The 114,842-nt window shown below is 69.3% G+C and carries 106 protein-coding genes, 2 tRNA genes, 2 pseudogenes and 2 riboswitches (2 of these 112 cut by a window edge); of the genes and pseudogenes, 27 read left to right on the forward strand and 83 right to left on the reverse strand.

All coding sequences use genetic code 11. The features are described 5' to 3' along the window. The 17 genes from dapF to rpsO all read right to left on the reverse strand — a co-directional run. A protein-coding gene (gene dapF / locus IE157_RS08000; protein ID WP_242670443.1) for a diaminopimelate epimerase crosses the window boundary here: on the reverse strand, positions 1-403 show its 5' end (the start). 542 nt of this gene lie to the left of the window's left edge; the window shows 403 of its 945 coding nt (coding positions 1-403); its start codon is at positions 401-403; the stop codon falls past the left edge of the window. Next, on the reverse strand, positions 396-1,337 hold the full coding sequence (gene miaA, locus IE157_RS08005; protein ID WP_193519674.1) for a tRNA (adenosine(37)-N6)-dimethylallyltransferase MiaA: 942 nt from the start codon (positions 1,335-1,337) through the stop codon (positions 396-398). Before miaA ends, dapF begins: the two co-directional genes overlap by 8 nt. Positions 1,338-1,345: 8 nt before the next feature. After that, positions 1,346-2,851, reverse strand: a complete 1,506-nt coding sequence (miaB, locus tag IE157_RS08010; RefSeq protein WP_193519819.1) for a tRNA (N6-isopentenyl adenosine(37)-C2)-methylthiotransferase MiaB — start codon at positions 2,849-2,851, stop codon at positions 1,346-1,348. Between the two features lie 74 nt (positions 2,852-2,925). Then, on the reverse strand, positions 2,926-3,675 hold the full coding sequence (locus IE157_RS08015) for a regulatory protein RecX (RefSeq protein ID WP_193519675.1): 750 nt from the start codon (positions 3,673-3,675) through the stop codon (positions 2,926-2,928). Between the two features lie 17 nt (positions 3,676-3,692). Next, a complete protein-coding gene (gene recA / locus IE157_RS08020) occupies positions 3,693-4,838 on the reverse strand; it encodes a recombinase RecA (protein WP_193519676.1) in 1,146 nt (381 codons plus the stop codon). 167 nt (positions 4,839-5,005) lie between these two features. Continuing rightward, positions 5,006-5,227: a DUF3046 domain-containing protein gene (locus IE157_RS08025; RefSeq protein ID WP_145005456.1), complete on the reverse strand. Its 222-nt coding sequence runs from the start codon at positions 5,225-5,227 to the stop codon at positions 5,006-5,008. 161 nt (positions 5,228-5,388) lie between these two features. Next, positions 5,389-5,814 carry a helix-turn-helix domain-containing protein gene (locus tag IE157_RS08030; RefSeq protein WP_064845953.1) on the reverse strand — a complete coding sequence of 142 codons (426 nt, stop codon included), beginning with the start codon at positions 5,812-5,814 and terminating at the stop codon, positions 5,389-5,391. A 149-nt stretch (positions 5,815-5,963) separates the two neighbouring features. Further along, on the reverse strand, positions 5,964-6,461 hold the full coding sequence (locus IE157_RS08035; protein WP_318281392.1) for a CinA family protein: 498 nt from the start codon (positions 6,459-6,461) through the stop codon (positions 5,964-5,966). Beyond that, complete coding sequence (gene pgsA / locus IE157_RS08040; protein WP_193519678.1) at positions 6,458-7,090, reverse strand: CDP-diacylglycerol--glycerol-3-phosphate 3-phosphatidyltransferase; 633 nt, start codon at positions 7,088-7,090, stop codon at positions 6,458-6,460. Before pgsA ends, IE157_RS08035 begins: the two co-directional genes overlap by 4 nt. Next, a complete protein-coding gene (locus tag IE157_RS08045; protein ID WP_193519679.1) occupies positions 7,087-10,026 on the reverse strand; it encodes an FtsK/SpoIIIE family DNA translocase in 2,940 nt (979 codons plus the stop codon). The genes pgsA and IE157_RS08045 overlap by 4 nt, the downstream gene beginning before the upstream one ends. 82 nt (positions 10,027-10,108) lie before the next feature. Next, complete coding sequence (locus tag IE157_RS08050) at positions 10,109-11,803, reverse strand: ribonuclease J (RefSeq protein WP_193519680.1); 1,695 nt, start codon at positions 11,801-11,803, stop codon at positions 10,109-10,111. 15 nt (positions 11,804-11,818) lie between these two features. Then, entirely contained in the window at positions 11,819-12,754 is a 936-nt protein-coding gene (dapA, locus tag IE157_RS08055) for a 4-hydroxy-tetrahydrodipicolinate synthase (protein WP_167318654.1), read from the reverse strand. A 9-nt stretch (positions 12,755-12,763) separates the two neighbouring features. Then, positions 12,764-13,399: a hypothetical protein gene (locus IE157_RS08060; RefSeq protein WP_064845959.1), complete on the reverse strand. Its 636-nt coding sequence runs from the start codon at positions 13,397-13,399 to the stop codon at positions 12,764-12,766. Beyond that, on the reverse strand, positions 13,396-14,154 hold the full coding sequence (gene dapB, locus IE157_RS08065; protein ID WP_064845960.1) for a 4-hydroxy-tetrahydrodipicolinate reductase: 759 nt from the start codon (positions 14,152-14,154) through the stop codon (positions 13,396-13,398). The genes IE157_RS08060 and dapB overlap by 4 nt, the downstream gene beginning before the upstream one ends. An 11-nt stretch (positions 14,155-14,165) precedes the next feature. After that, positions 14,166-15,569, reverse strand: coding sequence for a M16 family metallopeptidase (locus IE157_RS08070; RefSeq protein WP_193519681.1), 1,404 nt, complete (start codon positions 15,567-15,569; stop codon positions 14,166-14,168). A 21-nt stretch (positions 15,570-15,590) separates the two neighbouring features. After that, complete coding sequence (locus IE157_RS08075; protein ID WP_193519682.1) at positions 15,591-17,849, reverse strand: polyribonucleotide nucleotidyltransferase; 2,259 nt, start codon at positions 17,847-17,849, stop codon at positions 15,591-15,593. Between the two features lie 245 nt (positions 17,850-18,094). Beyond that, positions 18,095-18,364, reverse strand: coding sequence for a 30S ribosomal protein S15 (rpsO, locus tag IE157_RS08080; RefSeq protein ID WP_035963435.1), 270 nt, complete (start codon positions 18,362-18,364; stop codon positions 18,095-18,097). A 326-nt stretch (positions 18,365-18,690) separates the two neighbouring features. Between rpsO and IE157_RS08085 the strand changes: the two genes are divergently transcribed. The 3 genes from IE157_RS08085 to IE157_RS08095 are packed head-to-tail and all read left to right on the forward strand — an operon-like array spanning position 18,691 to position 20,787. Beyond that, positions 18,691-19,149: an S-ribosylhomocysteine lyase gene (locus tag IE157_RS08085; RefSeq protein ID WP_035963447.1), complete on the forward strand. Its 459-nt coding sequence runs from the start codon at positions 18,691-18,693 to the stop codon at positions 19,147-19,149. Continuing rightward, the gene (locus IE157_RS08090; RefSeq protein WP_318281393.1) at positions 19,146-19,922 is read left to right on the forward strand and encodes a 5'-methylthioadenosine/adenosylhomocysteine nucleosidase; all 777 of its coding nucleotides are present in this window, start codon (positions 19,146-19,148) and stop codon (positions 19,920-19,922) included. The genes IE157_RS08085 and IE157_RS08090 overlap by 4 nt, the downstream gene beginning before the upstream one ends. Then, entirely contained in the window at positions 19,915-20,787 is an 873-nt protein-coding gene (locus IE157_RS08095) for an aldo/keto reductase (protein ID WP_064845962.1), read from the forward strand. The genes IE157_RS08090 and IE157_RS08095 overlap by 8 nt, the downstream gene beginning before the upstream one ends. A 19-nt stretch (positions 20,788-20,806) precedes the next feature. On the opposite strand, the gene IE157_RS08100 is transcribed toward IE157_RS08095, so the two are convergent. From IE157_RS08100 to IE157_RS08140, 9 genes are all read right to left on the reverse strand, one after another. After that, a complete protein-coding gene (locus IE157_RS08100) occupies positions 20,807-21,820 on the reverse strand; it encodes a bifunctional riboflavin kinase/FAD synthetase (protein WP_131333207.1) in 1,014 nt (337 codons plus the stop codon). 48 nt (positions 21,821-21,868) lie between these two features. Continuing rightward, positions 21,869-22,339, reverse strand: a complete 471-nt coding sequence (locus tag IE157_RS08105) for a hypothetical protein (RefSeq protein WP_193519683.1) — start codon at positions 22,337-22,339, stop codon at positions 21,869-21,871. Between the two features lie 41 nt (positions 22,340-22,380). Further along, the gene (locus tag IE157_RS08110) at positions 22,381-22,752 is read right to left on the reverse strand and encodes a hypothetical protein (protein ID WP_035963481.1); all 372 of its coding nucleotides are present in this window, start codon (positions 22,750-22,752) and stop codon (positions 22,381-22,383) included. After that, positions 22,752-23,954 carry a tRNA pseudouridine(55) synthase TruB gene (gene truB, locus IE157_RS08115; protein WP_318281394.1) on the reverse strand — a complete coding sequence of 401 codons (1,203 nt, stop codon included), beginning with the start codon at positions 23,952-23,954 and terminating at the stop codon, positions 22,752-22,754. Before truB ends, IE157_RS08110 begins: the two co-directional genes overlap by 1 nt. A gap of 4 nt (positions 23,955-23,958) precedes the next feature. Further along, positions 23,959-24,414: a 30S ribosome-binding factor RbfA gene (gene rbfA / locus IE157_RS08120; protein WP_167318661.1), complete on the reverse strand. Its 456-nt coding sequence runs from the start codon at positions 24,412-24,414 to the stop codon at positions 23,959-23,961. 218 nt (positions 24,415-24,632) lie between these two features. Beyond that, complete coding sequence (gene infB / locus IE157_RS08125; RefSeq protein WP_193519685.1) at positions 24,633-27,551, reverse strand: translation initiation factor IF-2; 2,919 nt, start codon at positions 27,549-27,551, stop codon at positions 24,633-24,635. A 116-nt stretch (positions 27,552-27,667) separates the two neighbouring features. Further along, complete coding sequence (locus IE157_RS08130; RefSeq protein WP_193519686.1) at positions 27,668-28,000, reverse strand: YlxR family protein; 333 nt, start codon at positions 27,998-28,000, stop codon at positions 27,668-27,670. A gap of 125 nt (positions 28,001-28,125) precedes the next feature. After that, entirely contained in the window at positions 28,126-29,103 is a 978-nt protein-coding gene (nusA, locus tag IE157_RS08135; protein ID WP_035963501.1) for a transcription termination factor NusA, read from the reverse strand. Positions 29,104-29,249: 146 nt separating this feature from the next. Continuing rightward, positions 29,250-29,741: a ribosome maturation factor RimP gene (locus IE157_RS08140; RefSeq protein ID WP_193519687.1), complete on the reverse strand. Its 492-nt coding sequence runs from the start codon at positions 29,739-29,741 to the stop codon at positions 29,250-29,252. Between the two features lie 96 nt (positions 29,742-29,837). Between IE157_RS08140 and IE157_RS08145 the strand changes: the two genes are divergently transcribed. Further along, positions 29,838-30,848 carry a hypothetical protein gene (locus tag IE157_RS08145; protein WP_193519688.1) on the forward strand — a complete coding sequence of 337 codons (1,011 nt, stop codon included), beginning with the start codon at positions 29,838-29,840 and terminating at the stop codon, positions 30,846-30,848. 21 nt (positions 30,849-30,869) lie between these two features. Here the strand turns inward: IE157_RS08145 and IE157_RS08150 are convergent, their stop codons facing one another. From IE157_RS08150 to rpsB, 17 genes are all read right to left on the reverse strand, one after another. After that, positions 30,870-31,676 carry a TSUP family transporter gene (locus tag IE157_RS08150; protein ID WP_193519689.1) on the reverse strand — a complete coding sequence of 269 codons (807 nt, stop codon included), beginning with the start codon at positions 31,674-31,676 and terminating at the stop codon, positions 30,870-30,872. A 21-nt stretch (positions 31,677-31,697) separates the two neighbouring features. Continuing rightward, the gene (locus tag IE157_RS08155; RefSeq protein ID WP_193519690.1) at positions 31,698-33,524 is read right to left on the reverse strand and encodes a proline--tRNA ligase; all 1,827 of its coding nucleotides are present in this window, start codon (positions 33,522-33,524) and stop codon (positions 31,698-31,700) included. A 98-nt stretch (positions 33,525-33,622) separates the two neighbouring features. Beyond that, positions 33,623-34,441, reverse strand: coding sequence for a GNAT family N-acetyltransferase (locus tag IE157_RS08160; protein WP_318281395.1), 819 nt, complete (start codon positions 34,439-34,441; stop codon positions 33,623-33,625). A 38-nt stretch (positions 34,442-34,479) separates the two neighbouring features. Then, the gene (ispG, locus tag IE157_RS08165; protein WP_064845973.1) at positions 34,480-35,646 is read right to left on the reverse strand and encodes a flavodoxin-dependent (E)-4-hydroxy-3-methylbut-2-enyl-diphosphate synthase; all 1,167 of its coding nucleotides are present in this window, start codon (positions 35,644-35,646) and stop codon (positions 34,480-34,482) included. Between the two features lie 175 nt (positions 35,647-35,821). Next, on the reverse strand, positions 35,822-36,478 hold the full coding sequence (locus IE157_RS08170; RefSeq protein ID WP_035963525.1) for a methionine ABC transporter permease: 657 nt from the start codon (positions 36,476-36,478) through the stop codon (positions 35,822-35,824). Then, the gene (locus tag IE157_RS08175; protein ID WP_064845974.1) at positions 36,478-37,530 is read right to left on the reverse strand and encodes a methionine ABC transporter ATP-binding protein; all 1,053 of its coding nucleotides are present in this window, start codon (positions 37,528-37,530) and stop codon (positions 36,478-36,480) included. The genes IE157_RS08170 and IE157_RS08175 overlap by 1 nt, the downstream gene beginning before the upstream one ends. After that, positions 37,527-38,411: a MetQ/NlpA family ABC transporter substrate-binding protein gene (locus IE157_RS08180; RefSeq protein WP_064845993.1), complete on the reverse strand. Its 885-nt coding sequence runs from the start codon at positions 38,409-38,411 to the stop codon at positions 37,527-37,529. Before IE157_RS08180 ends, IE157_RS08175 begins: the two co-directional genes overlap by 4 nt. Positions 38,412-38,507: 96 nt before the next feature. After that, positions 38,508-38,622: riboswitch (SAM riboswitch) on the reverse strand. Positions 38,623-38,675: 53 nt separating this feature from the next. Next, positions 38,676-39,935 carry a 1-deoxy-D-xylulose-5-phosphate reductoisomerase gene (gene dxr, locus IE157_RS08185; protein WP_064845975.1) on the reverse strand — a complete coding sequence of 420 codons (1,260 nt, stop codon included), beginning with the start codon at positions 39,933-39,935 and terminating at the stop codon, positions 38,676-38,678. 162 nt (positions 39,936-40,097) lie between these two features. Continuing rightward, entirely contained in the window at positions 40,098-40,361 is a 264-nt protein-coding gene (locus IE157_RS08190) for a GlsB/YeaQ/YmgE family stress response membrane protein (protein WP_035963529.1), read from the reverse strand. Between the two features lie 161 nt (positions 40,362-40,522). Next, entirely contained in the window at positions 40,523-42,163 is a 1,641-nt protein-coding gene (locus tag IE157_RS08195) for a solute symporter family protein (protein ID WP_064845976.1), read from the reverse strand. After that, positions 42,160-42,549, reverse strand: a complete 390-nt coding sequence (locus IE157_RS08200) for a DUF485 domain-containing protein (RefSeq protein WP_193519692.1) — start codon at positions 42,547-42,549, stop codon at positions 42,160-42,162. Before IE157_RS08200 ends, IE157_RS08195 begins: the two co-directional genes overlap by 4 nt. Before the next feature lie 161 nt (positions 42,550-42,710). Continuing rightward, a complete protein-coding gene (locus IE157_RS08205) occupies positions 42,711-43,457 on the reverse strand; it encodes a DivIVA domain-containing protein (protein ID WP_193519693.1) in 747 nt (248 codons plus the stop codon). Positions 43,458-43,542: 85 nt separating this feature from the next. Beyond that, positions 43,543-44,517: a phosphatidate cytidylyltransferase gene (locus IE157_RS08210; RefSeq protein ID WP_167318671.1), complete on the reverse strand. Its 975-nt coding sequence runs from the start codon at positions 44,515-44,517 to the stop codon at positions 43,543-43,545. Beyond that, positions 44,517-45,074 carry a ribosome recycling factor gene (gene frr, locus IE157_RS08215; protein ID WP_035963538.1) on the reverse strand — a complete coding sequence of 186 codons (558 nt, stop codon included), beginning with the start codon at positions 45,072-45,074 and terminating at the stop codon, positions 44,517-44,519. The genes IE157_RS08210 and frr overlap by 1 nt, the downstream gene beginning before the upstream one ends. Before the next feature lie 119 nt (positions 45,075-45,193). Beyond that, the gene (gene pyrH, locus IE157_RS08220; protein WP_318281396.1) at positions 45,194-45,970 is read right to left on the reverse strand and encodes a UMP kinase; all 777 of its coding nucleotides are present in this window, start codon (positions 45,968-45,970) and stop codon (positions 45,194-45,196) included. A gap of 201 nt (positions 45,971-46,171) precedes the next feature. Further along, complete coding sequence (gene tsf, locus IE157_RS08225; RefSeq protein WP_085106658.1) at positions 46,172-47,002, reverse strand: translation elongation factor Ts; 831 nt, start codon at positions 47,000-47,002, stop codon at positions 46,172-46,174. Positions 47,003-47,116: 114 nt separating this feature from the next. Beyond that, positions 47,117-47,974: a 30S ribosomal protein S2 gene (gene rpsB, locus IE157_RS08230; RefSeq protein ID WP_193519694.1), complete on the reverse strand. Its 858-nt coding sequence runs from the start codon at positions 47,972-47,974 to the stop codon at positions 47,117-47,119. Between the two features lie 511 nt (positions 47,975-48,485). Between rpsB and IE157_RS08235 the strand changes: the two genes are divergently transcribed. After that, positions 48,486-48,959: a M23 family metallopeptidase gene (locus IE157_RS08235; protein ID WP_193519695.1), complete on the forward strand. Its 474-nt coding sequence runs from the start codon at positions 48,486-48,488 to the stop codon at positions 48,957-48,959. 30 nt (positions 48,960-48,989) lie between these two features. Here IE157_RS08235 and IE157_RS08240 read toward each other — a convergent pair. The 4 genes from IE157_RS08240 to IE157_RS08255 all read right to left on the reverse strand — a co-directional run bounded on the left by IE157_RS08240 (position 48,990) and on the right by IE157_RS08255 (position 52,412). Further along, positions 48,990-49,063: transfer RNA gene (locus IE157_RS08240), tRNA-Ile, on the reverse strand. A 69-nt stretch (positions 49,064-49,132) separates the two neighbouring features. After that, positions 49,133-50,287, reverse strand: coding sequence for a glycosyltransferase (locus IE157_RS08245; protein ID WP_085106655.1), 1,155 nt, complete (start codon positions 50,285-50,287; stop codon positions 49,133-49,135). Positions 50,288-50,309: 22 nt separating this feature from the next. Next, entirely contained in the window at positions 50,310-51,260 is a 951-nt protein-coding gene (locus IE157_RS08250) for a DMT family transporter (protein WP_082943365.1), read from the reverse strand. A 240-nt stretch (positions 51,261-51,500) separates the two neighbouring features. Continuing rightward, on the reverse strand, positions 51,501-52,412 hold the full coding sequence (locus tag IE157_RS08255; RefSeq protein WP_082943366.1) for a phage holin family protein: 912 nt from the start codon (positions 52,410-52,412) through the stop codon (positions 51,501-51,503). Positions 52,413-52,653: 241 nt separating this feature from the next. Here IE157_RS08255 and IE157_RS08260 point away from each other — a divergent pair, with 241 nt between their 5' ends. The 4 genes and pseudogenes from IE157_RS08260 (at position 52,654) to IE157_RS08270 (ending at position 54,118) form a co-directional block, all read left to right on the forward strand. Beyond that, positions 52,654-52,947 carry a hypothetical protein gene (locus IE157_RS08260; RefSeq protein WP_193519696.1) on the forward strand — a complete coding sequence of 98 codons (294 nt, stop codon included), beginning with the start codon at positions 52,654-52,656 and terminating at the stop codon, positions 52,945-52,947. 8 nt (positions 52,948-52,955) lie between these two features. Continuing rightward, a pseudogene (locus IE157_RS13105) lies at positions 52,956-53,024 on the forward strand (hypothetical protein); the annotation flags it as partial. 77 nt (positions 53,025-53,101) lie between these two features. Next, complete coding sequence (locus tag IE157_RS08265) at positions 53,102-53,602, forward strand: peptidase dimerization domain-containing protein (protein ID WP_240918912.1); 501 nt, start codon at positions 53,102-53,104, stop codon at positions 53,600-53,602. Positions 53,603-53,692: 90 nt separating this feature from the next. Continuing rightward, positions 53,693-54,118 (forward strand): hypothetical protein, encoded by a 426-nt coding sequence (locus IE157_RS08270; RefSeq protein WP_193519697.1) that lies wholly within the window; start codon positions 53,693-53,695, stop codon positions 54,116-54,118. A gap of 397 nt (positions 54,119-54,515) precedes the next feature. Here IE157_RS08270 and IE157_RS08275 read toward each other — a convergent pair whose 3' ends face one another. After that, positions 54,516-55,316 (reverse strand): ABC transporter ATP-binding protein, encoded by an 801-nt coding sequence (locus IE157_RS08275; protein WP_193519698.1) that lies wholly within the window; start codon positions 55,314-55,316, stop codon positions 54,516-54,518. 44 nt (positions 55,317-55,360) lie between these two features. Next, complete coding sequence (locus IE157_RS08280; protein WP_193519699.1) at positions 55,361-56,476, reverse strand: ABC transporter permease; 1,116 nt, start codon at positions 56,474-56,476, stop codon at positions 55,361-55,363. 358 nt (positions 56,477-56,834) lie between these two features. On the opposite strand from IE157_RS08280, the gene IE157_RS08285 reads away from it, so the two are divergent. Together IE157_RS08285 and IE157_RS08290 are read left to right on the forward strand one after the other, a co-directional pair. Then, positions 56,835-58,118 carry a sensor histidine kinase gene (locus IE157_RS08285; RefSeq protein ID WP_193519700.1) on the forward strand — a complete coding sequence of 428 codons (1,284 nt, stop codon included), beginning with the start codon at positions 56,835-56,837 and terminating at the stop codon, positions 58,116-58,118. Then, positions 58,115-58,738, forward strand: a complete 624-nt coding sequence (locus IE157_RS08290) for a response regulator (RefSeq protein WP_193519701.1) — start codon at positions 58,115-58,117, stop codon at positions 58,736-58,738. The genes IE157_RS08285 and IE157_RS08290 overlap by 4 nt, the downstream gene beginning before the upstream one ends. On the opposite strand, the gene IE157_RS08295 is transcribed toward IE157_RS08290, so the two are convergent. The 14 genes from IE157_RS08295 to IE157_RS08360 form a co-directional block, all read right to left on the reverse strand. Then, positions 58,707-59,069, reverse strand: coding sequence for a hypothetical protein (locus IE157_RS08295; RefSeq protein ID WP_193519702.1), 363 nt, complete (start codon positions 59,067-59,069; stop codon positions 58,707-58,709). The two genes, IE157_RS08290 and IE157_RS08295, sit on opposite strands and share 32 nt — an antisense overlap. A gap of 680 nt (positions 59,070-59,749) precedes the next feature. Next, positions 59,750-59,825, reverse strand: a tRNA-Asn gene (locus tag IE157_RS08300). 107 nt (positions 59,826-59,932) lie between these two features. Next, positions 59,933-61,903 (reverse strand): DNA primase, encoded by a 1,971-nt coding sequence (gene dnaG, locus IE157_RS08305; protein ID WP_193519703.1) that lies wholly within the window; start codon positions 61,901-61,903, stop codon positions 59,933-59,935. Between the two features lie 164 nt (positions 61,904-62,067). After that, positions 62,068-63,438: an MFS transporter gene (locus IE157_RS08310; RefSeq protein ID WP_318281397.1), complete on the reverse strand. Its 1,371-nt coding sequence runs from the start codon at positions 63,436-63,438 to the stop codon at positions 62,068-62,070. Beyond that, positions 63,435-64,754 (reverse strand): deoxyguanosinetriphosphate triphosphohydrolase, encoded by a 1,320-nt coding sequence (locus IE157_RS08315; RefSeq protein ID WP_193519821.1) that lies wholly within the window; start codon positions 64,752-64,754, stop codon positions 63,435-63,437. The genes IE157_RS08310 and IE157_RS08315 overlap by 4 nt, the downstream gene beginning before the upstream one ends. Positions 64,755-64,759: 5 nt before the next feature. Beyond that, positions 64,760-65,944, reverse strand: a complete 1,185-nt coding sequence (dusB, locus tag IE157_RS08320; RefSeq protein ID WP_193519704.1) for a tRNA dihydrouridine synthase DusB — start codon at positions 65,942-65,944, stop codon at positions 64,760-64,762. Next, on the reverse strand, positions 65,925-66,776 hold the full coding sequence (locus tag IE157_RS08325; protein WP_241247075.1) for a tetratricopeptide repeat protein: 852 nt from the start codon (positions 66,774-66,776) through the stop codon (positions 65,925-65,927). Before IE157_RS08325 ends, dusB begins: the two co-directional genes overlap by 20 nt. A gap of 83 nt (positions 66,777-66,859) precedes the next feature. Next, positions 66,860-68,221, reverse strand: a complete 1,362-nt coding sequence (locus IE157_RS08330) for a galactokinase (RefSeq protein WP_193519705.1) — start codon at positions 68,219-68,221, stop codon at positions 66,860-66,862. A gap of 60 nt (positions 68,222-68,281) precedes the next feature. After that, a complete protein-coding gene (locus tag IE157_RS08335) occupies positions 68,282-69,694 on the reverse strand; it encodes a sugar porter family MFS transporter (protein WP_098053318.1) in 1,413 nt (470 codons plus the stop codon). Positions 69,695-69,933: 239 nt separating this feature from the next. After that, a complete protein-coding gene (locus IE157_RS12885; protein ID WP_318281398.1) occupies positions 69,934-70,209 on the reverse strand; it encodes a glycosyltransferase in 276 nt (91 codons plus the stop codon). 274 nt (positions 70,210-70,483) lie between these two features. Continuing rightward, the gene (locus IE157_RS08345; RefSeq protein WP_193519707.1) at positions 70,484-70,627 is read right to left on the reverse strand and encodes a hypothetical protein; all 144 of its coding nucleotides are present in this window, start codon (positions 70,625-70,627) and stop codon (positions 70,484-70,486) included. 205 nt (positions 70,628-70,832) lie between these two features. Further along, positions 70,833-71,810: a GNAT family N-acetyltransferase gene (locus tag IE157_RS08350; protein WP_193519708.1), complete on the reverse strand. Its 978-nt coding sequence runs from the start codon at positions 71,808-71,810 to the stop codon at positions 70,833-70,835. A 7-nt stretch (positions 71,811-71,817) separates the two neighbouring features. Then, positions 71,818-73,200, reverse strand: a complete 1,383-nt coding sequence (locus tag IE157_RS08355; RefSeq protein ID WP_035963567.1) for a glycine--tRNA ligase — start codon at positions 73,198-73,200, stop codon at positions 71,818-71,820. 309 nt (positions 73,201-73,509) lie between these two features. Then, entirely contained in the window at positions 73,510-74,706 is a 1,197-nt protein-coding gene (locus tag IE157_RS08360; RefSeq protein ID WP_193519709.1) for an acyl-CoA dehydrogenase family protein, read from the reverse strand. Between the two features lie 104 nt (positions 74,707-74,810). On the opposite strand from IE157_RS08360, the pseudogene IE157_RS13175 reads away from it, so the two are divergent. The 3 genes and pseudogenes from IE157_RS13175 to IE157_RS08370 form a co-directional block, all read left to right on the forward strand. Then, positions 74,811-75,149: pseudogene (locus IE157_RS13175) on the forward strand (AMP-binding protein); the annotation flags it as partial. Between the two features lie 68 nt (positions 75,150-75,217). Further along, positions 75,218-75,997, forward strand: a complete 780-nt coding sequence (locus IE157_RS08365) for an AMP-binding enzyme (protein ID WP_449768866.1) — start codon at positions 75,218-75,220, stop codon at positions 75,995-75,997. 197 nt (positions 75,998-76,194) lie between these two features. After that, a complete protein-coding gene (locus IE157_RS08370) occupies positions 76,195-76,656 on the forward strand; it encodes a MarR family winged helix-turn-helix transcriptional regulator (protein ID WP_193519822.1) in 462 nt (153 codons plus the stop codon). An 82-nt stretch (positions 76,657-76,738) separates the two neighbouring features. On the opposite strand, the gene mmsB is transcribed toward IE157_RS08370, so the two are convergent. The 3 genes from mmsB to IE157_RS08385 form a co-directional block, all read right to left on the reverse strand. Next, positions 76,739-77,671, reverse strand: coding sequence for a 3-hydroxyisobutyrate dehydrogenase (mmsB, locus tag IE157_RS08375; RefSeq protein WP_193519710.1), 933 nt, complete (start codon positions 77,669-77,671; stop codon positions 76,739-76,741). A 156-nt stretch (positions 77,672-77,827) separates the two neighbouring features. Continuing rightward, complete coding sequence (locus IE157_RS08380; RefSeq protein WP_193519711.1) at positions 77,828-79,324, reverse strand: CoA-acylating methylmalonate-semialdehyde dehydrogenase; 1,497 nt, start codon at positions 79,322-79,324, stop codon at positions 77,828-77,830. Between the two features lie 122 nt (positions 79,325-79,446). Next, positions 79,447-80,382: a DMT family transporter gene (locus IE157_RS08385; RefSeq protein ID WP_193519712.1), complete on the reverse strand. Its 936-nt coding sequence runs from the start codon at positions 80,380-80,382 to the stop codon at positions 79,447-79,449. A 121-nt stretch (positions 80,383-80,503) separates the two neighbouring features. Between IE157_RS08385 and IE157_RS08390 the strand changes: the two genes are divergently transcribed. After that, a complete protein-coding gene (locus tag IE157_RS08390; protein ID WP_064846925.1) occupies positions 80,504-80,740 on the forward strand; it encodes an RNA-binding S4 domain-containing protein in 237 nt (78 codons plus the stop codon). Between the two features lie 4 nt (positions 80,741-80,744). On the opposite strand, the gene IE157_RS08395 is transcribed toward IE157_RS08390, so the two are convergent. Continuing rightward, on the reverse strand, positions 80,745-81,398 hold the full coding sequence (locus tag IE157_RS08395) for an alpha/beta hydrolase (RefSeq protein ID WP_193519713.1): 654 nt from the start codon (positions 81,396-81,398) through the stop codon (positions 80,745-80,747). Positions 81,399-81,473: 75 nt separating this feature from the next. Between IE157_RS08395 and IE157_RS08400 the strand changes: the two genes are divergently transcribed. Next, positions 81,474-82,322 carry an SGNH/GDSL hydrolase family protein gene (locus IE157_RS08400; RefSeq protein ID WP_064846923.1) on the forward strand — a complete coding sequence of 283 codons (849 nt, stop codon included), beginning with the start codon at positions 81,474-81,476 and terminating at the stop codon, positions 82,320-82,322. A gap of 56 nt (positions 82,323-82,378) precedes the next feature. On the opposite strand, the gene metX is transcribed toward IE157_RS08400, so the two are convergent. From metX to IE157_RS12895, 4 genes are all read right to left on the reverse strand, one after another. Beyond that, complete coding sequence (metX, locus tag IE157_RS08405) at positions 82,379-83,536, reverse strand: homoserine O-acetyltransferase MetX (protein ID WP_064846922.1); 1,158 nt, start codon at positions 83,534-83,536, stop codon at positions 82,379-82,381. A 2-nt stretch (positions 83,537-83,538) separates the two neighbouring features. Further along, positions 83,539-84,927, reverse strand: coding sequence for a bifunctional o-acetylhomoserine/o-acetylserine sulfhydrylase (locus IE157_RS08410; RefSeq protein ID WP_098053327.1), 1,389 nt, complete (start codon positions 84,925-84,927; stop codon positions 83,539-83,541). Between the two features lie 76 nt (positions 84,928-85,003). Then, positions 85,004-85,124: riboswitch (SAM riboswitch) on the reverse strand. Further along, positions 85,089-85,430 (reverse strand): hypothetical protein, encoded by a 342-nt coding sequence (locus IE157_RS12890; protein WP_318281399.1) that lies wholly within the window; start codon positions 85,428-85,430, stop codon positions 85,089-85,091. Its footprint overlaps the riboswitch before it by 36 nt. 75 nt (positions 85,431-85,505) lie before the next feature. Further along, positions 85,506-85,811 carry a hypothetical protein gene (locus IE157_RS12895; protein WP_206479746.1) on the reverse strand — a complete coding sequence of 102 codons (306 nt, stop codon included), beginning with the start codon at positions 85,809-85,811 and terminating at the stop codon, positions 85,506-85,508. Between the two features lie 280 nt (positions 85,812-86,091). On the opposite strand from IE157_RS12895, the gene IE157_RS08420 reads away from it, so the two are divergent. Then, positions 86,092-86,730 carry a VOC family protein gene (locus IE157_RS08420; RefSeq protein ID WP_064846920.1) on the forward strand — a complete coding sequence of 213 codons (639 nt, stop codon included), beginning with the start codon at positions 86,092-86,094 and terminating at the stop codon, positions 86,728-86,730. A gap of 51 nt (positions 86,731-86,781) precedes the next feature. Here the strand turns inward: IE157_RS08420 and IE157_RS08425 are convergent, their stop codons facing one another. After that, complete coding sequence (locus IE157_RS08425; RefSeq protein WP_318281400.1) at positions 86,782-87,546, reverse strand: CPBP family intramembrane glutamic endopeptidase; 765 nt, start codon at positions 87,544-87,546, stop codon at positions 86,782-86,784. 68 nt (positions 87,547-87,614) lie between these two features. Here IE157_RS08425 and IE157_RS08430 point away from each other — a divergent pair, with 68 nt between their 5' ends. Next, on the forward strand, positions 87,615-89,957 hold the full coding sequence (locus tag IE157_RS08430) for a S9 family peptidase (protein ID WP_193519714.1): 2,343 nt from the start codon (positions 87,615-87,617) through the stop codon (positions 89,955-89,957). Here IE157_RS08430 and IE157_RS08435 read toward each other — a convergent pair. The 7 genes from IE157_RS08435 to IE157_RS08465 form a co-directional block, all read right to left on the reverse strand. Next, the gene (locus tag IE157_RS08435; protein WP_193519715.1) at positions 89,936-91,066 is read right to left on the reverse strand and encodes an NAD(P)/FAD-dependent oxidoreductase; all 1,131 of its coding nucleotides are present in this window, start codon (positions 91,064-91,066) and stop codon (positions 89,936-89,938) included. The genes IE157_RS08430 and IE157_RS08435 overlap by 22 nt on opposite strands. Before the next feature lie 241 nt (positions 91,067-91,307). After that, positions 91,308-92,048 (reverse strand): transglycosylase family protein, encoded by a 741-nt coding sequence (locus IE157_RS08440; RefSeq protein WP_064846916.1) that lies wholly within the window; start codon positions 92,046-92,048, stop codon positions 91,308-91,310. Positions 92,049-92,482: 434 nt separating this feature from the next. Then, positions 92,483-93,340, reverse strand: coding sequence for an inositol monophosphatase family protein (locus IE157_RS08445; protein ID WP_193519716.1), 858 nt, complete (start codon positions 93,338-93,340; stop codon positions 92,483-92,485). Between the two features lie 8 nt (positions 93,341-93,348). Continuing rightward, positions 93,349-95,643: an NAD-dependent DNA ligase LigA gene (ligA, locus tag IE157_RS08450; protein ID WP_193519717.1), complete on the reverse strand. Its 2,295-nt coding sequence runs from the start codon at positions 95,641-95,643 to the stop codon at positions 93,349-93,351. 80 nt (positions 95,644-95,723) lie between these two features. Further along, entirely contained in the window at positions 95,724-96,800 is a 1,077-nt protein-coding gene (locus IE157_RS08455) for a MaoC/PaaZ C-terminal domain-containing protein (RefSeq protein WP_193519718.1), read from the reverse strand. Positions 96,801-96,804: 4 nt separating this feature from the next. Continuing rightward, positions 96,805-98,187 (reverse strand): 3-oxoacyl-ACP reductase, encoded by a 1,383-nt coding sequence (locus IE157_RS08460; protein ID WP_144931330.1) that lies wholly within the window; start codon positions 98,185-98,187, stop codon positions 96,805-96,807. A 50-nt stretch (positions 98,188-98,237) separates the two neighbouring features. After that, complete coding sequence (locus IE157_RS08465; RefSeq protein ID WP_193519719.1) at positions 98,238-99,647, reverse strand: acetyl-CoA C-acetyltransferase; 1,410 nt, start codon at positions 99,645-99,647, stop codon at positions 98,238-98,240. Positions 99,648-99,719: 72 nt separating this feature from the next. Here IE157_RS08465 and IE157_RS08470 point away from each other — a divergent pair, with 72 nt between their 5' ends. Both IE157_RS08470 and IE157_RS08475 read left to right on the forward strand, forming a co-directional pair. Next, positions 99,720-100,421 (forward strand): TetR/AcrR family transcriptional regulator, encoded by a 702-nt coding sequence (locus tag IE157_RS08470; RefSeq protein WP_318281402.1) that lies wholly within the window; start codon positions 99,720-99,722, stop codon positions 100,419-100,421. Continuing rightward, on the forward strand, positions 100,421-102,535 hold the full coding sequence (locus IE157_RS08475; protein ID WP_064846910.1) for an acyl-CoA dehydrogenase family protein: 2,115 nt from the start codon (positions 100,421-100,423) through the stop codon (positions 102,533-102,535). The genes IE157_RS08470 and IE157_RS08475 overlap by 1 nt, the downstream gene beginning before the upstream one ends. A 135-nt stretch (positions 102,536-102,670) precedes the next feature. On the opposite strand, the gene IE157_RS08480 is transcribed toward IE157_RS08475, so the two are convergent. From IE157_RS08480 to IE157_RS08495, 4 genes are read right to left on the reverse strand one after another with little or no spacing between them, the layout of a single operon-like run. Further along, positions 102,671-103,588 carry a PP2C family protein-serine/threonine phosphatase gene (locus tag IE157_RS08480; protein WP_064846909.1) on the reverse strand — a complete coding sequence of 306 codons (918 nt, stop codon included), beginning with the start codon at positions 103,586-103,588 and terminating at the stop codon, positions 102,671-102,673. Next, a complete protein-coding gene (locus IE157_RS08485) occupies positions 103,585-104,745 on the reverse strand; it encodes an adenylate/guanylate cyclase domain-containing protein (protein WP_064846908.1) in 1,161 nt (386 codons plus the stop codon). Before IE157_RS08485 ends, IE157_RS08480 begins: the two co-directional genes overlap by 4 nt. Further along, positions 104,738-105,349 (reverse strand): hypothetical protein, encoded by a 612-nt coding sequence (locus tag IE157_RS08490; protein ID WP_193519720.1) that lies wholly within the window; start codon positions 105,347-105,349, stop codon positions 104,738-104,740. Before IE157_RS08490 ends, IE157_RS08485 begins: the two co-directional genes overlap by 8 nt. Beyond that, positions 105,346-106,272, reverse strand: coding sequence for a biotin--[acetyl-CoA-carboxylase] ligase (locus tag IE157_RS08495; RefSeq protein WP_193519721.1), 927 nt, complete (start codon positions 106,270-106,272; stop codon positions 105,346-105,348). Before IE157_RS08495 ends, IE157_RS08490 begins: the two co-directional genes overlap by 4 nt. A gap of 126 nt (positions 106,273-106,398) precedes the next feature. Between IE157_RS08495 and IE157_RS08500 the strand changes: the two genes are divergently transcribed. The 7 genes from IE157_RS08500 to exaC form a co-directional block, all read left to right on the forward strand. Beyond that, on the forward strand, positions 106,399-106,689 hold the full coding sequence (locus IE157_RS08500) for a YciI family protein (RefSeq protein ID WP_064846905.1): 291 nt from the start codon (positions 106,399-106,401) through the stop codon (positions 106,687-106,689). A 152-nt stretch (positions 106,690-106,841) separates the two neighbouring features. Next, positions 106,842-108,422 (forward strand): acyl-CoA carboxylase subunit beta, encoded by a 1,581-nt coding sequence (locus IE157_RS08505; protein WP_064846904.1) that lies wholly within the window; start codon positions 106,842-106,844, stop codon positions 108,420-108,422. Continuing rightward, the gene (locus tag IE157_RS12900) at positions 108,419-108,742 is read left to right on the forward strand and encodes an acyl-CoA carboxylase subunit epsilon (protein ID WP_222119012.1); all 324 of its coding nucleotides are present in this window, start codon (positions 108,419-108,421) and stop codon (positions 108,740-108,742) included. Before IE157_RS08505 ends, IE157_RS12900 begins: the two co-directional genes overlap by 4 nt. 72 nt (positions 108,743-108,814) lie before the next feature. Continuing rightward, positions 108,815-109,960 carry a MauE/DoxX family redox-associated membrane protein gene (locus IE157_RS08515; RefSeq protein ID WP_193519722.1) on the forward strand — a complete coding sequence of 382 codons (1,146 nt, stop codon included), beginning with the start codon at positions 108,815-108,817 and terminating at the stop codon, positions 109,958-109,960. Between the two features lie 197 nt (positions 109,961-110,157). Beyond that, positions 110,158-111,885, forward strand: a complete 1,728-nt coding sequence (locus IE157_RS08520; RefSeq protein WP_404820629.1) for a DUF885 domain-containing protein — start codon at positions 110,158-110,160, stop codon at positions 111,883-111,885. Positions 111,886-111,997: 112 nt separating this feature from the next. Further along, positions 111,998-113,428: a dicarboxylate/amino acid:cation symporter gene (locus tag IE157_RS08525; protein ID WP_064846903.1), complete on the forward strand. Its 1,431-nt coding sequence runs from the start codon at positions 111,998-112,000 to the stop codon at positions 113,426-113,428. Between the two features lie 172 nt (positions 113,429-113,600). Further along, positions 113,601-114,842, forward strand: the 5' portion of a protein-coding gene (exaC, locus tag IE157_RS08530; RefSeq protein WP_193519724.1) for an acetaldehyde dehydrogenase ExaC. The gene runs 282 nt beyond the window's last position; 1,242 of the gene's 1,524 nt are visible here — the first part of the coding sequence; its start codon is at positions 113,601-113,603; the stop codon falls past the right edge of the window.

Raw genomic sequence — 114,842 nt, forward strand, 5'->3', positions numbered from 1 at the left:
CCGCGCGCGTGCCGATGCGCAGTTGGGAACCGCGCGGGAGGCTCACGAGCCCCTCGCGCACGAGGTGGTCCACGAACACCCGCACCCCGTTACCGCACATCTGCGCCACGGAACCGTCCCCGTTGCGGTAGTCCATGAACCACTCGACGTCCGGGTGCGCTTCGGCGAGCTCGCCGGCATCGGCCACGTGCTCGGTGCGCACGGCGCGGATCAGGCCGTCACCGCCCAGCCCGAGGTGTCGGTCGCACACCGCCGCGACCGTGTCCGGTGAGACGTCCAGGGTGCCGTCCCGGTCCGTGAAGACCACGAAGTCGTTTCCCGTGCCGTGCGCCTTGGTCACGCGCACGCCCGCCAGTTCCTGCCAGTTCACGCTGCCTACCGTCCCCTCGGTCGTGTCAGTCATCGCCGCCATCATACTGAGCCCGGACGACGTCCATTGCCCGTTCCGGCAGCGCGGACGGTCCCGCGGGATCGTCCGCGCGCAACCAGTGCACGCGAGGATCCGCCCGGAACCACGTGCGCTGGCGCTTCACGAACCTGCGGGTGGCGGTCACGGTCTCGTCCCGGGCGCGCTCGAGCGTACTCGTGGCGTCGAGCACCGCGAGCAACTGGGGGTACCCCAGGGCCTTCCCGGCGGTGGGGCTCTCGCGCAGCCCCCGGGCCGCGAGCGCTCGTACCTCGTCCAGCCACCCCCGCTCGAGCATGGTGTCCACGCGGCGGGCCACCCGCTCGTTGAGCACGTCCCGCTCCATGGCGAGACCGATCTGCACCGTGGGCCGCACGTACCGGCGCTCGGGCATGAACGACGTGAAGGGCCGTCCGGTCAGCCGATGCACCTCGATCGCCCGCACCAGTCTGCGGTCGTCCTTGACCGTGGCCGCCGATTCGGGATCCACGTCCGCGAGCCGCTGCAGCATGCGGGCATGCCCGTGCTCGTGCAGCTCGGCTTCGACCCGCGCTCGCAGCTGCGGATCGGTTCCGGGGAATTCGATGTGGTCGAGCACCGCGCGCACGTACAGTCCCGAGCCGCCCACGAGGACGGGCACGTTGCCGCGTTCCTCGATCTCGGCGATGACGGTGCGAGCGCGAGTCTGGAACGCGGCGACCGACGCTTCCTCGTGCAGGTCCAAGATGTCGAGCAGGTGGTGCGGCACTCCCCCGCGTTCCTCCGGGGGCAGCTTGGCGGTCCCGATGTCCATGCCCCGGTAGAACTGCAGGGCGTCCGCGTTGACGATCTCCCCGCCCACGCGCTGGGCGATCGCGATCCCGAGGTCCGACTTCCCGGTCCCCGTGGGCCCCACGACCGCCACGACCGGGCGTTGCGTCCCCCGGGTCATACCCGCGCTCAGGGCTTCCGCAGCGACGGCATGCCCAGCCCCACGGCGGCGGGTTTGCCCGACGACGACGGCGCACCACACGATTCCGCCTGAGCGGCCTCCCACGCGTCCCCGCCGCGGGAGCGCCGTACGCTGTACTCGTTCGCGTCCCGCGGGTCCGCGAGCAGGTGGTACGTGGCGGCCCCGGTCACCGGAACCGTGACGAAATCACCCGGGCGCGGTTGTGCGGCTCCGTCCGGGACACTGAAGTGCACGAGCCGCTGATCCGGGCCCCGCCCGCTCAGTCGGTGCGTGGCTTCGGACTTCCGCCCCGATTGGGCGCTCACGAGCACCTCCGTGCGCGTGCCCACGAGCTCGCGGTTCAACTTTGCGCTGATCCGGTCCTGCAGGGCGGTCAACCGTTCGAAGCGTTCCTGCACCACGGGGGCGGGGACCTGGTTCGCCATCTCCCCGGCGGGAGTGCCCGGGCGCACCGAATACTGGAAGGTGAACGCGGAGGAGAACCGGGAGGCCTCCACGACGTCCAGGGTGTCCTGGAAGTCCTGCTCGGTCTCCCCTGGGAAGCCCACGATGATGTCGGTGGTGATCGCGGCGTGCGGGATCCGCTCACGCACCCGGTCCAGGATGCCCAGGAACTTCTTGGAACGGTACGAGCGCCGCATGTCCTTGAGGATCCGGTCCGAACCGGACTGCAGCGGCATGTGCAACTGAGGCATCACGTTGGGGGTCTCCGCCATGGCATCGATCACGTCGTCCGTGAAGGCCGCGGGGTGCGGACTCGTGAAGCGCACCCGCTCCAACCCCTGGATGTCCCCGCAGGCGCGCAGCAGTTTGGCGAACGCACCGCGGTCACCGAACTCCACGCCGTACGAGTTCACGTTCTGCCCCAGCAGGGTCACTTCCACCGCACCGGAGTCCACGAGCGCCTGGACCTCGGCGAGGATGTCCCCGGGACGGCGGTCCTTCTCCTTGCCGCGCAGCTGGGGGACGATGCAGAACGTGCACGTGTTGTTGCACCCCACCGAGATGGACACCCACCCCGCGTAGGCCTGTTCCCGCTTGGTCGGCAGTGCCGACGGGAACGTCTCGAGGGCTTCCAGGATTTCCACCTGGGCCTGCTCGTTGTGCCGGGCGCGTTCCAGCAGGACCGGCAGGGACCCGATGTTGTGGGTCCCGAAGACCACGTCCACCCACGGGGCCTTATCGACGATGGTGGCGCGGTCCTTCTGGGCGAGGCAGCCGCCCACCGCGATCTGCAACCGTTCGTTGCGTCGCTTGACGGGGGCCAGCTGACCCAGCTGGCCGTACAGCTTGTTGTCCGCGTTCTCTCGGACGGCACACGTGTTGAACACGACCAGGTCCGGATCACGGTTCACCGCGGGAACGTATCCGGCGCTCTCGAGCAGTCCCGTGATGCGCTCGGAGTCGTGGGCGTTCATCTGGCATCCGAGAGTGCGCACTTCGTAGGCGGGTGCATCGGTGGCGATCACGGGTTCCTGCACGGCATGGGGCATCTGAGTCACCTCACCATTTTAGGGACGCGGTCAAATTGCTGGAACTCGGCCGCCCACGGCCAAAGGGGCACCGATCAGGGCGTGTCCCACACGTGGGCGCCGTCCGGATCCGGCCGATCGCGCCCGCCCACTGTGGACCCGCCCGCGGCGTACTCATCTCCCGAGGACCCGTCTCCCGGGAACCCGTCTGCGGAGAACTCGTCACCCGCGGACTCCTCCGATTCGAACTCCTCCGCCGGGGACTCCAGCGCGCCCAGCTCCTCCTTGACCACGGCGAACGCGAGTCCCGGCGGATACCCCTTGCGTCCGAGCATGCTCACGAGCCTGCGGGTCAGCCGGTCGCGTTCCTTGCGGTCCGACGGGTCCACGGAGGCGGGCAACTTCTTGCGCACGAGGACGTGGGCGTCCCGCAGTTCGTCGTCGTCGGAGCGCTGTTCCAGGGCCTCGTCCGCGATCTCACCCGTGATCCCGCGCTGCGCGAGTTCCCGGCGCAGAGCCGAGCGGGACAACCGGCGGGTCTCGGCGCGGGACCTGACGAACATCCCCGCGTAGGCCCGGTCGTCCACGAGGTTCACTTCCTCGAACCGGTCGAGCACCTCCCGGGCGACGTCCTCGGGGACGTTGCGGTCCGCGAGTTTGTCCTCGAGCTGGCGCCGCGACTTGGCCGATGCGCTCAACTGGCGCAGGACGATCGCGCGGGCGACCTCGCGGGGATCGGCCTCCGCCTCACCCGATGACTCCGCGGACGCGGGCGGCGCCGCCGGGCCCCAATGGGAATCGGAGGCCCGGCGGCGCCGGGAACCATAGCGTTCGGACTCAGTCATGAAGGGACGGCGTCAGCTCAGAATGCCGGGAGTTCGGTCTCGTCCTTGGCCGGTGCGAACGGGGCATCCGGATCCAGGTCCTGGGGATCGTCGCTGAACCCGTCCGTGTCCTGGGAGGCCTGGTCCGGGTCCTCGCTGATCCCGAGCTTGACCAGGATCTTGCGTTCGATCTCCTGGGCGAGTTCCGGGTTGTCCTTGAGGAAGCGGCGCGAGTTCTCCTTGCCCTGGCCGAGCTGGTCCCCCTCGTAGGTGAACCACGCACCGGACTTCTTCACGATGCCGTGTTCCACGCCCATGTCGATCAGGCCGCCCTCGATGGAGATGCCCTGACCGTAGAGGATGTCAAACTCGGCCTGCTTGAAGGGCGGGGCCATCTTGTTCTTGACGATCTTGGCGCGGGTGCGGTTACCCACGGGGTTCGCACCGTCCTTGAGGGTCTCGATCCGGCGGACGTCCACGCGCACGGAGGCGTAGAACTTCAGCGCCTTACCACCCGTGGTGGTCTCCGGGGAGCCGAAGAACACGCCGATCTTCTCACGCAGCTGGTTGATGAAGATCGCGGTGGTGTTGGTGTGGGACAACCGACCCGTGATCTTACGCAGAGCCTGGGACATCAACCGGGCTTGCAGACCCACGTGGCTGTCGCCCATTTCGCCCTCGATCTCCGCCTTGGGCACGAGGGCCGCCACGGAGTCGATGACGATGATGTCGATGGAGCCCGAACCCACAAGCATGTCCATGATCTCGAGCGCCTGCTCACCGGTGTCCGGCTGGGACACCAGCAGGTTGTCCGTGTCCACACCGAGCTTCTCGGCGTAGACCGGGTCCAGCGCGTGCTCGGCGTCGATGAAGGCGGCGATCCCGCCGGCCTTCTGGACGCTGGCCACGGCGTGCAGGGCCACGGTGGTCTTACCCGAGGATTCCGGGCCGTAGATCTCCACGACACGGCCGCGGGGGAACCCGCCGATACCCAGTGCGACGTCCAGCGCGATGGAACCGGTGGGGATGGTCTCGATCTTGTTGGCGGGGCGATCCCCCAGCCGCATGACCGATCCCTTGCCGTAGTTCTTGTCGATCTGGGACAGGACGGTGTCCAGCGCCTTCTGACGATCGGATCCGGCCACCTGAGAGGGTGCCGGTGCGCCCTTGGACTTGGCTGCCATGTTTCACCTCGGTTCTCGGGGGCCGGGGCGGCCCTGTCGATATCTTCGCGTTCCACGGTACAAAGGGGGTCCGACAGCCATAAGCGACCGGACGGGTTGTGGAGCGCGCGTGAGCTGATTCGAATATACCTTCGAAGACGGCGTGGCGCACGCCGCCCACGGCGAACTCAGCGCCGGGGCGGTTGATCCGGGCCCCACCACCGGGACTCGGGGATCTCCTGGGCGCGGCACACCGCGAACCACACCGTCTTGGGGTCCGCCCCGGACTCGAGGGCCTCCGCGGCCGTGCGCTCACCCAACTCGGTTAAAACGAGATCCCGAGCGAGAACCCGGCTGTACGCCGCCCCGAATTCGTGGGACATCAGGTCCCAGAACGCACTGACTCGCATGAACAACTTCTCCTCGGTATCGACGCTGCATAGCTCCGCTAACTCTCCACGCTGTGCGGACCCCACGGTGCTGCAACGAGCAACGGACCCGCCCACCGGGCGGGTCCGTTCGTTGGTCTGGTGGACCGCGGCCGACTCGGCCGCAGCGAGCGGGGTCTGACTCAGTGCGCGCCGGCGGCGGTGCCACCGCGCAACTGACGCATCTCCCGCGTGAACTCCTCCGTGAGCTCGGACGGCACGGTGTCAGGGATGAACGTGCCCTCGGCGTAGGCGAGACGATCCGCGACCTCGCGCAGCATCTGGGACATGGGGATGTCCAGTGCCGCACAGATGGACGCGAGCAATTCGGAGGAGGCTTCCTTCTGTCCTCGCTCCACCTCGCTCAGGTACCCCAGCGAGACGCGGGCACTGTGCGAGACCTCGCGCAGGGTCCGGCCCTGACGCTGGCGGACGTTGCGCAGCACCTCGCCTATCTCCTGACGCAGGACACCGACCTTGACATCATTGGTTTTCCCGTGAGCTTCATCGGACACACCCACGTCCTTCCAACGGACAACACCATTGACAGACACGGGTTGCTTCGTCATGTGAATTGCTTCTCCTCGTACGAATTGACGGGGCCTTCTGCATCGCTGACGACGCAGTGGTCGAGGCCTCTTGAGCCCATCGGGCTCAACCTCTGATATCCATAACGGGCTTACGTGTTCGATTGTTCCCGCTCGGCGGCCTAAAAACACTAGGCGTTGGCTGGGAATGAGATTTGAGTCGTCAATGCGTCAAGCGCGCGGCCCACGGTGGCTTGCCGGATCTCGGCCCGGTCACCGCTGAGATCCAAACGCTCCACCCGCTCCACACCCGGACCCGCGATCCCCACGAAGACGGTTCCCACGGGGTGTCCGTCGTGCGGTTCCGGCCCGGCGACCCCGGTGGTGGACACGGCCCAGTCCACGCCCAGGCGCTCGCGCGCACTGCGGGCCATGGCCACCGCGACCTGCGGGTCCACCGCGCCGCGTTCCTCGAGCAGCTCGTGGGACACACCCAGCACGCGTTCCTTGACGGCGTGCGAGTAGCTCACGACCGCTCCCTCGAAACACGCCGAGGCACCCGCCACGGTCACGATCGCGGATGCGAGCGCGCCCCCGGTGAGAGATTCGGCCGTGCCCACCGTGACCCCGCGAGCGACGGCGCGGCGCACGAGCTCCGCAGCGTCGTACCCCGGCCGGTTCTCTGTCACGCCGCATCCCCGCGCACGGCCCGGTTGCGCAACTGCACGGCCTTGATCACGTAGTCGATGCCCGTGATCACGGTGGCGAGCAACGCGAGCGCGGTGAGCACCCATGCGAACCACAGCCACCACTGCCCCACGAAGGGGGTGAGCGGCAGCAGCAGGGCGATCAGCGCCACGGTCTGCAGGACGGTCTTGGTCTTGCCGCCCTTGGACGCGGCCATCACGCCGTAGCGGATCACCACGAATCGCATGAGCGTGATGCCCCACTCGCGCACCAGGATCACGATCGTGACCCACCACCACAGCTCCCCGAGCATGGACAGCACCACGAACGCGGCACCCGTGAGCAGTTTGTCCGCGATGGGATCGGCGATCTTGCCGAAACTCGTGATGAGGTTGCGCGCCCGGGCGATGTCCCCGTCGAGCTTGTCCGTGAGCATCGCGAGCCCGAACGTGACCACGGCGGCCCAGCGCATGCCCATGGAGTCCTGGCCGTGGGTCCCCCCGGCCACCAGGAACCACACGAAGAACGGGACCATCACGATCCGCAGTGCCGTCAGGGCATTCGGCAGGTTCCAGTTGGAGGCGTTGGGGGCGGGCGCCCCGGGCGCCGCCGCGCCGTCGTTAACCGTCATCGTCCCGTCAACTCCCATGCATCCTCGGATTGGTCGGACCCGTCGTGGTAGTCGTGGGCCACGTTCGACAGCGACGCCGCCACGAGGTCCTCGCCGGACGCCGACGCCGCGAGCGCACCGTCTGCGGCGGCCGGTGTACTCTGCGCGGGTGGTTCCTCGCCGCGGATCAGGGCGAGGGTCGCGGCGAGGTCGTCCGGCTTGACGAGGACGTCACGTGCCTTGGACCCCTCGGACGCCCCGACCACGCCGCGTGACTCGAGCAGGTCCATGAGCCGCCCGGCCTTCGCGAAACCCACGCGCAGCTTGCGCTGGAGCATGGACGTGGACCCGAACTGCGTGGTGACGATCAGCTCGGCGGCCTGAAGCAGGACGTCGAGGTCGTCCCCGATGTCCTCGTCGATCGTCTTCTTGGGCGCTTCCTGCACGACGTCGTCGCGGTAGTGCGTGCTCATCTGCGACTTCACGTGCTCCACGACCTTGTGGATCTCCGACTCGGAGACCCACGCGCCCTGCACACGCATGGGCTTGGACGCACCCATGGGCAGGAACAGGGCGTCACCCTGGCCGATCAGCTTCTCCGCACCGGGCTGGTCCAGCACCACGCGGGAGTCGGTGACCGAGGACGTCGCGAACGCCATCCGGGACGGGACGTTGGCCTTGATCAGACCGGTCACGACGTCCACCGAGGGCCGCTGCGTGGCGAGCACGAGGTGGATGCCTGCGGCACGCGCGAGCTGGGTGATCCGCACGATCGCGTCCTCGACGTCCCGCGGGGCCACCATCATGAGATCCGCGAGCTCGTCCACGATCACCAGCAGGTACGGGTAGGGGCGGATGGTGCGCTTGGACCCGGGTTCGGGTTGCACCTTCCCGTTGCGCACGGCCTTGTTGAAGTCGTCGATGTGCTTGTACCCGAAGTGGGAGAGGTCGTCGTAGCGCGCGTCCATCTCCCGCACGACCCACTGCAGGGCCTCGGCGGCCTTCTTGGGGTTGGTGATGATCGGGGTGATCAGGTGCGGCACGCCCTCGTATGCGGTGAGTTCCACACGCTTGGGGTCCACCATGACCAGGCGCACCTCGTCCGGGGTGGAGCGCATGAGGATCGAGACGATCATGGAGTTCACGAACGAGGACTTACCCGCACCGGTAGCACCGGCCACGAGCATGTGCGGCATCTTGGCGAGGTTCGCGAGCACGAAGCCGCCCTCCACGTCCTTGCCCACGCCCATGATCATGGGGTGTTCGGACGCCCGGGCCTTCTGCGAGCGCAGCACGTCCCCCAGCGCCACGGTCTCACGATCCGTGTTGGGGATCTCGATGCCGATCGCGGACTTGCCCGGGATGGGCGAGAGGATCCGCACGTCCGCGGACGCCACCGCGTACGCGATGTTCTTGGACAGCGCCGTGACGCGCTCCACCTTGGTCCCGGAGCCCAGTTCGATCTCGTAGCGCGTGACCGTGGGCCCGCGCGAGAAGCCGGTGACCTCGGCGTCCACCTTGAACTGTTCGAGCACGCTCGTGAGCGCCCGGACCACCTGGTCGTTCGCCTCGGAGCGTTCCTTGGCGGGCGGGCCCTGCACGAGGTCCGCCACGGGCGGGAGGCTGTAGGCGACGTCGCCCTGCAGCTTGAGCTGCTCGGAGCGGGCCGGGATGGGTGTCGCGGGCGTGTGGGTGCGCGGCTGGGCGTCATCGTCCACCTTGAGGGCGGGCGCGTCCGACGCCGCCGCGGTGTCCGCCGCGGGCGCGATCCCCTGCTCCTCGCGTAATTTCTGGGCGGCGCGCTGGGACTTGGTGGGGCGCTTCTCGCCGGGGCGCAAGGCGACCTCCGGGTTCGGGATCGCGTCGGTGTCCTGGACCTCGGACGCCGCGGTAGAGCCCTCCGCCTGCGCGGCGTCGCGCACGGAGGAGGACCCACCGGCAGAACCCCGGCGCGCGGAGCGTTCCGCGTGCGAGCCGACGTCGAACACGCTCGTCGATCCCGCGTCCCGTGCCTCGCGGCGGTTGGCCTCGCCCACGACAGCGCGCTCGAACGCCTCGTCACCGTCGTAGCGTTCCAGCTCGTGGCGCTGCTTGCGTCGCTCGGAGCGCCGGGAGCGCTTCTCGCGTGTGGGCCGGGTGGGATCGAGGTAGGAGCGGTCGTGCGCGGGATCGGTGACGTCGGTCGCGCGGGGCTCGTACTGGCCCGTGAGACGGCGGTAGAGCTCGCGCAAGCGCGGCCCGATCTCCCCCACGGGCGTGGCGGTCATGACGAGCACGGCCAACGCCGCGAGCAGCACGAACACCGCGAGCGCGCCCCATCGGGTGATCAGGGACGCCAACGGGTCCGCGGCCAGGAAGCCCACGAAACCACCCGCGCGCCACACGGCGTCGAACCCGTCACCCAGACCGGGCGCGCCACCCAGCAGGTGCGCGGTGCCCGCGCCGGCGACGGACAGCGCGAGCAGACCGATTGCGATGCGGTTGTTGGCCTGCGTGGCCTCGGGGTGACGGAAGACGCGGATCGCGAAGAAGAAGCAGAAGATGGGCAGCACGAGGGCCATGAACCCGAAGGTCCCGCCCACGATCGCGTGCACCCAGGACGCGGGGATCGCCACGAGCGCGAGGTCCACGCCGCGCAGGTTCCACCACTCGACCGCGGCGATCACGACGGCGAGCACGAGCCACACGAGCGCACCACCGTCGCGGCGCTGTTCGGGAGCCATGTCCGTGCGCACGGTCCCCACGCGGCGCACCGCGGCCCCCACCACGTGTCCGGCGCCGGACCACGCGTTGACCACCCCGTGCAGGGCGGTGGAACCGGCCGAGGGCCCCGTGGATCCGGAGCGTGCGGACGTGGACCGTGCGGGGGCCTTCTTGCCGTTCTTAGGGGAACGCGCGGAACTCGAGGACCTGCCGGAGGCCTTCGAGGAGCGCGCGGGGGAAGTTCGAGACGCCATGCCCCCAGGGTACCCGGACGCGCAGCGACCCGCCCGGAGTCGGATCCGGGCGGGCCGCTGCGCAGTGCGGTGGTCCGGGGCGTCAGGCCTCGACGACCACGGGCACGATCATGGGCTTGCGCCGCAGCTTGCGGGAGACCCACGAGCCCACGGTGCGCCGCACGATCTGCTGCAACTGGTGGGTCGTGTGGTTCTTGCCGCTCTCGCCGAGCGCGTCCTCGAGGGCCGCGGAGATCCGGGGGCGGATCTCGTTGAACACGGTGTCCTCCTCGGCCACGCCGCGCGCGTGGATGTCCGGGCCGGAGACGATCTTGCCGGTGTCCCGGTTGACCACGGTGATCACGGAGATGAAGCCCTCCTCGCCGAGGGTCATGCGGTCCTTGAGGTCCGCGTCCGTGATCTCACCCACGGAGGAGCCGTCCACGTAGATGAACCCGCACTCCACCTGCCCGGTGATCTTGGCCGCGCCGGAATGCATGTCCACCACGGTGCCGTTCTCCGCGAGCAGCACGTGGTCCGCGGGGACGCCGGTTTCCTGGGCCAGGTTGCCGTTGGCGATCAGGTGCCGGATCTCGCCGTGGACCGGCATGACGTACTCGGGTTCCACGATGTTGTAGCAGTACAGCAACTCGCCCGCCCCGGCGTGACCCGAGACGTGGACCTTGGCGTTGCCCTTGTGCACCACGTCCGCGCCCAGGCGCATGAGCCCGTTGATCACGCGGAACACGGAGTTCTCGTTGCCCGGGATCAGGGAGGACGCCAGGATCACGGTGTCCCCCGCGTTGACCTGGACCTTGTGGTCCCCGTTGGCCATGCGGGACAGCGCGGCCATGGGCTCACCCTGGGAACCGGTGCACATGATGACGATCTGGTCGTCCCGGTAGTCGCCCACCTTCTTCTGGTCCACGAGCACGTTGGGCGGCACGTCCAGGTAGCCGAGCTTCTCGGCGATCGCCATGTTGCGGATCATGGATCGGCCCATCAGGGCGACCTTGCGACCACTGGCCACGGCGGCGTCGAGCACCTGCTGCACGCGGTGGACGTGGGAGGAGAACGACGCCACGATCACGCGCTGCTTGGCGCGGGCGACCACGTCTGCGAGCACGGGACCGATGGCCTTCTCGGACGCGATGAACCCGGGAACCTCGGCGTTGGTGGAGTCCGTGAGGAACAGGTCCACACCCTCCTCGCCCAGGCGGGCGAAGTGACGCAGGTCCGTGATCCGCCCGTCCAGGGGCAGCTGGTCCATCTTGAAGTCACCGGTGTGCAGCACGGTCCCGGCCTTGGTGCGCAGGAACACTGCCAGGGCGTCCGGGATGGAGTGGTTCACGGCCACGAATTCGCACTCGAACTCACCGAGGCGCTCCACCTGGCCCTCGCGCACGGCCATGGTGAAGGGCTTGATCCGGTGCTCCTGCAGCTTGGCCTCGATCAATGCGAGCGTGAGCTGCGAGCCCAGGATGGGGATGTCCGGGCGGCGCTTGAGCAGGTACGGGACCGCGCCGATGTGGTCCTCGTGCCCGTGGGTGAGCACGATCGCGACGATGTCGTCGAGGCGCTCACGGATGTGGTTGATGTCCGGCAGGATCAGGTCCACGCCGGGCTGGGTTTCCTCGGGGAACAGGACACCGCAGTCGACCACGAGCAGCTGCCCGTTGATCTCGAACACGGTCATGTTCCGACCGACCTCGCCCAGACCGCCCAGGGGGATGACTCGCAGGGTGTCCTTCGCGAGTGCCGACGGTTCGGAGAGGTCGGTGGTGTTCCAATGGGTCATGAGACCCCTTTCATCTCAGGTGGTCAGCGTGTCGGCGATGACCGACGTGCTCAGGTCCGAGCGGATCTGCTCCAGCTCGGCCTGTGTGGGTGTCACGTGCGGCAAGCGCACCGTGTTGTTCGGCAGGCGGCCCTGCCAATGAAGAATGGTCTTCGCGGCCACGGCCCCGGGGATCCGGGTCATGGTGGCACGCACGAGCGGCAACAACTCCTCATTGAGCCGCTGCGCGGTCTCGAGGTCCCCCGCCAGGGAGGCGTCCACGAGTTGGCGGTAGCGCGGGGTGTCGATGTGGGTGGTCACACCCACGAGCCCGGACGCGCCGAGCGCGATCCACGGGAGGGTGAGACCGTCGTCGCCGGAGTAGAAGAGCAGGTCCGTCTCGGCCATGACCCGGGCGGCGGCCATGAAGTCCGCCTTGGCGTCCTTGACGGCCACGATGTTCGGGTGGGAGGCCAGAGAGATCATGGTCTCGGGCTCGATCGGGATCCCCGAGCGCCCGGGGATGTCGTACACCATGACGGGCGTGTCCACGGAGTCCGCAAGCGAACGGAAGTGCGCCTCGACCCCCGCCTGGCTGGGCTTGTTGTAGTACGGGGTGACGATCAGCAGGCCGTCCATCCCGATCTTCTGCGCCTCGAGGCACAGGAAGCGAGAGTGCTCGGTGTCGTTCGAACCGGTCCCCGCGAGCAGCGGCACGCGCCCGCCCACGGCATCCTTGACGGCACGGAAGACCGAAAGGTTCTCCTGGTCGGTCATAGTGGAGTACTCACCGGTGGTGCCGCACACCACCAGACCGTCACAACCGTCGTCCACGAGTTGCTCGGCGAGGCGACCCGTGGCCTCGAGATCCACCGAGCCGTCGTCGTGGAAGACCGTGACCATGGCAGTGAGCAGGGACCCGAACATGGGCGCGGACCGCTGCGTCCGCGCAGGTGCGCTGTCGTGTGTCATATCCACAGGTTACCGCCCAGAGCGGGCGAGCACCGTTTCCGGATCCGTCCCCCGATGTAGGGCTATGGCGGTGCGCATGGACCTGCGGGCCCGCCGGCCGTCGCCGCTCGCGGAGTACGCGAGGCTCAGTCGGTACCACCCGCCCCAGTCTGCGGGGAACGCCTCGACCTCGCGGCGCACGACGTCGAAGTGCTCGTCCGCGGCGGCCCGCACGTACCGTCCGGACGGGGTCCTCGGCAGATCGTCCGCGGGAAGCTCACCGCGCGCGGCGAGTTCCCGGCCGAGGCGTTCTGTGCGGGCGCCGAAGACGATCTCGCGCACCATGGCCCACGTGCCCACCGCGGGGATCACGAGCATGGCCACGCCCAGCAGGGTGGGCAGCCAGCCCCCCGTGCCGAGCAACAGGACCGCCCGGTGGAGGGCCAAGGCGAGGTACAGGGCCAGCAGCCCGATCATGAGCGCGGCCAGGATACGACCCTTCGCACCCACCTCGAGCACGGTGAACACCGCGGCGAACGCGAGCATGGCGACGAGCCAGATCTTGGAGCCCACGGAGATCGGCAGGATAAGCACCGTGATCACGAGCAGCACGATCACGGCCGTGGCCCACCAGCGCAGACCGGAGAAGGAACGGGCGCGGCTCACAGCCCCAGGTCCATGTAGCCGTCCAAGCCGTGGGTCAGCCCCGGGTGCTTCGCGACCGAGCGCACGCCCAACAGCACACCCGTCATGAAGGACACGCGGTCGAAGGAATCGTGGCGCACGGTCAGCTGCTCCCCCGTGTTGCCCAGCAGGGTCTCCTGGTGGGCCACGAGCCCGCGTAACCGCACCGAGTGCACGTGCACACCGTCCAGGTCCGCACCGCGTGCGCCGTGCGGATCGGATTCCGTGGCATCCGGCGACGGCGCCACACCGGCCCGTTCGCGCGCGGCGGCCACGAGCGCGGCGGTTCGCGCCGCGGTACCGGACGGGGCGTCGAGCTTCTGGGGGTGGTGCAGCTCCACGATCTCCACGGACTCGAAGAACGCCGCGGCCATCTCGGAGAACTTCATGGCGAGCACCGCACCCACCGCGAAATTGGGGGCGATCAGCACACCCGTGTCCGGGGAATCGGCGAGCCACGACTCGAGCTCGGCCAGAGTGGCGTCGTCCCAGCCCGTGGTCCCCACGACCGCGTGGATACCGTGTTCCACGGCGAAGCGCACGTTCTCCCGCGTGGCGCTCGGGACCGTTAGGTCCACGACCACCTGGGCGCCGGAGCTCACGATCTCCTGCAGGTCGTCACCGCGACCGAGGGCCGCGACGAGTTCCATGTCCGAGGCGTCCGTGATGGCCTTCACTGCCTCGGAGCCCATGCGTCCGTTGCGGCCCAGTACGGCCACCTTGATCTGCTCGTTCATGTGATCCCGCCTCATTCCTGGTTCTGCTCGACGTGCGGCCCCACCACGGTGCGCACCGTGGCGTCCGCGGAAAATTGCGCTGCCAGTGCCTGCACGTCCTCGGACGTCACGGCGCGGATGCGCCGCAGGGACTCGTCCACGTCCATGAAGATGCCCGTCTTCAGTTCCGCGGACCCCAGCCGGGACATCCGTGACCCTGTGTCCTCGAGGGCGAGGACCGTGGCACCGCTGAGTTGGCCCTCGACCTTCGCGAGTTCTGCCGCATCCATCCCGTCCTGGGCGAGCCGGTCCAGCTCGGCGCGCATGAGCTCGCTGACCTGGTCCACGCGCTCGCCCGTGCACCCCGCGTACATCCCGAAGAATCCGGCGTCCGAGTAGGAGCCCGAGAAGGAGAACGTGGAGTACGCGAGCCCCTTCTGCTCCCGGATGGTGTGGAACAACCGCGAGGACATCCCGCCACCCAGGGCGGCGTTGAGCACGGTCATCGCGAAGCGACGCTCGTCCCCCGACTGCAGTCCGGCGCCGCCCAGCACCACGTGGGCCTGCTCGACCGGGCGCTCGAACGTGTGGGTCCCCACCAGGGGCGTCAGCTGCGCCGGCGAGGAGTCCCGCCGGGCACCGGCGTGGCCGGTCGCGTCCGGGTCCCAGCCCGCGCGGGCCAAGGACTCGCGCACGAGTTCCACGACGCGGTCGTGGTCGAGACCCCCGGCCACCGTGACCACGAGGTTCTCGGGGAGGTAGGAGCCGCGGTAGTGCTGCCACACCGCGTCACGGGTCACGGAGCGGATCTCCTCGGGGGTGCCCGCGATGGGCCGCGCGAGCGCGGACCCGTGGAGCACCTCGGCGTTGAACTGTTCGAACGCGAAGTCCGTGGGATCGTCCCGGTCCATGGCGATCTCCTCGAGGATCACACCGCGTTCGCGGTCGAACTCCTCGGGGTCCAGGACGGCACCGGTGAACATGTCCGCGAGCACGTCCACGGCCATGGGCAACTGCTCGGAGAGCACCCGTGCGTGGTAGCACGTGTGTTCGTGGGCCGTGAACGCGTTGGACTCCCCGCCCACGCGGTCGAAGGCCTCCGCGATCTCGAGCGAACTGCGCCGGGAGGTGCCCTTGAACAGCAGGTGCTCCAGGAAGTGCGTGGAACCGAGCATGCCCGGGGCCTCGTCACGCGAGCCCAGGCTCACCCAGAACCCCACGGACACCGAACGCTGCCCGGGCATCTTCTCGGTGAGCACCCTGGTCCCGCACGGCAGGACGGTGCGCATGATCACGGCGCCCTCGGCGTCGTCGTGCACCACGTGGGTGAAGCCCGGCGCCTGCGCCGTGGCCGAATAGGCCCGAAGGCGGGCGGCCCCGCCGGAGACGTGCTCCGCGGGATCGCCCGCCCTCAGGGGAAGGTGAACAACTGTCATCTAGTAACGAACACCCTCTGCTCAGTTCTCGTCGTCGGAGGACTCGGCCGGGGCCTCGGACTCGGCCACGACGGGCGCGAGGGACAGCTTGCCGCGGTCGTCCACCTTGGTGATCTCCACCTGGACCTTCTGGCCCACGGACACGACGTCGTCGACCTCGTTGACGCGCTTGCTGTCGTTGAGCTTGCGCATCTCGGAGATGTGGAGCAGACCATCCTTGCCCGGGGTCAGGGACACGAACGCACCGAACGTGGTGGTCTTGACCACGGTGCCCAGGTAGCGCTCGCCCACCTCGGGGACCTGCGGGTTGGCGATCGCGTTGATCGCCGAGCGCGCGGCCTCCGCGGAGGGGCCATCCGTGGCGCCGATGTACACGGTGCCGTCGTCCTCGATGGAGATGTCGGTGCCGGTGTCCTCCTGGATCTGGTTGATCATCTTGCCCTTGGGGCCGATCACCTCACCGATCTTGGACACGGGCACGTTCACCGAGATCACGCGCGGCGCGAACTCGCTCATCTCGTCCGGGGCGTCGATCGCGGAGGTCAGCACGTCCAGGATGTAGAGCCGGGCCTCGCGCGCCTGGGTCAGGGCCGAGGCCAGGACCGAGGCGGGGATACCGTCCAGCTTGGTGTCCAGCTGGATCGCGGTCACGAACTCGGACGTACCGGCGACCTTGAAGTCCATATCACCCAGCGCGTCCTCCGCACCGAGGATGTCGGTCAGGGCCGCGTACTGGACCTCGCCGTTGACGGTGTCGGAGACCAGGCCCATGGCGATACCGGCCACGGGAGCGCGCAGCGGCACACCGGCGTTGTACAGCGACAGCGTGGACGCGCACACGGAACCCATGGACGTGGAGCCGTTGGATCCCAGCGCTTCGGAGACCTGACGGATCGCGTACGGGAACTCCTCCCGAGAGGGCAGCACGGGCGTGATCGCACGCTCGGCGAGCGCGCCGTGACCGATCTCGCGGCGCTTGGGCGAACCCACGCGGCCGGTCTCACCCGTGGAGTACGGGGGGAAGTTGTAGTGGTGGATGTAACGCTTGTGCTTGACCGGGGCCAGCGAGTCGATCTGCTGCTCCAGCTTGAGCATGTTCAGCGTGGTGACACCCATGATCTGGGTCTCTCCGCGCTCGAACAGCGCGGAACCGTGCACGCGCGGGAGCACGTCCACCTCGGCGCTGAGCTGACGGATGTCCGTGAGACCGCGGCCGTCGATGCGCACCTTGTCCTTGAGGATGCGCTGGCGCACGGTCTGCTTGGTTAGGGCCTGGTAGGCACCGTTGACCTCGTCCGCGCGGCCCTCGAAGGCCTTGCCCTCGCCCGTGAGCTCGGACAGCGTGGACTGGTGCAGTTCGTCGGTCGCGGCCTCGCGCTCCTGCTTGCCGGCGATCGAGTAGACCTCCGCCATGCGCTCGCCCACGAAGTCCTTGACGGCCTCGGCGGCGTCGTCCCCGTACCCGCCGAAGCGAGGCAGGTCCAGCTCGGGCTTGGCGGTGCGGGAGGCGAGATCCGCCTGGGCGTCGCACAGGGCCTTGATGAACGGCTTGGCGGCCTCGAGGCCCTCGGCCACGAGCTCCTCGGTCGGTGCGACCGCGCCCTGGCCCTTGATGAGCTCCCAGGCGTTGTCGGTGGCCTCGGCCTCGACCATCATGATCGCGACGTCCGAGCCGCCGTCCTTGGTGCTCACCACGCGGCCGGCCACGGCCATGTCGAACACGGCGTTCTCCAGCTGCGAGTGCTTGGGGAACGCAATCCACTGATGGGAACCGTTCTCCTGGGCCATGAGCGCCATGCGCACGCCGCCCACGGGGCCCTGGAAGGGCAGCCCGGACAGGGTCGTGGACATGGACGCGGCGTTGATCGCCACGGTGTTGTAGATCTCGTCCGGGGCGATGGACGTGACGGTCACGACCACCTGCACCTCGTTGCGCAGGCCCTTGCCGAACGCGGGGCGCAGCGGGCGGTCGATCAGACGGCACGTGAGGATCGCGTCCGTGGACGGGCGACCCTCACGGCGGAAGAACGAACCGGGGATGCGACCTGCGGCGTACATCCGCTCCTCGACGTCCACCGTGAGCGGGAAGAAGTCGAAGCCCTCCCGCGGGTGCTTGCCCACGGCCGTGGCCGAGAGCATGGAGGTCTCTTCGTCGATGTAGACCATGGCCGAACCCGCGGCCTGGCGGGCGAGTCGGCCGGTTTCGAAGCGCACGACGCGCTTGCCGTACGAGCCGTTGTCGATGACGGCTTCTGCACTCTGGATTTCGGGACCCTCCAAGGGTCACCTCCGTTTCTTCGTGGTGCGCGATCCGCGCGACACACCGGTCTTCGATCGAGGCGCTCGCAGCGCGTGAGCGTTGCGAAGGCCACTGTCGAGGACCGCGACATGCAGCGCGGTCACGCCATGACGTGATTTCTCGTTGGACTGTCCGGACACGCGGTCCGGGTGGCGGTGTTCGTCACGAACAGCGCCGGTTGCGGCGGTTCCCCGCGCTCCGACAGGGGCACGGGGAACCGGTCACATCACTTGCGCAGGCCGAGGCGCTCGATGAGCGCACGGTAGCGGGCGATGTCGGTGCGACGCAGGTAGTCCAGCATGCGACGACGCCGTCCCACCAGGGCCATGAGGCCACGGCGGGTGTGGTGGTCGTGCTTGTGCATCTTCAGGTGCTCGGTCAGATCGGAGATCCGACGGGACAGCACCGCGATCTGCACCTCGGGCGAACCGGTGTCACCCTCGTGCGTCGCGTACTCGGTGATGATCTGGTTCTTGATCGTGGCATCCAGGGCCATGTGTAACTCCTCGAGTCAGTACCGTGACCGCCCGGTGCGCGAGATTCTCGCCCGGGGTCCGGGAGCGAGCTCCCGGGGTCGGACCGCCACGGACCGCAGTCAGACCAGCGTCCATCCTAACCGATCCTCCGCCGGGGCACCGTAAGGACCGTCACCACTCGGCGGACGACGGCGCGGCGCACCGCTGCAGGGCCCCGCACCCACACGGTGCGGCAGCGCTGTCGCCGCCCCGCGGGAGGGCCAGCGCCGTCCAACGGGAGCGACGTCGCCGCCCCGCGGGAGCGCCCCGGACGTGCGAAGCGGGACCGACCTGGAACAATGGGGGCATGCAGAAGATGAACGTCGAATCATTCAACCTGGACCACCGCAGCGTGGCCGCCCCCTACGTGCGGATCGCGGATCGGAAGGAACTGCCGGGTGGTGACACCCTCGTGAAGTACGACGTCCGCTTCACCCAGCCCAACCAGGCGCACCTGGAGATGCCGGCGGTACACTCGATCGAGCACCTCACCGCGGAGCACATGCGCAATCACACGGACGCCCTGATCGACTTCTCCCCCATGGGCTGCCAGACCGGTTTCTACGCGCTCATGCTGGGAGTGGAGACCGAGGAGTTCGAGCGCCTGCTCGAGCGCACCTTCCGGGACATCCTCGAGGCGGACGAAGTCCCGGCCGCGAACGAGGTGCAGTGCGGCTGGGGCGCCAACCACAGCCTCGAGGCCGCCCAGGATGCGGTGCGCGGATTCCTGGCCGAGCGCGAGCACTGGGACGAGGTCACGCGGTGACGGACGACGCCGCACGGTTCGCCGCGTGCGTGGGCGCACCGGCCGTCGTGGTCGCCATGGCGGAGGAGGCCGAACCGTTCCTCGCGGACGCCGACTCCCGCTGCGAGAACCCCCACGTGATCGGCGGTGCCGAGCTGTACGCCGTCGAGGCCGCGGGGCGCCCCGTGCTCGTGGTGCGTACCGGGATCGGATTGGTCAATGCCGCGTCGACCCTGAGCGTGATGCTGGAGCGGTTCGAACCGAGCGCCGTGATCTCCGCCGGTTCCGCCGGGGGCCTGCGCGCGGACGTCAACGTGGGTGACCTGGTGATCGGCACCGAGTTCCGCTACGCGGACGCGGACGCGACCGCCTTCGGGTACGAACCGGGACAGGTGCCCGGGATGCCCCCGGCCTTCGCGGCGTCGTCGGAGCTCGTGACGGCCGCGAGCAGCCTCGCGGCCGCAGAGGGTTACGCCGCGTGGCGCGGGACGATGCTCTCGGGCGGCGCGTTCGTGACGGCGCGCAACGTGGGGGCGACCCGCGAGGTGTTCCCCGAGGCCCTGAGCACGGACATGGAGACCACGGCGCTCGCGCACGTGTGCCACGACCGTGGCGTGCCCTTCCTGGCCGTGCGCGCGATCTCGGACCTGTGCGGTCCCGCCGCGGACCAGCAGTTCCACATGGAACTGGACATCGTGGCCCGGATCAGTGCCCAGGCCGTGACCGAACTGCTCGGCGGGCTCCCGCCCGTCCAGCCACCCACACGTCGAGAAGAACGAGGAACGCATGAGTGACGACAAGACCAAGGACCTGAAGGACGCCGCCCCGGACGTCGCCAAGCACGTGCTGCGCGACGGTCACGAGATCCCCCAGCTGGGGTTCGGCACGTACCCCATGGACGACGCCGAGGCCGAGGCCCTGATCCCCGAGGCCGTGTGGCGCGGCTACCGGCTCATCGACACCGCGGTGAACTACGGCAACGAACGCGGCGTGGGCCTCGGTGTGCGCTATTGCGACATCCCCCGCTCGGACCTGTTCCTCACGTCCAAGCTCCCGGGCCGGGATCACGGTACGGACAGCGTGCGGCGGTCACTCGAGGGCACGCTCGAACGGCTCGGCACGGACTACCTGGACCTCTACCTGATCCATTGGCCCAACCCCAGCGTGGACCGGTACGTGGACACGTGGCGCGCCATGATGGCCGCGCGCGACGAGGGCCTCATCCGCTCGATCGGTGTCTCCAACTTCCTGCCCGAACACCTCCTGCGCCTGGAGCGGGAGACCGGGGAGATGCCCGTGGTCAACCAAGTGGAGCTGCACCCGCAGTACCAGCAAGAGACCCTGCGGGCGTTCCACGAGGAGCACAAGATCCTCACCGAGGCGTGGTCCCCGCTGGGGCGCAAGACGGACCTCCTGCAGGACCCGTGGCTCGTGGAGATCGCACGCAAGGTGGGACGCACCCCGGCCCAGGTGGCGCTGCGCTGGCACGTGCAGTCGAGCATCGTGGCGATCCCCAAGTCCTCGAACACCGAGCGCATGGCGGAGAACATCGACGTGTTCGAGTGGGAACTCACGGACGAGCAGATGGAACGGGTGCGCATGCTGCACACCGGCATCAGCGGTTCGGGGTTCGACCCCTCCGTGCACGAGGAGATGTGATCAGCCCCACCGGGTGAGCTCAGTCGGTCCCGCGCGCCTGTTCCCGCAGGATGTCGCGGGACCGATTCACGTCGTCGCGCATCTGGGACACGAGCGCGTCGATCCCCCGGTAGGCCACCATCCCGCGCAGGCGTTCCACGAATTCGACCACCACGGTCTGCCCGTAGAGGTCGAAGTCCTCCACGGCCTCGTCCGGGCGGTCGATCACGTGGGCCTCGACCTGGCGGTTCACACCGTCGAACGTGGGATTCGACCCCACGGAGATCGCCGTGGGCCAGCGGGTGCCGTCCTGGTCCACGAGCCAGCCCGCGTAGACCCCGTCCGCCGGGATGAACCCCGTGGCCTCGGGTGCCAGGTTGGCCGTGGGGAAGCCCAGTTCACGCCCGCGTGCGGCCCCGTGCACCACTTCCCCGCGCATGCGGTGGTGCCGGCCGAGCAGTTTGGCAGCACCGCGGATGTCCCCCGCCTCGAGGCACGAGCGCACCCACGTGGACGAGCAGCGACGGTCGTCGCTCCAGCCCACCAGACCGTTGAGTGCATCCGTGTCCTCGGGGACCAGACCCGCGACGTCGTCCACGACCTCGACCTCGAAGCCGTGTTCACGGCCGAGCTCCCTGATCACCGGCAGGTCCCCCGTGTTGTCACGCCCGAGCCGGACGTCCGACCCGATCACGAGACACACCGCGCCCAGTGGTTTCACGAGGTAGTCGACCACGAACTCCTCGGGGCTCAGCTCGGAGAACTCGAGGCTGTACGGCAGCACGAGGACGGCGTCCACGCCTGTGGCCTCAAGGGCGTCGAGCTTGTCCTCGAGACCCATGATGAGTCCGGGGTGAGATTCGGGCCGGTGCACGAGAGCCGGGTGCGGATCGAAGGTCACGACCACGGAGCGGGCCTCGAGACGCCGGGAGGTCTCGAGCAGCCGCGCGAACACGTGTTGATGACCGCGGTGGACACCGTCGAAGTTGCCGATGCTCACCACGGAGGGACCGAATCCCGGGGTGACCTCGTCCAGGCTTCTCCAGCGAATCACTGTTCTCCTCGATGTCTTCTGCGTGGTCAGGGTGTGTGCGGGCGACGTCTAGAGCCTACCGCTCCGCCGGGAGGGCCGTGTCAGCCACAACCACACGAGCCCCACGATCGGGAGCACGAGCGGCACGTAGCCGTAGCCGGCACCGAAGTGGGACCACACGCTCGCCTTGGGGAACAACTGCGGTTCCAGGACACTGAGCAGGCCCACGCCCAGCACACCCACGAGCTCCACGACCACGGCCACCGTGGCGACCCTGTGCCAGCCCGGACCGGACTTGGCCAAGGCGATCGTCGCCAGGACGTAGATCGCGGCGGAGATCGTGGACAGGATGATCGCGAGCGGGGCCACGGAGAACTCGGTGGCGAGCTGGTAGAGCGAGCGCACCCCCGCGGAGAGCGAGAAGACGGCGTACACCACGATCAGCAGCCGCCCGAACCCCGAGTTCTTCCGGTCGGATCCCGCGCGGGGCCCCGACCGCCCGAAACGGTTCTGCAGCGTGGTGCGTGAGGGCTCAGCCATGCTCGTCCTTCCCCCGGCGGCCCGTCCCGGCCGCTGCGGCGTCACTGGTAGTAGTAGATGAAGTTCATGCGGTAGACCATCACGGCCACCACGGGACCGGCGGCGGCCAGGATGAGGGTGGACCACCGCGAGCGTTCCACGAGGGACCACACGAACGTCCCCGCGGGGATCAGCAGCGCCGTGAGCAAGTAGCCCCAGTACTCGAGCAGGCTCCCGGAGGGATCCGGACCCAGCACGGGCAGGAACACCGAGCCCACCGCGTAGACCAGCAGGAACGCCTCGAGCACGAGCACGGAACCCTGGGAGAAGTCGTCCGGCGCACGGCCGCGCGCGGCCTGCACGAGGCAGATCACGCACGAGAGCGCACCCAGGACCACCGATGCCCAGAACCACCCGTCATAACCCCACAGCATCAGTCGTGCGTCCGTTCCGTTCGCTTGGTTCCGTCCTGTTCCGCTCCGGGGTCACCCGCCCCGGGTTTTTCCACGCCTGTATCATCTGGCGCCGCGGCAGCCGTGAACGTCACCCCCGCCGCGATCCCGAGCACCGACGTCGTGTACCGGCGGTCGGCGGGGCCACGGTCCTCGGCGAGGGCCACGAGTGTCCCGTCCGGTGCGAAGCATGCGACGGGCAGCTCCGCCCGGGATCCCTCGCGCCCCTCGGAGCCCGACGCCGCGGCGTCGCCGGCGGATGCGGTGTCGCCGGCGCCTGCCCCGGAACGAGACGCGGCGCCGTCGACCTGCGACGCGCCGCCAGGATGAACCTGCGTCGCGGCGATCCTGCGCCCGTGCGACAGGTCCGTGGCCTCCCGGACGGTGAGCTCGCGCACGGGAAACAGTCCGCGGGCGGCGTCGTCGATCGGCAGCGTCGAGACCGTGCCGCCGGCGCGCACCTGCTCCGTGAGCTCGTCGAGCGTGTGCGACTGCTCGAGCGTGAACGACCCCACGCGCGTGCGCCGCAGCGCCGTGAGGTGCCCGCCCACGCCCAGGGCCTCCCCGAGGTCGCGCGCGAGGGCGCGGATGTACGTCCCGGAGGAGCACGTCACGGTCGCATCGACATCCACCGCGGTGGGCTCAGCGTCGGTCGGCTCGCGGGAGATCCCGTGCACCGTGAACTCGTGGACGGTGACCGGTCGCGCGGGCAGCTCCACGTCCTCGCCCTTGCGCACACGGGCGTACGAGCGCTGCCCGCCCACCTTGATCGCGCTGACCGCGGACGGGACCTGCTGGATCTCACCGGTCAGCTCGGCGACCGCGGCCAGGACGGCGTCATCGGTGAGCGCGGCGAGCCGCTCGGGCGCAGCCGTGCTCGTGACGTCCCCCTCGGCGTCGTCGGTCACGGTCGCGGCACCCAGGCGGATGCTCGCCCGGTACGTCTTGTCCGTGCCCGTGACGTAGGTCAGCAGCTTGGTGGCCTTCTCGACCCCCACGACCAGCACGCCCGACGCCGCGGGGTCCAGCGTGCCCGCGTGACCCACCTTGCGGGTCCCCGCGAGGCGGCGCATGCGCGAGACGACGTCGTGCGAGGTCCAGCCGAGCGGTTTGTCCACGACGACGAGCCCGGCCACCCTCGGGAGCGAGGGTGCCGGGCTCGGGATTTCCTGGCGATCGGTCACCGGGTCAGTCCCGCGACCGGCTCTCGGGGGCTTCGTCATCCGCGTCGGACGTGCGGTAGGCGTCCTCCCCCGCGGCGTACTGAGCACCCTGGGCCTGTTCAGCCACCTGGGCGTCCTTCTCACGCGCGGTGCGCAGCAGCGACTCGAGACGTGCGGCGTCCGCGGGGATCTCGTCCGCGACGAAGGTGAGCGTGGGGGTCAGGCGAGCGGTGATGTTCTTCCCGACCTCGGAGCGCAGGATGCCCTTGGCGGACTCCAGGGCCCGCGCGGTGTCCTGCCGCTGGGTCTCATCCCCGTAGACGGTGTAGTACACGGTGGCGTGCTGCAGGTCGTTGGTGACCCGCGCGTCCGTGACGGTCACGAAACCCACCCGGGGGTCCTTGATCCTGCGTTCGAGCGCCTGGGCCACGATCACCTTGATGCGATCGGCCAGTCGAGCGGCGCGGGCGGCGTCGGCCATGGTGGTACTCCTCGTGTCCGGGCAACGCCGGGGCGTTGCACTGTGCGGGGGTGGTGCGCCGTGACGCGCCACCCGGTGCGATCCGCCCATCACGGAACGGATCGCGGTGCGGGCGGGGTGCCCGCGTGATCCCCGTGGGAATCACACGGGCACCCGGACCCGCTGTCACATGGTCGCGGCCGGTGCGCTCGCGTGAGTGCACCGGCCGCGGGAACCCGTCAGTCGCGCGGCTTCTCGCGCATCTCCCAGGTCTCGATGAGGTCGCCCTCGCGGATGTCGTTGAAGGAACCGAGTCCGATACCGCACTCGTAACCCTCGCGCACCTCGGTGGCGTCGTCCTTGAACCGGCGTAGCGAATCGATGGTGAGGTTGTCCTGCACCACGTTGCCGTCGCGCACCAGGCGGGCCTTGCCGTTGCGGCGCACCACACCCTTGGTGATGTACGCACCGGCGATGTTGCCCCACTTGGACGAGCGGAAGACCTCGCGGATCTCGGCGGTACCGAGCTCCACCTCCTCGTACTCCGGCTTGAGCATGCCCTTGAGCGCGCTCTCGACGTCGTCGATCGCGTTGTAGATCACGGAGTAGAACTTCATCTCCACGCCCTCGCGCTCGGCCAGGTCCGTCACGCGCTCGGCGGGACGGACGTTGAAGCCGATGATCACGGCGTTGTCCACCGTGGCCAGGTTGACGTCGTTCTGGGTGATCGCGCCCACGCCGCGGTGGATGACCCGCAGCTGGACCTCTTCGCCCACGTCGATCTTGAGCAGCGAGTCCTCGAGCGCCTCCACGGCACCGGACACGTCACCCTTGATGATGAGGTTGAGGGTGTCGATCTTGCCCTCGGCCACGGCCTCGTCGAAGGACTCGAGCGTGATCCGCTTGCGGCGCTTGGCGAGTTGGGCATTGCGGTCCGCGGCCTCACGCTTCTCGGCGATCTGACGCGCGGTGCGCTCCTCCTGGGTGGCCAGGAACGTGTCACCCGCGCGCGGCACGGAGGACAGACCCAGCACCTGCACCGGGCGGGACGGCAGCGCCGCCTCCACGGTGCGGCCCATCTCGTCGAACATGGCACGCACGCGACCGTACGCGGCACCGGCCACGATCGAATCGCCCACGGTGAGCGTGCCGGACTGGACCAGCACGGTGCACACCGCGCCGCGGCCCTTGTCCAGGTTGGCTTCGATGGCGACGCCGCGGGCGTTCTTGTCCGGGTTCGCCTGCAGTTCCAGAGCGCCGTCCGCCGTGAGCACGATGGCGTCCAGCAGGTCGTCGATGTGCAGGTTCTCACGGGCGGAGACGTCCACGAACATGGTGTCGCCGCCGTACTCCTCGGGCACCAGGCCGTACTCGGTGAGCTGACCGCGGATCTTCTCCGGGTTGGCGTCCGGCTTGTCGACCTTGTTCACGGCGACCACGATCGGCACGTTCGCCGCCTGGGCGTGGTTGAGCGCCTCGACGGTCTGCGGCATCACGCCGTCGTCCGCGGCGACCACGAGCACGGCGATGTCCGTGACCTGTGCACCACGGGCACGCATCGCGGTGAACGCCTCGTGACCCGGGGTGTCGATGAACGTGATGAGCCGTTCCTGACCGTCCACCTCGGTGGAGATCTGGTACGCACCGATGTGCTGGGTGATGCCGCCGGCCTCACCCTCGATCACCTTGGTGTTACGGATCGCGTCCAGCAGGCGGGTCTTACCGTGGTCCACGTGACCCATGACGGTGACCACCGGCGGGCGCGGTGCCAGGACGTCCTCGCCCTCAGCCTCCAGTTCCGCCTCGAGGTCGATGTCGAAGGACTCGAGCAGCTCGCGCTCCTCGTCCTCCGGGGAGACCACCTGGATTTGGTAGCCGAGCTCGGCACCTAGCAGCTGGAAGGTGTCCTCGTCCAGGGACTGGGTCTGCGTGGCCATCTCACCCAGGTGGATGAGCACGGTCACGAGCGACGCCGGGTTCGCGTTGATCTTCTCCGCGAAGTCCATGAGCGAGGCACCGCGGCGCAGCCGCACCACAGTGCTGCCGTCGCCGTGGGGAACCGACACGCCGCCGACGGCGGGTGCGCTCATCTGCTCGAGCTCTTGGCGCTTCGCCCGCTTCGACTTGCGGTGCTTGCCGCGGGCACCACCGCGACCGAAGGCACCCTGCGTGCCACCGCGGCCACCGCGGCCGCGGAAACCACCGCCGCCACCGGTACCACCGCCGCCGGCGCCACCACCGCGGCGGGGTCCCCCACCGGGTGCCGGGCGGCTACCGATCGGAGCCACACCCGTGGTGTGACCGGGCATCATGTTCGGCGAGGGGCGGGGTCCACCGGGACGGGGGCCGCCCTGACCCGTTCGCGGTGCACCCGTACGGGGCGCACCGGGACGCGGGCCACCCTGGCCCGCCTGAGCGGGACGGGGGCCACCCGGACGGGGACCGCCGGGACGGGGTCCGCCCTGACCGGCATTGCTCGAACGCATCCCCTGCTGGGACGCGAACGGGTTGTTACCGGGACGCGGTGCTCCGGGCTTGGCCGAGCGCTGCTGGCCGGGGCGCGGCGCACGCTGACCACCGTCGGAACCGCGGCCCATGCCCTGCTGGGACGCGAACGGGTTGTTCCCCGGACGCGGTGCGGACTGACCCGGCTTGGCACTACCGGGCTTGGGGGCGTTGGCACGGGGGCCCGGGGTCGCCGCACTGCGCGGCGTGGCCGAGTCGGAGGCAGCTGGCTTGGAGGCAGCGGGCTTCGCGACCGGGGTCTCGGAGGCCTGGGGCTCGGACGCCGACTTCGCGGGGGCCTTGGGGGCACCCGGGGTCGGCGCGGCGGATCCGGCAGCGGGCTTGGCCGCGGCGTCGGAACCGGCGGGCTTGGACTGGACCCTGCCCCCGGGCTTGGGCGCGGAGGACTTCTCCGCGGGCTTCCTGGCGCCCTGCTGCGCGGGCTTGCCGGAGTTGCCCCCGGCGGAGTTCTTGGACTGCGCGGCGGAATCGCCACCGGCGGGGTACGCCGAACGCAGCTTCTTGGCCACGGGCGGTTCCACCGTGGAGGACGCTCCGCGAACGAATTCGCCGAGTTCCTGAAGTTTGGAAATAGCTTCCTTGGACGTGATTCCGAGCTCTTTCGCGAGCTCGTGGACACGGGGCTTGGCCACTGTTCTCCTGTCTCGGTCCGCACCGAAACAGGTACGAACCGCTTATTTTCCGTTGACGTGGCCACCGGACGCACACGTGCGTCCCGCGTGGCCGCGGGTTGAGTACTCGAAGGCACTCATCGGCCGGCACTCATCGGTTTTCCATGGGCTTCTGACTCGCTTTCCTGGTGTTCGTCCTCCTGCACCGACAGGAGGACGCGCAGCTGTTGCTCGAGGTCGTCCGTGGTCACGGCGGTACGGAACGAGCGATGGAACGCCCGTTTGCGCACCGCGGTGGCAACGCACTGCCGGGTGGCGTGCACCCAGGCTCCTCGGCCTCCCGCTCGGCGGTGAAGATCCGCCACGACCCGGGGGCCCTGCGGTGTGTCCTCCATCGTCACGCGGACGAGTTGATCAGGGGGGCTCACCTCTCGGCACCCCACACAGGTACGAAGACTGTTGACGCTCATCCCCGCTCCTCATGACCCGTCGTCCGGTTTTCAGGCGGCACGGAACCGCGCGGAAGGACGATGGTCGACCTGATCAGAGCAAAGTCTAGCGCGCCGCGCGGGATTCCCCCGAATCCTGGGGGTGTTCAGCGATCCGTCGCGCGGGATTCGGGGACGATGTCGATGCGCCACCCCGTGAGCCGCGCGGCCAGGCGGGCGTTCTGCCCCTCCTTGCCGATCGCGAGGGACAGCTGGGCGTCCGGGACGACGGCGCGCGCGGAGCGGGCACCCTCGTCCAGCACGTTCACCCGGGACACCCGCGCCGGGGACAGGGCGTTGCCAATGAACCGGGCGGGATCGTCCGAGTAGTCGATGATGTCGATCTTCTCGTCTCCGAGCTCGTTCATCACCGCGCGCACGCGCGAACCCATGTCACCGATGCACGCACCCTTGGCGTTGGCCCCGGGGCGCTTGGCGGCCACGGCCATCTTGGTGCGGTGCCCGGCCTCGCGCGCCAGGGTCACGATCTCCACGGAACCGTCCGCGATCTCGGGGACCTCCATCTCGAACAGTCGGCGCACCAGATCCGGGTGGGAGCGGGACAGCGTGATGGACGGGCCCTTGAACCCGCGCTTGGCCTCCACGACGAACGCGCGGATCCGCTGACCGTGCTCGTAGCGCTCCCCGGGGACCTGCTCGTGCGGCGGCAGCAGTCCCTCCACGGTGCCCAGGTTCACCTGGACCATCTTGGGGTTGTTGCCCTGCTGGATCTGACCGGAGACGAGTTCCCCCTCGCGGCCCTTGAAGTGACCCAGGACGTTGTCGTCCTCGACGTCGCGCAGTTTCTGCAGGATGACCTGGCGCGCGGTCGCGGCGGCGATACGACCGAAACCGGACGGGGTGTCGTCGAACTCGCCCACCCGCTCGTCGTTCTCGTCCAGCTCGGGAGCCCAGATGGTCACGTGTCCACTGCGACGCTCGACCTCGGCGCGGGCGCCGTTGATGGCCCCCGGCGAGCGCATGTACGCGAGCAGCAGGGCCTGTTCGATCGTGGGGATCAGCACGTCCACGGGGATGTCGCGCTCGCGTTCCAGCAAGCGCAGGGTGCTCATGTCGATGTCCATGTGTCCGGCCTTCCTTCACACCACGCGGGGGTTCCGCACCGTATTCGGAGCCGGGAACCAAACAGCGCGCCGCACACGGGGTGCGGAGCGCTGCTGCATGGGTCTGTCTCGTGTTCTTCCGGCTATCGTACATCCCCGCGGGGACGTCAGATCTCCACCTCCACCTTGGCACCGCGCACGTCCGCGTAGGCCACGCGCTCGGGGTCCAGGTACTTCACCGGCATTCCCTTCTTGGGTTGGTGCCAGCGCTGGACCACGGCGTGGTCCTCGTGCGCCTCGAGCAGCCGCGCCGAGTAGCGCTCCCCCTCCGCGGGCCGGATCCGCACGAAGTGACCCACGCTGCGCCGCCAATGCCGCGGCGTCTCCAGGTCGCGTGTGGCCCCCGGCGAGGAGACCTCGAGTTCATACGGCGGGCCGGGCACGGGGTCGTCGCGGTCCAGGGCGTCGGAGACCTGCCGCGCCACCTCCGCCACGCGGTCCAGGCTCAGAGAGTCCGTACCGTCCGGCAGGTCCACGAGCACGCGCAGCATCCGGTTCCCGCCCTGGCCCGTGAACTCGCACTGCTCCAGGAAGAGCCCGGCGGCCTCGACCACCGGTTCCACGCTCGCGCGGATGCGCGTCTCGTCCACTGTCGTCATGTCCGTCCTCCTTGTGCGGCTCGCGGCGTCACCGCGCCGCGTTCGTCCTGCGTGCTGCTCCCTATCATGGAACAGACCCGTCCCCCGGAGGAATTCGTGAGTTCTCGCCCGACCGCACCCCCCGCCAGCGCCTGGCGCGTCCTGGCCGTGGCGCTCACCCTGGTCCTGGTGCTCGTGCTCGCCGCGGGTTTGTGGGCTCGTTGGCGTTCGTTGTCCGACGACGACGCCGCACGCCTCGGCGCGCGCGCGACCGTCGCCTCCGTGCGCACGGGCCTGCGCCCCGATCCCTCGGTCCTTCCCGACGCCGTCCTGGCGGATCAGGAGGCCGCATTCGGCCCGGCGGCAACTCCCTCCCAGGCCCGCCACCTCGAGGCACGCGGTACCGGGGCCCCGCCGGGTTCACTGGCCGACGCCGCAGCATGGCTCGAGGACGTCGCCAGGACCTCGCCGAACGGGGAGCTGGCGGCCACCGCCGCGAGCGTCGCGGCGTCGTGGTGGGCGGCGGAGCCACCACCGGCTGGCGCGGACCCCACCGCACGCCGAACAGAAGAGAGCGAGGCGGGTTCGGGGGCCGGTTCCCCCGCAACGTCGGACGGATCCGCAGGGGAACGGGACGGTGACGGCCCTGTCAGCGGAGCGGCACCGAAAGTACCCACCGAGGAAGGGGACGGCGAGGACACCGACGACGACGCGGCGTCGTCGTGCGAACCTGCGCAGCTCGCCGCGGTCACGGCCCTGGACCGTGCGCGGTTCACCGCCGAGGCGGCCGCTGCGCGGATCCCGGCCGACGCCGCACAGAGGGGCACCATGGACGCGGTCACGGACACGCTCGATGCCACGCTGCGTGAGCCGGCGGTGACTCCGATGTTGTCGTGCGATCCCGCACCCGTCGCGGGCGGTCACGTCCTGCCCGCCGGCTTCGCGGAGGACCCCACCCGAGCGGTGGGCGGGACACTGCGCGAGGCGAGCGCCGCGCTCGTGTCCGCCGTGGGGGCGTCGTCGCCCGAGGACCGGGACTGGCTGCTCACGGGGCTGCTGGAGACGGCCGTCGCAGCGCAGCACCTGGACCCCGCACACCCGGTGCCCGCCCTGCTGGGGAGGGAATGACGCACGCAGCGCACGCGCCGGTCAGCGACCCGTGAGGATGTCCAACCCCAGCTTGGCGATCAACACCGTGACCACCGTGAAGAAGACCACGCGGATGAACGCGCTGCCCCGGGCCACCGCGGTGCGTGCGCCGAGGTAACCCCCGGCCATGTTGCTGAGCCCGAGCACGAGACCCAGCCCCCACAGGACGGAACCGTGCGCCGCGAAGACCGCGATGGCGCCGACGTTCGTGGCCAGGTTGACGATCTTGGCCTTCGCGCTCGCCGCGAGGAAGCTGTAGCCCAGTAACGATACGAGCCCGATGATCAGGAACGACCCCGTTCCCGGGCCCATGACGCCGTCGTAGAAACCGATCAGGGCGCCCAGCGCGACAGCCAGTCCGTAGTGCCGCGCGCCGGTGTGTCGCAGCGCGGTGAGCTGACCCATGGACGGCTTGGCCACCGTGAACACGAGCACGGCGATCAGCGCGAGCACGATGATCGGCTTGAACACCGCGGCCGGGAGTGTGGCGGCCACGGCCGCACCCGCCCCCGACGCGACGAGGGCCACGACGGCCATGGGCAGCGCGGTGCGCAGGTCCGCGTGGATACGACGGTAGAACGTCACCGCGGACGTGGTCGTGCCGAAGACCGAGCCCATCTTGTTCGTCGCGAGCGCCTGGACCGGTGTGATGCCCGGGATCAGCAGCATCACGGGCAGTTGGAGCAACCCTCCACCGCCCACCACGGCGTCGATGAACCCCGCGGCGAAACCCGTGAGCACCAGCAGCACGACGAAGCCGGAGGCGGCGGAGTCCAGACCGGAGCCCGCGAGGGAGGACAGGTCCATGACGGAACACCCGGGCCGGGACTACAGGGTGTCGTCCGCGGGGGTGTCCGATCCGCGCAGTTCGGCGGTGAGTTCGGCAACCACGTCATCGCGCGCGATGTCCCGGGACTGCCCGCTGCGCCGGTCCTTGAGCTCGAGCATCCCGTCCTTGAGCCCGCGGCCCACCACGAGCACGGTGGGTACGCCCAGCAGCTCGGCGTCGCCGAACTTCACACCCGGGGAGACCTTGGGACGATCGTCGAACAGGACGCTGATCCCGGCGTCCTCGAGGTGCGCGACGATCTCCTCCGCGGCCTCGAGCACCTCCGTGCCCTTGCCCGTGGCCACCACGTGGACGTCCGCGGGGCTGAGGTCGCGCGGCCACAACAGGCCCTTGTCGTCGTGGTAGAACTCCGCCACAGCCGCGAGCGCGCGGGTCACGCCCACACCGTAGGAGCCCATGGTCACGGTCACGAGTTTGCCGTTGCTGTCCAGCACCCTGAGCCCGAGGGCATCGGCGTACTTGCGCCCGAGCTGGAAGACGTGGCCCATCTCCATGCCACGCGCGATCTCGAGGGGCCCGGAACCGTCCGGTGCGGGGTCCCCGTCACGCACGGTGCAGGCCTCGAGGGTGCCGTCCCACGTGAAGTCGCGCTCGGCGACCAGGTGGTAGACGTGGGTCTCGGCCACGTTCGCGCCGGTGATCCACGAGGTGCCCGGCACCACGCGGGGGTCCACGAAGTACGGGATGCCCGTGCGGGACTCGGAACCGAGCAGGGCGTCGTCGCGGCTCAGACCCGGACCGATGTAGCCCTTGACGAGTTCGGGCACGGCACGCAGCTCGTCCTCGGTCGCGGCGGCGACCTCGAGTTCACCGCCCTGTCCGAGGGCCTCACCGATCCCGGCTTCCACGCGCTTGAGGTCCACGTCGCGGTCCCCGGGAACGCCCACGGCCACGAGCTGACGCTTACCACCGGGCAACGAGACGGACAGCACGACGTTCTTGAGCGTGTCCGCGGCGGTCCACGGCTCGCCTTCGCGGGGGTGCAACTCGTTGGAGCGCTCCACAAGCGTCTCGATCGTGGGGCTCGCGGGGGTGCGGTGCACTTGGGCCGCAGGAGCGTCCGCGTAGTCGATCGGTTCCGGGACCACCGTCGTCACGGCTTCCACGTTCGCGGCGTAGCCTCCAGCCGAGCGCACGAAGGTGTCCTCACCCACGGACGAGGGGTGCATGAACTCCTCGGACCGGGATCCGCCCATGGCCCCCGAGGTCGCGGACACGGCCACGACCGGCAGGCCGAGGCGTTCGAAGATCCGCACGTACGCCGCGCGGTGCTTGGCGTAGGACTCGTCCAACCCCGCGTCGTCGATGTCGAACGAGTAGGAGTCCTTCATGATGAACTCCCGCCCGCGCAGCAGACCCGCGCGGGGGCGGGCTTCGTCCCGGTACTTGGTCTGGATCTGGTACAGCGAGACCGGGAGGTCCTTGTAGGACGAGTAAAGATCCTTCACGAGCAGCGTGAACATCTCCTCGTGCGTGGGCGCGAGCAGGTAGTCCGCGCCCTTGCGGTCCTGCAGCCGGAAAAGGTTCTCACCGTACTCGGTCCAGCGGTTGGTGGCCTCGTAGGGTTCGCGCGGCAACAGCGCCGGGAAGTGCACCTCCTGGGCGCCGATCGCGTTCATCTCCTCGCGCACGATCAGCTCGACCTTCCCCAGGACGTTCAGCCCCAGGGGCAACCACGTGTAGATCCCGGGCGCCGCGCGGCGGATGTACCCGGCGCGCACCAGGAGCTTGTGGCTGTCCACGTCTGCGTCCACGGGGTCTTCGCGCAGCGTGCGCAGGAACAAGGAACTCAGGCGAAGGGGCATGAAGGGATCCTATCCACCCGTGAAGGGAACGATCGAAGCGGCGGGTATCCCCGCGAGTCTATCGCTGCGCGGCACCGGCGCACGCCGGGCCCGGGGTCTCACAGGAGGACCGTGGCGAAATCCCCGTGCCGCCGGAAACCCACTCGGCGGTATGTGGCCAGGGCGGGTGCGTTGAACGAGTTCACGTAGAGGCTCACGGTCGGGACGTACTGCCGGGCGAGCGCCACGGTCGCGGCCATACACGGCACGGCCAGTCCCCTCCCCCGGTGCTCGGGGTCCACCCACACGCCCTGGATCTGGCACACGGACCCGTGCAGCGACCCGATGTCCGCCTTGAAGATCACGGTGCCGTGCTCGTCGGTGAGCACCGCGGTCCTGCGATCGCGCACGAGGGAGCGTACTCGCTGGCGGTAACCCTCCGCCCCGGTGGTGAAGGGGGAGTACCCCACTTCCTCGGTGAACATGGCCGCGGCCGCGGGCAGCACGCGAGGGAAGTCCTCGTCCTGCGCCCATCGCACATCGCGGGCGGGCCCCGTGAACAACTCGGGTGCGGGATCACGGTCCATCACGAGTAGCGGTTGCACGGGACGGACGTCGAAGGGTTCGGGCCACGTGTCCCGCAATCGTTCCCACAGTCCGAGCACGGGATCAGCGGGACCGAAGAACGAGGCGAAGCGGGGGCCGCCGCGGGCCAGGACGTCCGCGACGAGGTCCGTCCCGGTCCGGTCGAGCACCACGGGGACCACGTTGGTTCCCGCCCAGCACGCGCCCACGAGCTCGCCGGAGGAGTCCACCACACCGATCACGGGCGGCTGCCGCCGACCGCGGGCGGCCCGGATCCGGGCCACGTGCGCCGCGACGAACACCCCGGACACCGCGTGCCGCGCCAGCAGGCGGTCCAGTGCCGACTGGTTCACGGCGGCGGGTGAGAGCACCCGCGGGGCGCGGCGCAGGATCACCCGGCGGTCACAACCGGCGCGCCCTCGACCGGCTGGCCGTTCTCGTCCAATTCCATGCTCTCGGCCATCTCATTGGCCTGGGCGAGCAGGGTCTCCACGATCTGGTCCTCGGGAACGGTCTTGATGACCTCACCGCGCACGAAGATCTGGCCCTTACCGTTGCCCGAGGCCACGCCCAGGTCCGCTTCGCGGGCTTCTCCCGGGCCGTTGACGACGCAGCCCATCACGGCCACGCGCAGCGGCACGGTCAGGTGTGCCAGGCCCTCGTTGACCTCCTCGGCGAGCTTGTAGACGTCCACCTGCGCGCGCCCGCACGAGGGGCACGAGACGATCTCGAGCTTGCGCGGGCGCAGCCCAAGCGACTGCAGGATCTGATTGCCCACCTTGACCTCTTCGACCGGAGGCGCGGACAGGGACACGCGGATGGTGTCCCCGATGCCCTGACCGAGCAGGATGCCGAAGGCGGTCGCGGACTTGACGGTGCCCTGCAGGGCCGGGCCGGCCTCCGTGACACCCAGGTGCAGCGGCCAGTCCCCGCGCTCGGCAAGCAACTGGTAGGCGCGCACCATGGTCACGGGGTCGTTGTGCTTGACGGAGATCTTGAAGTCGTGGAAGTCGTGCTCCTCGAACAGCGAGGCCTCCCACACGGCGGACTCCACGAGCGCCTCCGGGGTGGCCTTGCCGTACTTCTGCAGCAGGCGCTTGTCCAGGGAGCCCGCGTTCACGCCGATCCGGATGGACACGCCCGCGGCCTCCGCCGCACGGGAGATGCCCTCGATCTGGTCGTCGAACTTGCGGATGTTGCCCGGGTTCACGCGCACACCGGCGCACCCGGCGTCGATCGCGGCGTAGACGTACTTGGGCTGGAAGTGGATGTCCGCGATCACCGGGATCGGGGACTTCATGGCGATGATGGGCAGGGCGTCGGCGTCGTCCTGGGACGGGCACGCCACGCGCACGATGTCGCAACCGGCGGCGTTGAGCTCGGCGATCTGCTGCAGCGTGGCGTTGATGTCCGTGGTGGGGGTCGTGGTCATCGACTGGACGCTGATCGGGTGCTCCGACCCCACACCCACCGCACCCACCTGGATCTGGCGGGTCTTGCGCCGGGGCGAGAGCACCGGTTGGGGCGCGGCGGGCATACCGAGATTGACCGAGGTCACGAATTGCCTCCCAAGGAAGTGGCGTCCGGGGCCCGTGACGCGCGCCCCGCGATGTTGCACTGTCCATTGTGCCCCACTCCTCCCACGTGCTACAGCCGCACGTGATGCGCCGAACACGACGCCGCCCCCGGAATGTTCCAGGGGCGGCGTCGCCATGGTACGGGGCGCGTGAGCGTCAGCGGCGCATGATCCTGCGCGCGAGCCAGTTGCCGAAGAACTGCACGAGCTGGACCAGGATGATGATCACGATCACCGCGGCCCACGTGACCTGGTCGTTGAAGCGCTGATAGCCCAGGCGCAACGCGAAGTCACCCAGACCACCGGCACCGATCGCACCGGCCATCGCGGACATGTCCGTGATGCCGATGACCAGGAACGTGTACCCCAACACGAGCGGGCCGAGCGCCTCCGGCAGGATCACCGTGGTGATGATCTTCCAGCGCGAGACCCCCATGGACCGCGCGGCCTCGATCACCCCGGGATCCACCGTCATGAGGTTCTGCTCCACGATGCGGGCCACCGCGAACGTAGCGCCGATGGTCATGGTGAAGATCGCGGCGTTGGGGCCCAGGCGCGTGCCCACGACCGATTCCGTGACCTGACCCAGGGCGGCCAGCAGGATGATGAACGGGATGGGACGCACGAAGTTCACCAGGAGGTTCAGCGCGGTGAACAGTGGACCGTTCTCCAGGATGCTGCCCCGCCGGGTCACGTAGAGCCCCATGCCCACGGCCAGGCCGATGAGCCCGGCCAGCACGAGGGTCACGGAGACCATATACAGCGTCTGCCCGGTTGCGTCCAACAACTGCGGGCCCAGAGCAGACCACTCCATCACTCACTCACCTCCCGCACCGTGGTGACGGCGCGCAGACTCTCGACGGCGCGGTCCACGGACTCGTCCGAACCGGTCAGGGACAGCGTGAGCGTTCCGAAGGACTGTGACTGCAGGATGGAGATCCCCCCGAAGGCAATGTTGAAGCTGACACCGTCACGGGCGGCGTCCGAGAGCACGTCCCCGATCCGGTTCTGGTCGGTGACGTCCACCAGCACGAGCCGCCCGGGGTGTTCCCGGCGCAGCTTCTCGATCTCGTCCGCGCGCGGCACGGTGCGCGTGACCGAGGAGACGAACTTGCGCGTGGTCTGCGCCCGCGGGTGGGCGAAGACCTCCGCGGTGGTCCCGGTCTCCACCACCCGACCGCTGTCCATCACGGCCACGCGGTCCGCGGTGGCCCGCACCACGTCCATCTCGTGGGTGATCAACACGATGGTGATCCCCAGCTCACGGTTGACGCGCTTGAGCAGACCCAGGACCTCCTGGGTGGTCTCCGGGTCCAACGCCGAGGTGGACTCGTCCGCGAGCAGCAGTTCGGGATTGCTCGCGAGCGCGCGGGCGATCCCCACGCGCTGCTTCTGACCACCCGAGAGCTGCTCGGGGTAGTTCCCGGCGCGCTCGGTCAAGCCCACGAACTCCAACAGTTCCGCGACCCGCGCCTTGCGTTCCTCGGGCTTCCACCCGGCACGCTTGAGCGGGTACTCGATGTTGCCCGCCACGGTGCGTGACGTGAACAGGTTGAACTGCTGGAAGATCATCCCGATCTTGCGGCGGATGGGCGCCAGCTGGGACTCGCTGCGCCCGTCCACACGGTTACCGGCGACCTCGAGCGTCCCGGACGAGATCGGTTCCAGGCCGTTGATCAGCCGCACGAGGGTGGACTTGCCCGCCCCCGAGTAGCCGATCACCGCGAAGATCTCACCGCGGCGGATGTCCAGGTCCACGGAGTCCACCGCGGTCACGGTGCGCGGGCGGCGTTTGGACCCCGTGACGAAGACCTTGCTCACGTCCCGGAAACTGACCAGGGTGTCCGCCGTGGCGGACGGGCTCACTTGGTCTGCTCCTTGAGGTCCTGCGAGTAGCGGGCCAGCAAGTCCTTGAGCTCCTGCTGGTCCACCTTGGTGGGCACCGCGGTGCCCTTGGTCTCGGTCTTCTCCGCGTCCTGGACCTTGTCGTCGTAGTAGAAGCTCGCGACCTTCTTCAGGGTCTCGTTGTCCGCGTTCGCCTCGGTCGCGGCGAAGAGGTTGTCGTACACCTTGGCACTGTCCGCGGTGGGATCGTCCTGAGCCAGCGCGGACTTGGGATCGATGTTCGCGCGGTCCAGGAAGTCGTTGTTGACCACGGAGGCGGCCACGGAGTCCATGGACAGCACGGTCTGCTCGGCGGAGACCGGGCGGACCGTGACCTTGGACTTGGCGGTGTCGATGTCCTGCTCGGTGGGGGCGATCGTGTCCTTGGTGAACTCCACGAGACCCTGCTGGTGCAAGAGGTTCAGGGCGCGGGACAGGTTGATCGAGTCGTTCGGCACGGCGATCTCGTCACCCTGCTTGAAGTCACCCACGGATTTCACGCTCTTGGAGTACAGCCCCAGCGGGAAGATGGACGTGGAGCCCACGGGAGTGATGGTGTCCCCGGAGTTGTTGTTGTAATCGGCGAGGTACGCGATGTGCTGGAACCAGTTCATGTCGATGTCACCGCTCTTCAGAGCGGGGTTCGGCTGGCTGTAGTCACTGAAGTCCACGTACTCGACCGTGATGTCGTTGTCCGCGGCGACCTGCTTTAACGCGTCCTGCACGGGGGTCGAGCCCACGATCCCGACGGTGATCTTGCCGTCCGCGGCCGGGTCCGAGTTGTCGGAGCCGCCGCCGCACGCGGTGAGGGTGAGGCCCAGGGTGGTGGCCAACACGACGGGAATCAAACGCTTGGTTCGCATGATCATGCCTTTCCAGGGGTCTGTGACGGGGACTCGCGGGGCGAACAGTCCCCCCTGGATGAGGGCACACGGGACGGGCACGTGCTGATTTCCGGGGAACCGCACTTGCCGTGATCTGTTGCAACCGCGACCGGATGGTCATCTGGGGCACCCCGCTACGGGAGAGGGTTGCCGTCCGGCCAGCCAGAGCTACGCGCCGGATCTCGTCATCCACTCGGAATTTTAGCACGGCCCTGCCATGGGCCGGCAACCGCCGGAAGGGCCCTATGCCATCCCGGCGATACGTTCGTCCGCGCGGGCCCGGGCCCACTCCTCCGCCCCCAGGACGTCCTCGAGGGTGGGCCGCGTGACGCCGTCGTGATCCTCCAGCACACGCTCGACCATGTCCACGATCTGCATGAAGCCGAGCGCCCCGCGGTGGAACGCGTGCACGGCCTGCTCGTTGGCGGCGTTGAACACCGCGGGCCACGTCCCGCCGCGCGAACCCGCGTGCTTCATGAGCTCCACGGCGGGGAACGCCTGCGAATCGAGCGGTTCGAACGTCCACTGTGCGGCCCGGGTCCAGTCGCACCCCGCGGCGGCGCCGGTCACGCGGTGGGGCCAGCCGATTCCGAGCGCGATGGGCAGGCGCATGTCCGGCGGGGACGCCTGCGCCAGGGTGGATCCGTCCACGAACTCCACCATGGAGTGCACGACCGATTGCGGATGCACCGTGACGTCGATCCGGTCCAGGGGGACGTCGAACAGTAGGCTCGCCTCGAGCACCTCCAGTGCCTTGTTGACCATGGTCGCGGAGTTCGTGGTGACCATGACCCCCATGTCCCACGTGGGGTGCTGCAGGGCCTGTTCGGGTGTCACGCGCGTGAGCTGCTCGCGCGTCATGCCGCGGAACGGTCCGCCGGACGCCGTGAGCACGAGCCGGCGCACCTCGGAGGCCGTCCCGGAGCGCAGGGCCTGGGCGATCGCCGAGTGTTCGGAGTCCACGGGGATCAGCGCGTCCTGGAGGCCCGTGTCCGCCGCGGCGCGCAACACGAGCGGACCGCCCGCGATCAGGGACTCCTTGTTCGCGAGCGCCACCCGCCGACCCGCTCCCAGCGCCGCCAGGGTGGGTGCGAGCCCGATGCTCCCGGTGATCCCGTTCAGCACGAGGTCCGAACCCTCCCACTGCGCGATCCGGGTTGCAGCGTCCGGCCCATACAGGACCTCGGGTGCCGCCGACGACGCCGCGCGTGACCGGTCCGCAATCAGCTCACGCAACCGGGTGGCGTCGTCCGCCGTACCGCTCGTGCCCACCGCACGGACACCGAACGTCACGGCCTGCTGCGCGAGCAGCTCGAGGTGACCCGCGCCCGCGGCGAGCGCCACGACCTCGAAGGGCTCGTGGGTGGCATCCGAGACGGGCCGGCGCAGCCCCGCGGCCTCGGACACGACGTCGAGCGCCTGCGTCCCGATGGATCCCGTGGACCCCAGGATCACGAGGCGCCGGGGGGCCTGCCGGGTGGCGGAGTCGAGATCGGGGGTCATGCCGGTGGAGGAAGTCATGACCCCAGTATCGCGTGAGCGCCGCACCCCGCACGCACGGCACCGAGCACACGACTCCGGACGCACGACACGGGAGATACGACAAGGGCGCCACCCGGAGGTGACGCCCTTGTGCGGATGGCCCGTTCAGGACCCGCGGATGATTCAGCGACGGCGGCCGACGACGGCGCCGTAGATGAGCAGCACGATGATCGCGCCGATCACGGACGTGATGATCGTGCCGATGCTGAAGCTGTTGATCCCGTCGCTCAGGCCGGGGATGAAGCTACCCAGCCAGCCGCCCAGGAAGGCCCCCACGATGCCGAGGATGATGGTGACGATGATCCCGCCACCCTGCTTGCCCGGAAGGATCAGCTTGGCGAGCGCGCCGGCGATCAGACCGAGGATGATCCAGCTAATGATGCCCATTTCTCCACCTCTGGTTCTCGTTGTGCGCGTTTGCGGTGTTCCGCAACCGCATGTGGTCAGCGAACTGGTTCACAGTGTAGTACCAGACATCAACGCTACACGGGCCGCCGCGTCCGGATGAAACCGGACACGGCGGCCGTGTCAAGGGGCGGTGAACCAGGTCAGTGCGAGACGGCCTTCTCCGCTCCCACTCCCGTGAGGGAACGCACTTCCATCTCGGACTGCTTGCGCGGGTCCTCCGGCCGGCGCTCGCTGAGCGAGCCCAGGAAACCGAGCAGGAAGGACGCCGGGATCGAGATGATGCCGGGGTTGGACAGCGGGTAGAACGCGAAGTCCGCGCCGGGGATCATGGAGGTCTCCGATCCGGACATCACCGGGGAGAAGATAATGAGCACCACGGAGATGATCAGCCCGCCGTACATGGACAATACCGCGCCGCGCGTGGTGAAGCGCTTCCAGTAGAGCGAGTAGAGGATGGTGGGCAGATTGGCGGAGGCCGCCACCGCGAAGGCGAGGGCCACGAGGAACGCCACGTTTTGACCCTGCGCGCCAATGCCGCCGGCGACCGAGATCAGGCCGATGACCACCACGGTGGTCTTGGCCACCCGCAGTTCCTGACGCGGGTCCGAGGTGCCCTTCTTGATCACGGACGTGTAGATGTCGTGTGCGAAGGACGCGGAGGCCGTGATAGCCAGACCGGCGACCACGGCGAGGATCGTGGCGAACGCGACCGCCGCAATCAGACCCATGAGGATGGACCCGCCGAGTTCGTACGCGAGCAACGGAGCCGCCGAGTTCACACCACCAGGCGCGCCCTTGATCCGGTCCGCACCGATCAGCGCGGCCGCACCGAACCCGAGCACCAGGGTGAAGAGGTAGAACAGGCCGATCAGAGTGATCGCCCAAACCACGGACTTGCGGGCCTCCTTGGCGGTGGGCACCGTATAGAAGCGCATGAGCACGTGCGGCAGGCCGGCGGCGCCCAGGACGAGGGCCAGACCCAGCGAGATGAAGTCCAGCTTGGAGATCTCGCTCACGCCGTACTTCAGTCCGGGATCGAGCATCGCGGGGTTGTTGTTCGTCTCCACGGCCGCGCCGAGCATGGTCGAGAAATTGAACCCGAACAAGACCAGGATCCACACGGTCATCACGGCGACGCCGGATACGAGCAGGCACGCCTTGATGATTTGCACCCATGTGGTGCCCTTCATGCCGCCCACGAGCACGTAGACGATCATGATGACGCCCACGATCACGATCACCAGGGACTGCCCGGCCCGGGAGCCGATCCCCAGCAGCAGGGACACCAGGGCCCCCGCCCCGGCCATTTGCGCCAGGAGGTAGAAGAACGTCACGGCCAGGGTTGAGATGGACGCCGCGACCCGCACGGGCCTCTGCCGCAATCGGAACGACAGCACGTCCGCCATGGTGAACTTGCCGGTGTTGCGCAGCGGCTCGGCGATCAGTAGCAGGGCCACGAGCCACGCGACGAAGAAGCCGATCGAGTACAGGAACCCGTCGTAGCCCTGCAGGGCGATCGCGCCCACGATGCCCAGGAACGACGCCGCGGAGAGGTAGTCACCCGCGATGGCCAGACCGTTCTGGGTCCCGGAGAACGAGCGCCCACCCGCGTAGTAGTCCGCGGCCGTGGCGGTGGACTTGGACGCCCGGATCACGACCACGAGCGTCACGAGCACGAACGCCAGGAAGATCGAGATATTGATCGCGGGGTTGCCCACGGTGGACGTGGCGGTCTCCGCCAGGTGCACCGCGGGTGTCGAGAGGGCGGGGACGGCGATCATGGCCGGGCCTCCTGGTGGTCGCCGGCCCGGTGGCCGGAAGTGGATTCGAGGTCCTCACGCAACGCGGTGGCCTGCGGATCGAGCTTGCGGTTGGCGAAGCTCACGTACGCGGCGGTGATCCCGAATGTGGTGACGAACTGCAGCAGACCCAGGATCAGACCCAGGTTGACGTTGCCCACGACCCGCGTGGACATGAAGCCCGGCGCGTAGATGGCGAGGACCACGTAGAGCAGGTACCAGACCAGGAACGCGATGGCCAGGGGGAAGACGAAGGATCGGTGGGTCGAGCGCAGCCGTTGGAACTCGTGCGAACGCTGGACCGCGGGGAAGTCGATGCCCTGGGTTGCCGTGGAACCGTTGGGGTCGACAGGGGGCGTGGACGCCATGTGTGCCTCCTTGCGTGATGGTCATCACAGTACGCACTGTGTATCCAATGACACAAGACATGCCCGTCACAACGTCGAAAAACCCCTGAAATTCGCGGTTTGGTTAGCCCACCTTACAATTTTAATCGATCTGTGTATACATTCAGCGTCATGGCGCGCCGCTACGGCCGCATGGCCAGGACGAACTCCACGGCCCGGTCCAGGAACGCGTCCACCTGTTGTTCCTCGTAGCTGCGCTGACCCTGGGCGGATCGAAAGACCGCCGTCCTCACGAGCCGCGGGTCCACCTCGGGTTCACCGCGCAACGCGTCCATGAGCCGGTCGCACAGCACGTCCACGTCCGCCGCCGCGTAACCCAGCGTGCGGTGCGAACTCGGCCGGCGGAAGCGTTCACCGTGCGGGCGGTTGAGCCGCCCCAGCAACAGCCCGGCCAACAGCTCCAGGTGCTCCTCCCAGCGCCGGGCGCCGTGCTCGGCCACGAACGCGGCCTTCTCCCGCGCGAACAGCTCGTCCTCCACGGCGTCCAGGTGGGCGTCCACCGCTCCGGGGTCGTAACCGCCCTTGACGCGGTCGAACACGCGCTCGCGCACCTGCCGGCTGCCCAGCCGACGACGCCGCTGCGCCGCCTCCGCGCTCTCGGGTTCACGGTCCGCGTCGGTCGCCCCGGCGGTGTCCGCGGACGCAGCAGAGTCCTCGGCGGTGACGGGGTCCGTGACATCGGCCGAGTCAACGACCGGCTCAGCGACCGTCCCGGGGCCCGCGACCGGGTCCACGTGGCCACCGGGGGCGGGCGGCGTCGTCGTCGTATGCATGACCGCGGCGAGGCGGTCCAGGAAGTCGTCCACCTGGGCGGGGTCGTAACCCCAGGCCCGCTCGCCGAGGCGATCGAAACGTTGCTGAGTACTCATACCCGCCCTTCCGCGGCCGGGACGCGACCCGCGAGGGGCGGCGTCCGTGCGTCCCGGGCACGCGGGCGGTCGGCCCGCGACCGCGTCACCCCAGGACGGTGAACAGTTCGAAGATCACGTAGCCGGTGATCACGGCGAAGACGATGGAGTCGATGCGATCCATCACTCCGCCGTGACCAGGCAGGAGGGTCCCCATGTCCTTGATCCCGATCTCCCGCTTGATCATGGACTCGGAGAAGTCGCCCACGGTGGCCACGACGACGATCGCGACCGCCAGGACCGCGCCCTGCCACCACGGCATCTCCACGAGGAAAAGCGCGCACAGCACGCCCACGACCACGGCACCGCCCACGGATCCGCCGAAACCCTCCCACGACTTCTTGGGAGAGATCTTGGGTGCCATGGGGTGTTTGCCCCATACGACCCCCACCGCGTAGCCGAAGGTATCGGAGCTGACGGCCAGCAGGATGATCGTGAGGACCTTGTGGGGTCCGTCCGGGGAATGGTAGAGCAGCACCGCCGTACTCAGCAGGAACGAGGCCCACACGAGCGCGAACACCGAGCCCATGATGGACAGCATCATCCCCTGCTTGGGCCCGAAGGCCCGCCACACCACCACGAGTGTCACGGCGAGCACGAGCGCCATGGACAGCGCCTCCGCCCCGCCGAAGAACGCCGCGAGCGGCATGAGCACCGCCGCGATCACCGCGGGGACCTGCGGGATCTGCACGCCCTTGTAGGTCAGTGACCGCGCGATCTCCCACACCCCGATACCCGCCGCGGTCCCGGCCAGCAGGGCCAGTACGAGCGGGACGAAGAACAGTCCCGTGACGAGCGCGCCGATGAGCACGACGGCCACGGCCACGGCGGCCGGGAGGTTACGGCCCGCCCGCGAGGGGGCCTTGTGCTCGGTGCTGCGCTGTAAGGGGCGGGTGAGGACCTGCCGCAGCGAGCCCGTGGTGACCAGGGGGTCGTGCGCCCGCCCCTGCTCCCCCGCCGGGGCGGGAGACGGCTGGCGGGTGTCGCGGTGCGGGGAGCCGGGGGAATCAGCCGATGCCATCAGGCGCCGAGCAGTTCGGCTTCCTTGTTCTTAAGCAGATCGTCGATCTGGTCGATGTGTTTCTTGGTCGCAGCGTCCAGGTCCTTCTCGCCGCGCTTGCCGTCGTCCTCGCCGACCTCACCGTCCTTGACGAGCTTCTCGATGGCCTCCTTAGCGTGGCGGCGCACGTTGCGCACGGACACCCGGCCCTCTTCCGCCTTGTTCGAGACGATCTTCACGTACTCCTTGCGGCGCTCCTCGGTGAGCTCGGGCATGACCACGCGAATCACGTTGCCGTCGTTGGCGGGGTTCGCGCCGATATCCGAGTCCCGCAGGGCCTTCTCGATGTCGTTGAGAGCGCTGCGGTCGTAGGGGGTGATCAGCAGGGTGCGGGCCTCGGGGGTCTGGAACGACGCGAGCTGCTGCAGCGGGGTGGGCGTGCCGTAGTACTCCACGAGCAGGCTCGAGAACAGCGCCGGGTTGGCCCGGCCGGTACGAACCGTCGAGAAGTCCGTCTTGGCGGCGTCCACCGCCTTACCCATCTTGGTCGTGGCATCCGAGAGGACATCTGAAATCACGGGTGTTTCTCCTTATGAGCTGGCCGGCCGGCGGTACTGACGCCGGTGGCGACGGTTCGTTCTCCCCACTCTAACGGGCAGGGGGTGGCTGGTCGCGCGATGCGACGGCCCGCGAGACCTTACGGGGTGACCAGGGTCCCGATCTCCTCGCCCAGCACCGCGCGGGTCACGTTGCCCGCGCCCTCCATGCCGAACACGCGCATGGTCACGTTGTTGTCGCGGCACAGCGCGAACGCGGTCTGGTCCATCACGCGGATGTCCCGCGCGATTGCCTGGTCGTATGTGAGGCTCGCGAGACGCTGCGCGTCCGGGTCCTTACGCGGGTCCGCGGTGTAGACGCCGTCCACACCGTTCTTGGCCATGAGGACCTCGCTCGCGTGCACCTCCAGGGCGCGCTGCGCGGCCACGGTGTCCGTGGAGAAGTAGGGCAGGCCCGCACCCGCACCGAAGATCACCACGCGGTCCTTCTCCATGTGGCGGATCGCACGGCGGGGGATGTAGGTCTCCGCGACCTGCTCCATCTTGATGGCGGACTGCACGCGCGTGTCCACGCCGCACTGCTCCAGGAAGTCCTGCAGCGCCAGGCAGTTCATCACGGTGCCCAGCATGCCCATGTAGTCGGCGCGCGAACGGTCCATCCCGGCCTGGGAGAGCTCCGCGCCGCGGAAGAAGTTGCCGCCACCGACCACCACGGAGGTCTCCACGCGGCCCACGGTCGCGGCGATCTGTTCGGCGATCTCACGCACCACCGAGGTGTCCACGCCCACGCTGCCGCCACCGAAGACCTCGCCCGAGAGCTTGAGCAGGACCCTGCGACGCGCCGGTTCGGTGCGCCGCAGCTGCCGGTCCCCGCCGAGGGCCCCGTCCTGGGGTTCCGATTCGATGATGCTGGGCATGGATCCTCCCGGGGGGCCGATTCGTGGTCTTGAGGCGGCCCGCCCTTGGCAGACCGCCCTCCAGCATACAGAAGCGGCGGGGCACCCCCGGTCCCCCAGTGGTGCCCCGCCGCGTCAGTGCGGGACGCGCGACGGTCTCCCGTCGAGACGTCGCTGTGGGCCTCACGTGCTCGGCGCACGCGGGACCCCGCGAACGGGTGCTCAGGCCCCCACGCGGAACCGCGCGAACGCGGTGGCGGTGGCGCCGGCCTCGGACAGCACCTGGCCCACGGACTTCTTGGCGTCCTTGGCGAAGTCCTGGTCCACGAGCACGACGTCCTTGTAGTAGCCCTTCAGGCGACCCTGGACGATGTTCGGGATGATCTTCTCGGGCTTGCCCTCGTTGCGAGCGGTTTCCTCCGCGACGCGCTTCTCGTTCTCCACGGTCTCCGCGGGGACGTCCTCCTCGGAGAGGAAGGACGGGGACATCGCGGCGATGTGCACGGCAACGTCGTGCGCGGCGGTCTCGGCGTCAGCACCGGACACGGCCAGCAGGACACCCACCTGGGCGGGCAGGTCCTTGGAGGTCTTGTGCAGGTACACGGCCACGTGGTCACCGGCCACACGGGCCACACGACGCACGACGACCTTCTCGCCCAGCAGCGCACCGGTCTCGGTCACGAGATCGGAGATGGTCTTGCCGTCCACCTGGGCGGCCAGCAGGGACTCGAGGTCCGCGGCGTCGGAGGCCACGGCGGCGTCGAGCACCTTGTTGCCGAACTCCACGAACGGGGCGGACTTGGCCACGAAGTCGGTCTCGGAGTTGACCTCGACCATGTAGCCCACGTTGTTCTCGGTGCGGGCCACAATGATGCCCTCGGCGGTCGAGCGACCCTCGCGCTTGGTCACACCCTTGAGGCCCTTGACGCGGATGATCTCCTGGGCCTTCTGGGCGTCACCGTCGGCCTCATCCAGGGCCTTCTTGACGTCCAGCATCCCGGCACCCGTGCGCTCGCGCAGGGCCTTGATGTCGGCAGCGGTGTAGTTCGCCATGTGAACTCCTCTGTTGTCGGTTCGTCCGTGCCGGACGCCTCAGGACGCCCGGCACGGTTCCGGTCACCACGATGGGTCACCGGGAAGAATGGAAGGTGAACTCGCTCACCGGCCTTACTCGGCGGCGGGGGCGTCCTTCTGCTCGGTCTCGGCGGGCTGCTCGGCGGCGGGCGCGGCCTGCTCGGCCGGGGCCGCCTGCTCGGCGGTCTGCTCCTTGTGCTGTTCCAGCAGCTCGCGCTCCCACTCGGCCATGGGCTCCTCGACGGCGTTGGACTTGCCGTTGTTGCGCTCCATGAGGCCCTCGGCCACGGCGTCGGCGATCACGCGGGTGAGCAGTGAGACGGAGCGGATGGAGTCGTCGTTACCCGGGATCGGGAACGCGACCTCGTCCGGATCGCAGTTGGTGTCGAGGATCGCGACGATCGGCACGCCGAGCTTCTGCGCCTCGTCCACCGCGAGGTGTTCCTTCTTGGTGTCCACGATCCAGACCAGGGACGGGGTCTTGGTGAGGTTGCGGATGCCGCCGAGCGTGCGCTCCAGCTTCTCCTTCTCGCGGCGCAGCAGCAGCAATTCCTTCTTGGTGTACTGCGAGCCGGCGACGTCGTCGAAGTCGACCTCTTCCAGTTCCTTCATGCGGTCGATCCGCTTGGAGACCGTCTGGAAGTTGGTGAGCATGCCACCGAGCCAACGGTGGTTCACGTAGGGCATGCCCACGCGGGTCGCCTGCTCGGCGATCGCTTCCTGCGCCTGCTTCTTGGTGCCGACGAAGAGAATGGTGCCGCCGTGGGCCACGGTCGACTTGACGGCCTCGTAGGCCTTGTCGATGAAGCCCAGCGACTGCTGAAGGTCGATGATGTAGATGCCGTTGCGCTCGGTGAAGATGAAGCGCTTCATCTTCGGGTTCCAGCGACGGGTCTGGTGGCCGAAGTGGACGCCGTTGTCGAGCATCTGGCGCATGGTAACGACAGGCATGTCGTCTCCTCATGAATAATGGACGGCCCGCGGGCCGTCTCGGTGTTTACGGTTGTCGACCGGCCGTGCCGGTCCCTGGCGCAATTCGTGAGTCCTACTCGTGGAGCAGGCTCCCGTGGTTCCATACCGCGACCACCCGGTAACCGGGGCCTCGGACCGAGGACCACGCACCCGGGCGGACCATGTCCGCCGTGGGTTCCCTCGCGCGCGAAGTCAGCCATCCCGCATTGGCGCGCACCCTCGAGCGGGCACGGTGAACCAATGGCAGAGTGACTGCACCCTGTAGGATACAGCATCGCGCGGCGTCCTCGCTCCACATCGGAGCGCCTCCCCGCCCCTTCGGACCGGGCTGCCGCACGCTGTCGTCATGTGTTCCTCCGGTCACGACGACGCCGCCCCGCCCATTCCTCGTCACCCACCCGTTCCAACGGTCCCACCCATTCCCGTGCACCCGCCGTTTCCCGCACGCCCGCCCGGACGGTCCCCGCACCACGCCGTGTACTGCGCTGTGATGGCCGCGGTCCTCGCGCTTGGCTCGCTGCTGACCCACCCCGCGGCGTGGGCCTCTCCCGACTGGGCCTGGCCCGTGTCCCCGCGCCCGTCGGTGAGCCGGCATTTCGAGGCTCCCGCACAGAAGTGGCTGCCCGGCCACCGGGGTGTGGATCTACACGCTCCCCCGGGCACGCCGATACGTGCACCGCAGGACGGGGTCGTGAGTTTCGTGGGTGTCGTCGTGGACCGGGAGGTCCTCACGGTGGACCATGGCGAGGGGCACAAGTCCTCATTCGAGCCGGTGTCCTCGTCCGTGCGAGTGGGTGACCGGGTGAGCCGGGGGCAGGTGATCGCCAACGTGGCCACTCCCGGCCACGGCCCGGGCGGGGATGCGGTGCACTGGGGTGTGCGGGAGAACGGGGAGTACGTGAACCCGTTGCTATTCGTGGCGGACCTGCGGCCGTCGGTGTTGTTGCCGGTCCCCGGTGAGTGAGACCACAGTGAGCCGGCGTGGCATGTCCTGTAGGGCGGGTGGGGCTTGAACCCACGACCAAAGGATTATGAGTCCTCTGCTCTGACCAGCTGAGCTACCGCCCCCTGTGCGACCGCGAACGGATGTCGAGGTCGCCGCCCTACGCTACCGCATGCGCGGCGTCGCAGGGCCCGTCACGACTCCGCGCCGGTGTAGAGCCGCTCGAACGTATCCAATGTCTTGGCGAAGGAGTGGCGGGACACCATGTCCCGGCTGCGCTCGCCCATGGCCCGCCGCTGTTCGGGCGGGGCATCGAGGACCAGTTGCAGCTTGGTCGCGAGGTCCCCGGAATTGCCCGGGGAGAAGAGGTACCCGTTGCGCCCCTCGTCCGCGAGGTGGGGCAGCGCGCGGGCGTTGGCGAGCACCACGGGGGTCGAGGCGCTCATGGCCTCGAGCGTCACGAGGGACTGCAGTTCCGCTGTCCCGGGCTGGCAGAACACGTCCGCGCGGAGGTAGGCCGTGCGTAGCTGCTCGTCCGTGAGGAACCCCAGGAAGTGGACCCGGTCCGCGACACCGTGTTCGTGTGCGAGTTTCACGAGCCGGTCCAGCTGTTCCCCCTCCCCCACGATCTCGGCGTGAACGTTCTTCTCCCGCGGGATCAGGGCCACGGCCTCGATGAGTTCGTCCACATTCTTCTCCACGGCCAGGCGTCCGCAGAACAGTACGATCGGGTGGTCCGGGTGCTCGATCTGCTCCCCCGCGGCGGCTTCGTAGTCACCGGCCTGGATCCCGTTGGACACCGCGATCGCCCGATCGGGGACACCGTTGTCGACCATGGTGCGCACCGCGAGCGGCGTGGGTGCGGTGATGACGTCGCAGCGGCCGTACACGCGGGCGATGTCCCACCACGAGACCTTGCGGTAGCCGCGCACGAACCACTGCGGGAACGGCAGGAACGGCTCGATGTTCTCGGGGACGAAGTGATTGGTCCCCACGACCCGGACACCACGGCGCACGGCCTCACGGACCACGAGCCGGCCCAGGATGTAGTGGCACTGGACGTGGACCACGTCCGGGCGGACGTCGTCGAACAACCGCGCGACCTCCCGCACGATCTCCCACGGGAAGCACAACCGGAAGTAGGGGTGGGTGAACGCGTGGTGGGAGCGGAACCGGTGCTCGGTCACCCCGGCGTCGTCCATGATCCGGGACGGGCCGCTCGTGGGCATGGGTGCTGCGACGTGGACCTCATGACCCCGTTCCAGCATGCCGCGCGCGAGGCGGCGGGCGAACTGCGCGGAACCGTTGATGTCGGGCGGATAGGTCTCAGCGGTGATCAGTATTCTCAAGGCCTTGTGTTCCGTAGGGGGATCAGCGATCGGTGGCGCGTTCGGTTCGTCGGGGTGTCGCCGTGTCCGCAACCGCCCCGCTGGTCACCGCGTCCTGCTGGGCGCGTGCGGCCGCCCGGCGTTGCAGGACCTCGGGGTGGTGTCGCGAGAGCACGACCACGCCGACTATAGCAACGAGACCCGCGAGCCCCATGGCCGTGCCGAGTGCCCCGGTGAAGGAGTCACCGGCCTCTCCCAGGACCACGAGACCCAGGGCCACACCCACCATGGGGTCCACCACGGTAAGCCCGGCGATCACGAGATCCGGCGGTCCGCACGAATACGCGCACTGCACCATCCACCCGCCCAGCGCAGCGGCGACCACGATCATGAGCACGCTGGTCCACCGGATGTCCCCGAACCCGCTGGACGTGATGGTGGTGGCGGTCAACCGGACGAGCACGGCCACGAAGCCGTAGAGGAGCCCCGCTCCCAAGACGTAGAACATGCTGATCCGGTGCCGGCGCACGAATAGCTCGCACACACCGATGAGCACCACGAGGCCCACAAGCAGGGCGACCACCGTGTTCTCGGCACGCGTTCCGGGTACGTGGGTGGGATCCGTCCCGATCACGGCGCACACCACGAACGTGGCTCCACCCACGCTGCACAGGGCTACGGCGAGCCACGTGCCACGGTTGATGATCAGGTGGCGGTGCCGGGCGTGCAACAGCGTGGTGATGACGAGTGCGATCACCCCGATGGGCTGCACCACGGTCACGGTCGCAAGCGAGAGCGCCGCGACGTTCAGCACCGTTCCGAGGCCCAGCAGCGCGAGTCCGCTGAGCCAGCGTAGATTGCGCACGAGGGGCCACAGCCCCCGCGGCGTCAACGGTCCCTCGGTGTGCCCGGTGACCGCCACGGATTGCGTCTGCGTACCGAGCGCGAGGCACACCGCCGAGCTCAGTGCCAGAGCCACCGCGATCCACTGCATCACCGATTCATCACGTCCTCCGTCACGGTCTCATCGTAGAGCTCGGGGGCGCGGCGGGCCTGGGAGTTCACCGCATGTTCGAACCGAGGCACGAGGGATCCCATACCGCCGGATGAGACGCACCGGAGCCGGAGGAGTCGCGCCCTCGAGGACGCCCCCCGGGCACGGCGGAGGCCGGGTTGCGACGACGGCGACCCGGCCTCCGGCACGGCTGGCGACTCACGCGAGCCGCGCACCCGGTTACTTCTTGAGCAGCTTGCGCAGGAACACCAGGAACGCGGACCCGGCGGCCACGGCGACCGCGAGGGGCTGCCAGCGCTCGCTCAGGACGTCCTGGGCGGACGTGGAACCGGCGGGACGGACCCCCTGGGAGCCACCCTTGGACGCGAAGGTCCGCTTGACCGTCTCCTGGGTCTCGGTGAACGTGCGCTGGGTGCGGCCCACGAAGCCCTGCGTGGCGGCCTGGACGGAATCGGCGCGGTTCTGGGCGTCGTCGCGCAGGCTCTTGAGGTGTTCGCGGCGCAGCTTGAGGCGGTGGCGCAACTGCTCCTCGGTGGGCTTGACGGGCTTGACCTGGTTGGGGTCGTTGGCCGCCTCTTCCTTCTCCCGCTGCTTCTTCTGCTCGGTCTCGTTCATCTCACGCTGGACACGGCCCTCATTGTACGCGGAGCCCTCCTTGACCACACCGAGGTCGTAGCGCAGCCCGAAGATGGCCTTCTTGGGCATTAGTGGCAACGCACTCTTGATCTTGGCGATCCCGATCAGCGCGAGCACGGCCAGGATGATGAGGAACAGCAGGGCGAGCAGCAGCGCGGCCAGCCACGCCGGCATCACGTGGGACAGGCCCGCGATGGCGGCACCGATCAAGGCGATGACGGCGAGGCCCAGGAACACGAGACCGACCACCGCGAGCGCGGCGCCCACGCCCACCTTGATGCCCTTCTCCTTGAGCTCCAGGAACGCGAGCTGGGCCTCATCTTTGAGCTGCTTGGGGAGCAATCGGGTGAAGACCTTGACGACGTCCGTGATGGACGCGGCACCCGGCTTCGTGGTGGTGCGAGTTCTTGCCCCGGACGTGTGTCCTGTGTGGCCGGATGAATGCCCGGTGCTGCCGGACGAGTGACCGCTGTTGGGGTCCACTGCATGGCTCATGCCGCCTCCGATGAGTACGTGGTGGTGCTGAACGGTTGATCTGATTTCAAAATACCATTCGGCCGCGCGCCCAGCGGGCAGGGACGGGCGCGACACCTCGGGCGTGACGAGGCTCGGACCTTGTCAACCACCGGGGGCTGTGGAAAACTGAAGGCGTTCATTGAAAGCAGATTCCTCCACATAAGTCAACATTGCATTATATTCAGAATCACGCATGATTCACAAAAGATCTTATTGTTGGGTGATTTCTTCGAGAGGGTTCACGGCCCCGCAGATCGAGGCTCCCGCGTCCGACGTCATCGACTGGCGCCGCCGCATCCACGCCCACCCGGAGCTGTCCTACAAGGAGCACGCGACATCCGACTTCGTGGTGGAGACACTCCCGAGCTTTGGCCTCTCCCCCGAGCGCCCCACCGAGACCTCGGTGACGGTACTGATCCAGGGCCGGGGGCCGGGTAGCACAGTGGCGTTGCGCGCGGACCTGGACGCCCTGCCTTTGCGGAGGAGACCGGGGACTCGTTCGCCTCCACGGTGAACGGTGTCATGCACGCGTGCGGTCATGACACCCACACGGCCACGCTGCTGGGCACGGCCCGGGTGCTGAGCGGCCTCACGGACAGTTTCGACGGCGCCGTCACGCTGATTTTCCAGCACGCAGAGGAGACTCCCCGGGCGGCGCCAAGGAGCTCGTGGGTCAGGGCGTGCTCGAGGGCGTGGACGCGATCTTCGGGGTGCACATGGCGAACCAGGCCACCGGCACGATCTCCGCGCGCAAGGGTGTCACCTCCACCGTGGCGGGCGGCTTCTTCGCGACTATCAAGGGCCAGGGTTCCCACGCTCCCATGCCGCAGAACTGTGCGGACCCGGTGCTGGTCGCCGCGCAGATCACGGTCGCGCTGAACACGATCGTCTCCCGCAGCGTGGCCCCCGACCACATGAACGTGGTCAACGTGGGCATGATCTGGGCGGGCGGAGCCCCCGACGTCATCCCGGACACCGCCCGGATCGGCGTATCCATGCGTACGGTCGCGGACGAGGACTGGGAGGTCCTCGGGTCCCGCGCGACCGACATCGTGGAGGAAACGTGCGCCGCCTACGGTGCCACGGCCACGTTCGAATGGGCGGACGGCTACCCCGTGATCGTCAACGACGACGACGTCGCGCAGATCGGCTACGACGCCGCGGTGTAGGCCCTGGGCGAGGACAAAGTCTCCTGGGGCCCGGGCACGTCCGCCTCCGACGACTTCGCGTACTTCGCGCGGGAGGTCCCCGCGTGCTTCGTGTTCCTGGGGGGTGGCACGGCCGAGGACCGGCTGCCCTACATGAACCACCACCCCAAGTTCGGCATCAGGGAAGAGGCCCTCGAGGCCGGCGTGCGCACGGAGGTGCAGATGGCCCTGAATGATCCACGTTCCACTCCCGCGTACGACGGACACCCGACCATGAATCTCACGAGCACCCAGAAAGGCATCTTCGTCACGCTCGTGCCGGCGGCGCCGGAGCTGCCGGGCGACGGCGCGGCGTCGTCCTCTGCCGCTGCAAGCACCGAGGAGGGTGCCAACTCGAGTGCGAAGAAGGACGTCTCGATCCTCGACGCCTGGAAGAATCGCAACTCCCTGGTGCTGGGGCTGTGCCTGCTGCTCAACAACCTGGTGGGCGTGGGGCTGCTGACCTGGCTCGCCACGATGTACTCGCAACAGTTCTAGATCACCCCTACCGGGTGGCAGTACATGGTCGTGATGCTCGGTTACGGGCTCTCGTTGTGGATCGCCACCTCCACCGGGCCCGGCGTCGTCAAGAAGTGGTTCGAGAACAACGAGAAGGTGTTCATGCTGATCATGTTCGTGATCGGCGCCGTCGTAGACGCCGGGGGGGTACACGACCGCGTTCGTGGTACTGGGTGCACTGCTCGTGCTCGGTGGTCTCGCTCCGTTCCTGCTCCGGGAACCCCGCGCCCCGCTCGATCCGCAGGGTCCGCGCGCGGCGGGGCCCGATGCAGACGCCACGACACCCCCGGGCGAACCCCACGCGGGCGTGGACGCGGCCGCGGGCACCACGGGCCGACCCGACTCCCGGCGGTGAGCCCCGCCGGGAGAGGGACCGTCAGGCCACGGTGGCAGCGGCGCGACCGCTCGCCGTCGTGACCTGTTCCGTGTCCAGGTGACCGTCCTGCATGCTCACGCATGCGTCCGCGAGGGGGACGAACTCGGTGTCGTGCGTGACCACGAGGGACGCCAGGCCGAAGGTGTGGGTCAGATCCGCGAGCAGTTCCATGACGCTGCGGGACCGCGCGTGGTCCAGCGCCGCGGTGGGCTCGTCCACGAGCAGCAGGTGCGGCCAGTTCATGAGCGCCCGGGCGATGTTGACGCGCTGGCGCTGCCCACCCGAGAGCTGATGGGGGCGGCGGTCCGCGCAGTTCTCGAGCCCCACCTGTGCGAGCAGTTCGCCCGCCCGAGCGCGGGCCCGCGCAAGCTCCTTGCCCCTGGCCCCGGCCACGTGCGCGGCGAGTACGAGTTGTTCGCGGGCGGTCAGCGAGGCCAGGAGATTGGGCTGCTGGAACACCATGCCCGTGTGCTCCCGGCGGACCCCGGCGAGTTCGCGTTCGGGGAGCTCCTCGAGCCGACGGCCCGCCACGGACACCGAGCCGGAACTTGGGCGGACCAACCCGGCGGCCACGGCGAGCAGCGAGGACTTGCCGGACCCGGACGGGCCCACGAGCGCCGTCATGGTGCCCGCGGCCAGCTCGAGGGACACACGGTCCAGGGCTCGCACCGTGCGGGGTTCGCCCTGCTCGTCCGTGCCGTCCGGGTACTCCAGGCAGAGGTCGGTCACCCGTAGGGCGGGATCGTCGGTCGAGTACTCATGCGGCCCGTCCGGGCGTGCCGCTGCGGTGTGGTTGTCCATGGGGTCTCCTGCGCGGTGACGGGGGTGACGATCGGAATGCATGCTCAGTTGCCTCCCAGGGCGATCATCGGATCCACGGTGGACACGCGGCGCACGGCGAGCACGGACCCGATCAGTCCCAGCGCCAGGACACCGGCCACGGGCAGCGCCATGGTCGTAGCGCTCAGCACGAACGGGACCGCGGACCCGGCGAGCGCACCGCCGGCGATCCCCAGGCCGCCGCCCACGAGCACGCCGATCGTGAGCACCACGACGGCCTGGACCAGGGAATCCCGCACCACGTAACCACGGCTCGCGCCGAGAGCGCGCAGCACCGCAATGTCCCGGGTGCGCTGGATGGTCCACACGGTCAGGAAGGAGATCACCACCAGGGCGCTGATGCCGTAGAGGAAGCCCTGCATCATGCGCAGCGAGCCCTGCTCCGACTCGTAGGCGGGCAGCGCCGCGAAGGCGTCCCCGGTGTCCATGGCCACGGTTGCGGTGCGCTCCGTGACCCCCTCGGGCACGGTGTCCGTGGTGAGGGCCAGGGCGGTGGCCTGCTCGGGGTCGTCGGTGTGGGCCACGGCGGGAAAGTCCTCCATGCTGAGCCACACGACCGGCACGTGGCTGTAGTACTCGTCCGCCACGACCCCGGTGACCTTCAGGGACGTGCCGGCCAGGGTCACCGCGTCCCCCACGCCCACGTTCATCTCGCGAGCCAGCGTCTCACTGAGCACGGCGGTGCCGTCCTGTGGGTGGGTGACCCCGTTGACGGCGCTCAGCCCGGGCGCGAGCCGCGAGCCCGGTTCGAGCGCGACACCGGCCACGGAGGTGGCCGACGCAGCGTCTGCGGAGGAGTTCGCCCCGTCCCCGGCCCGCGCGGTGGTCTGCACGAGGCCGAGCCGCTCCACGTGGTGCGCGCCCACGGTGTCACGCCACGCGCGCGTTTCGTCCGCGGTGATCCAGGACGTCGTGAAGGACGGGTCGGACGCGTCCCCCGCCGGGGCACTGAGCACGAACCGCTGCGCCTGCAACCGTTCCAGGGCCGAGGTGTTCTGGTGGCCTAGCCCGTTGGTCAACCCGGTGAGCAGTACGAGCAACAGCGTGATCAGGGCCACGACGGTCGCGAGCAACGCGAACCGCCCCTTGGCGAACGTGATGTCCCGTAGGGACAGGTACATGGTGATCTCCGATGGGTCGAGAAACTGTTCCCCTCAAGCCTCGCGGGACGCGGCCGCCGGTGGATCGCCCCGCGGGTGGAGACCGTCCAGCCCCTCGGGGGATGCCGCGCTCAACCAATCGGTTGATCCGCCACTCGCGTCACATGCGTAGCATGGCGGGAGACCCGGCCGTGCCGTGCGCGCTGCTCGCCGATGGCGGCATCCGCCCGATCGCCGCGCGGCGATCGGGACGCCGCGTCTTGGTCGGGGCACCGCACTCGTGCGACCGCGCCCGGGACCCGGGCAGGACGACGACGCCGTCCCCGGCACACCGCTCCGACCAACCAGTCCACCGCACGACCTGGAAAGGAGCCCCCGAGTGCGCGAGGACCTCTCCACCCCCGCAGTGCTGAGCGCCCTGCGGGTCACGTTGCACGTGAGCTTCGCGGCGCTGTTGGTGCTCGCCGCCGTGCGCGCAGTGCTGCACCTGAGCCGGGCCCCTGGCGGCGGGGCGATGATCGCCGTCGTCCTGGGACTGAGCGTGCTGCTCGCGGCGGTCTACCTCGCGGGGACCCTGGTGGAGAACCGTGTGGCGCGGGGTCGTGCGAGCCGGGAATCCCTGCGGTGGGGTCCCGGGTGGCTCGGTCTCATCGCGGCGCTGTGGGCCGCGCTGGCCCTGCTGAGCCCGGACTTCTCGTGGGTCGCGTTCCCCCTGTTCTTCCTGTGCCCCGTGGTACTGCCCACCGCGGCGGCGCTGGTCGCGATCGTGGTGCTCACCGGCGTCGTGGTGCTCTCCCAGTACCTACATGCCGCCCCGGGAGCGTTCACGGCGGGAATGGTGCTCGGACCCGCGATCGGTGCGATTGTCGCGCTGCTCGTGAGCTTCGGGTACCGCGCACTGTACGAGGACACCCGCCGCCACGTGCGCGCGATCCGCGATCTCGAATCCACGCGAGCTGAGCTGGCGCGCCAGGAACGGGACGCGGGGACCATGGCCGAGCGCGACCGGTTGTCCCGCGAAATCCACGACACCCTGGCCCAGGGCCTGACCTCGATCGTGCTAGTCTCACGGGCCGCACAGCGCTCGCTGGAGCGCGCGGAGCTCGACGCGGCCCGCGCGCAACTGGCCACGATCGAGGACACGGCCGCGGCCGACCTCGCGGAGGCGCGTCGGTTCGTACGGGACCTCGCCGCACCGGCACCGGGTGACTCCCTGCCCGCCGTCCTCGCGGAGGTGTGTCACCGCACCCGGGAGGCGGCCCGCGCCGTGGGCGCGCCGCTCACGTGCGAGTTCACGGTGGAAGGTGCCGTCCCCGAACTGCCCGCCCCGCAGCGCACCCTGTTCGTAAGGGCAGCGCAGTCCACCCTCGCGAACGTGACCTCGCACGCGCGGGCGTCACGCGCCGTCGTGACCCTCGCGGGCTGGGACGACGCCGTGACGCTGGACGTCGTGGACGACGGCGCGGGCTTCAGACCGCGTTCCGCCGCCGACGACGCACGCAACGACAGCTTCGGACTGGCCCACCTGCGACGCCGCGCGCACGAGCTCGGGGCCGTCCTGACCGTGGAGTCCGAACCCGGCGCCGGAACGGCTGTGAACCTGCGGTTGCCCCTGCCCGCGCCCGAAGCCACCCGCCCCCTGCCGAATGGAGATTCGTCATGACCACCCGCGTATTGCTCGTGGACGATCATCCCGTGGTGCGCGCCGGGCTGCGCGCGGTGCTCGAATCGGTGGGTGACATCGTGGTCGGCGCCGAGGCGCCGGACGGACGCGTGGCGCTCGAGATGCTGTCCCACGCGGGCGGCTCCGTGGACGTGGTGGTCATGGACCTGCAGATGGGTTCCGAGATGGGCGGGCTGGACGCGACCCGGCGCATTGTCGCGGCGGGCGGGCCCCCGGTGCTGATCCTCACGACCTACGACACCCAGGCGGACATTGTCGCCGCGCTCGAGGCCGGCGCGACCGGTTACCTCCTCAAGGACTCGCAGCCCGAGACCATCGGTGCCGCCGTGCACGACGCCGCCGCGGGCCGCCCCGTGTTGTCCCCCTCCGTCACGGCGCGGCTCATGCAGCGGGTGCGTTCCCCCGGCACGTCGCTGAGCGCGCGGGAGATCGAGATCCTGCGCGGGCTCGCCACGGGCGCGTCCAACAGGGCCCTGGCCAAGGAATTGTTCATCTCGGAAGCTACCGTGAAGACGCACCTTGTACACATCTACGACAAGCTCGGGGTGGACAACCGGACGGCGGCGGTCAACCGTGCGCGGGAAGAACACCTGATCTGACGGATGCGATCACCGCGGCGATCCGCTCGGGGTGATCCACCATGACGAAGTGACCGCTGCGTCGTCGCAACACGATCGTGTGCACGGGCGCTTCCCGGGACAGGTAGGTGGCCCGGGCGAGCACATGGCGCACCCACCGGGTGGTCCTGATCCGCGGCAGCCGTCCGTTCGCGGCCACCACCAGGACGTCCAGCTCCGGGTCCAGGGGCGTATGGGCGGCCAGTTCCTGCAACCGGTTCATGCACGCCACGTAGCCCGCGAGTTCCCGCAGGGACCCCATGAGGAAGTTCGGGGATGTCAGATCTACGCGCAGCTGCGGCCACGAACGCATGAGGCGTCCGCGTCCGGGCACGAGTCGCCCGGCCACGACGGGGCCCACCACACGCCACGCCGGAGCAGCACACGATGACCGGCCCGGAGCCCGCATCGAGGATCCGTACGGGGCCGCCCATAACTTCGTGGGTGCTGACATGATCCCCGATGCCCGACGGCGCGGAACCGTTGTCCTTTTCGTTGCGAGTTCCCGTGAGCGCAACCGCTGGGCGACGGGCACACCGGCCGCGGCGATGAGCCACACCGCGATTGCGAGAGGACATCACTTCGCGGGCCCGTCCGTCCCTCGCGTACCGTTCGGGAGAGCGCGCCACAGGGTCCGCAGCCGCGCAGAGGAGAACGCCGTCACCCCGGTGAGCACCACCCCGACCTCTGCGTCCACGGTTCGCAGTACGGTGGCCCCGGGGGGTCCGCGACGACGTACTCGGACACGAAGGACGTCCACGGGTGCAGTTCCCTGTTCACGAGCGGATAGAGGACCCACACCGAGTACAACAGCGCCGCTGCGGCGCACAATCGGCGAGAAGCCAGAGTCACGGAACCGGGTCACCCGCCTGAGTCGTGGGCCGCACATACGGAACAGCCGCCGAGTCTACTAGGCCGCGGCGGTTCCCGGAGGCGGGTGCCGCCCTGGATACGACGGAGGCCCCCTTCCGTACTGGAAGAGGGCCTCCGTGGTGGCTCCCCCGACTGGACTCGAACCAGTAACCCTTCGATTAACAGTCGAATGCTCTGCCAATTGAGCTACGGGGGAATGTACGCACTGCTGCGCAACGAGACGATACTTTACCGCCCCGTCGCGGCTTCCTCAAATCGAATCCCCGCCACCACCCGCAAGCGCCACACCCCTCTGAGTCGGGGTCACGCCCCGGTGAGGCTGCGCCGCTGCAGTTCGAGGTCCAGCAGTTCGCGGTTGAGCTGTTGGTACAGCTCGGGTTCCCGTTGCGCGTTCAACCGGTTGAGGTGGGCCAGCTTGTCCGACTTCGCCCGGTTGATGTGCATCTCCACGAGCGAGGTGAGCACGCCCACCGCGTAGTTGCGCATTTGTTGCTCGGTGGCCGCGGGTAGCGGCGTGACGGACAGTTGTGCGAGGTAGCCGTGCAGCGGTTCGGGCAGGTGGGCGCGCACGTGTTCGAGCCACGTGCGACCGCCCTCACCGTGATAGTCCTCGTCCGCGCGGGCGGCCACCACGGCATCGTGCAAGACCTGGTGCACCCGGTACGTCATGCCGGCGGAATCGAAATGCTCCCAGTAGCCGTCCGGCACGAGGTCCGGGAGCTGGAGCACCACTTCGAGCGCCTCCCGTTCCATCCGGGACACGGGTTCGCGCGGATCCGGCAGCTCGGGCGCCTCGGGCCGGTGGTTCTCACCGGGGGCTGAGCCAGGCCCGGAGACAGGCCCCGAGCCATGCCTCGATCCGGCCGAGTCACCGCGGTGGCCACGAGCATCCGGACGGTCCGGGGTCGACCCCTGACCGCGCCCCCGCCCCGGTTCTCCCCGGCCGTTCTCACTGCGGGAGGCGGCGTCGACGGCGCGCAGCACCTCGTCCGTCTCGATCCCCAGCCACCCGGACAGCTCCCGCGCGTACGCGGGGCGCAGGGCGGGGTCACGGATCCCGGCCACGATCGGGGCGCACGCCCGCATGGCGCGGAGCCGACCCTCGAGGCTGTTGACGTCGTACTCGCGGATCGTGGCTTTCAAGGCGAACTCGAACAGCGGGGTGCGGGACTCCACGAGATCACGCACGGCCACGTCCCCGCGGGTCAGGCGCAGGTCACACGGATCCATCCCGTGGGGCTCGACCGCCACGTAGGTCTGGGCCACGAACCGCTGGTCCTCCTGGAAGGCGCGCAGCGCGGCCTTCTGTCCGGCGGCATCGCCGTCGAACGTGAACACGACCTCTCCCCCGGCGGAGTCGTCCGAGAGGAACCGGCGCACGATCTTGATGTGGTCCGCGCCGAACGCGGTGCCGCACGTGGCCACCGCCGTGGTGATCCCGGCCAGGTGGCACGCCATGACGTCCGTGTACCCCTCCACGACCACGACCTGTTTGGTCTTGGCGATCGGCCGTTTGGCCAGGTCAATGCCGTAGAGCACCTGGGACTTCTTGTAGAGCTGGGTCTCGGGGGTGTTGAGGTACTTGGGGCCGGGATCGTCGTCGTAGAGCTTGCGTGCCCCGAACCCGATGACCTCCCCCGCGACCGCGCGGATGGGCCAGATCAGCCGCCCCCGGAACCGGTCGTAGAGTCCGCGGTTGCCCTCCGAGACCATGCCGGTGAGCTTGAGTTCCTGGTCCGTGAACCCGTGATTGCGCAGGTGCTGCAACAGGTGGGACCACCCCTGCGGTGCGTAGCCGATCCCGTAGGTGCGAGCGGCGTCATGATCGAAACCTCGCTCCCCCAGGAACCGCTGGGCCGCGGCGGCCTGCCGGGTGTAGAGGTTGCGTTGGAAGAACTCCGCGGCCACCTTGTGTGCGTCGAGCAACCGCTGTCGACGCCCTACTTCCTCCCGGTTGGGTGCGGAACCCTGCTCGTAGTGCAGCTCGTACCCGATCCGGGCGGCCAACCGTTCCACGGTCTCCGAGAACGGCGTGTGGTCCATTTCCATGAGGAAGGAGATGACGTCCCCGGACTCGTCGCACCCGAAGCAGTGGTACGTGCCCAGTTGGGGGCGCACGTGGAAGGACGGCGTGCGTTCGTCGTGGAAGGGGCAGAGTCCCTTGTACGAACCGATGCCCGCGGGCTTGAGGGTCACGTACTGTTCCACGACCTCGCGGAGGTCCGTGCGCGCACGGACCTCGTCGATGTCTTCACGCTTGATCAGTCCGGCCACTCGGCCAGTTTAGGCACCCCGTCAAACCGGATCGCGCACTCGTCACGGATGTGCAGCGGCCCCCGCACGGTGCGCTCGTGGCGCAGCGTGCGGGAGCCGCTGCAGCGGACCGGAACGACTGGTTAACGGGCCCGCGAGGACACGCGATGACTCCGGCCACGGCGTCACCGAACGGTCCCGCGACGAACAGGGCGCGGGGTCAGCGAGCCGCCGGGGCATCGTCGTTCCCGCCGACCACCATGCGGCGGTCCGGGGCACCCACGGTCTTGGACCCAACCATGGCCAGGCTGCCCAGGGCACCGACCGCGGCGAACGCGAAGAACCCCCACGGGTACGCGAGCCCGGCACCCAACAGCGTGCCGCCCACAATGGGACCGCTGATCGCGCCGAGACGCCCCACCCCGGCGGACATGCCCAGGGCGGTCGCGCGCACGCGCGGCGGGTGGTTGGTCGCGGTGAACGCGTACACGAGCACCTGGGAAGAGAACACGAAGCACCCGGTCAGGAACACCATGACGTAGATCCCGGCCACGGTCAGCCGGATCGCGAGGGCCGCGAGCAGCACGGCCGAGGCCGCGAACCACATGATGCTCGCGATGCGGGGGGGTAATCCGGTCCGCCACGCGGCCACCGATCCACAGCCCCACCACGGCGCCCACGTTGAGGATGAGCAGGAAGCCCAGCGCGTTGCCGAGGTCGTAGTCCGCGGCGCGCATGATCTGCGGCAACCACGTGTTGAGCCCGTACACGAGCAGCAGACCCATGAAGGACGCGATCCAGATCACCACGGAGTTGCGCGCGTACGTGCCGCTCAACAGTAGGGCCGCGCCCTTCTTCTCAGCCACCACCTGGGCCGACGGCGCTGCGGCACCGCGCGCGCCCGAGGCCGCGGGGGCGGCGTCGCCGATCTCCAGAGGCACGTTGTAGTGCGCGGCCACCCGGCGGGCATCCTCGAGGCGGCCCTTGGACGCGAGGTAGGACGGGGACTCGGGCAGGAACACGAGCATGAGCGGTACGAGGATCAGGGCGGGCAGCGCGCCCGCGATGAACATGGTGTGCCACGTGAAGTGGGACAGCACCCAGATCGCGAGCGCCGCGGTGAGCACGGCACCCACGTGGTAGCCGGTCATCATGACCGTGGTGGCGTTGGAGCCGCGGCCGGGGCGGGAGAACTCGGTGACCATGGAGATGCCGGTGGGCAGGCAACCGCCCAGGCCCAGGCCCGCGAGGAAGCGCAGGATGCCGAACCACAGGACGGTCGGGGCGAACGCGGCGGCGAACGTGAGCACCGAGAATACGATCACGGCTCCGATGAGCATCTTGCGCCGGCCCCAGCGGTCCGTGAGGTAGCCCATGCCCAGGGCGCCGACCATCATGCCGAACAGACCGGCGGTCGCGACCGCGGTGGCCTCACCGGTGGTCATCCCCCACGCCTGGTCCGCGAGCAGGGCGGGCATGACGGCGCCGAGCACCACGGCGTCGAAACCGTCCAGGGACGAGATGTGGGGCGCAGAATCGATGCCGCCGGACCTCACCAGAGCGGCTTGTCCCCCGTGCGCCAGTTGGTGCCCCGGATCCGGTCGTGCAGCGCGACCGCGGAGCGGTCCGTGAGGCACGCGATCTGATCGACCACGAGCCGCAACCGGGCGGCTTCACTGCCGGGGCCGTCCCCCAGGGCACGCCAGTCCGCGGCGAACTCGGGGGCCAGGAACCGCCCGTCCGTCTGCATCAGGGCGTCCACGAGGATCGTGAGGATCTCGTGCTGGTTGTCGTAGAGGGGCAGGGCGTCCCGCACGGTCATCACGAACGCGGTCGCGATGCCCTTGAGCACCCCGATCTCCAGCTCCGTCTCGCGCGGGACCACGAGGGACGCCCGGTACCGGGTGAGCCGGTCGTCCCCGGCCACGTCCCGGGTGGCCGCGACCGCGGACATCGCGAACCGGCCGATCAACTGGCTCGTCATGTTCTTCAGTCGTGCCAGATCCGCGCGTGTCCCGTGCAGACGGGGAATCCACACGGATGAGGACTCGAGCCGGGACAGCGCGGCGTCGAGCTCGTCCTCCGTGGCCGCGGGCAGGTACCAGCTGCGGGTGCACTCGATGACCCGGTGGCGGTGCGCGGGTTGCGTGAGGTTCTCGAGCTGCAGGGCGTGGGCCGCGACCGCGTCCTCGACGTCGTGGACGCTGTAGGAGATGTCGTCCGCGAGATCCATGACCTGGGCCTCGATGCACTTGCGTCCGGGCACCGCGCCCGCGCGGAACCACTCGAACACAGGCAGGTCGTCCTCGTAGACTCCGAACTTGCGGTTGGGGCGCCCGTCCGGCCGGGGCGGGGCGTCCGCCGCGCTCCACGGGTACTTGCACGTGGCGTCGAGTGTCGCGCGGGTAAGGTTGAGCCCCGCGGGCTCCCCCGACGGCGCGATGATCTTGGGCTCGAGCCGCACGAGCAGGCGCAGGGTCTGGGCATTACCCTCGAAGCCCCCGATCCCGCGGGTCAGCTGCGCGAGCGCCGTCTCACCGTTGTGCCCGAACGGCGGGTGACCGAGGTCGTGGGACAGGCACGCGGCGTCCACGACGTCCGGATCGCACCCGAGCGCCTTGCCCAGCTCGCGCCCGATCTGGGCGACCTCGAGCGAATGGGTTAGCCGGTTGCGCACGAAGTCGTCCGACTGCGGCGAGACCACCTGGGTCTTGGCCGCGAGCCTTCGCAGCGCGGAACTGTGCAGCACGCGCGCGCGGTCCCGCTCGAAGTGACTGCGATGGCGGTTGTGGTGGTTCTCGGCGACGAACCGCTCGGTGTCAGTGGGCTCGTAGCCCGGGGGCAGGATCGCCAGACGGTCGGGGGTGTGCAGTGGGATCAGCCTCCCGAGACGTCGAGCTCGGCGGCCGCGAGACCCAGCCGTTCGGCGTCGCCCAGGATGCGGGAGTCGAGCCAGCCGTCCGGCAGGTGGGGCTTCTTAGGCGAGCCCGCTCGGCCCCGAGGCCCTTCGACGTCCGGGCCCGGGTAGGGGGCATCCAGGTCGAGTTCGTCGAGCAGTTCGCGCAGCGCGGCGAGTGTGGGCACCTGCGCCATGCGGGCGCGTAACTGCCCGCCCACCGGGTACCCCTTGAAGTACCAGGACACGTGCTTGCGGATCTCGCGGCAGCCCTTGAGTTCGTCCCCGAACTCCTGGGTGAGCAGCTCGGCGTGGCGGTACACGGTCTCCGCGACCTTGCGCACACCCGGCCGGTAGCGGCGCGGGCTGCCCTCGAAGGCTGCCTGCAGGTCCCCGAACAGCCACGGCCGGCCCTGACAGCCCCGACCCACGACGACGCCGTCCACGCCCGTGTGCTCGACCATGCGCACCGCGTCCTCCGCGGAGAAGATGTCCCCGTTGCCCAGCACGGGGATGTCCGGGAGGGCCTCGCGCAGCCGCGCGATCGCATCCCAGTCGGCGTGGCCCGAATAGTGTTGTTCGAGGGTGCGCCCGTGCAGGGCCACCGCGGCGATCCCCTCATCGCGGGCCATGCGCCCGGCATCCAGGAAGGTCTGGTGTTCGCCGTCGATGCCGATGCGCATCTTGACGGTCACGGGGATCTCCCCGGCCTCGCGCACCGCCGTGCGGATGATCGCGCGGAACAGGTCGGTCTTCCACGGCAGGGCGGAACCACCCCCGCGCTTGGTGACCTTGGGCACGGGGCACCCGAAGTTGAGGTCGATGTGGTCCGCGCGATCCTCCTGCGCGACCATCCGCACGGCCTTGCCCACGTTCACGGCGTCCACACCGTAGATCTGGATGGATCTCGGGGTCTCGTGGGGGTCGTGGTCGATGATCCGCAGGGACTCGGGGCGGCGTTCCACGAGTGCCCGCGCCGTGACCATCTCGGTCACGTACAGTCCCCCGCCGTACTCCCGACACAGGGTGCGGAAGGACTTGTTCGTGACCCCGGCCATCGGCGCCAGGACCACGGGTACGTCCACGGTCAGCCGGCCCAGCTGTAGGGGTTTCAAGTTCAACACGGCCGGTTCACGGTCCGCGGTCTCAGTCGTCTCGGTGCTCATCGTGGGCCATTGTCTCATTCGTCCGCTGCCCGGCGTCGCGGTCGGTGCGCGCGGACGCGTCCACCTGCTCGAGTCGCATCGCGAGCTTGAACGCGCGCACCTGCTTGTCCCTGCGACCCAGGGTCTTGTACACCGCGCCCAGGTCCCGCAGACATTGCACCCACTCGCGGGTGTGGGCCTCCGGCTCGGGCAGCGCGGGGTAGAGGTTGCTTGCGGTGTGGAGGGCGTGGGCAACGTCGTTCCAGGCCATCATCCCCTCGGCGAGCGCCGCGAGCCCTTTCCAGCACATGATCTGCCCGGCCACGTCCCCGCGCGCTTCGCAGCCCGCGAGCACGGTCTCGTAGTGCTCGGCCGCGAGTTTGCGCCGCCCGGCCGCTTGCGCCGCGGTGGCCAGGTGGGACACCCAGCGCAGGTCCTCCCGCGTGACGAAGCCCGCACCGTCCCCGGCGGGTCGCGCCGGATCCACCCCCGCCGCCGCGGCCCCCTCCTGGAACTCGCGGTATGCGTCCCACGGGCGCCCGGCCAGCAGCAACACGTCCCCGAGGTTCTCGAGGCACTGCACCCGCGCTCCCAGGGATCGCGCCGACCGTGGCGCGCGCTTGTACTGCGTCGCGGCCAGACGGTAGTGGTGTTCCGCGTCCGCCCAGTCGCCGGCGTCCCGCGCGAGATTCCCCAACCACGACGCCGCCTGGCCCGCTTCCAGCCACGCCTCCCCGAGTCGCGCCGTGCGCAGGGCCGCCTCGTAGTGATCGCGTGCCGTGGCGGTGTCCCCGGACGACGACGCCGCCCGGCCCCGTTGCAGCCTGCGCGCCACCCTGGCCCGTGCGAACATGCGCCCTCCTCCTGTGCTCCTACCGCGTGATTCTTCCAGCCCCGATCGTTGCCCCGTGCAACCGATGCCGCAGGGGCGCGGGGTCAGAGGACCCTGCGGGCGGCGTCGGACGGGGTGAGCGTGAGGAACAGCGGATCGAGGAACCCGTTCTCCGCGAACCGGTGCTGCACCGCGCTCGCGAGTCGCTCCACGTGGGTCTCGGGAGCCAAGGCGATCACCGAGCCCCCGAAACCGCCGCCCACGACCTTGGCACCCAAGGCCCCGGCGGCCAGGCAGCCCTCGACCGCCGTATCCAGTTCCGGGACCGTGACCTGGCAGTCGTCCCGCATGGACTCGTGGCCCGCCACGAGCAGCTGACCCACGGCCGCCCAGTCCGGATCCGCCTCACGCAGGAGTCGGGCGATCTTCTCCGAGCGCACCATCTCGGTCACGGAATGACGCAGGCGCAACCGGGTCCCTCGGGGGTCCTCGGCCAACGGGGCGCCCGCCCCGAGCAGGTGGTCGAAGCGCTCGAGGACCGCCGCGGCGTCGTCGAACCCCGGATCCTCGGGCAGCGCGTCGCGCAAGCGGGAGACCCCGAGCACCGCGGCAGCGGCCTCGCACTCGGCGCGGCGGGAACTGTACTGACCGTCGGCCAGTTTGTGCGGGGCGGACGTGTCCACGGCGAGCCACGTGAGACCCGCGAGCGCGGGATCGGCGGGCAGACGGGCGACGTCGAAATCGCGGCAGTCCAGCGCGAGCAACTGCCCGGCGTGCGAGCGCAGGGACGCCGTCTGGTCCAGGCCGCCGGTGTTGGCGCCCACGATGTAGTTCTCCGCGTCCATGCAGGCTCGGGCCAGGGCGCGGCGCAGGGTGTCGTCCGGGTGGTCGTCGCCCGTGCGCAGCGAGAACAGGGCGAGCGCGACCGAGCACTCGAGCGCCGCGGAGGAGGCGAGCCCCGCGCCGATGGGCACGGTCGAGTCCACGAGCAGGTCCGCGCCGAAGTCCGCACCGAGCGCGAGTCCGGGCACGGCCTCGTGCTCGGAGTGCCCCGCGGCCACGCGGTTCATCCCCCACGCCACGCCCGCGGCGTAGCCGAACCAGCCATGGATGGCTCCGGGTTGGACGTCACTCACCCGGGCCGCGCGCAGTTCACGGTCCGCGACGGAGGCGTCCGTGTCCTGGAGGGACTGCGCGTGCAGCAGCCCGTCCGTGCGGGGTGCTGCGGCGGTCAACGTCACGTACTGGTGGGCGAAGGGCAGGCACATCCCGCCCGAGTAGTCGATGTACTCGCCCATGAGATTCGCGCGGCCGGGCGCGGCCCACACCCCTGCGGGCGGGCGGGCGTAGACCTCCTCGAACTTCGTGCTCAACCGCTGCGCCCGCTCACGCACGTCCGGTTGCGCGACCCAGCGCGGGCGCGCGAAGTCTTCCGGGGTGGTGGTTTCGCTGAGCTCACAGGACACGGACGGTTCCTCACATGGTGTGGACGGGGCGTCGTAGGACGACTGACGAACCATTGTCCCCTACCCGGCGCGGAAGTAGCGCTCCAGCTCCTCGAGGGACTTGTCCTTGGTCTCCGGGGCCACGCAGTACACCCACACGATCGCTACGAGCTGGAGCACCACGAAGATCATGATCGTGTACCCCACGCCCAGCGCGTCCGTGAGCACGGGGAACGTGAGCCCCACCAGGAACGTCATCATCCACAGGATCCATGCGCACGCACCCATGCCCACGCCGCGCACGTTGAGCGGGAAGATCTCGGACATGTACAACCACGTCACGGTGCCGATGCAGCACTGCATGAACCCCACGAACACCACGATGCACGCGAGGATCACCCACGCGCGCGCCGGACTGCCCTCGGGGATCGTCAGGTAGGACACCGCGAAGCCCGTCAACGACGTTGCCGTCCCCACCAACCCGGTCAGCAACAGTTTCCGGCGGCCCACGTGCTTGAGCAGGTACATGGCCAGGGCCACAGCCACGACCCCCATGATCCCGGGGATGATGTTGGCGTAGAACGCCCCGTTGCCGCCGAAGCCCACGTCCTGCAGCACCGTGACGCCGTAGTACTGGATCGCGTTGATCCCCGAGATCTGGTTGATCACGGCCATGGACGCGCCCAGCACGAAGATTCGCCTGATCCACGGGACGCGGACCAGATCCGTGATCCGGGCCGCGGGGCGGTGCTCGTCCTCGTGGGCGAGTTCCAGGACGGTCTCGCCCTCGCGCCGGTCGTAGGAGTCCTCGCGGATGCGGCGCAGCACCTGGAACATCTTCTCCACCGCTCCGTGGCGGGCCAGCCAGCGGGGGGACTCCGGCACCACGATCATCCCGATCCACAGCACGAGCGCGGGGACGGTCGCGAGCACGAGCATGACGCGCCACACGTGCGGGAGGTGCCCGAACGCCGTCGCCAACCCCGCGTTGAACACGAAGGCGAGCGCCTGGCCGCCCACGATCATCAGCTCGTTCTGAGCGACCACGCGACCGCGCAGGTGCGAGGGGGCGAGTTCGGCGAGGAACACGGGCACGATCACGGAACACGCGCCCACGGCCATCCCCAGCAGGCAGCGGAACATCACGAGCACCGCGACGGTGGGTGCGATCGAACACCCGATCGTGGCGACCACGAAGACCACAGCCAGTATCATCAGCACCCGGCGGCGGCCGTAGCGGTCGGCGAGCTTGCCGCCGAACGCCGCGCCCCACGCCCCGCCGAACGGCAGGATCGAGGCCACGAGACCCTCCAGGAACGGCGTCAACCGCAGATCCGCCACGATGGACGGCAGCGCTCCGTTGATCACCCCGGTGTCGTAACCGAACAGCAATCCGCCGAACGTGGCCACCGTGGCGATCAGCCGCAACCGGCCGTTCATCTCCTGGCGTCGCGGTGGCTCCGTGCGCGACGGACTCGCCTGGGTCTCGGGCATGGGACTCCTTTCCTCCGTGAACGTCTTACCACGAACGACGCATTGCGTGGCCCGCGGGGCTGCTCGGCGCCGACCCGCTCGACGTCCTGTCTTCAGGTCAGTCCTCGGTGCCCGCGATCCTGGCCGCGGGCTCCACTGCCGTGGCGTTCGCGAGCGTGGCCGCGTGGCTCGTGACGGCCGTGCTGTCCCGGGACGAGCAGCACGCGGAGGCCTCGTAGGCCGAGACCGGGCGGCGGCGGTTAGTTCGCACCGGGGCCCGAACGGATCCCGTGATCGTGGAGCTCGTCCCGCAACGCGCGCCACATCCTGTCATACGTGAACCGCTCGGTGACCACGGCCCTACCCGCCTCCGCGAGCGCCTCCCGCTCGGCCGGGTGGCGCAGTAAGCGGTCCACGGTGTGTCGCCAACCCTCGGGGTCACCGACCGCCACGGGTGCCGCGAACCCCGCGCTGAGGTATTCGCTCAGGGCTTCGGTCGCGGTGAAGGCCACGGCTGCCGCGGCCTCGCGTGCCACCGTTTGCCCTGTGGGGTACACGAGCTCCCGCGTGGGAACGGCCGTGATCGGACCTGGCGGCGAGGACGTCGACGGCCCGCTGCGTCCCGTCGTCGGTGAACAGTTCCGGTGCGCAGCCGAACGGGATAGCGGCCACCTGATCGGCCCGGAACCCTGCATCCACGAGGATGTCGATCTGGTTCCGGCTCAGCGTGAGGATCAGATCCACCGCCGAGAACCGGCGGACGAGCGCGCGTCTGCGATGGGGATCCGCTCGTCGGATCCATTCCATGAGCTAGCACGAGATCACCACCAAGGGTGTGCTCGCGTACGGCGGCACGTCCCGCCGCTTGAGCTGCGCGGCGAGTGCCGTGACGGGTTCGAGCAACCCCAGGACCAGTTCGGCGTTCCGCACCCCGGGCACGGCCCTGAGGGGCACGTCCACCATAGTGTGGGTCCGATGCTCCACGACGTCCCGCAGATTCCGGGGTAGCCTGCCGCGCAGGGGTCGGACACCGGTGACCGGGAAACCCGGACCCGGAAACAGGTCGATGCCGTACGGGCACGCCGTGTGGCCACCCGCGTGGAGAACCAGTGTCCTCACCGCACCCGTCCTCCCCCCGCACCGGCCTGGACCGGCGGCCTTACACTCGGTCGTCCACCAGCGTGACCGTTTCCGTGACCACGTGCGCGACCCCGGCCTCCAGCAGGTTGTTCACCACGGCCACGAGCGGGGTCATGGAGTCGTCCACCTCGAGCTCTACGGGGTAGTCCCGGACCAGCAGGGCCAGCAGCGTCTCCACGGCCGCACCCGCCTCACGCGCGGAACCGTCACCGGAAGAGGCGCCCGGCACGTAGCCCAGCAACACGTCCGCGGCTTCGAACCGGGTGGCCCGGTCCTCGGGATCCTGCGGATCGAACGGGCGGTAGCTCACGGCGAACGCGGTAATCGGTGCGGGACCGTCACTCCCCGGAGCGCCCGCGCGCAGCACCAGGGCTCCGAACGCTCCGGCGGTGTCCGAGAGCAACTGCCGGTTCACCGCGCCGATCCCGATCTCCGCGACCGGGTCCCAGTCGTGGACCGAGCGGTAGAACTCCCACACGGCGCGTGTTAGTTCCACGGAACCGGTCGCGAGATCTTCCACGGAGCGCACCCACGAGCCGTCCGCGGTCTGTCCGAGCGCGGGTTCGGGCAGGGCACCCGCGGCCACGCGCACCACGCGCGAGCGCATGGCCGGGGTCAGGCCCTCCGCCTTCGCGAAGCTCTCCCCCGCGGAGCCGGGGGTCACGCGGGAGCGCAGCGCCGTGACGCTCGACGGCGCGTCCGCGGCCACTTTCCGCAAGCGTGCCAGGAGCTCCCGGCCGATGCCTTCGTGCTGCCGGTCCGGAGCCACCTCCACGTACGCCCACAACCGGCGCGGGTGCCACGGGGACTCGTAGACCACCCCGGCCGCGACGGGCACGCCGGCGTCGACGGCCACGAGCGTGCGGGAGAACGCGGCGTCGTCGTCGGCACCCAGTCGCGCACGGAAGGCCTGCGCGGGTGCCGACGGCGCGTCCGGCCAGACCTCGAGCAGACGCAGGTCGTCGTCCTCGCGCCACGGACGGTACTCGATGCTCATGCGGTGCCTACTTCTCGAGGTGGTCGGCGAGGTACTGCTGGACGCGGTCCAGACCCACGCGCTCCTGGGTCATCTCGTCGCGTGAGCGCACGGTCACGGCCTGGTCCTCGAGGGTGTCGAAGTCCACGGTGATGCAGAACGGCGTGCCGATCTCGTCCTGGCGGCGGTAGCGGCGGCCGATGGCCCCGGCGTCGTCGTAGTCGATGTTCCAGCGCTTGCGCAGCTCGGCGTCCAGGTTCTGCGCGGCGGGGCGCAGGTCCTCCTTCTTGGACAACGGCAGCACGGCGGCCTTGACCGGAGCGAGGCGCGGGTCCAAGCGCAGCACGGTGCGCTTGTCCACGCCGCCCTTGGTGTTGGGGGCCTCATCCTCCACGTATGCGTCCACGAGGAACGCCATCATGGAACGGGTCAGCCCGAATGACGGCTCGATCACGTACGGGGTATAACGCTCTCCCGAGGCCTGGTCGAAGTACTGCATCTTGGTGCCTGAGTGTTCGGTGTGGTTGCTCAGGTCGAAGTCCGTGCGGTTGGCCACGCCCATCAGCTCGCCCCACTCGGAGCCCTGGAAACCGAAACGGTACTCGATGTCGATCGTGCCGTCCGAGTAGTGCGCGCGGTCGTCCTCGGGGACGTCGTAGCGGCGCATGTTGTCGGGGTTCACACCCAGGTCCACGAACCAGTTCCAGCACGCCTCGACCCACTCGTCGAAGTACTGCTTGGCCTCGTCCGGGTGGATGAAATACTCGATCTCCATCTGCTCGAACTCCCGCGTGCGGAAGATGAAGTTGCCCGGGGTGATCTCGTTGCGGAACGCCTTGCCGATCTGCCCGATCCCGAACGGGGGCTTCTTGCGCGCCGCGGTGACCACGTTGAGGAAGTTCACGAAGATGCCCTGAGCGGTCTCCGGGCGCAGGTAGTGCTTGCCCTCCTCGTTGTCCACGGGACCCAGGAAGGTCTTCATGAGCCCGGAGAACTGCTGGGGGTCGGTCCACTTGCCGTCCTGGCCCGTCTCGGGGTCCTTGACGTCCGCGAGCCCGTTGACCGGCGGGTGGCCGTGCTTGGCCTCGTACGCCTCGAGCAGGTGGTCCGCGCGGTAGCGCTTGTGGGTGTGCAGCGACTCCACGAGTGGGTCCGTGAAGGTCTCCACGTGGCCCGAGGCCTCCCACACCGCGGAGGGCAGGATGATCGAGGAGTCCAGGCCCACCATGTCCGCGCGGCCGCGCACGAAGGTCTGCCACCACTCGCGCTTGATGTTCTCCTTCAGTTCCGCGCCCAGGGGCCCGTAGTCCCACGCGGAGCGCGAACCGCCGTAGATCTCACCCGCCTGGAACACGAAGCCCCGGCGCTTGGCCAGGGAGATGACATTGTCCAGGGTGGATTTGGCAGCCATGCGGTCTCACGTCCGTTTCTCGCCCGACCGCTGGCTGCGGCCGTGCGTGGAGTACTGGGTGGGTCGTTCACGGCACCGACGACGACGCCGCGGGGCCGCCCACGCGGGACCGGCACCGAAGGGTGCGGGTGCGGTGGGGACGAGAACGCCCGACGGCGCGCGAAGGCGCTGTCACCAGGGTAACGAGGATGCCGAATCCCCGCCTAACCGTGCGGCCCTCGCTCATGAGGGACCGCGCCTGGTCGGTCACGACCCCGGGCGCGGTCCTGCGGGCACGGCTTCCGCTTCTGGTCGTCAGCTCCCGGCCACTCAGACGAACGCGGAAACCCCCGTGAGCGCCCGGGAGACGATGAGCGAGTTGATGTGGTAGCTGCCCTCGTACGTGTAGATGGCCTCGAGGTCCCCCAGGACCTTGGCGATCTCGTAGTCGCTCAGCAGGCCGTTGCCGCCCAGGGCGTCACGCGCCAGTGAGGCCGAGCGCCGGCCGAGCCGGGTCGCGGTGGACTTGGCGAGGGCCGCGTGCATCATGTCCATCTCGTCGCACGTTTGCAGGCGGGTGACTTGCACCATGAGCGCGGAGCTCGCCGCGAGGTTGCCCGCGATCTCCGCCATGGCCTGCTGGACCATCTGGAAGCTCGCGAGAGGCTTGCCGAACTGTTCCCGCCGCAGGGTGTACTCGCGCAGGACGTCCAGGATGGCCTGTTGGGCGCCCACCGCTTGCCACCCGACCCATGCGCGCGAGTCCTTGAGCAGCATGTTGGCGGCGTCGAAACTCACTGCCCCGGGGAGCGGGGCGTCCGCGGGGACACGCAGGTCCGTGAACGTCACGTCCGCGTTCTGCATGATGCGCAGACCCATCTTGTTGCCGATCTTGGTCGCGGCGTACCCGGGTGTCCCGGTGGGCACGGCGAAACACTTGACCTGACCGTCGGCCGTGTCCCTCGCCCACACGAGGGCCAGTTGGGCCACGGTTCCGGCGCCGATCCAACGTTTTCGACCGTTGATGGCCCACTCGTCACCCTCGCGGGTGGCGGTGGTGGCCAGGCCGCCGGCGATGTCCGAGCCGTGCTCGGGTTCAGTGAGGCAGAACGCCCCGATCGTGGAGAGGTCCGAGAGCCCGGGGAGCCACGTGTCCTGTTGCTGCTGCGACCCCAGTTCCACGAGGGTCCCCACTATCAACTCGTTGTGGATCCCGATCAGCGCGGACAGGGACACGTCCGCCCGGGCGAGCTGCGCATGCACGAGTCCCTGGAACAACCGGGACGAGCCGTCCCGGAACAGATTGCCCAGGCCGAGCTCGGCGAGCCGGGGCAGCATCTCCAGGGGCAGGTGCTCCCGGTTCCACGGGTCGATCGACTGACGGCGGACGTTGTCCTGCAGGTGCTTCTCGATCCCCGCCAAACGGGTGCGTTCGTCATCGCAGAGCAGCTGCTGGATCTTCAGCAGGTCCACTCCGGGGAGCTCGGACGCGGCACGGGGACGAGAGGAGGTGATGGCGGTGGTCATCCTGGCCCTCGGGTGCTCGGTAATCCAATGGTGATCTTTTCAACTATAGACCGTCCAAGTACATATCTGTGTCGCAGATCACATTAATTCGAGGAGGGCCGGTCATGACCGTCACGGACGAGTTTCGCGCCGCACGCTACCACCTGGTGTCGCTCCAGCAGGAGTGGGAACGGGCCCGGGAGGAGTTCGTGTGGCCGCGCGTCGATCACTTCAACTTCGGCCTGGACTGGTTCGACCAACTCGCCGCATCCCCCGAGCGCCGGGACCAGGACGCGCTGATCATCCTGGAGGAGGACGGCTCCCGCCTGACCCGCACGTTCGCGCGACTGAGCCAGGACTCCGCGCGGGTCGCCAACTGGTTGCGCGAGCTCGGTGTGCGCCGCGGGGACCGCGTGATCCTCATGCTCAACAACCAGGTGGGGCTGTGGGAGTGCATGCTCGCGTGCATCAAGCTGGGGGCGGTGGTGATCCCCTCGACCACCCAGATGGAACCCACCGACCTCACGGCCGGGTGGAACGCGCCGGCGCCTCGCGGGCGGTGGGCGGCGTGGAGGATGCCGCCAAGTTCGCCTCCGGGCCCGGGGACTACGCGGTCGTGTACGTCCCGGGGGTCCGGGCGGGTTCCGAACCGGTCGCCGCACCCGAGCTTCCCCACCGCACGTGCCTGGACTACCGGGACGCGTACGCGAGCTCGGACGAACTGGAACCGGACTCGCCCACGGGCGGGGACGCTACCCTGCTGCTGTACTTCACGTCCGGGACCACGTCCACGCCGAAACTCGTGGGGCACACCCACACGTCCTACCCCGTGGGCCACCTCTCCACGATGTACTGGATCGGTCTGGAACCCGGTGACATCGTCTCGGTGGACGAGAACGGGGTGTTCAGCTACATGGGCCGCTCCGACGACGTGTTCAAGTCCAACGACTACAAGATCTCCCCGTTCGAGCTCGAGTCCGTGCTCGTGGAACACCCCGCGGTGCTGGAAGCGGCCATCGTCCCCACCCCGGACGAGCTGCGCCTCGCGGTCCCCAAGGCCTGCGTCACGCCCGCGCCCGGCCGCATGGCCGACGTCGCGACCGCCACGGAGATCCTGGCCTACTGCCGCACCAAGGTGGCACCCTACAAGCGGATCCGTCGGATCGAGTTCCTCGAACTGCCTAAGACCATCTCGGGCAAGAGCCGTCGCGTGGAACTGCGCTCGGTGAAGACGCGTCGCTCCGAATCCGGCCGAGCGCCGGAGGGGCACGGGACGGAGTACCGCGAGGAGGATCTGTCCCTGGACCAGTAATGGCCGCCCGGTGACGGCCCTCCCGTGACGGTCGCCCGGTACCGGCCGCCCGGTGACGGACGTTCGATGACAGGCCCTTGGTACCCTGACCGGGCCGCGGGAGGGCACCGACGGCATCCGATGAGGAAGGCGGGTTCCCTGTGTCGATCACCCCCGGGCTCTCCAGGGACCCCATTGCCGAGGCCCAACGCAACTGGATGCGGCACGGGTGGGAGGACACCGCCGCGCCCATGGCGGCGGTCACGGCCATCATGCGCGTGCAACAGATCCTGCTGTCCCGGGCCGAGGCCGTCCTCAAACCGTTCGGGCTCACATTCGCGCGCTACGAGCTGATCGCGCTGCTGAGTTTCTCGCGCGAGCACCAGATGTTCATGAAGAAGGCCAGTGCCCTGTTGCAGGTCCACCCGACCTCCGTGACCAACGCGGTGGACCGCCTCGAGGACGCGGGCCTGGTGCGCCGCGAACCGCTGCCCAGTGACCGGCGGGCCATCACCATCGTGCTCACGGATCGGGGGACGGCCGTAGCCGCCGAAGCCACCGAGGCGCTCAACCGTGACCTGTTCCGCGAGACGGGGTTCGCGCCGGACGAGGTGGACTCGCTCATCACGATCCTGCGGCGCTTCCGCGCACACGCCGGGGACTTCGCGATCGAGGGCTGACGCCCCTGCGACGCCAGGCCCCGCCATTCAAGCCCCGCCGCGCACGCTCCCCGCTCAATCCTTGCTGGTCAGGCCATGCCACTCAGGCCCCGCGCTCGCTCTCGGCGCGGATGGTCTCGATGATCCCCGAGAAGTCCCGGTGGGCGCCGTCGCCGGCCGCGAACTCGCGGTACAGCTGCGCGGCGAGCGGGCCCATGTGGGCCGCGACCCCGGTATCGGTCAGTGCGGAGACGGCCAGGTTCAGGTCCTTGGCCATCAGGGCTCCGGCGAAGCCCGGCCGGAAATCGCGGTTGGCGGGACTCGCGGGAACGGGCCCGGGCACCGGGCAGTTCGTGGTCAGGGACCAGCACTGTCCCGAGGCCTGCGAGACGACGTCGTACATCGCGTCGTGCGTGAGCCCCAGTTTCTCGGCCAGCACGAACGCCTCGCTCACCGCGATCATGGACACGCCCAGGATCATGTTGTTGCAGATCTTCGCGGCCTGCCCCATGCCGTTGCCCCCGCAGTGCACGATCCGCCCGCCCATGATCTCGGGCAGCGGGAGCACCTCCCGGTATACGTCCTTCGGGGCACCCACCATGAACGCGAGCGTTCCCGCCTCCGCCCCGACGACGCCGCCCGAGACCGGTGCGTCCGCCGCCCGGTGGCCCGCCGCCACGGCGAGTTCGGCGACGTCCTGCGCGTCGGAGATGTCGATCGTGGAGCAGTCGAGGAACGTGGTCCCGGCGGGTGCCGCCGCGAGCAGACCGGGCGCGGCGTCGTCGCCCATGTAGGCCTGCCGGACGTGCCGACCCGAGGGGAACATGGTGATGACGACCTGTGCCTCACGGACCGCGGCCGCGGGCGAGTCCACCACCGTGACCCCGGCCGCGCGGGCGGCGTCCATCGCGGCGGGGACCACGTCGAACCCCAGGACCGGGACGCCCGCGGCCACCAAGTTGGCGGCCATGGGCCCGCCCATGTGGCCCAGGCCCAGGAAGGCCACCCGGAGATCTGTTGTGCCGGAGGTGTTCATGGTGCTCCCTGACGGTACGGAACCCGGGGGTTCGGGACGTTCGGTTCGGGCGTTCGGCTCGGGTCGCGAAGTGCGGGTCGTGAGGCGCGGGACCTATGGGGCGGGGACCAGGGCCGGGCCCCGTGGAAGGGAACCCGCGGGCGCCCGCGGGCCCGCTCAGCTGCCGGCGGGCATCACGAAGCTCGAGCCCTCCTTGGCCCCGGAGGGCCAGCGCGTGGTCACGGTCTTGGTCTTCGTGTAGAACTTCAACCCGTCCGTGCCGTGCTGGTTGAGGTCGCCGAAACCGGAGGCCTTCCACCCGCCGAAGGTGTAGTACGCGATGGGCACGGGGATCGGGACGTTCACGCCCACCATCCCCACGTCCACCCGGGACGTGAAGTCGCGCGCGGTGTCCCCGTCGCGCGTGAAGATGGCCACGCCGTTGCCGTACTCGTGCTCGGAGGGCAGGCGCAGGGCCTCCTCGTAGTCCTCGGCACGCACAACACACAGCACGGGGCCGAAGATCTCGTCCTTGTAGATCTGCATGTCCGGTGTGACGTGGTCGAACAGGGTGGCCCCGACCCAGAAGCCGTCGGGGTGACCCGCGACCTCCGCGCCGCGCCCGTCTACGAGCAGCGTGGCGCCCTCCTGCTCACCGATGCCGATGTAGCGCTCGATGCGTTCCTTGGCGTCCGGGCCCACGACCGGGCCGAAGTCCGAAGCCGGGTCGAGGGACGGGCCCAGGGTGAGTTGGTCAATGCGCTCGCGCAGCAGGTCGACCAACAGGTCTGCGGTGGCCTCCCCCACGGGCACCGCCACGGACACCGCCATACAGCGCTCCCCCGCGGAGCCGTAGGCGGCGCCCATGAGGGCGTCCGCGGCCTGCTCGAGGTCCGCGTCCGGCATGATGACCATGTGGTTCTTGGCGCCCCCAAAGCACTGGGCGCGCTTGTTGTGCTGCGCGGCGGCCACGTAGATGGACTGGGCGATCGGACTCGAACCCACGAATCCCACGGCCTTGACGCGCGGGTCCTCGATCAGCGCGTCCACGGCGGTCTTGTCCCCGTGGACCACGTTCAGCACGCCCTCGGGCATCCCGGCCTCGACGGCGAGTTCCGCGAGCCGCACGGGCACGGACGGGTCGCGTTCCGAGGGCTTGAGCACGAACGTGTTGCCCGCTGCGAGCGCGATGCCGGTCTTCCACAGCGGGATCATGGCCGGGAAGTTGAACGGGGTGATCCCCGCGACCACGCCGAGGGGCTGGCGGACCGAGTGGACGTCGATCCCCGTGCCGGCGTTCGCGGAGAACTCCCCCTTGAGCAGGTGGGGTGCCCCGGCGGCGAATTCCACGACCTCGACGCCGCGCTGAATGTCCCCGCGCGCGTCCTCCAGCGTCTTGCCGTGTTCGTTGGACAGCAGCTCGGCCAACTCGTCCGCGTTCTCGTTAATCCGGTCCACCCATTTGAGCAAGAGCCGCCCCCGGCGTTGGGGGTTGAGCGCGGACCATACGGGGAACGCCTCCTGGGCCGAGGTGACGGCGCGCTCGACCTCGTCCGCGGTGGCCAGGGGCACCTGCGCCGCGACCGTGCCCCGCACGGGGTTGTAGACGTCCCCGAATCGCCCGGACTCCCCCGGGACGCGTGTGCCTGCGATGAAATGTGGGATCTGGGTCATGGTCGTCTCTTTGCGGCGCTCCATTGTGACGTGCGTCTCACGAAAAATCTAACGACAAACCATTACACGTGCAATCAATCGTGGGGCGACGGATTCCCGACCACACCACGCAGAATCGCGCCTCAGGAACTGCGGTGTGAACCCCACGGGAGTGTGACAACCACGAGGCCCACGAGGGTGGCCAGCGTGCCCGCGACCGTGACGGGGGTGACCACGGTGGCCGCGGTGGGCACGGCGACGTCGAGCACGAGCGCCCCCAGCAGCATGCCCGTCACGAGCCCCAGGCTGGTCTGCAACACACCCACGTGCCGGGCCAGCACCGCCCCGGCGGCCACGAACACGATGCCCAGGATCCCGCCCGTATAGAGCCACCACTCGTGGGGCCACTGCACGGGGCCGGGGCGCGTGAGCCAGCGGGCCACACCGGCCACGACCACGAGTGCCACGGTCCCGGCCGCGAAGTTCGTGAGCGTGGATGTGAGGGGCGTCCCGGTGGCCGCGGCAATGTGAGCGTTCCACGCCGTCTGCACCGTGTTGAGCACACCCGCCAGAACCGGCAACGCCACCGCGCCCACGAGCGCCGGGGTGGACATGTGCAGGGGACCCGCCGAGAACCGCGGCACCATGGCCACGGCCACGGCGGCCAGGATCAGGACGGTGCCGAGCACCCTGTAGCGGCTCAGCGGTTGCATCCCGCCGGGGCCGATCCCCCACCGGTCCACGAGCATCCCGCCCAGGGACTGGCCCACCACGAGACCCAGGATGAACACGGACACGCCCAGCAGCGCCGTCGTGAGCGTCTGCGCGATCACGAGGTACGCGCCGAAGACCCCGGCCAGGAAGTACCACCAGCGGATCCGCCGCGTACGCAGCACGCCCGGCAACCGCGCCGCGCCGCGCCGGCCCGCAGGCAGTAGGACGGAGCCCACGAGCAACACTGCGCACCCGATCCCGAAGCTCACGAGCGCGGCGAGGTACGGGTCCCCCATGGCGCGGCCCAGCGCGCCGTTGAACCGCGACTGGACGGCCAGGCACGAGCCCGCCAGGATACTCAGCACGACCCCCGTGAGAAGGACGAGCGGGCTCCGGGCTTGCGCGTGTGGAGTGGGGGCGGGACGGCGGACGGGGGTGGGAGAAGTCACCGATGTAGGCTACTCCCGAGCCTGCGAGGATGGACCCATGCATCACGACGACTACGAAGAACTCCCGATCCGTGACGAGATGATCCGATTGGGCCAAGCGCTCAAGCTCGCGAACCTCGCGGAGGACGGCCAACACGCCAAGCACTTGGTGTCCGAGGGGCAGGTCACGGTCAACGGCGCGGTGGAACTGCGCCGCGGCGCGCAACTGCACGCCGGAGACGTGATCGCGGTGGTCGGGGCGGAGCTGCCGCCCGTGCGCATCGTGACGGGCTGACGCCCTACGAGGTCGCGTCCACGGCGGCCTGGAGATACTCCTTAATGTGCGCGAGTTCCTCCGGGCAGACCCCGTGACCGATGCCCCGGTACTGGATCTTGGTCAGCTCGGTGTGATCGTTGGCCCACTCGGCGGTGCCGTCTACGAGCACCGAGGTGATCACGGGGTCCTCCGGGTCCCGGCCCCAGAACATGCGCAGCGGCTCGGCGCGCAGCCGGTCGTCCCGGAAGAAATCAGCTTGGGCGTCGTCTGGCGCCACGCGGATCACGAACCCGGACATCCCCACGACGGCGTCCACGAGCTCGGGGACGTGACGCGCCACGGTCGTGGCCATGGCCATGCCCTGGGAGAACCCCAGTAGGAAGACGTGCGTGTGCTGCTGGGACTCTTCGCGCAACCACTCGATCACGGCCTCGGCCGCGGCGACCACGGCGTCCGTGGTGAACGCGAGATCTGCGGCCAGCGGGAACCACTGGAACCCCATGCCCGCACGCTGCGGTGCGCGCACGGACGCGTACGTGTAGCCCTGCGGTAGCGCGAAGCTCAGGGCCATGAGGTCTTCCTCGTACGAACCGTAGCCGTGGAACATGACCACCAAGGGTGTTCCGGCGCGGTCCTGCGGTTCGTTGTTCCAGATCACGTGGGGAGCTTGCTGCATGGTTCCATCCTGACATGCCCACCCGGCACTGCCCGCGGGCCTGAGTCGTTCAGGCGGGTGTGTTAGAAACCGGGTATGGATAAGAGCACTCACTCCCGAGCCCCCTCCGACCCGAAGCACCCTTGGCACCGCATGGTCTCGATCGGCGATTCTTTCACGGAGGGCGTCGGCGATCCCGACGACGCCGTACCCGGCGGTGTGCGCGGTTGGGCCGATCGCGTGGCCGAGGAGCTCGCGCGCCACACCGACGACTTCGCGTACGCCAACCTCGCGATTCGCGGTCGGCTCTTCCAGGGCATCGTGGACGAACAGCTGGAACCGGCCATCGAACTGCGCCCGGACCTCGTGACCATCAGCGCGGGCGGCAACGACATGCTGCGACCCGGTGCGGATCCGGACGACATCGCGGTGCGGCTCGACGCCGTGATCGAGAAACTCGCCGCCACGGGTGCCACGGTCACGATGTTCGACGGCCCGGACATCGGCAACACCCCCGTGCTGCGCAGCATCCGCGGGCGCGTGGCGATCTTCAACGAGAACCTGCGCGTGGTGGCCGCCCGGCACGACGCCGTGATGGTGAACCTCTGGGGACTGCAGCAACTGGGGGAACCTGCCATGTGGGCACCGGACCGGTTGCACTTCTCGCCCCTGGGCCACCAGCTCATCGCGTGCGAGGTCCTGGACTCCCTGGGGGTCGAGCACGACCTGGTCCCCGGCGAGCTCGGGGACCGTCCCGTGCGCACGTGGCGCGAGGCGCGTCGCGAGGACCTCGTGTGGGCCGGGAAGTACCTGGTCCCGTGGGTCGGCCGCCGGATCCGGCGTCGCAGCTCCGGGGACAACATCACCGCCAAGCGCCCTTCGTTCGGGCGCACCACGATCCCCGGTGCGGGCGAGGGCATTCCCGGCGAGGACCGGGAGGGCTGAGCCGGCCCGGGCCCACTGGGTCTCCCCGGCCAGGCCGGCCCGTCAGGGCTCCCTGCTCAGTCCCGCAGCACGGTCTCCCGCAGCAACATGCCCACCTGCGGGGTCTCGATGAGGAACCCGTCGTGCCCGCTCGGGGACGTGATCGTGTGCAGCTCCTGCTCCCCCGGCAGCGCAGCCACGAGTTCGGCGGATTCCGAGGGGAAGAACAACCGATCGGAGTCCACCGCGGCCACGAGCCACTCGCACCGGGTGCGGGCGAGGACGTCCCGTAGCTCGCCGCGGCCCCGAGCGACGTCGTGCGACATCAAGGTCTCGTTGACACTCAGGTACGAGTTCGCGTCGAAGCGGCCCGCGAGTTTGGACGCCTGGTGGTCCAGGTAGCTCTCCACCTGGTACCGACCGCGGTCCGCGACGTGGGTGGCCTCGGGGTCCTCACGGGGTTGGGGGTCGCGGCCGAAGCGCGTCTCCAGCTCGTGCGCGCTGCGATAGGTGATGTGCGCGATCCGCCGCGCGAGCCCCAGACCCGCCTCCGGGTACTCGCCCGCGTAGTAGTCGCCGCCCCGGAAGTTCGGGTCCTGGCGGATCGCGAGCGACTGTGCCTGTCCCCACGCGAGCTGCTCGGCACCCACGCGCGCGTTGGCCGCGATCACGGCGCACGCGGCCACCCGATCCGGGTGGGACACGGCCCACTCGAGGGCGCGCGCCCCGCCCATGGACCCGCCGATCACGAGCCGCCACCGGGAGACTCCGAGCGCCCGAGCGAGCAGGGCCTCCGCGGTCACCGAGTCCCGCACGGTCACGCGCGGGAAACGCGAGCCCCACGGGACGCCGTCCGGTGCGGGACTCGCGGGTCCCGTGCTGCCGTAGCACCCACCCAGGATGTTGGCGCACACCACGAAGTAGCGGTCCGTGTCGATCGCGGCACCCGGGCCCACGAGTCCGTCCCACCAACCGTCCGCCGCGGCGGCCGCGCCCTCGGGAGCGCTCGCGGCGTCCTCATGCCCCGCACCACCGCGCGCCACGTGCGTGTCACCCGTGAGCGCGTGCTCGATCAGCACCGCGTTGGAACCGTCCGCCGCGAGCTCGCCCCACGTCTCGTACGCGAGGTGCACGTCCGGCAGCCGGAACCGGGACTCGAGCACGAGCTCGCCGAGTTCGGCCCGCCGTACGACGCCGTCGCGCCGCGTGCGCGGCCCGTTGCCCACGACCGTCATGGTCAGTTCCCCGTGTCCTCCGCCGACGACGCCGCGTCGCCGGCAGCGTCGCCGCGCGCACCCACCGCGGCGAATCCGGACTCGAGGTCCGCGAGGATGTCGTCGATGCCCTCGACACCCACGGACAGCCGCACGAATCCCGGTTCCACGCCGGCCGCGAGCTGCTCCTCGTCCTTGAGCTGGGCGTGCGTCGTGGAGGCGGGGTGAATCACGAGCGAGCGCACGTCGCCGATGTTCGCCACGTTGGAGTGCAGGCTCAGGGCGTCCACGAACGCGACACCGGCGTCCCGGCCGCCGTCGAGCACGAAACCGAGCACCGACCCGGCACCGTTGGGCGCGTACTTCAGGGCGCGGTCGTGCCAGCGCGAGGACTCGAGACCGGCGTAGGACACCGAGCGCACCTCGGGGCGGGCCTCGAGCCACTCGGCGACCTTCTGCGCGTTGGCCACGTGACGTTCCATGCGCAACGACAGCGTCTCGATGCCCTGCTCGATCAAGAACGCGTTGAACGGAGAGATCGAGGTCCCCAGATCGCGCAGCAACTGCACACGCGCTTTGAGGATGTACGAGAGGTTGACGCCGAAGGCCCCGTCCGCACCGAGATCGCGGGCGTAGACGAGCCCGTTGTACGTCTCGTCCGGCTGGTTGAAACCGGGGAAGCGCTCGGGGTCCCGCGAGTAGTCGAACGCTCCGGTGTCCACGATGAACCCGCCGATCGCCGTGCCGTGGCCGCCCAGGAACTTGGTGGCCGAGTGCAGCACGATGTCCGCGCCCCACTCGATGGGCCGCACCAGGTAGGGCGTGGCGATCGTGTTGTCCACGATGAGCGGGACACCCGCCTCGTGGGCGATCCCGGCGATCGTCTCGATGTCGAGCACGTCGTTGCGGGGGTTCGGGATGGATTCACCGAAGAACGCCACGGTGTTCTCGCGCACCGCGTCCCGCCACTGCGCGGGATTGTCCGGGTCCGAGACGAACGTGGTCTCCACGCCCATGCGCGGCAGCGTGTGCTTGAGCAGGTTGTACGACCCGCCGTACAGGGACGGGCTGGCCACCACGTGGGTTCCGGCGCCGCCCAGGTTGAGGATCGCGAGCGTGGCCGCGGCCTGCCCGGAGGAGACCATCAGGGCCCCCACGCCGCCCTCGAGGGACGCGACCCGGTTCTCCACGACCTCCGTGGTGGGGTTGGTCAGGCGCGAGTAGATGGGACCCATCTCCTCAAGCGCGAACCGGGCCGCCGCCGTGCGGGCGTCCGGGAACACGAAGGACGTGGTCTGGTGGATCGGCAGGGCGCGCGACCCGGTCACAGGGTCGGGGTTCTGGCCCGCGTGGATCTGTCGGGTCTCGAACGACCAGCCCTGGGGATTGTCGGGGGTGGGAGCGGTGCTCATGGCCGTACTCCTTCTCGGAAGGATCAGGGGTCCGGTGGCGATCCGCACGGTGCCCGTGCTGTGACCGGGCACCAATGACCCGCGCTTGCCGCACGACGTCGGTCGACGCCACGGCCAGGTCCTCACCCAGGGCACCCCACCGCGGAAGGGAGGGTTGCCGGTCAGCTAGCTGGGGCTTCGCGCTGACTCTCGTGACCTATTACCTCATTGTCCGAACCCGGCGGGGCGGGAGTCAAGCCGGGGACGCTGCGAGCGGGCTCGTGGTCAGTGGCCGCTCGTTCCTGCTGTTCCATCTCCCGGGTGTGCAGTTCCCGGTCCTTCGTCTCACGTGGATGGAAGTAGAACAGACCCGTGAGCACCGCGATCACGAACACCGCGAGCATCACGAAGAACAACGGCCCCACACCGGTCAGGTAGATGACGGGGATGGCCAGCGCCGTGACCAACCCGCCCCCGAAGAACGGTTCGAACACCAGCTGCTTGTCACCGAACGCCTCGAACACCGGGTCTTGGCCTCCGGGTCCACCACGCGCATGAGGATCAGCCCGGTGGCGGTCACACCCATGGACGGGTGGAAGTCACCGATACCGCGCCCGAACCAATAGCGACCGATGATGCGGGGTGCCAACCACAGGAAAATGGCCACGTTGAACGCGATGCCGACCACCGCCAGGATGGTGAACGCCGCCAACCACGGCCGCGATGGACATGTGCCGGGAGAACGGTTCCACGGAGGACGGGCGGCTGGTCATGGTGCCGGCGGGGTAGTACTCGTCGCTGCGGAACAGGCTCTGGACCCAACCCACCTTGACGCGCACGAACTTCCCCAGGAACAGGGCGACTCGGAGGATCAGGAGTGTGAAACCGACGGCATTTGCGGACACGGGAACCACCTCGTAGTGATCGGGATCGATATCGGTCTCAGGTCATATAGCGAGGGTTCGGTCGGAGACTCCCCGGCTGATGCTGCGAACTCCAGCCTCTGAGACGCGCGTCTCGTTGACCTGGACCAACACAGTCCCCGCCCGAATCAGCCGTCCCGATGCCAGGTCTCGGGAGGTGCGGAGAGCCGGCCCTGCCCACCGGAACGGGCGGCGCAGGTCACACACTCGCCGGGCTCGCGCTCGATTTGGTGGCCCGTGTGGCCGGTGCCACCATGGCGTCATGAACTTGGATCACGTTTCCTTCGCGGCTCAGCCCGACGGCCTCGAGGCCACCACCGAACGCATCGCGAACCGGTTGGGGATCGAACCGGTCAAGGGCGGTGTGCACCCCCGTTTCGGCACCCGGAACATGATCCTGCCGCTCACCGACCACCAGTACGTGGAGGTCGTCACGGTGCTCGAGCACCCCGCCGCGGAGAAGGCGCCGTTCGGTCAGGCCGTCCGTGCCCGTTCCGACGCCGGCGGCGGCTGGCTCGGCTGGGTCGTAGAGGTCCCCGACCTCGCGCCCTTCGAGGCCAAGCTGGGCCGCCCCTCCGTGCCCGGTGGCCGGTTGTTCCCCGACGGTCGGCAGCTCGAATGGCATCAGATCGGCGTGAAGGGTTTGATCTCCGACCCGCAGTTGCCGTTCATGGTGCACTTCGATTCCGAGGACGAGATGCACCCGTCCCAGGCGCGGATCACGGACGTCCGGTTGAGCGGGATGGAGATCGCCGGCTCCCCCGACCGCGTCACGGAGTGGCTCGGCGGTCCCGTGGAGGACGTCCTGGGCTCGCTGGACGTCACCTGGTGCGCCCCCAACGGCACCCCCGGGGTCATGGCCGTCTCGTTCGACACCCCGGACGGCACCGTCACCATTTGATCTGGTTCCCTTCGGTGCGGCCGACGACGCCGCTCCGCCCGGTCTCCGGCATCAGCCCGCGAGCAGTTGCGGGGCCAGGAAGCCCACGGTGTCCAGGAGGGCGTGGGCGATCAGCAGCGGCATGAGTCGACCGCCGCGGCGGTAGAGCCACACGAACACGAGTCCCATGACCAGGTTCCCGAGCGTGGGTCCGAACCCCTGGTACAGGTGATAGCTGGCCCGCACCACCGCGGAGGCCACCGCCACGAGCCACCACGACCATCCGAGGGATCGCAAGCGCTCGCACAGGAACGCCACCACGATCATCTCTTCCACGATCGAGTGGCGCAGCGCGGAGAGCACGAGCAAAGAAACCGCCCACCAGGTCTGCTCCATGGTGGATGTGGTGATCTGCGCGGTGATCCCCAGGGACCGACCCACCTGATAGAGCACCAGGGTGCCGCCGCCCATCACCGCGAACAGGCCCATTCCCCACAGCGTGTCCCACGCGGGTCTGCGCCCATCCACCCCGATCCTGCACAGCACGCCGGGGATCCCCCGCGCCACCCCGGCCATGAGGTACAGGGCCAGCAGCACGGGGACGAGCGCGAAGCCGATGCCCGTGAGCTGGCGCAACGCGTCGATCAGGGGGACGCTGCTCAGGGGCCGGTTGAGCGTCGTCGTGGTGTCGGCCAGCGAGGACCGCATGAGCACCTCGGCCAGATCCAGCACGGCGTAAACCGCGGACGCCCCGAGGGACACGCCGAGCACCAGGACGATCTGAAGCCACGTGTCGGCGCGCGACATGCCGCGCTGCGAAGGGGTGGGAGTCTGCACGGGACCATTGTGGCCGCTCGCGAGCGGGACCACGTCTGCGCGTCCCCACTCGTCCCTAGACTGTGGGCATGACTTCCGAGCAGCTGTCCTATCCCGTGGCCCCGAGCCGCCCGGTGGAACGCACGTTCCACAGGCACACCTTCGCCGATCCCTACGAGTGGCTCCGGGACAAGGACTCCCCCGAGGTGCGCTCGCACCTGGACGCCGAGAACGCCTACGCGGAGGCCACGACCGAGGATCTGGCGCCCCTGCGCGAGCGGATCTACGGGGAGATCAAGGACCGCACGCTCGAGACGGACCTGTCCGTGCCGTCGCGTCGCGGGGACTGGTGGTACTTCACGCGCACGGTCGAGGGCGGCGCCCACCAGATCTTCTGCCGCGTCCCGGTCACCGACCCCGCGCAGTGGACACCGCCCACCGTGGAACCGGGCACCGCACTGGACGGCGAACAAACCCTCCTGGACGCTAACGCCGCATCCCAGGAGCACGACTTCTACGCGCTGGGCGCCTTCAGCGTGTCGGAGGACGGCTCCAGGTTGGCCTGGTCCGAGGACACCGCAGGTGACGAACGGTTCACGATCCAGGTCAAGGATCTCGCCACGGGACAACTGCTCGCGGACCGGATCGAGCAGACCTCGTACGGCGCGTTCCTCACACCGGACGCCTCCCAGCTGATCTACATCGTCGTGGACGAGTCCTGGCGGCCGTGGCGCGTGTACCGGCACGTCATCGGCCGGGACGCATCCTCCGACGAGCTGCTGTTCCAGGAGGACGACCCCGGTCTGTGGCTCGGGGCCGAGCTCTCCGCGGACAAGCAGTGGCTCATGCTGTCCTCGTCCTGCTCGGAGTACAGCGAGTACCGGATCCTGCCGTTGACCGAGCTGGCCGACTCCCCCACGGATGAGCCGGTCGCCGATGCGTCCGACGACGCCGCTGGGCCGGCTTCCCTGCCCTGGCGCGTCATGATCTCGCGCGAGGACCGGGTGCTCTACGAGGTGGAACCCCTCACGGTGGCCGGCCAGGACTACGTGCTCCTGACCCACGACGCGCACGCCCCCAACGGCCGGGTGAGCCTCATGCCGCTCGGGCACGCGGGCCGTGCCCTCGCGGACCTCGAGCTCACGGACGTCATCCCGGCGTCGGAGGACGTGCGGATCGAGTCCTGTGTTCCCACCGCCACCCACCTGGTCGTGGCCCTGCGCGCGGACACCACGCCCCGGGTCCGCCTGATCCCGCGCCGCGCGGTGGACGAGATCGTTGCGGGCCCACGCGAGGCAGTGCCCTCGACATCGGACACGGGCTCAGGACGCCTTGCGGACTCGGACGACGCCGCGGCGTCGAGCGCGGCGGCCGGTGCGGCGTCGCCGTCGTTGCTGGACGGGGCCGAGGCCGCGTTCGACGAGGAGCTCTACACGAGTGGCGTGCTCTCCGCGGAGTACGAGAACCCCGTGGTGCGGGTGTCCTACACGTCCTTCGTGACGCCGCCGCGCGTCTACGACATCCCCACGGCCGAACCCGGCGAGTCCGGGACGAACGAGTACGGCGTGGGCGAGCCCGTCCTGCGGCGCGAGGCCACCGTGCTGGGCGGGTACCGCAGCCAGGACTACACCGTGGAACGGGACTGGGCCGTGACCGAGGACGGGACCCGGATCCCCGTGAGCATCGTGCGCCGCGCGGACCTGGACCCCACCCGCCCCGCTCCCGTGCTCCTGTACGCCTACGGGTCCTACGAGATCAGCACGGACCCCGGCTTCTCCGTGTCCCGGTTGTCGCTGCTGGACCGGGGCGTGATCTGGGCGGTCGCGCACGTGCGCGGCGGTGGCGAACTCGGCCGCGGGTGGTACGAGAACGGTAAGAAGGACACCAAGACCAATACGTTCACCGACTACGTGGCCGTCACCCGCCACCTCGCCACCCGCCCGGACGTGGACGCCCAGCGGATCGCCGTGATGGGTGGCTCGGCCGGCGGCCTGCTCGTGGGAGCCGTGCTCAACCTCGCGCCCGAGCTGTACTGTGCGGCGCTCGCGGCGGTCCCGTTCGTGGACCCGCTGACGTCCATGCTCATGCCCGAGCTGCCGCTCACCGCCCTCGAGTGGGAGGAGTGGGGCAACCCCGTGGACTCGGCCGAGGTCTACGAGTACATGCGTTCGTACTCCCCCTACGAGAACCTCCGGGACGCGGACTACCCGCCCGTCCTGGCGGTCACGAGCCTCAACGACACCCGCGTGCTGTACGTGGAACCGGCCAAGTGGGTCGCCGCCCTGCGCACTCGTGCCCGGCACCCGGAGACCGTGGTGCTGCGCTGTGAGATGGCGGGCGGCCACGGTGGCGCGTCCGGGCGCTACTCGCAGTGGAAGGACACCGCCTGGGAGTACGCGTGGCTCGCGCGCTACCTGGGGGTCGCGGACTGATCGGGGGAGCCGTCCGGGGCCAGGGCATCGCGGGTGGCGGGGCTGAGCCAGTCCCCCACCTCACCGCGCAGCACCAGTTCCGCGGCGGCCCTGGCGAGTGCCGAACTCGTCTGGAACCCGTACCCGCCCTGCCCCGCGAGCCAGAACATACCCGGTGCCACCGGGTCCCAGCCGCACACGGGGACGTCGCTCGGACGCTCCGTGCGCAGTCCGGTCCACGCCTTGACCACGCCCGTGATCCGCAGGCTGGTCTCCCGCTCGATCGTGGCGATCAGCCCGGCGACGGCGCCCTCGTGCGGTTGGGCGTCGCACGGTTCGCTGGGTTCGGCCTCCCCGAGCGAGATCATGGCGCCCGCGGCGTCGGGGCGGTAGTACCAGTCCTCGGCGGCATCGTCGACCATGGGGTGTTCCGGCGGCATGGGCTCGGCCAAGGTCACGAGGGCCGCCGTGCGCCGCAGAGGCCGTAATCCCTGGGGCGCCGCGCCGAACAGCGCTCCCACCTCGTCCGCCCACGCACCCGCGGCATTGACGACCGTGGCGGCACGCACGGTCTTCGGCGGGGCGGCGTCGAGGGTCAGCTCCCACAGGTCCCCGGCCCGCCTGGCATCGGTCACGCGGCTGTTCGTCCGGATCTCGACGCCGGCTGCCAGCGCTCGCTCGCGATGCCATGCCACGAGGGCGGTGGCATCCGTGCGCACGGCGGACTCGTCCACGGCTGCGGTCCGGAAGCGCTGCGGGTTTACCCGCAGTTCGGGGCACAGCTCGAACAGTTCGGCGCCCTCAAGGGTACGCAGCCCGGGAACGGTCATGGCGGCCACGTCCTCGGGCGAGCCGGCGACGACGAACGAGCTGGGCCACGCGAGCGGAGCCGCCAGATAGTTGCCAGCTTCGAGCAACCGGGCAATGCTCCAGCGGGTGAGCTCGAGCACCGGTTCCGGACCGTAGCTCGGGATCAGTTGCTGCGCGGACCGGGAGGACGTGTGCATTGCCGCGTCCCGTTCCGCCTCCAACACGAGGATTCCCTCACCAGTCCCCCGGTGTTCCGCCAGCTCCGAGGCCGCGGACAATCCGGCGATGCCTGCTCCGATGATCGCGATCTCAGTCGTCATGACCTCATTGTGGCACCCCACCGGTCGCATCCCGGAAGCCGGCGAGGAATCCTCCGGCTCGGCAATCGGGGCCCCGCAGGATGCCGTGGCGTGACAGCCCACACCGTGGGATCCGGGCCGGTTCCGGGTACGACAAAGCCCCGCCCCACACCGGGATCGGTGCGGGGCGGGGCTTCGAGGGGTCAGCGGCGGACCTCGGTCCTCCGCATCACCCGGTCATCGCAAGCGATGAGTGCCTGGATCAGGCGGGGATGTTCAGAACCTGGCCCGGGAAGATCAGGTTGGCGTCCGCCACGGTGCCGGAGTTGGCGGCGAACAGGGCCTGCCAGCCACCGTTGACACCCAGCTTGTTGGCGATGGTGCCCAGGGTGTCCCCGGCCTGCACGGTGTAGGTGCCGGCGGCGGGAGCGGCCTGCTGCACGGGAGCCGCGGGAGCGGAGTAGGTCACGGCCGGAGCCTGGGCCACGGGGGCAGCCTGCTGCACCGGAGCAGCCTGCTGCACCGGTGCCGCCTGCTTCACGGGCGCGGCCTGCTGGACTGGAGCGGGAGCAGCCTGCTGCACCGGGGCAGCCTGCTCAACCGGAGCAGCCTTCTGGACGGAGGAAGACTGCGGGGCCACGGAAGCGGTAACCGGAGCGGTGTAAGAACCGCCGGAAATCATGCCGGAGCACTCCCACTGGCTCGGGCCGGAACGCTCCATCAGCGCAGCCGCAGCAGCGTCCTGCACGTGGGCGGGAGCATCGGCGGCGTTGGCGTAGCCAGCGGTGATGGCGCCCATGCTCTGCCAGGTGGAGGTCAGGAACTGGTAGGCACCCGAGGCACCGGAGGAAGCGTTGTGCGCCTGGTAGTTTCCACCGGACTCGCACTGCTTGATCGCGTCAAGGCTGGGAGCGGCGTTGGCGGGAACGGCGAACGCGCCCACGGCCACGCCGCCCATCAGGACAGCAGCGGCACCACGGCGAATAGCGGTTGAAGTCTTCATTATGCTCCGTAAGGCCACCTACGCTCGTTCCCATCCCTGGGTGTCTTCGCGCCGTCGTCCACCCTTGACAGTTAGTGTTAGGGGTAGAAACTACGGAATGCTGCCATACAGACGACGTACGGTGTTGCGGCAACATCCAGCACAAGCCGAGCCACGGATCGAGCGGGCCCGGAAGCGAACTTCCGCTCACGAAAGTCCGCTGAGGAAGTTGATAATAACGATAACGTAACGTTCCTGGCATTGCCAAGCAGAAAGTTACTTTTTCGTTATCCCGTTTCTGGGGACACCCCCAGTCGCGGACACGTATCACGGCCACCACGGCCGATCAACTCCGGCCACGCTAGGCCACCCGCGACGAACGGGTCAACCCGACCCGGGTTCCCGGCTTGCATAACGGTGTGATTGCCAACCGATAACGGTGTGATTACCATTACTCAGCGCGGGGCCCAGGCCGCGATCACACTGGTCACGCGGGCCTTTTCGTATGCGTTCGCGATCGCACTGCCCGCTGAGTGTTCTTGCTCACTCAGCGCCGGTGTAACGGGCAGATCGGGGCGCTGCACCACCGCCCCGGCCTCGTGGGCGATCAATGCGCCGGCCGCCCAGTCGTGCTCGTGCAGTCCACGTTCGGAGTAACCGTCCAGGATGCCGTCGGCCACCATGCAGAGATCCAGGGAGGCCGCTCCCAGGCGCCGCATGTCCGAGAAGTTCTCCATAGTGTCCAGGAAAGAACCGAATTGCTCACGCCGCACGGCGGGGTCGTACGAGAAACCCGTGCCGTAGAGCGCGCCCCGGCGGGCGGGGACCGGACCCGTGAGCCTCGTGTCCCGTCCGTCACGCCGGACCCACGCACCCAAGCCTGCGACGCCGTAATAGATCCGCCCGAGAGCGGGGGCGTTCACGACCCCTACGAGCCAGTTCCCGTGCTCGTCGCACGCGGCCACGGAGGTGGCGTAGTACACGATGTCCCGGATGAAGTTGGTGGTCCCGTCCAGCGGGTCCACCGACCACCGCACGGGGCTGCGGTGCTCGGGCACGTACGTTCCCGATTCCTCCCCCGTGATGGCGTCCCGGGGCCGTTCACGGCGCAGGACGGCGCTCACAGCCTCCTCCGCGGCGACGTCGAAGGACGTCACCCAGTCGCCGTCCGAGGACTTGGTCTGTGCGTGGAACTCGGCGCTGTCACGACCGCTCAGGACGTCGGCCCCGGCCTGTGCGGCGCGCAGCGCGACCTCCAACAGCTCCTGCAGTTCGTCCGACCCCGGACCCAGCCCTTCCAGTGCATCCGCCATCTCGCGTCTCACTTCCCCGCGTTGTCGTGGGATGCAGCGGCGTCGTCGAACGCCGACGGGCCTTGCGCGAGCAAGCGCTCGAAACCGGCCTCGTCCAGCACGGGAACCCCGAGGGACTCCGCCTTGTCGAGCTTGGAACCCGCGTTCTCGCCGGCCACCAGGAACGCCGTCTTCCTGGACACCGACCCGGACGCCTTGCCGCCGCGTTTCAGGATGGCCTCCTTCGCGGAGTCCCGGCTGTAGGCCTCGAGCGATCCCGTGACCACCACGGTGACTCCCTCAAGTGTGCGGGGGGTGGACTCGTCCACCTCTTCCTCCATGCGCACACCCGCGGCGGCCCAGCGGTCCACGACCTCACACCGCCACGGCTCCTCGAAGAACTCGATGACGGCCTGCGCGATGATGGGGCCCACCCCGTCCGTGCCCGCGAGCGTGTCCAGGTCCGCCGAGCGGATCGCGTCCATGCTGCGCAGGGACGTGGCCAGCGAGCGCGCGGCCGTGGGACCCACGTGGCGGATGGACAGCGCCACGAGGACCCGCCACAGGTCGGTGTCCTTGGCCTGTTCCATCTGCTGGAACATGATCTCCGTGGTCTTGGAGGGCACGCTCGGCTTGTTCTTGGTGGGCTTGGTCCAGAAGTACGGGACGAGTTCGGGGGTGACCCGCTGGGTCTTCTCCCCCGTCTCCTTGTCCGTGACGGTGCGCCGGGAGTCCCGCCACACCTTCACCTCCTTGAGGTCCTCCGGCGTGAGATCGAACAACCCGGCCTCGTTGCGCAGCGGGGGCACGGAGAACTCGGTGCCGTCCGGTGCGTCCTGGGGAACGGGTTGGGTCAGGGCCTTGGCCGCTTCCTCGCCCAGGGCCTCGATGTCGAAGGCCCCGCGACCCGCCGCGTGGTTGACGCGCTCCTTGAGCTGGGACGGGCACGTCTCCGCATTGGGGCAGCGGATGTCCACGTCCCCCTCCTTGGCGGGACGCAGGGGCGTGCCGCACGACGGGCACTCGGTGGGCATCACGAATTCCCGCTCCGTGCCGTCCCGCAGTGCGACGACGGGCCCCACGATCTCCGGGATGACGTCACCGGCCTTGCGCAGCACCACGGTGTCCCCGATGAGCACGCCCTTGGCCTTGACCACGTCCTGGTTGTGCAGGGTGGCCATCTCCACGGTGGAACCCGCCACGCGCACCGGGTCCATGAGCCCGAAGGGCGTGACGCGACCGGTACGACCCACGTTGACCAAGATGTCCACGAGTTTCGTGTTGACCTCCTCCGGCGGGTACTTGTACGCCACGGCCCACCGGGGGACGCGGGAGGTGTAGCCGAGCCGGAACTGCGTGCGGCGGTCGTCCACCTTGATCACGATGCCGTCGATCTCGTGCAGCAGGCTGTGACGCTTCTCGCCGTATTCGGCGATGAACTCGAGCACCTTCTCCATCGAGTCCAGGACCCGGGAGTACGGGCTCACGGGCAGTCCCCAGTCCCGCAGGACGTCGTACGCCTGCGACTGCGTCTCCAGCTCGAAACCGCGGGAGAACCCGATGCCGTGCACGAACATGGACAGCGGCCGCCGCGCGGTGACCTGCGGGTCCTTCTGGCGCAGGGACCCCGCCGCGGCGTTACGGGGGTTCGCGAACGGCGCACGGCCTTCTTCCACGATGGCCTCGTTGAGGGCGCGGAAATCCTTGGATGAGATGAACACCTCGCCGCGGATCTCGACCTCTTCGGGGAAGTCCTCACCGGTCAGCCGCTGCGGGATGGTCTTGATGGTGGCCACGTTGTGGGTGATGTCCTCACCCGTGGTGCCGTCCCCGCGCGTGGCGGCCCGCACGAGTACACCGTTGCGGTACAGCAGGTTCACGGCCAGGCCGTCGATCTTGACCTCGCTCAACCACGCCACGGTGGGCGCACCCGGCAACTGCTCGACCTGCTGCTGGGCGCGGGTCAACCACGCCACGAGCTCGTCCGTGGAGAAGACGTCCTCGAGCGAGTACATCTTCTCGAGGTGCTTCACGGCGCTGAACGCCGCGGAAATGTCACCGCCCACCTCCTGCGTGGGGGAATCGTTCGCCTTGAGTTCGGGATGCAGGGCCTCGAACTCCTCGAGGGAGCGGTACAACCGGTCGTACTCGGCGTCCGACATGACGGGTTGGTCGTGGACGTAGTACGCCGTGCGTGCTTCGCGGACGCGGTCCGCGAGATCGGCGTACTCCTCCCGCAGTGCCTCGCTGGGCTCGTCCGGATTGAGGCTCTGGCCCGTGGCGTCCGTGGCCCGCCGCGCGTTGTCTGTGCTCACGCCCCCCATTGTGTCCCACCCCACCGACAGACACGAACACCCCCGGAACCTCGGTCCCGGGGGCGTTCGTCAGGCGGATCAGCGAGCGGTCACAGGGCCGTGACCGTGACCTCCGCGTGTGGGCGTTGCCGCTTGGGGTCCCACACGAGGACGCGGGAACCGCGCCAGTGGGCGCCCCGACCGTCGTCGTCCACCGAGACCGCCACCGTAGTCGGCAGCTGCACCGGGACGGCGAAGTCCACGGACCACGCGAAGGGGACCTCCGCGGGCACGCCGGTCAGCGCCAGCGCGCGCGAGGCCGTGTACATCCCGTGCGCGATCGCCCCCTTCATCCCGAGCGCCTTGGCGGACGGGTCGGAGAGGTGGATGGGGTTGTAGTCGCCGCTGACCGCTGCGTATTCCCGCCCGGTCCCGGCGCCCAGGACCCACTGCGCGGTCTGCTGCGGCGGATCGAACGGTGCGCGCGCGTGGGAGGACTCCTCGGGAACGCGCGCGCCCTCGTCCGCGATCGCGGTGTGCACGCCCTTGGCCAGGTACGTGGAGCGCCCGGCCCAGACCACGGACCCGCCCTCGCGGGACAGTGTCACCACGGCGTCCACCGTGGTCCCGGACCGGTGGGTGCCCAAATTCTCGGTCCACGCCGTGGCGGTGAGCCGCTCCCCCACGGCCACGTCCGTGACGTGGCGGATGGTGTTGCTCAGGTGCACCATGCCCAGCACGGGCAGGGGGAAGTCCTTGCGCGTGAGCACCGACATGGCCACGGGGAACGCGAGCGCGTGCAGCGCACCCGAGAACACCGTGGTGTGCTGCGACCCCGGGGCCACGGGATGCGTGCTTGCGTGCACCACGCGGCAGAACTTCTCGTGCCACTCGGGTTCCGCGCTGACGTCCTCCACGACGTGGGCCACGCGCGGCACCTGCAGGGCAGCCCCCACGCGTTCCGTGCGGGACTTACGCAGCGCGCCGGGCAGCACGCGCCCCACGGGCGAGTCGTGCAGAGCCGGGAGCACCTTGTGCGTGGCCGCAGCGGCGGCGTCGGAAGCCGCCGACGACGCCGCGCGCGCCCCCGCGGACGCGTACAGCGCGGGCAGCTTCACCGAACCCGCCGGCTGGACGAGTTCGTAGTCGGAGGGAACGGTGGGCAGGACCGGGTCAGGCGTGCTCATACGATCATGCTCCCACGAGGCTCTGGCCGCACACGCGCAACGTCTGACCGTTGATCCCACCGGCGGCGTCCGAGAGCAGGAACGTGATGGCCTGTGCCACGTCCTCCGGCGTGCCGCCCTGCTGCAGGGAGTTCAACCGGCGGGAGATCTGGCGGCGGGCCGCCGGGATCTTGGCCGTCATGTCCGACTCGATGAACCCGGGAGCCACGGCGTTGATGGTCCCGCCCTTCTCCGCGATCAGCGGTGCCGTGGCGGCCACCGCACCGATCACCCCGGCCTTGGAGGCGGCGTAGTTGGTCTGACCGCGGTTGCCCGCCACGCCGCTCGTGGACGCGAGGCACACGATGCGCGGCGCCGGGCCCAGCTGATCGGAGGCGAGCAGGGTCTCGGTGATCCGCAACTGCGATTCGATGTTGACCGCGATCACGGAATCCCACTTGGCCTGGTCCATGTTGGCGAGCATCTTGTCCCGCGTGATGCCCGCGTTGTGCACCACGAGGTCCAGCCGGCCGTACCGGGACACCGCGAGGTCCAGGATCTTCTGTCCGGCCTGCGGGTCCGTGACGTCCAGCTGCAACGCGGGCACGCGCAGTTCGTTGGCGAGCTTGCTCAGCGCGTCACCGGCGGCGGGCACGTCCACGGGGATGACCGTGGCGCCCGAGGCCGCGAGCGTACGCGTGACCTGCGCGCCGATCCCGCGTGCGGCACCCGTGACCACTGCGACCTTGCCCGCGACGGGGTGCACCCAGTCCACGTCCGCGTCCCCGCGGTCGTCACCCACGGTCAGGAACTGCCCGTCCACGTACGCGCTGCGGCCCGAGAGGAAGAAGCGCAGGGCGCCCGTGACACCGGGAGCGTCCGCAGCGACGTCGTCCGCGAGCAGGATGCCGTTGGCGGTCACGCCGCCGCGCATCTCCTGGGCGATCGAGCGCAGCATGCCCACGACACCCTGGCGCGCCGCGGCCTGCGACGGGGTCAACTGCCGCGCGCCGGGCAGCGTGCCCGACGCCGCTCCGGTCCCGATCCCGGGCGCCGGTCGCGACAACGTGATGACCCGCCCGCCCGGGCGCAGCTTGCGCACGGCCGAGGCCAACTCGAGGGCGGCGTCCGCGAGATCGGCGGGGCTGTCGACCTCCGTGTAGTCGATCACCACCGCACCCACCCGGTCCACGTCCTGAGCGTGCCGGCGCACGTCCAGGTCCCAGCCGAGCAGGGCCGACGACGCGGCGTCGCCCGCCGCACCCCGGCCGAGCACGAGCACGGAGCCGCTCGGGAAGTCCCCGTCCGCGGTGAACCGGCGCAGCGTAACCGGGCGCGGGAGGCCCAATTTGCCCGCGAGCTGCTTGCCCAGCCCCGAATTGACCATGTCCAGATATGTGTCCGTCACTTGTGTCCTCTCCCAGAAATCGTGGTGTCTCGCCGTGGCCGTGAACTCGCTTAGACCGAGCGCAGCAGCATGGCCACACCCTGACCACCGGCGGCGCACACCGAGATCAGCGCTGTCTGCGGCTTGCCCGTCTCCTTGGCACGTGCGGCCAGTTCCTTGGCGGTGGAGGCAACGATGCGACCACCCGTGGCGGCGAAGGGGTGCCCAGTGGCGAGTGAGGACCCGTTGACGTTGAGCTTGGCGCGGTCCACCGAGCCCAGGGGCGCGTCCAGGCCCAGGCGGTCCTTGCAGAACTCCGGGGACTCCCATGCGGCGAGGATCGACAGCACGGTGGAGGCGAACGCCTCGTGGATCTCCACGAGGTCCAGCTCCTGCAGCGTGAGGCCGTGGCGGGCCAGCAGACGCGGCACGGCGTAGGCCGGGGCCATGAGCAGGCCCTCGTTGCCGGTCACGAAGTCCACCGCGGCGGCCTCGCTGTCCACGACCTCGGCGAGTGGGGTCAGGTGGTGCTCACCGGCCCACTCCTCGGACGAGATGAGCACCGTGGAGGCACCGTCCGTGAGCGGCGTGGAGTTGCCGGCCGTCATGGTGGCCTCACCGGAGAGCTTCTTGCCGAACACCGGGTTCAGCCCGCCCAGCTTCTCCACGGTGGAGTCCGGGCGCATGTTGTTGTCCTTGGTCAGACCCTTGAACGGGGTCACGAGGTCGTCGAAGAAGCCCCGCTCGTACGCGGCGGCCAGGTGCTGGTGGGAGGCCGCGGCCAACTCGTCCTGGGCCTCGCGTGTGATGCCCCACTTCTGGGTGGTCAGCGCCTGGTGCTCACCCATGCTCAGGCCCGTGCGCGGCTCACCGGACGAGGGCACCGACGGCGCGAGGTCGCCCGGGCGCAGGTCCTTGAACGCCTTGAGCTTCTGGGCGGTGGTCTTGGCGCGCTGCAGCTTGAGCAGCGCGCGGCGCAGCCCCTCGCTCACGGCGATGGGAGCGTCCGAGGACGAGTCCACACCACCGGCGATCCCGGCCCGGATCTGGCCCAGCCGGATCTTGTTGGCGATCGAGCTCACGGTCTCCATGCCCGTGGCGCACGCCATCTGGACGTCGTAGGCCGGGGTCGCGGGGTCCAGCGCAGAGCCCAGCACGGACTCGCGCGTGAGGTTGAAGTCCCGGGAGTGCTTGATCACGGCACCGGCCGCCACGGCGCCCAGGCGTTCGCCCGCGATCCCGGTCCGGGCCACGAGCCCGTCGATCGCGGCGGTCAGCATGTCCTGGTTGGACGCGTTCGCGTACGGCCCGCCCGCGCGGGAGAAGGGGATGCGGTTGCCCGCCACGACGACGGCGCGGGCTCCCGTCGCTCCGCCCTGCGGCGCGGAGGAGGCGGCCGGGGCCGCAACTCGCTTGGCGGCTCCGGAACCGGTTCCGGTGGCCGGGGTGGACGGTGCCGTGTTCTGCGTGTTCTCGCTCATGCGTAGTTCCTTTCGGGGAATTTATGCGATCTGGATCACTCGGGATCCAGAATAGCTGATACTCTCGGTATCGTGAAACAGGTCACCCACCCCGTGGACGGCAGGAGCTCGCGTTGGCAGCGGCACCGCGCCGTGCGGCGGATCGAACTGATCACGGCCGCGCGCGACGCCGTGGCCGAGAACGGTGCTGCGCTGTCCATGGAGGAGATCGCCACGGCGTGCGGGACCTCCAAGTCCGTCTTCTACCGCTACTTCAAGGACAAGGCCGGCGTGCAGGCCGCGGTGGGTGAGTACTTCGTGACCCGGATGCGTCGACGCATGGTGGCCGCGGCCAGCGAAGCGGACACGTTCGCCGCTATGATCCACGCCCTCGTCTCCGAGTACCTCAAGTCCGTGGCGGCCTCCGGTGAGGTCTACCGCTTCGTGGTGACCGCACCCAAGGAACGGGGTTCCACGATCGAACGCTTCGTGGATTCCGTAAGGGACCTGCTCATGGAGCAGCACATGCGCCACCACGGCAGCCGGGCCACGCCCGAGGGGGTCCTGAAGTGCTGGGCCGCTTCCACCGTGGGCATGGTCCGCGGTGCGGGTGAGGCCTGGCTCGAACTCGGCGGCGATACCGCGAAACCGGATCGCCACACCATGAGTCGGATCATCACCACGTGGGCCGTGGAGGGCCTGCGCCCCGTGACCGGCAGTGAATCCGCACCACCAACTTCCCCCATCAGGACGACGGGTAAACCACCCGTCCCAGAGAACCGTCAGGAGTCATGATGTCCATTACCTCGGTCAGCGGAACAGTTCCCAATACCGACCGCATCGAAGACCTGCCCGAGGACGGTGCCACCACCCCGTCCGGGATCGACACCGCCGAGCTCGGCGCCATCCTGCTGGGCCGCTGGCCCGAAGCACGCAAGGCGGCACGCGAGCGAGCGAAGGATCCCCGCTTCCAGTCCCAGTACGACCAGTCCTTCGCGGACCAGCGCAACGTCACGTTCGAGCAGCTCAAGCTGCTCGCGGATGCCGGGCCCCAGTATCTGGGCATGCCCGAGAGCGTGGGCGGGGCCATGAGCCCCGGCGCCAACCTCTCCGCGTTCGAGGAGCTCGTGCTCGCGGACCCGTCCCTGCAGATCAAGTCCGGTGTGCAGTGGGGCCTGTTCGGCTCCGCCGTGCTGAACCTGGGCACCGAGGAGCACCACAAGAAGTGGCTGCCCTCCATCCTGGACCTCAGCATGCCCGGTGCGTTCGCCATGACGGAGATCGGCCACGGTTCTGACGTTGCCTCGATCGGCACCACCGCCACGTACATCCCGGAGACGGACGAGTTCGAGATCCACACGCCGTTCAAGGCCGCGTGGAAGGACTACCTCGGCAACGCCGCGGTGCACGGCCGCGCGGCCACCGTGTTCGCGCAGCTCATCGTCAACGGTACCAACCACGGTGTGCACTGCCTCTACGTGCCCCTGCGGGACGAGAACGGCGAGTTCCTGCCGGGCGTGGGCGGCGAGGACGACGGCCGCAAGGGTGGGCTCAACGGCATCGACAACGGCCGACTGCACTTCGACCACGTGCGCGTGCCCCGCACCAACCTGCTCAACAAGTACGGGGACGTGGACGAGAACGGCGTCTACTCCTCCCCCATCCCGTCCCCGGGCCGGCGCTTCTTCACCATGATCGGCACGCTGGTGCAGGGCCGCGTGTCCCTCGACGGCGCCGCGACGATCGCGAACCAGGCCGCGCTGAGCATCGCGGTGCGCTACGCCGAGCAGCGTCGGCAGTTCACCACGGACTCGGACATCCAGGAGCAGACGCTGCTGGATTACCAGCGCCACCAGCGCCGGCTGATCCCGCGGATCGCCGAGACCTACGCGATGACCTTCGCGCACCAACAGCTGCTCGACAAGTTCCACGAGGTGTTCTCCGGCGAGGATGAGTCCGACGGCAACCGCCAGGAGCTCGAGACCCTGGCCGCGGCGTTCAAGCCGATGTCCACGTGGAGCGCCCTGGACACGCTGCAGGAGTGCCGCGAGGCGTGCGGTGGCGCGGGCTTCTTGGCCAAGAACCGGTTCGTGGAACTGCGCGCGGACCTGGACGTCTACGTCACGTTCGAGGGCGACAACACCGTGTTGCTGCAGCTCGTGGCCAAGCGCCTGCTCAACGATTACTCGGCGGAGTTCAAGAACGCGGACGTGGGCGTGATGGCCCGCTACGTGGCGGACCGCGCCACCGAGGCCGGCTTCAACCGCTCCGGGTTGCGCAAGCTGACCCAGGCGTTCTCGGACACCGGGGACTCCCGCAAGTCCGTCAACGCCCTGCGCGATCCCGCGGCCCAGCGCGCGCTGCTCACCGACCGGGTGCAGACCATGATCGGCGACATCGCGGACGAGCTGCGGGCCGTGTCCCGCAAGTCCCGCACCGAGCAGGCAAAGGCGTTCAACGACAACCAGAACCGGCTGCTCGAGGCTGCCCGCTCCCACGCCCAGCTGCTGCAGTGGGAGGCGTTCACCGCTGGTCTCGAGAAGATCGAGGACCCGGACACCAAGCGCGTGCTCACGTGGCTGCGGGACCTCTTCGGCCTGCACCTGATCGAGCAGGACCTCGCGTGGTACCTCTCCTACGGTCGGCTCTCGATGCGCCGCGGCCGCGCTCTGGAGTCCTACATCAACCGCCTCATTGAGCGCCTGCGCCCCTACTCCCTGGAGCTGGTGGACGCGTTCGGGCTCTCGCCCGAGCTGCTGCGCGCTGAGATCGGTGGCACGGTGGAGGCCGAGCGCCAGGAGGAGGCCGCGGACTACTACCGCCGGTTGCGCGCGAGCGGCAAGGCCCCCGTCAAGGAGCCCAAGCCCGCCAAGGACCCGGGCGCCCAGACGCGCGGCCACCACGCCTGACCCGGCCGGCTCGCGCGGGGGTTCCGCGTCCGCGTGAGCCGCGCCCCGACCGTTTCATCGCGAACGAAACGCTCGGGTTGAGGCGCGCACGCAAGCGTGCCCAGGCACCGGCCGAGCGGTGCCCGGGACGTGAACTCAGCGGATCCTGGGGATGGACGTGGTGTTGGCGCGGGGGTCGTCCGCGCGCAGCACGTCCGCGACCACGAGCGTGACATTGTCTCGGCCACCAGTGCGCAGCGCGGCCTGGACCAGGACGTCTGCGGCCTCCTTGGGGTGCGGGACCGAGTGCAGGACGCGGGCGATGTGCGCGGGCGAGAGTTCCCCCGTGAGACCGTCGGAGCACATGAGCAACCGCTGCCCCGGCACCGCGGGCACCACGATCACGTCCGGTTCCCAGATCTGGCCCGTGCCAAGGGCGCGCGTGATGACGTTGCGCCGCGGGTGCACGAGCGCCTGGGCCGGGGTGAGCTGGCCGATCGAGACGAGGTACTGCACCTCGGAGTGGTCCACGGTCAGCTGGGTCACTCCCACGGGTCCGGTCTCGGTCGTGGGCGGCTCCCCCACGGGCGGGCCCACGAGCTGGTAGGTGCGCGAATCCCCCACGTTGAAGACGAGCCACAGCCAGCTACCGGCGATCTCCACGAGCCACGCACCCGTGACCGTGGTCCCGGCGCGCGTGCCGCACTGGGCCTGGATGGCCTGGTCCGATTCCCACAGCACCGAGCGCACCCGGTGCACGGCCTCCAGCGCCTCGTTGGGCACGTCCGGGTCGAGCTTGAGCTGGCGGTCGATCGTCGCGCGGAACCGGGCGACGTCCGATCCGGGTGCCGGCTCCACGATCACGTAGTCGCGGAAGTCGTCGAGCGAGAACAGGTCCGAGCCACCCAGCGTGGACACGCACAGCGCGCTGGCCACCTCACCGGCCTCGTGACCGCCCATCCCGTCCGCGACGGCACACATGGTGTCCGTGACGATCAGTGCGTCCTCGTTCGTCTCACGACGCAGTCCCCGATCGGTGACACCGCCCGATCGGATGGTCAGGGGAACGGTCATTCGACCTCGTCTTCCAGAAAGGGCCCGTGGCCCTGGGTGATCGACACGGGGCGCACGTCCCCGAAGCCGCGCACGTTGCGGGTGGGTTGCGGGGTCAGCACGAACCGGTCGTCGCCGCCGAGCACACGGGCGGTGGAGGCGTCCACCATGACACCCCCGGGTTCCGTGAGGGCCACGAGCCGGGACGCGAGGTTCACGGTGGGCCCGTAGAGATCACCGAGTCGCGGTAGCACGCGCCCCCACACGAACGCGACGCGGGCCTGCGGCAACAGGGGGTCGTTCTTGATCACGCGGGCGAGGGCGAGCGAGATCTGCGCCCCGCCCTCGGGGGTCTCGGACAGGAACATCACTTCGTCGCCGATGGTCTTGATCACGCGGCCACCGCCGATCGAGATCACCTCCGCGCACCGCTTCTCGAAGCGCTGCACGAGGTTGGCCAGGGTGCGCTCGTTCATCTGCCGGGACAGGGACGTATAGGAGACGAGGTCCGCGAACCCCACGCCGCGCGCGAGCGGCAGGGACGAGGAGCCCACGTCCGGGTCCGCCATCCCGAGGCTCACCGTGGACCCGTCCGCGCGTTCACCGCGCATGGCCAGTCGTTGCACGGCTGCGGAGAGCTGACGGCGCCACGCGTAGTCGAGCAGATTCTCGAGCGGTTCGAGAACCTCCGGGAGCATGCGCAGCAGTTCGCGCCGTGCCTGGGCGTCCGTCATGTCCCGGTGGGCCACCATGTCCTCGACGAGCGCCTCGATCTGCCACACGACCATGCGGTCGGTCAGTTGCGCCACGGAGCGGGCCAGGGACAGCGCGGCCTCCTCGCTGAGCTTCTCCTCCTGCACGAGGTTGGAGACCACCCGCAGGGCCCGGACGTCCTCGCCCGTGAAGTAGACGTCGTCGTCGCTGAGGTTCGGGAAGCCCAGGGCACGCCAGATCTTCCGGGCGGACGCCGTGGACAGCCCCGCTTCGCGCGCGGCCTCCCGGCGCCGCAGGTGACGCTGCGAACCCAACAACAGGGAGTCGAGGTGGCGCGCCGCCGCCTTGGACTCCTCCGACCCGTACAGGTTGGACTGCACGGGATTGTGCACGTTCAGGTTGAGCTGTTCGGTCTGCGGCCCGGTGACGTATCCGTCCGTGTGCTCCGAGGGGTCGTCAGCCACGCGGTCCTCCTTGCTGGGCGATATGGGTTCCGGGATACCCCGGCCCGGCCGTGTTGCCTCCACCACTGTAGTTGCCCGCGTCCGCCGCGGACTCGCGGACCAACGCGGCGAAGCGGGCCGGTTGCGGGCAGCTGGCGAGTTTGAGCCCGCCCAGGCCCCCGAAATCCGCGAGCACGGTGCCGCGGTCCAGGCCCTCGCGGGCCTCGCCGGGCCGGGTGGCCCCGCGCGTGACGCGCACCGAGCGCAGTTCGTTCAGGGGCAGGAACACCGCGCCGTTCCGTGCCGGGGGCCCCACGAGGGCAAGCCGCGCGGTGGTCAGCACGAAGCGCGTGCGCAGCCAGCGCCACGCGGGCGAGAGCACGAACCGCCACGCGAGCAGCAATGCCGCGATGAGCAGCAGCCACCCCACGAACGCGTGCAGCGTGGTCCATGGGGTGGCTGTGGGCCGCCACGTGAGGTCCAGGACGCGGCGCAGGGCCGAATAACCGAACACGATCGCCCACGCGGCGAGCGCCGGGGCCACGAGTTTCAAGGGGTGGGCGCGGGTGGCCACGACCGTGTTCTCACCCGGTGCCAGGTCCAGGGCGCGGCGCGAGCGTGTCATCGGGGCCTCTCGTTCTCGTGTCCGGCGTCCTCCGGGGTGCGGGGGCCGGGTCGCACGTGGACGACGTCGCCCGCGCCGTACTCGTGCTCGCGGCCGTCGTCGTCGCGCACGCGCAGCTGACCGGACGCTCCTAGCCCCACGGCGGTGGCGGGCAATGGTGCGTTGCGCCCGGGCAGGTGCACGAGCACGCGGCGTCCCAGGGTGTCGAGAGCGGATTCAAGCTCCCGTCGCTGTTCCCCACCCGGCCCGAGTTGCGCGGCGGGGTCCACGCTCGCGCGGTCGAGGGCGCGGGAGAAGTGGGCGAGCACCCCGGTGAGCACCGCGCTGCGGGTGGGGACAGCGGCGTCGTTCCCGGTCTCGAGGCGCAGGGACGTGGCGTCGGGGACCGGGAGGTGGCCCTGCTGGACGTTGATGCCCGCGCCGAGCACCACAGTGGGTCCTTGGTGTGCGGCACCGGGGGGCGAGGGTACGAGGGACGCGAGGATGCCGCAGACCTTGCGTTCGCGGATCAGGACGTCGTTGGGCCACTTCACCGCCGCGGGGACGCCGGTCAGCTCGCGCACGGTGGCCGTGACACTGTGCGCGAGCATTAGCGTGAGCCACGGCAGGAGGTCCTGCGGCCACGCGCGGCCCGAGCGGTCCCGCGGCGTGAGGGCCACCGAGAACGTCACGGCGGTGCCCGCGGGGGTGAACCAGCTGCGGTCCAGGCGCCCCTTGCCGCGGCTCTGGAATCCCGCGACGACCGCTCGCAGCGGTGCCCCGGCGGCATCGTGCGCCGCGTCCCGCGAGAGCTGTTCGACGAGCCACTCGTTGGTGGACGGGACGCTGTCCAGGATCGTGAGGCGGCACCCGTGGCCGCGCAGCGCCCCGTCCAGCTCCGCGGCGCGGTAATCCGCGGCGGGCCGGTCCTCGGTGGCTTCCATGGGTACTCCTCACATGACTGTGCCGACGACGCATGTCGACGACGGGGCGGTACGGCAAGTTTATGTCTAGCGTCGTGAGCCGGGCATATGCTGGGACCAGCCAGCGCCACCACGAGAGGACCCGGTATGAGCGTCTACGCCTTGAACTACGTCTACGGCGGCCCGCAGGACATCCTGACCGAGCACCGCCCCGCCCACCGCGCGTTCCTGCGCGAACTGCACGAGCGCGGCGTCGTGATCGTCTCGGGGCCCTTGGAAGGTGACGCCGCATTGATCGTCCTGCGTGCGGACAGCGCCGAGGAGATCGAACGGATCATCGCCGAGGACCCCCTGGTGGTCCACGGTGTGGTCACGGAGCACACGATCCGGGAATGGACCGTGACGATCGGCTCGGTGGGGTCCGACACCTCCGCCTGAGGGACCCGGGACGCTCGCGCCCGTCGAAAGAGCACCGGCCTGCGTTGTGGGACTTCTACAAAGGCGCGTGTGGGCCCTGCAATTACACTGGGGGGCGTTCCCAGGGCTCGCGGTACGCCCAACCAGTACCGATCACGATGACGCGAGGTGTTATGAGCCACGACCTGTCCACCACAGCAGGCAAGATCGCCGACTTCCGGCAGCGCCGCGAGGAGGCCGCGGTACCGTCCGGACAGGCGGCCGTGGACAAGCAGCACGCGCGCGGGAAGAACACCGCCCGGGAACGCATTGAGATGTTGCTGGACCCCGACTCGTTCGTGGAGTTCGACGCCCTGGCCGTGCACCACAGCACCATGTTCGGCATGGAGAAGAAGAAGCCGCTGGGTGACGGCGTGGTGAGCGGTTTCGGCACCGTGGACGGGCGCCTCGTGGCCGTCTACTCCCAGGACTTCGGCGTGTTCGGGGGTTCCCTGTCCCAGGTCAACGGCGAGAAGATCGTCAAGGTCCAGAAGTTCGCGCTGCGCAACGGCTGCCCCGTGATCGGGATCAACGACGGCGGCGGCGCCCGCATCCAGGAGGGCGTGGCCTCCCTGGCGATGTTCGCGGACATCTTCCGCATGAACGTGCGCTCCTCCGGGGTGGTCCCGCAGATCTCGCTCATCATGGGCCCGTGCGCCGGTGGCGCCGCCTACTCCCCCGCACTGACCGACTTCGTGGTCATGGTGGACAAGACCTCCCACATGTTCATCACGGGCCCAGACGTCATCAAGACCGTCACGGGTGAGACCGTGGACATGGAGACCCTGGGCGGGGCCCGCTCCCACAACGAGCGCACGGGCACCGCCGCCTACCTGGCCTCGGACGAGCAGGACGCCTTCGACTTCGTCCACGAGCTGCTCGAGTACCTGCCCGGCAATAACCTGCAGGACAGCCCGGTGCTCGACCACGACCAGGTCGAAGAGGTCACGGACGAGGACCTCGCCCTGGACACCTTGATCCCGGACTCCGCGAACCAGCCGTACGACATGCGCACCGTGATCGAGACGGTCGTGGACGACGGGCACTTCATGCAGATCCAGGAACTCTACGCCCCCAACGTGATGGTGGGCTACGCCCGCGTTGAGGGTCACACCGTGGGGATCGTGGCAAACCAGCCCATGCAATTCGCCGGGACCCTGGACATCGCGGCCTCCGAGAAGGCCGCGCGGTTCGTGCGTCATTGCGACGCGTTTAACATCCCGATCCTCACGTTCGTGGACGTCCCCGGGTTCCTGCCCGGCACGGACCAGGAGTTCAACGGGATCATCCGCCGCGGGGCCAAGCTGCTCTACGCGTACGCGGAGGCCACGGTCCCCCTGGTCACGCTCATCACCCGCAAGGCCTACGGCGGCGCGTACATCGTGATGGGGTCCAAGAAGCTGGGCGCGGACATCAACCTCGCGTGGCCCACCGCCCAGATCGGTGTCATGGGCTCCCAGGGTGCGGTGGAGATCCTCTACCGCCGGGACCTCAAGGCCGCCCAGGAAACCGGTGAGGACCAGCAGCTGCGCGCCGAACTCGCTCAGAAGTTCGAGGAGGACCTGCTCAACCCCTACCAGGCCGCCGAACTTGGGTATGTGGACGCGGTGATCTGCCCGTCCGAGACCCGCGAGCAGATTATCCGGGCCCTGCGCGGGCTCGCGGACAAGCGCGCGTCCACCCCCGCCAAGAAGCATGGGAACATTCCGCTGTGAGCACGGCCGAGAACAACTCACCGGCCTCGCGGGCGGCCGGTGACGTGTCCCGTCCCGCCCATGATCCGGGGACCGCGGCGGTCGCTTCGCTGCCCGAGACCACGAGTCGCCAGGACCCCCTGTTCACGGTCACCCACGGCAACCCGACCCCGGAGGAGCTGGCCGCGCTCACCGTGGTGTTCTCCGCGCAGGCCGCGGCGCAGGACGCCCAGCCCTCCCGCGCACCCAAGCCTCCGCGGTCTCAGACCCGGCGACTGCGCCTGGGCCTGCGGTTGCGACCGGGGCGCGGTGCGTGGCGGCGCACCCTGCCCGATCGCTGAGCCCAGTCCGCCGCCCCCTTGTCGGCTTGTCAGCGCATATGAGGAGGATGCATCGAAATGGATAATGTTTCCGTGGCTGTCATCTCCTCGTCCTCCCTGGGTTCACTCGCCCTCGTGCTGCTGATCAGCGGGGTGGCCAAGCTCGTCTCCCCCTCCACCGGCCCGTCCCTGCTGACGTCCCTGCCCACGCCCCTCACGGCGCGTTGGCTACAGGGTGTCCTGCCGTGGCTCGAACTGGTCCTTGCAATCGCGCTCCTGCTGGCCTCCGGGGTGGTGCTGTGGGCCGCGGCCTCCGCCGCCACGGTGCTGTTTTCGGTGTTCACGGCCGCGGTGTTCCGCGGCACCCGGCAGTCGGATCCCGCCTCGTGCGGGTGCTTCGGCTCTCTGTTCCGTGCCCCGGTGTCCAGGCGGACCGTGGTGCGCAACCTCGCCTTCACGATCGTGGCCGTCCTGGCCCTGCTGCTCGTCACCGTGGGCGGTTACGACGGGCCGGTCCTGGACGTCCCGTGGTGGGTCGTCATGGCGGTCGCGATCCCCGTGGGACTCATGCTCGTGAGCCTGTGGAGCGAACGCCCGGGTCCGTCCCGCGCCGGTGACCCGCACGCGCTCGCCGGGATCCCGCCGCTGCCGGGTTCCTCGCACGACGACGCCGCTGTGCCCGCCTACGCGCTCACGGCGGGTACTCCGGTCCCCGCGCAGGCGGGCCCACCGGCGGGTGCGGTCCCCGGCGCCGTCGCGCCTCGACCCGCGGGAGACTCCGCAGCCCCTCGACCGGCCGGCATTTCCAAAGCCCCCGAAGAACACGACGTCTACTTGCGTTTGCCCATTCCCTACGCGGGGCTCACGGACGCCGCCGGTAACCCGGTGACCCTGCGTGGCCTGGCCGCCACCGCGGCGCGCGCCCTGGTCCACGTGAGTCCTTCGTGCGGGGCATGCACCCCCGCGATCGACCGTGCGGCGGGGATGCCCGACCACCTGGGGCCGGTCGCGGTGCACGCCGTGGTGGCCCGCGAGGAGGACCGGGATCTGCTCCCTCCGAGCCTGCGTGCAGCGTGTTTGGTGGACCGCGAGCACGAGGTGAGCGCCATGTTCGAGCATCCCGGTACCCCGTGGGTCGTGGTGCTCGGTGCCGATGGGCTGCTCGCCGGCGGCCCGGTCGCGGGTACGGACTCAGTGCTCGAGCTGCTCGCGGAACTCGAGGAACGATTCGCGGGCTGAACTCGCGGCCCCGGTGCTTCGCGGCGGCCACACCGGTGAGTACACCGGCGCGCTCCCCGGTGCCGAGGGAACCGCGCCGTCGCCGCGCCGAATTGCGGCAGCGCCGACGTGCGAGCGCGCACCGCCCGGGCGTGTCGGACTCGCCAGGGTCCTTGCCGCCGGCCGGAGCGTGACTAGGGTGACACTCTGTGACGCACATCAACTCCACCCCGCAGAGCCGCGAACCCCTGGCACCCCTGGGCACCACGCACCGCTCCGCGACCGCCGTGGACACCCTCGCAGAAACCTACTTCGACCATTGCATGGCCCTGGATCCCAGCGCCGCCACGTTCAATGGCATTCCCGGCCACGAGACCGACTACCCGGACTACGGGCCCGCGGGCCGCGCGGCCGCCGCGGAACTGGCCCGCACCACGCTCGCGCTCGTCGAGCGGGCGGAGCCCCAGGACGACGTGGACCGCGTGACGCTGCACGCGCTGCGCGACGAGCTGCGCCTGCAGCTGGACCGCCACGAGGCGAACCTGGACGTGTCCGTGGTCAGCAACATCGCGTCCCCGGTGCAGGAGATCCGGCAGATCCTGGACGCCATGCCGCGGGACACGGAGCAGGAGTGGAAGCACATCGCGGGCCGGATGGCCAACATCCCCGCGGCCCTGGAGCAGTACCTCGAGGGCCTGCGCGAGGCCGTGGAACTGGACCGCCCGCCGTCCGCCCCGCAGATCGTGGAGGCCTCCCAGCAGGCGGAGCAGTACGCGTCGGACGAGGGCTCCTTCGCGGTGCTCACGAACGACCCCGCCGCGCCGGAGGGCGTGCGCGAGGAGCTGCGCCGCGCCGCGGACGCTGCGCGCGAGGCGTACCGCGGCGTCGCCCGGGCACTGCGCGAGGAGTTCGCCCCCGGTGCGCGGGAATCGGACGCGTGCGGGATTGACGACTACCGGTTGCACCTCGCCTCGTTCCTGGGCGCCCGGCTGGACCCGCGCGAGGTCTACGACTGGGCGGTGCAGCAACTGCTCGAGCTGGATGCCGAACAGCGCCGGATCGCGGAGCAGATCCAGCCGGGAGCGAGCATCCCCGAGGCCATGGCCGCCCTCACCGCGGACCCCGCACGGCAACTGCACTCCCCCGAGGAGCTGCAGGCCTGGATGCAGCGGCTATCGGACGCCGCACTGGACACCCTCGCGGACACCCACTTCGAGATCACCGAGCCCATGCGCGAACTCGAGTGCCGGATCGCCCCCACGCACGACGGCGTCATCTACTACACGCCCCCGAGCGGTGATTTCACCCGGCCCGGGCGCATGTGGTGGTCCGTCCCCGAGAACGTCTCCCAGCACGCCACGTGGGAGGAGACCACCACGGTCTACCACGAGGGTGTCCCCGGTCATCACCTGCAGATCGCCACAGCCCTGGCGAACGCGGGTGAGCTCAACAGGTGGCGCCGGATGGGCATCTGGGTCTCCGGTCACGGCGAGGGCTGGGCGTTGTACGCCGAGCGACTCATGGCCGAGCTGGGCTTCTTGGACGACCCCGGGGATCGGATGGGCATGCTCGACTCGCAGCGCCTGCGGACGGTGCGCGTGATCTTCGACGTGGGATTCCACTGCGGCTTCGAGATCCCGGAGGTGCTCGGGGACCTGCTGGGCGGCGCGCGCGCGGGTGAGACCTGGACCTCCGACGACGGTTGGGCGTTCCTGCGCCACAACGTAGCGATGGCCGATTCCGTGCTGCGCTTCGAATGGTTGCGCTACATGGGATGGCCGGGTCAGGCGCCGTCCTACCGAATCGGCCAGCAGATGTGGCTCGACGCCCGGCAGCAGGCCATGGCGCGCGAGGGAGCGGACTTCGACCTCAGGCAGTTTCATGCCCGCGCACTGCGCCTGGGCTCCGTGGGATTGGACACACTCTCGTACGCCTTGGCCCTCTAGGCGGCGGATTCTCAGGGATTCTTCAGGCTGCGGGATTTTATTCCCGTGTCGCGCTGTCATATTTCGTCATGTGACCCGTGCCGTTTAAGATACCCGGGCCTATCCTGGGCGCATGAATTCCGCAGAAAGTACTCGCCGTCTCCCGCGGTGGATGACGTCGTTCGGGTGGCAGATCCTGATCGCTCTGATTTTGGGTCTTCTCCTCGGATCGCTGGCCGCTGCCATGGGTGGCGACCCCGAGGAGAACCCCAACTGGCTCATGACCACGTTGGACACGATCGGCACGAGCTACGTCACCATCCTCAAGGCCGCCGTGGTCCCGCTCGTGGTCACGGCCGTGATCTCCTCCATCGCCAACCTGCGTGACGTCTCCAACGCCGCGCGCCTCGCATGGAAGACCCTGTTGTGGTTCGCCATCACCGCGTTGATCGCGGTGGTGATCGGCATGCTGCTCGGTGTCATCGCGCAGCCCGGTGTGGGTACCGGCCAGGAACAGCCCGGCACGTATTCCGGCAGCGAGGGCTCGTGGCTCGGGTTCCTCAAGGGCCTGATCCCCGTGAACTTCCTGGGTCTGGAGACCAGCTCCAAGGTCGTGGATCCGGAGACCGTGACCACCGCCGTGAACTTCAACATCCTGCAGATCCTGGTGGTCTCGCTCGTGATCGGCATCGCGGCGCTGAAGGTCGGCAAGGCCGCCGAGCCGTTCCTGACCTTCATGCAGTCCGCGCTGGCCATCATGCAGAAGGTCGTGTGGTGGATCATTCGCCTGGCTCCCCTGGGCACCCTGGGGCTCATCGGCCGCGCCGTGTTCGAGTACGGCTGGACCTCCATGGGTTCGCTCGTGAAGTTCGTGATCACGGTTTACGTGGGCCTGCTGCTCGTGGCCTTCGTGGTCTACCCCCTGTTGATCAAGCTCAACGGGCTGTCCGTCAAGCAGTTCTTCTCGGGCGTGTGGCCCGCCATGCAGCTGGGCTTCGTCTCCCGTTCGTCCCTGGGCACCATGCCCATGACGCAGCGCGTGAGCGAGCGCAACCTGGGTGTCCCAGGGCACTACGCGTCCTTCGCGATCCCGCTGGGTGCGACCACCAAGATGGACGGTTGCGCCGCGGTCTACCCGGCGATCGCCGCGATCTTCGTCGCGCAGTTCTACGGCGTGCCCCTGACCCCCATGCACTTCGTGTTGATCGCGCTGGTCTCCGTCCTGGGTTCCGCCGCGACCGCCGGCACCACCGGTGCCACGGTCATGCTGACCCTGACGCTGTCCACGCTGGGCTTGCCGCTCGACGGCGTGGGCCTGCTGCTCGCCGTGGACCCGATCCTGGACATGGGCCGCACCGCCCTGAACGTCACCGGTCAGGCCCTCGTGGCCACGATCGTCTCCAAGCGCGAAGGCATCCTGGACACCCGGCTCTACGACGCCCCGCGTTCGGGTGAGCCGTTCAAGGACGACGCCGCCCTCATGGAGCAGCCCGCCCACTCCGGTGAGCAGGGTTCGCACGCGTACGCTCCCGCCGCGCCGTCGGACGGGCAACGCACCGAGTAGGCGCCACCGACCACCGGCACTTTCTGTGAACGGGGCAGTCCGGGTTCTCCCGGGCCGCCCCGTTGCGTGTGCACATTGTGTACGCATGGGGGGGCATGCGGGTGCCTGTCATGATGTCGGGGGCCTGGCTATAGTGTGGTGCACCTCACTTTCGGACAACAGGATGGTCGCCATGAGCGTGTACACCCAGCCCGGCACGGACGGATCCGTCGTCAGCTTCAAATCCCGTTACGAACACTTCATCGGCGGCGCGTGGGTGCCCCCGGTCAAGGGGCAGTACTTCGAGGACGTCACCCCCGTCACGGGCAAGGCGTTCACCGAGGTCGGCCGGGGAACGGCCGAAGACATCGAGGCCGCACTCGACGCCGCGTGGGCCGCAGCGCCGTCGTGGAACGCCTCTACGCCCGCGCAGCGAGCGCTCATGCTCAACGGGATCGCGGACCGCATGGAGGAGAACCTCGAGGTGATCGCGGTCGCAGAAACCTGGGACAACGGCAAGCCCGTGCGCGAGACGCTCAACGCGGACATCCCCCTGGCCATCGACCACTTCCGCTACTTCGCCGGTGCGATCCGCGCGCAGGAAGGGCGGCTGTCCCAGCTGGACGAGGACACCGTGGCGTACCACTTCCACGAGCCCCTCGGCGTCGTCGGCCAGATCATCCCCTGGAACTTCCCCATCCTCATGGCCGTGTGGAAGCTCGCCCCGGCGCTCGCCGCTGGCAACTGCGTGGTGCTCAAGCCCGCCGAGCAGACCCCGGCGTCCATCCTGGTGCTCATGGAGCTGATCCAAGACCTGATCCCGGACGGCGTGGTCAACATCGTCAACGGCTTCGGCGTGGAGTGCGGCAAGCCGCTCGCGTCCAACAAGCGCATTCGCAAGATCGCGTTCACCGGTGAGACCACCACGGGCCGACTCATCATGCAGTACGCGTCCGAGAACATCATCCCGGTGACCCTGGAACTCGGGGGCAAGTCGCCCAACATCTTCTTCGAGGACGTCGCCCAGCAGAAGGACGGCTTCTACGACAAGGCCCTGGAAGGCTTCGCGTTCTTCGCTCTGAACCAGGGTGAGATCTGCACGTGCCCGTCGCGCGCGCTGATCCAGGAATCGATGTACGACCAGTTCCTCGCGGACGGGGTCGAGCGCGTCTCTCGCATCACCGCCGGCAACCCGCTCGACACCGACACCATGATCGGCGCGCAGGCCTCCACGGACCAGCTCGAGAAGATCCTGTCCTACCTGGACATCGGCAAGAAGGAGGGAGCGAAGGTTCTCATCGGCGGCGAGCGTGCGGAGCTCGAGGGCGACCTCGCTGGCGGCTACTACGTGCAGCCCACCGTGTTCGAGGGCACCAACGACATGCGCATCTTCCAGGAGGAGATCTTCGGTCCGGTGCTCTCGGTGGCGAAGTTC

The organism is Kocuria marina (assembly GCA_014652975.1).
In the GTDB taxonomy this organism is placed as follows: Bacteria; Actinomycetota; Actinomycetes; order Actinomycetales; family Micrococcaceae; genus Kocuria; species Kocuria marina.

Coding starts and splice junctions, on each gene's coding strand:
- miaA (WP_193519674.1), bottom strand. CDS start 1,337: ATGACCCGGGGGACGCAACGCCCGGTCGTGGCGGTCGTGGGGCCCACG.
- miaB (WP_193519819.1), bottom strand. CDS start 2,851: ATGCCCCATGCCGTGCAGGAACCCGTGATCGCCACCGATGCACCCGCC.
- IE157_RS08015 (WP_193519675.1), bottom strand. CDS start 3,675: ATGACTGAGTCCGAACGCTATGGTTCCCGGCGCCGCCGGGCCTCCGAT.
- recA (WP_193519676.1), bottom strand. CDS start 4,838: ATGGCAGCCAAGTCCAAGGGCGCACCGGCACCCTCTCAGGTGGCCGGA.
- IE157_RS08025 (WP_145005456.1), bottom strand. CDS start 5,227: ATGCGAGTCAGTGCGTTCTGGGACCTGATGTCCCACGAATTCGGGGCG.
- IE157_RS08030 (WP_064845953.1), bottom strand. CDS start 5,814: ATGACGAAGCAACCCGTGTCTGTCAATGGTGTTGTCCGTTGGAAGGAC.
- pgsA (WP_193519678.1), bottom strand. CDS start 7,090: ATGACGGTTAACGACGGCGCGGCGGCGCCCGGGGCGCCCGCCCCCAAC.
- IE157_RS08045 (WP_193519679.1), bottom strand. CDS start 10,026: ATGGCGTCTCGAACTTCCCCCGCGCGCTCCTCGAAGGCCTCCGGCAGG.
- IE157_RS08050 (WP_193519680.1), bottom strand. CDS start 11,803: ATGACCCATTGGAACACCACCGACCTCTCCGAACCGTCGGCACTCGCG.
- dapA (WP_167318654.1), bottom strand. CDS start 12,754: ATGACACACGACAGCGCACCTGCGCGGACGCAGCGGTCCGCGCCCATG.
- dapB (WP_064845960.1), bottom strand. CDS start 14,154: ATGAACGAGCAGATCAAGGTGGCCGTACTGGGCCGCAACGGACGCATG.
- IE157_RS08070 (WP_193519681.1), bottom strand. CDS start 15,569: ATGACAGTTGTTCACCTTCCCCTGAGGGCGGGCGATCCCGCGGAGCAC.
- rpsO (WP_035963435.1), bottom strand. CDS start 18,364: ATGGCCCTGGATGCCACGATCAAGAACCAGATCATCACCGAGTACGCG.
- IE157_RS08085 (WP_035963447.1), top strand. CDS start 18,691: ATGCAGAAGATGAACGTCGAATCATTCAACCTGGACCACCGCAGCGTG.
- IE157_RS08095 (WP_064845962.1), top strand. CDS start 19,915: ATGAGTGACGACAAGACCAAGGACCTGAAGGACGCCGCCCCGGACGTC.
- IE157_RS08105 (WP_193519683.1), bottom strand. CDS start 22,339: ATGGCTGAGCCCTCACGCACCACGCTGCAGAACCGTTTCGGGCGGTCG.
- IE157_RS08110 (WP_035963481.1), bottom strand. CDS start 22,752: ATGCTGTGGGGTTATGACGGGTGGTTCTGGGCATCGGTGGTCCTGGGT.
- rbfA (WP_167318661.1), bottom strand. CDS start 24,414: ATGGCCGACGCCGCCCGCGCCGCTCGACTGGCCGATCGCATCAAGGTG.
- IE157_RS08130 (WP_193519686.1), bottom strand. CDS start 28,000: ATGAGCGTCAACAGTCTTCGTACCTGTGTGGGGTGCCGAGAGGTGAGC.
- nusA (WP_035963501.1), bottom strand. CDS start 29,103: ATGGACATCGACATGAGCACCCTGCGCTTGCTGGAACGCGAGCGCGAC.
- IE157_RS08140 (WP_193519687.1), bottom strand. CDS start 29,741: ATGACGACAGTGGACGAGACGCGCATCCGCGCGAGCGTGGAACCGGTG.
- IE157_RS08150 (WP_193519689.1), bottom strand. CDS start 31,676: ATGGACCTGTCCTCCCTCGCGGGCTCCGGTCTGGACTCCGCCGCCTCC.
- IE157_RS08155 (WP_193519690.1), bottom strand. CDS start 33,524: ATGCCCCTTCGCCTGAGTTCCTTGTTCCTGCGCACGCTGCGCGAAGAC.
- IE157_RS08170 (WP_035963525.1), bottom strand. CDS start 36,478: ATGGAGTGGTCTGCTCTGGGCCCGCAGTTGTTGGACGCAACCGGGCAG.
- IE157_RS08180 (WP_064845993.1), bottom strand. CDS start 38,411: ATGCGAACCAAGCGTTTGATTCCCGTCGTGTTGGCCACCACCCTGGGC.
- dxr (WP_064845975.1), bottom strand. CDS start 39,935: ATGACCCCCGATCTCGACTCCGCCACCCGGCAGGCCCCCCGGCGCCTC.
- IE157_RS08190 (WP_035963529.1), bottom strand. CDS start 40,361: ATGGGCATCATTAGCTGGATCATCCTCGGTCTGATCGCCGGCGCGCTC.
- IE157_RS08195 (WP_064845976.1), bottom strand. CDS start 42,163: ATGATCGCCGTCCCCGCCCTCTCGACACCCGCGGTGCACCTGGCGGAG.
- IE157_RS08200 (WP_193519692.1), bottom strand. CDS start 42,549: ATGGCGTCCACGCCCCCTGTCGACCCCAACGGTTCCACGGCAACCCAG.
- IE157_RS08205 (WP_193519693.1), bottom strand. CDS start 43,457: ATGAGTACTCAGCAACGTTTCGATCGCCTCGGCGAGCGGGCCTGGGGT.
- IE157_RS08210 (WP_167318671.1), bottom strand. CDS start 44,517: ATGGCATCGGCTGATTCCCCCGGCTCCCCGCACCGCGACACCCGCCAG.
- pyrH (WP_318281396.1), bottom strand. CDS start 45,970: ATGCCCAGCATCATCGAATCGGAACCCCAGGACGGGGCCCTCGGCGGG.
- tsf (WP_085106658.1), bottom strand. CDS start 47,002: ATGGCGAACTACACCGCTGCCGACATCAAGGCCCTGCGCGAGCGCACG.
- rpsB (WP_193519694.1), bottom strand. CDS start 47,974: ATGCCTGTCGTTACCATGCGCCAGATGCTCGACAACGGCGTCCACTTC.
- IE157_RS08235 (WP_193519695.1), top strand. CDS start 48,486: ATGGCCGCGGTCCTCGCGCTTGGCTCGCTGCTGACCCACCCCGCGGCG.
- IE157_RS08250 (WP_082943365.1), bottom strand. CDS start 51,260: ATGCAGTGGATCGCGGTGGCTCTGGCACTGAGCTCGGCGGTGTGCCTC.
- IE157_RS08255 (WP_082943366.1), bottom strand. CDS start 52,412: ATGAGCCATGCAGTGGACCCCAACAGCGGTCACTCGTCCGGCAGCACC.
- IE157_RS08275 (WP_193519698.1), bottom strand. CDS start 55,316: ATGGACAACCACACCGCAGCGGCACGCCCGGACGGGCCGCATGAGTAC.
- IE157_RS08280 (WP_193519699.1), bottom strand. CDS start 56,476: ATGTACCTGTCCCTACGGGACATCACGTTCGCCAAGGGGCGGTTCGCG.
- IE157_RS08290 (WP_193519701.1), top strand. CDS start 58,115: ATGACCACCCGCGTATTGCTCGTGGACGATCATCCCGTGGTGCGCGCC.
- IE157_RS08295 (WP_193519702.1), bottom strand. CDS start 59,069: ATGCGTTCGTGGCCGCAGCTGCGCGTAGATCTGACATCCCCGAACTTC.
- dusB (WP_193519704.1), bottom strand. CDS start 65,944: ATGAGCACCGAGACGACTGAGACCGCGGACCGTGAACCGGCCGTGTTG.
- IE157_RS08325 (WP_241247075.1), bottom strand. CDS start 66,776: ATGTTCGCACGGGCCAGGGTGGCGCGCAGGCTGCAACGGGGCCGGGCG.
- IE157_RS08335 (WP_098053318.1), bottom strand. CDS start 69,694: ATGCCCGAGACCCAGGCGAGTCCGTCGCGCACGGAGCCACCGCGACGC.
- IE157_RS08350 (WP_193519708.1), bottom strand. CDS start 71,810: ATGAGCATCGAGTACCGTCCGTGGCGCGAGGACGACGACCTGCGTCTG.
- IE157_RS08355 (WP_035963567.1), bottom strand. CDS start 73,200: ATGGCTGCCAAATCCACCCTGGACAATGTCATCTCCCTGGCCAAGCGC.
- IE157_RS08360 (WP_193519709.1), bottom strand. CDS start 74,706: ATGACCACCGCCATCACCTCCTCTCGTCCCCGTGCCGCGTCCGAGCTC.
- IE157_RS08370 (WP_193519822.1), top strand. CDS start 76,195: ATGCGGCACGGGTGGGAGGACACCGCCGCGCCCATGGCGGCGGTCACG.
- mmsB (WP_193519710.1), bottom strand. CDS start 77,671: ATGAACACCTCCGGCACAACAGATCTCCGGGTGGCCTTCCTGGGCCTG.
- IE157_RS08380 (WP_193519711.1), bottom strand. CDS start 79,324: ATGACCCAGATCCCACATTTCATCGCAGGCACACGCGTCCCGGGGGAG.
- IE157_RS08390 (WP_064846925.1), top strand. CDS start 80,504: ATGCATCACGACGACTACGAAGAACTCCCGATCCGTGACGAGATGATC.
- IE157_RS08395 (WP_193519713.1), bottom strand. CDS start 81,398: ATGCAGCAAGCTCCCCACGTGATCTGGAACAACGAACCGCAGGACCGC.
- IE157_RS08400 (WP_064846923.1), top strand. CDS start 81,474: ATGGATAAGAGCACTCACTCCCGAGCCCCCTCCGACCCGAAGCACCCT.
- metX (WP_064846922.1), bottom strand. CDS start 83,536: ATGACGGTCGTGGGCAACGGGCCGCGCACGCGGCGCGACGGCGTCGTA.
- IE157_RS08410 (WP_098053327.1), bottom strand. CDS start 84,927: ATGAGCACCGCTCCCACCCCCGACAATCCCCAGGGCTGGTCGTTCGAG.
- IE157_RS08420 (WP_064846920.1), top strand. CDS start 86,092: ATGAACTTGGATCACGTTTCCTTCGCGGCTCAGCCCGACGGCCTCGAG.
- IE157_RS08430 (WP_193519714.1), top strand. CDS start 87,615: ATGACTTCCGAGCAGCTGTCCTATCCCGTGGCCCCGAGCCGCCCGGTG.
- IE157_RS08435 (WP_193519715.1), bottom strand. CDS start 91,066: ATGACGACTGAGATCGCGATCATCGGAGCAGGCATCGCCGGATTGTCC.
- IE157_RS08440 (WP_064846916.1), bottom strand. CDS start 92,048: ATGAAGACTTCAACCGCTATTCGCCGTGGTGCCGCTGCTGTCCTGATG.
- IE157_RS08445 (WP_193519716.1), bottom strand. CDS start 93,340: ATGGCGGATGCACTGGAAGGGCTGGGTCCGGGGTCGGACGAACTGCAG.
- ligA (WP_193519717.1), bottom strand. CDS start 95,643: ATGGGGGGCGTGAGCACAGACAACGCGCGGCGGGCCACGGACGCCACG.
- IE157_RS08455 (WP_193519718.1), bottom strand. CDS start 96,800: ATGAGCACGCCTGACCCGGTCCTGCCCACCGTTCCCTCCGACTACGAA.
- IE157_RS08465 (WP_193519719.1), bottom strand. CDS start 99,647: ATGAGCGAGAACACGCAGAACACGGCACCGTCCACCCCGGCCACCGGA.
- IE157_RS08475 (WP_064846910.1), top strand. CDS start 100,421: ATGTCCATTACCTCGGTCAGCGGAACAGTTCCCAATACCGACCGCATC.
- IE157_RS08480 (WP_064846909.1), bottom strand. CDS start 103,588: ATGACCGTTCCCCTGACCATCCGATCGGGCGGTGTCACCGATCGGGGA.
- IE157_RS08490 (WP_193519720.1), bottom strand. CDS start 105,349: ATGACACGCTCGCGCCGCGCCCTGGACCTGGCACCGGGTGAGAACACG.
- IE157_RS08495 (WP_193519721.1), bottom strand. CDS start 106,272: ATGGAAGCCACCGAGGACCGGCCCGCCGCGGATTACCGCGCCGCGGAG.
- IE157_RS08500 (WP_064846905.1), top strand. CDS start 106,399: ATGAGCGTCTACGCCTTGAACTACGTCTACGGCGGCCCGCAGGACATC.
- IE157_RS08505 (WP_064846904.1), top strand. CDS start 106,842: ATGAGCCACGACCTGTCCACCACAGCAGGCAAGATCGCCGACTTCCGG.
- IE157_RS08525 (WP_064846903.1), top strand. CDS start 111,998: ATGAATTCCGCAGAAAGTACTCGCCGTCTCCCGCGGTGGATGACGTCG.